Origin of the sequence: Sphingorhabdus lacus (genome assembly GCF_009768975.1) — a bacterium.
Lineage (GTDB): Bacteria > Pseudomonadota > Alphaproteobacteria > Sphingomonadales > Sphingomonadaceae > Sphingorhabdus_B > Sphingorhabdus_B lacus.
In genome coordinates this window covers 2,966,851-3,077,329 of the sequence record NZ_CP035733.1, presented here as the reverse complement: position 1 = coordinate 3,077,329, position 110,479 = coordinate 2,966,851, and the positions used below count along the sequence as shown (strand labels likewise).

128 protein-coding genes, 2 tRNA genes and 1 pseudogene (2 of these 131 running past the window's edge) are annotated in these 110,479 nt (G+C 57.7%); 66 read left to right on the top strand and 65 right to left on the bottom strand.

Annotated elements, in window-relative coordinates; all coding sequences use genetic code 11:
* Positions 1–360: the 3' portion of a hypothetical protein gene (locus EUU25_RS14640; RefSeq protein ID WP_158902211.1), read on the top strand. The gene continues 222 nt to the left of window position 1, outside the view; 360 of the gene's 582 nt are visible here — the last part of the coding sequence; the start codon falls outside the window, past its left edge; it ends in the stop codon at positions 358–360.
* A 558-nt stretch (positions 361–918) separates the two neighbouring features.
* Here the strand turns inward: EUU25_RS14640 and rplQ are convergent.
* From rplQ to EUU25_RS14455, 37 genes are all read right to left on the bottom strand, one after another.
* Positions 919–1,335: a 50S ribosomal protein L17 gene (gene rplQ, locus EUU25_RS14635; RefSeq protein WP_158902209.1), complete on the bottom strand. Its 417-nt coding sequence runs from the start codon at positions 1,333–1,335 to the stop codon at positions 919–921.
* A 111-nt stretch (positions 1,336–1,446) separates the two neighbouring features.
* Positions 1,447–2,508, bottom strand: a complete 1,062-nt coding sequence (locus EUU25_RS14630; RefSeq protein WP_158902207.1) for a DNA-directed RNA polymerase subunit alpha — start codon at positions 2,506–2,508, stop codon at positions 1,447–1,449.
* Between the two features lie 153 nt (positions 2,509–2,661).
* Positions 2,662–3,051 (bottom strand): 30S ribosomal protein S11, encoded by a 390-nt coding sequence (gene rpsK / locus EUU25_RS14625; RefSeq protein WP_125229604.1) that lies wholly within the window; start codon positions 3,049–3,051, stop codon positions 2,662–2,664.
* Positions 3,052–3,107: 56 nt separating this feature from the next.
* The gene (rpsM, locus tag EUU25_RS14620) at positions 3,108–3,476 is read right to left on the bottom strand and encodes a 30S ribosomal protein S13 (RefSeq protein ID WP_158902205.1); all 369 of its coding nucleotides are present in this window, start codon (positions 3,474–3,476) and stop codon (positions 3,108–3,110) included.
* Positions 3,477–3,651: 175 nt separating this feature from the next.
* Complete coding sequence (rimK, locus tag EUU25_RS14615; RefSeq protein WP_158902203.1) at positions 3,652–4,557, bottom strand: 30S ribosomal protein S6--L-glutamate ligase; 906 nt, start codon at positions 4,555–4,557, stop codon at positions 3,652–3,654.
* 13 nt (positions 4,558–4,570) lie between these two features.
* The gene (locus EUU25_RS14610) at positions 4,571–5,026 is read right to left on the bottom strand and encodes an ATP-dependent zinc protease family protein (protein WP_158902201.1); all 456 of its coding nucleotides are present in this window, start codon (positions 5,024–5,026) and stop codon (positions 4,571–4,573) included.
* Positions 5,027–5,032: 6 nt separating this feature from the next.
* Positions 5,033–5,728: a hypothetical protein gene (locus EUU25_RS14605; protein WP_158902199.1), complete on the bottom strand. Its 696-nt coding sequence runs from the start codon at positions 5,726–5,728 to the stop codon at positions 5,033–5,035.
* A gap of 44 nt (positions 5,729–5,772) precedes the next feature.
* Entirely contained in the window at positions 5,773–6,423 is a 651-nt protein-coding gene (locus EUU25_RS14600; RefSeq protein WP_158902197.1) for an adenylate kinase, read from the bottom strand.
* A 36-nt stretch (positions 6,424–6,459) separates the two neighbouring features.
* Entirely contained in the window at positions 6,460–7,836 is a 1,377-nt protein-coding gene (gene secY, locus EUU25_RS14595) for a preprotein translocase subunit SecY (protein ID WP_158902195.1), read from the bottom strand.
* 172 nt (positions 7,837–8,008) lie between these two features.
* Positions 8,009–8,545 (bottom strand): 50S ribosomal protein L15, encoded by a 537-nt coding sequence (gene rplO, locus EUU25_RS14590; protein WP_158902193.1) that lies wholly within the window; start codon positions 8,543–8,545, stop codon positions 8,009–8,011.
* A gap of 118 nt (positions 8,546–8,663) precedes the next feature.
* Positions 8,664–8,840: a 50S ribosomal protein L30 gene (gene rpmD / locus EUU25_RS14585; protein WP_158902191.1), complete on the bottom strand. Its 177-nt coding sequence runs from the start codon at positions 8,838–8,840 to the stop codon at positions 8,664–8,666.
* Between the two features lie 5 nt (positions 8,841–8,845).
* Complete coding sequence (gene rpsE, locus EUU25_RS14580; protein WP_158903451.1) at positions 8,846–9,544, bottom strand: 30S ribosomal protein S5; 699 nt, start codon at positions 9,542–9,544, stop codon at positions 8,846–8,848.
* Positions 9,545–9,546: 2 nt separating this feature from the next.
* Entirely contained in the window at positions 9,547–9,900 is a 354-nt protein-coding gene (rplR, locus tag EUU25_RS14575; protein WP_158902189.1) for a 50S ribosomal protein L18, read from the bottom strand.
* A gap of 3 nt (positions 9,901–9,903) precedes the next feature.
* A complete protein-coding gene (rplF, locus tag EUU25_RS14570) occupies positions 9,904–10,437 on the bottom strand; it encodes a 50S ribosomal protein L6 (protein ID WP_158902187.1) in 534 nt (177 codons plus the stop codon).
* Positions 10,437–10,832 (bottom strand): 30S ribosomal protein S8, encoded by a 396-nt coding sequence (rpsH, locus tag EUU25_RS14565; protein WP_158902185.1) that lies wholly within the window; start codon positions 10,830–10,832, stop codon positions 10,437–10,439. The genes rplF and rpsH overlap by 1 nt, the downstream gene beginning before the upstream one ends.
* 12 nt (positions 10,833–10,844) lie before the next feature.
* Entirely contained in the window at positions 10,845–11,150 is a 306-nt protein-coding gene (gene rpsN, locus EUU25_RS14560; RefSeq protein WP_143776720.1) for a 30S ribosomal protein S14, read from the bottom strand.
* The gene (gene rplE / locus EUU25_RS14555) at positions 11,150–11,734 is read right to left on the bottom strand and encodes a 50S ribosomal protein L5 (protein WP_158902183.1); all 585 of its coding nucleotides are present in this window, start codon (positions 11,732–11,734) and stop codon (positions 11,150–11,152) included. The genes rpsN and rplE overlap by 1 nt, the downstream gene beginning before the upstream one ends.
* The gene (gene rplX, locus EUU25_RS14550; RefSeq protein WP_158902181.1) at positions 11,727–12,047 is read right to left on the bottom strand and encodes a 50S ribosomal protein L24; all 321 of its coding nucleotides are present in this window, start codon (positions 12,045–12,047) and stop codon (positions 11,727–11,729) included. The genes rplE and rplX overlap by 8 nt, the downstream gene beginning before the upstream one ends.
* A 2-nt stretch (positions 12,048–12,049) precedes the next feature.
* Positions 12,050–12,418, bottom strand: coding sequence for a 50S ribosomal protein L14 (gene rplN, locus EUU25_RS14545; RefSeq protein WP_125229589.1), 369 nt, complete (start codon positions 12,416–12,418; stop codon positions 12,050–12,052).
* A 4-nt stretch (positions 12,419–12,422) separates the two neighbouring features.
* The gene (gene rpsQ / locus EUU25_RS14540; protein ID WP_143776724.1) at positions 12,423–12,692 is read right to left on the bottom strand and encodes a 30S ribosomal protein S17; all 270 of its coding nucleotides are present in this window, start codon (positions 12,690–12,692) and stop codon (positions 12,423–12,425) included.
* Positions 12,693–12,702: 10 nt separating this feature from the next.
* Entirely contained in the window at positions 12,703–12,912 is a 210-nt protein-coding gene (gene rpmC / locus EUU25_RS14535; protein WP_158902179.1) for a 50S ribosomal protein L29, read from the bottom strand.
* 1 nt (position 12,913) lies between these two features.
* A complete protein-coding gene (gene rplP, locus EUU25_RS14530; RefSeq protein WP_158902175.1) occupies positions 12,914–13,348 on the bottom strand; it encodes a 50S ribosomal protein L16 in 435 nt (144 codons plus the stop codon).
* Between the two features lie 15 nt (positions 13,349–13,363).
* Positions 13,364–14,068: a 30S ribosomal protein S3 gene (gene rpsC / locus EUU25_RS14525; protein WP_143776727.1), complete on the bottom strand. Its 705-nt coding sequence runs from the start codon at positions 14,066–14,068 to the stop codon at positions 13,364–13,366.
* 3 nt (positions 14,069–14,071) lie between these two features.
* Entirely contained in the window at positions 14,072–14,452 is a 381-nt protein-coding gene (gene rplV, locus EUU25_RS14520) for a 50S ribosomal protein L22 (protein WP_158902173.1), read from the bottom strand.
* A complete protein-coding gene (rpsS, locus tag EUU25_RS14515; RefSeq protein ID WP_158902171.1) occupies positions 14,452–14,727 on the bottom strand; it encodes a 30S ribosomal protein S19 in 276 nt (91 codons plus the stop codon). Before rpsS ends, rplV begins: the two co-directional genes overlap by 1 nt.
* A 3-nt stretch (positions 14,728–14,730) precedes the next feature.
* Positions 14,731–15,567 carry a 50S ribosomal protein L2 gene (rplB, locus tag EUU25_RS14510; protein ID WP_143776730.1) on the bottom strand — a complete coding sequence of 279 codons (837 nt, stop codon included), beginning with the start codon at positions 15,565–15,567 and terminating at the stop codon, positions 14,731–14,733.
* A 10-nt stretch (positions 15,568–15,577) separates the two neighbouring features.
* Positions 15,578–15,889: a 50S ribosomal protein L23 gene (locus tag EUU25_RS14505; RefSeq protein ID WP_143776731.1), complete on the bottom strand. Its 312-nt coding sequence runs from the start codon at positions 15,887–15,889 to the stop codon at positions 15,578–15,580.
* Positions 15,882–16,508 carry a 50S ribosomal protein L4 gene (rplD, locus tag EUU25_RS14500; RefSeq protein WP_158902169.1) on the bottom strand — a complete coding sequence of 209 codons (627 nt, stop codon included), beginning with the start codon at positions 16,506–16,508 and terminating at the stop codon, positions 15,882–15,884. Before rplD ends, EUU25_RS14505 begins: the two co-directional genes overlap by 8 nt.
* A gap of 3 nt (positions 16,509–16,511) precedes the next feature.
* Positions 16,512–17,360 carry a 50S ribosomal protein L3 gene (rplC, locus tag EUU25_RS14495; protein ID WP_158902167.1) on the bottom strand — a complete coding sequence of 283 codons (849 nt, stop codon included), beginning with the start codon at positions 17,358–17,360 and terminating at the stop codon, positions 16,512–16,514.
* A gap of 226 nt (positions 17,361–17,586) precedes the next feature.
* Positions 17,587–17,898: a 30S ribosomal protein S10 gene (gene rpsJ / locus EUU25_RS14490; RefSeq protein WP_022672862.1), complete on the bottom strand. Its 312-nt coding sequence runs from the start codon at positions 17,896–17,898 to the stop codon at positions 17,587–17,589.
* Between the two features lie 147 nt (positions 17,899–18,045).
* Positions 18,046–19,236 (bottom strand): elongation factor Tu, encoded by a 1,191-nt coding sequence (gene tuf / locus EUU25_RS14485; protein ID WP_158902165.1) that lies wholly within the window; start codon positions 19,234–19,236, stop codon positions 18,046–18,048.
* Positions 19,237–19,326: 90 nt separating this feature from the next.
* A complete protein-coding gene (fusA, locus tag EUU25_RS14480; RefSeq protein WP_158902163.1) occupies positions 19,327–21,399 on the bottom strand; it encodes an elongation factor G in 2,073 nt (690 codons plus the stop codon).
* 72 nt (positions 21,400–21,471) lie between these two features.
* Entirely contained in the window at positions 21,472–21,942 is a 471-nt protein-coding gene (gene rpsG, locus EUU25_RS14475; protein ID WP_143776736.1) for a 30S ribosomal protein S7, read from the bottom strand.
* 81 nt (positions 21,943–22,023) lie between these two features.
* Positions 22,024–22,395 carry a 30S ribosomal protein S12 gene (gene rpsL, locus EUU25_RS14470; RefSeq protein WP_143776737.1) on the bottom strand — a complete coding sequence of 124 codons (372 nt, stop codon included), beginning with the start codon at positions 22,393–22,395 and terminating at the stop codon, positions 22,024–22,026.
* Between the two features lie 225 nt (positions 22,396–22,620).
* Positions 22,621–23,145 carry an isoprenylcysteine carboxyl methyltransferase family protein gene (locus EUU25_RS14465; protein WP_158902161.1) on the bottom strand — a complete coding sequence of 175 codons (525 nt, stop codon included), beginning with the start codon at positions 23,143–23,145 and terminating at the stop codon, positions 22,621–22,623.
* The gene (locus tag EUU25_RS14460; protein WP_158902159.1) at positions 23,142–24,173 is read right to left on the bottom strand and encodes a type III polyketide synthase; all 1,032 of its coding nucleotides are present in this window, start codon (positions 24,171–24,173) and stop codon (positions 23,142–23,144) included. The genes EUU25_RS14465 and EUU25_RS14460 overlap by 4 nt, the downstream gene beginning before the upstream one ends.
* A gap of 137 nt (positions 24,174–24,310) precedes the next feature.
* Positions 24,311–25,684 (bottom strand): alkaline phosphatase PhoX, encoded by a 1,374-nt coding sequence (locus EUU25_RS14455; protein WP_158902156.1) that lies wholly within the window; start codon positions 25,682–25,684, stop codon positions 24,311–24,313.
* A 109-nt stretch (positions 25,685–25,793) separates the two neighbouring features.
* Between EUU25_RS14455 and gltX the strand changes: the two genes are divergently transcribed.
* The 4 genes from gltX to galK are packed head-to-tail and all read left to right on the top strand — an operon-like array spanning position 25,794 to position 30,169.
* Positions 25,794–27,287 (top strand): glutamate--tRNA ligase, encoded by a 1,494-nt coding sequence (gene gltX, locus EUU25_RS14450; protein ID WP_158902154.1) that lies wholly within the window; start codon positions 25,794–25,796, stop codon positions 27,285–27,287.
* 20 nt (positions 27,288–27,307) lie between these two features.
* Complete coding sequence (gene ung / locus EUU25_RS14445; RefSeq protein ID WP_158902152.1) at positions 27,308–27,994, top strand: uracil-DNA glycosylase; 687 nt, start codon at positions 27,308–27,310, stop codon at positions 27,992–27,994.
* Positions 27,984–29,015 carry a UDP-glucose--hexose-1-phosphate uridylyltransferase gene (locus EUU25_RS14440; protein WP_158902150.1) on the top strand — a complete coding sequence of 344 codons (1,032 nt, stop codon included), beginning with the start codon at positions 27,984–27,986 and terminating at the stop codon, positions 29,013–29,015. Before ung ends, EUU25_RS14440 begins: the two co-directional genes overlap by 11 nt.
* A complete protein-coding gene (gene galK, locus EUU25_RS14435; RefSeq protein WP_222848799.1) occupies positions 29,012–30,169 on the top strand; it encodes a galactokinase in 1,158 nt (385 codons plus the stop codon). Before EUU25_RS14440 ends, galK begins: the two co-directional genes overlap by 4 nt.
* A gap of 6 nt (positions 30,170–30,175) precedes the next feature.
* Here galK and EUU25_RS14430 read toward each other — a convergent pair.
* Together EUU25_RS14430 and EUU25_RS14425 are read right to left on the bottom strand one after the other, a co-directional pair.
* A tRNA-Thr gene (locus EUU25_RS14430) sits at positions 30,176–30,251 on the bottom strand.
* A gap of 132 nt (positions 30,252–30,383) precedes the next feature.
* Positions 30,384–31,196 (bottom strand): flagellin N-terminal helical domain-containing protein, encoded by an 813-nt coding sequence (locus EUU25_RS14425; RefSeq protein WP_158902148.1) that lies wholly within the window; start codon positions 31,194–31,196, stop codon positions 30,384–30,386.
* 224 nt (positions 31,197–31,420) lie between these two features.
* Between EUU25_RS14425 and fliE the strand changes: the two genes are divergently transcribed.
* The 17 genes from fliE to EUU25_RS14340 are packed head-to-tail and all read left to right on the top strand — an operon-like array spanning position 31,421 to position 44,868.
* Entirely contained in the window at positions 31,421–31,756 is a 336-nt protein-coding gene (gene fliE / locus EUU25_RS14420; RefSeq protein WP_158902146.1) for a flagellar hook-basal body complex protein FliE, read from the top strand.
* 3 nt (positions 31,757–31,759) lie between these two features.
* The gene (gene fliF / locus EUU25_RS14415) at positions 31,760–33,409 is read left to right on the top strand and encodes a flagellar basal-body MS-ring/collar protein FliF (RefSeq protein WP_158902144.1); all 1,650 of its coding nucleotides are present in this window, start codon (positions 31,760–31,762) and stop codon (positions 33,407–33,409) included.
* The gene (locus EUU25_RS14410) at positions 33,402–34,445 is read left to right on the top strand and encodes a flagellar motor switch protein FliG (RefSeq protein WP_158902142.1); all 1,044 of its coding nucleotides are present in this window, start codon (positions 33,402–33,404) and stop codon (positions 34,443–34,445) included. The genes fliF and EUU25_RS14410 overlap by 8 nt, the downstream gene beginning before the upstream one ends.
* Positions 34,438–34,998, top strand: coding sequence for a FliH/SctL family protein (locus EUU25_RS14405; RefSeq protein ID WP_158902140.1), 561 nt, complete (start codon positions 34,438–34,440; stop codon positions 34,996–34,998). Before EUU25_RS14410 ends, EUU25_RS14405 begins: the two co-directional genes overlap by 8 nt.
* Positions 34,995–36,326, top strand: a complete 1,332-nt coding sequence (locus EUU25_RS14400; RefSeq protein ID WP_158902138.1) for a FliI/YscN family ATPase — start codon at positions 34,995–34,997, stop codon at positions 36,324–36,326. Before EUU25_RS14405 ends, EUU25_RS14400 begins: the two co-directional genes overlap by 4 nt.
* Positions 36,323–36,751, top strand: coding sequence for a hypothetical protein (locus EUU25_RS14395; RefSeq protein WP_158902136.1), 429 nt, complete (start codon positions 36,323–36,325; stop codon positions 36,749–36,751). The genes EUU25_RS14400 and EUU25_RS14395 overlap by 4 nt, the downstream gene beginning before the upstream one ends.
* A complete protein-coding gene (locus tag EUU25_RS14390; RefSeq protein WP_158902134.1) occupies positions 36,748–38,037 on the top strand; it encodes a flagellar hook-length control protein FliK in 1,290 nt (429 codons plus the stop codon). Before EUU25_RS14395 ends, EUU25_RS14390 begins: the two co-directional genes overlap by 4 nt.
* A 15-nt stretch (positions 38,038–38,052) precedes the next feature.
* Positions 38,053–38,658 carry a flagellar basal body-associated FliL family protein gene (locus EUU25_RS14385; protein WP_158902132.1) on the top strand — a complete coding sequence of 202 codons (606 nt, stop codon included), beginning with the start codon at positions 38,053–38,055 and terminating at the stop codon, positions 38,656–38,658.
* Positions 38,655–39,533, top strand: coding sequence for a FliM/FliN family flagellar motor switch protein (locus EUU25_RS14380; protein ID WP_158902130.1), 879 nt, complete (start codon positions 38,655–38,657; stop codon positions 39,531–39,533). The genes EUU25_RS14385 and EUU25_RS14380 overlap by 4 nt, the downstream gene beginning before the upstream one ends.
* Positions 39,530–39,856 (top strand): flagellar motor switch protein FliN, encoded by a 327-nt coding sequence (gene fliN / locus EUU25_RS14375; RefSeq protein WP_158902128.1) that lies wholly within the window; start codon positions 39,530–39,532, stop codon positions 39,854–39,856. The genes EUU25_RS14380 and fliN overlap by 4 nt, the downstream gene beginning before the upstream one ends.
* On the top strand, positions 39,853–40,116 hold the full coding sequence (locus EUU25_RS14370) for a FliO/MopB family protein (protein ID WP_158902126.1): 264 nt from the start codon (positions 39,853–39,855) through the stop codon (positions 40,114–40,116). The genes fliN and EUU25_RS14370 overlap by 4 nt, the downstream gene beginning before the upstream one ends.
* A 1-nt stretch (position 40,117) precedes the next feature.
* Positions 40,118–40,870: a flagellar type III secretion system pore protein FliP gene (gene fliP / locus EUU25_RS14365; protein WP_158902124.1), complete on the top strand. Its 753-nt coding sequence runs from the start codon at positions 40,118–40,120 to the stop codon at positions 40,868–40,870.
* A 4-nt stretch (positions 40,871–40,874) separates the two neighbouring features.
* Entirely contained in the window at positions 40,875–41,144 is a 270-nt protein-coding gene (gene fliQ, locus EUU25_RS14360) for a flagellar biosynthesis protein FliQ (protein WP_158902122.1), read from the top strand.
* Positions 41,141–41,926 carry a flagellar biosynthetic protein FliR gene (gene fliR / locus EUU25_RS14355; RefSeq protein ID WP_158902120.1) on the top strand — a complete coding sequence of 262 codons (786 nt, stop codon included), beginning with the start codon at positions 41,141–41,143 and terminating at the stop codon, positions 41,924–41,926. The genes fliQ and fliR overlap by 4 nt, the downstream gene beginning before the upstream one ends.
* Entirely contained in the window at positions 41,919–43,058 is a 1,140-nt protein-coding gene (locus EUU25_RS14350) for an EscU/YscU/HrcU family type III secretion system export apparatus switch protein (RefSeq protein WP_158902118.1), read from the top strand. The genes fliR and EUU25_RS14350 overlap by 8 nt, the downstream gene beginning before the upstream one ends.
* Before the next feature lie 44 nt (positions 43,059–43,102).
* Positions 43,103–44,467, top strand: coding sequence for a flagellar filament capping protein FliD (gene fliD / locus EUU25_RS14345; protein ID WP_158902116.1), 1,365 nt, complete (start codon positions 43,103–43,105; stop codon positions 44,465–44,467).
* A 50-nt stretch (positions 44,468–44,517) separates the two neighbouring features.
* Positions 44,518–44,868: a flagellar export chaperone FliS gene (locus EUU25_RS14340; protein ID WP_158902106.1), complete on the top strand. Its 351-nt coding sequence runs from the start codon at positions 44,518–44,520 to the stop codon at positions 44,866–44,868.
* On the opposite strand, the gene EUU25_RS14335 is transcribed toward EUU25_RS14340, so the two are convergent.
* On the bottom strand, positions 44,865–45,701 hold the full coding sequence (locus EUU25_RS14335) for an MJ0042-type zinc finger domain-containing protein (protein WP_158902104.1): 837 nt from the start codon (positions 45,699–45,701) through the stop codon (positions 44,865–44,867). The genes EUU25_RS14340 and EUU25_RS14335 overlap by 4 nt on opposite strands.
* 320 nt (positions 45,702–46,021) lie before the next feature.
* On the opposite strand from EUU25_RS14335, the gene ftsE reads away from it, so the two are divergent.
* From ftsE to EUU25_RS14315, 4 genes are read left to right on the top strand one after another with little or no spacing between them, the layout of a single operon-like run.
* Entirely contained in the window at positions 46,022–46,735 is a 714-nt protein-coding gene (gene ftsE / locus EUU25_RS14330; protein ID WP_158902102.1) for a cell division ATP-binding protein FtsE, read from the top strand.
* An 8-nt stretch (positions 46,736–46,743) separates the two neighbouring features.
* The gene (locus EUU25_RS14325; protein WP_158902100.1) at positions 46,744–47,640 is read left to right on the top strand and encodes a cell division protein FtsX; all 897 of its coding nucleotides are present in this window, start codon (positions 46,744–46,746) and stop codon (positions 47,638–47,640) included.
* Positions 47,637–48,167: a YdcF family protein gene (locus EUU25_RS14320; protein ID WP_158902098.1), complete on the top strand. Its 531-nt coding sequence runs from the start codon at positions 47,637–47,639 to the stop codon at positions 48,165–48,167. Before EUU25_RS14325 ends, EUU25_RS14320 begins: the two co-directional genes overlap by 4 nt.
* A gap of 1 nt (position 48,168) precedes the next feature.
* Positions 48,169–48,858: a lysophospholipid acyltransferase family protein gene (locus tag EUU25_RS14315; protein ID WP_158902096.1), complete on the top strand. Its 690-nt coding sequence runs from the start codon at positions 48,169–48,171 to the stop codon at positions 48,856–48,858.
* 23 nt (positions 48,859–48,881) lie between these two features.
* On the opposite strand, the gene EUU25_RS14310 is transcribed toward EUU25_RS14315, so the two are convergent.
* The gene (locus EUU25_RS14310) at positions 48,882–49,787 is read right to left on the bottom strand and encodes a prephenate/arogenate dehydrogenase family protein (RefSeq protein WP_158902094.1); all 906 of its coding nucleotides are present in this window, start codon (positions 49,785–49,787) and stop codon (positions 48,882–48,884) included.
* Positions 49,787–50,884, bottom strand: a complete 1,098-nt coding sequence (hisC, locus tag EUU25_RS14305; RefSeq protein ID WP_187351279.1) for a histidinol-phosphate transaminase — start codon at positions 50,882–50,884, stop codon at positions 49,787–49,789. The genes EUU25_RS14310 and hisC overlap by 1 nt, the downstream gene beginning before the upstream one ends.
* Positions 50,885–51,034: 150 nt before the next feature.
* Between hisC and metX the strand changes: the two genes are divergently transcribed.
* From metX to EUU25_RS14225, 16 genes and pseudogenes are all read left to right on the top strand, one after another.
* Positions 51,035–52,171: a homoserine O-acetyltransferase MetX gene (gene metX, locus EUU25_RS14300; RefSeq protein ID WP_158902092.1), complete on the top strand. Its 1,137-nt coding sequence runs from the start codon at positions 51,035–51,037 to the stop codon at positions 52,169–52,171.
* 2 nt (positions 52,172–52,173) lie between these two features.
* Entirely contained in the window at positions 52,174–52,761 is a 588-nt protein-coding gene (gene metW / locus EUU25_RS14295) for a methionine biosynthesis protein MetW (RefSeq protein ID WP_158903445.1), read from the top strand.
* Positions 52,762–52,952: 191 nt separating this feature from the next.
* A complete protein-coding gene (locus tag EUU25_RS14290; RefSeq protein WP_158902090.1) occupies positions 52,953–53,294 on the top strand; it encodes a flagellar basal body rod protein FlgB in 342 nt (113 codons plus the stop codon).
* A gap of 2 nt (positions 53,295–53,296) precedes the next feature.
* Positions 53,297–53,701 (top strand): flagellar basal body rod protein FlgC, encoded by a 405-nt coding sequence (gene flgC / locus EUU25_RS14285; protein WP_158902088.1) that lies wholly within the window; start codon positions 53,297–53,299, stop codon positions 53,699–53,701.
* Positions 53,702–53,757: 56 nt separating this feature from the next.
* Positions 53,758–54,018: a flagellar hook assembly protein FlgD gene (locus tag EUU25_RS14280; RefSeq protein ID WP_246162754.1), complete on the top strand. Its 261-nt coding sequence runs from the start codon at positions 53,758–53,760 to the stop codon at positions 54,016–54,018.
* Positions 54,019–54,021: 3 nt separating this feature from the next.
* Positions 54,022–54,849: a flagellar hook-basal body complex protein gene (locus EUU25_RS14275; protein WP_158902084.1), complete on the top strand. Its 828-nt coding sequence runs from the start codon at positions 54,022–54,024 to the stop codon at positions 54,847–54,849.
* Positions 54,850–54,920: 71 nt separating this feature from the next.
* Positions 54,921–55,664 carry a flagellar basal body rod protein FlgF gene (locus EUU25_RS14270; RefSeq protein ID WP_158902082.1) on the top strand — a complete coding sequence of 248 codons (744 nt, stop codon included), beginning with the start codon at positions 54,921–54,923 and terminating at the stop codon, positions 55,662–55,664.
* A gap of 12 nt (positions 55,665–55,676) precedes the next feature.
* Complete coding sequence (gene flgG / locus EUU25_RS14265) at positions 55,677–56,465, top strand: flagellar basal-body rod protein FlgG (protein ID WP_158902080.1); 789 nt, start codon at positions 55,677–55,679, stop codon at positions 56,463–56,465.
* A 1-nt stretch (position 56,466) separates the two neighbouring features.
* Entirely contained in the window at positions 56,467–57,123 is a 657-nt protein-coding gene (locus EUU25_RS14260) for a flagellar basal body L-ring protein FlgH (RefSeq protein WP_158902078.1), read from the top strand.
* Positions 57,123–58,211, top strand: coding sequence for a flagellar basal body P-ring protein FlgI (locus tag EUU25_RS14255; RefSeq protein ID WP_158902076.1), 1,089 nt, complete (start codon positions 57,123–57,125; stop codon positions 58,209–58,211). Before EUU25_RS14260 ends, EUU25_RS14255 begins: the two co-directional genes overlap by 1 nt.
* Entirely contained in the window at positions 58,208–58,573 is a 366-nt protein-coding gene (locus EUU25_RS14250; RefSeq protein ID WP_158902074.1) for a rod-binding protein, read from the top strand. The genes EUU25_RS14255 and EUU25_RS14250 overlap by 4 nt, the downstream gene beginning before the upstream one ends.
* Entirely contained in the window at positions 58,570–59,901 is a 1,332-nt protein-coding gene (gene flgK / locus EUU25_RS14245) for a flagellar hook-associated protein FlgK (protein WP_158902072.1), read from the top strand. Before EUU25_RS14250 ends, flgK begins: the two co-directional genes overlap by 4 nt.
* Before the next feature lie 12 nt (positions 59,902–59,913).
* Positions 59,914–60,744 carry a flagellin N-terminal helical domain-containing protein gene (locus EUU25_RS14240; protein ID WP_158902070.1) on the top strand — a complete coding sequence of 277 codons (831 nt, stop codon included), beginning with the start codon at positions 59,914–59,916 and terminating at the stop codon, positions 60,742–60,744.
* Between the two features lie 138 nt (positions 60,745–60,882).
* The gene (motA, locus tag EUU25_RS14235) at positions 60,883–61,746 is read left to right on the top strand and encodes a flagellar motor stator protein MotA (RefSeq protein WP_158902068.1); all 864 of its coding nucleotides are present in this window, start codon (positions 60,883–60,885) and stop codon (positions 61,744–61,746) included.
* Positions 61,746–62,582: pseudogene (locus tag EUU25_RS14230) on the top strand (flagellar motor protein MotB); the annotation flags it as partial. The gene motA and the pseudogene EUU25_RS14230, both read left to right, overlap by 1 nt.
* A gap of 186 nt (positions 62,583–62,768) precedes the next feature.
* Positions 62,769–63,800, top strand: a complete 1,032-nt coding sequence (locus EUU25_RS14225) for a sigma-54 interaction domain-containing protein (protein ID WP_158902064.1) — start codon at positions 62,769–62,771, stop codon at positions 63,798–63,800.
* Here the strand turns inward: EUU25_RS14225 and EUU25_RS14220 are convergent.
* Positions 63,797–64,066 (bottom strand): hypothetical protein, encoded by a 270-nt coding sequence (locus tag EUU25_RS14220; protein WP_158902062.1) that lies wholly within the window; start codon positions 64,064–64,066, stop codon positions 63,797–63,799. The genes EUU25_RS14225 and EUU25_RS14220 overlap by 4 nt on opposite strands.
* A gap of 143 nt (positions 64,067–64,209) precedes the next feature.
* Between EUU25_RS14220 and EUU25_RS14215 the strand changes: the two genes are divergently transcribed.
* Positions 64,210–64,296, top strand: a tRNA-Leu gene (locus EUU25_RS14215).
* Between the two features lie 5 nt (positions 64,297–64,301).
* On the opposite strand, the gene EUU25_RS14210 is transcribed toward EUU25_RS14215, so the two are convergent.
* The 3 genes from EUU25_RS14210 to EUU25_RS14200 are packed head-to-tail and all read right to left on the bottom strand — an operon-like array spanning position 64,302 to position 65,294.
* On the bottom strand, positions 64,302–64,727 hold the full coding sequence (locus EUU25_RS14210) for an ion channel (protein WP_158902060.1): 426 nt from the start codon (positions 64,725–64,727) through the stop codon (positions 64,302–64,304).
* Positions 64,728–64,731: 4 nt separating this feature from the next.
* Positions 64,732–65,046 carry a TraR/DksA family transcriptional regulator gene (locus tag EUU25_RS14205; RefSeq protein ID WP_158902058.1) on the bottom strand — a complete coding sequence of 105 codons (315 nt, stop codon included), beginning with the start codon at positions 65,044–65,046 and terminating at the stop codon, positions 64,732–64,734.
* Positions 65,043–65,294 (bottom strand): HP1242/YdcH family protein, encoded by a 252-nt coding sequence (locus EUU25_RS14200; RefSeq protein WP_158902056.1) that lies wholly within the window; start codon positions 65,292–65,294, stop codon positions 65,043–65,045. Before EUU25_RS14200 ends, EUU25_RS14205 begins: the two co-directional genes overlap by 4 nt.
* A 230-nt stretch (positions 65,295–65,524) precedes the next feature.
* Between EUU25_RS14200 and gntA the strand changes: the two genes are divergently transcribed.
* The 3 genes from gntA to EUU25_RS16650 all read left to right on the top strand — a co-directional run bounded on the left by gntA (position 65,525) and on the right by EUU25_RS16650 (position 67,038).
* Entirely contained in the window at positions 65,525–66,214 is a 690-nt protein-coding gene (gene gntA / locus EUU25_RS14195; protein WP_222848798.1) for a guanitoxin biosynthesis heme-dependent pre-guanitoxin N-hydroxylase GntA, read from the top strand.
* Complete coding sequence (locus EUU25_RS14190; protein WP_158902054.1) at positions 66,211–66,834, top strand: DUF1989 domain-containing protein; 624 nt, start codon at positions 66,211–66,213, stop codon at positions 66,832–66,834. Before gntA ends, EUU25_RS14190 begins: the two co-directional genes overlap by 4 nt.
* 72 nt (positions 66,835–66,906) lie before the next feature.
* Positions 66,907–67,038: a hypothetical protein gene (locus EUU25_RS16650; RefSeq protein ID WP_281346994.1), complete on the top strand. Its 132-nt coding sequence runs from the start codon at positions 66,907–66,909 to the stop codon at positions 67,036–67,038.
* A gap of 87 nt (positions 67,039–67,125) precedes the next feature.
* Here the strand turns inward: EUU25_RS16650 and EUU25_RS14185 are convergent, their stop codons facing one another.
* On the bottom strand, positions 67,126–67,584 hold the full coding sequence (locus tag EUU25_RS14185; protein WP_158902052.1) for a hypothetical protein: 459 nt from the start codon (positions 67,582–67,584) through the stop codon (positions 67,126–67,128).
* 189 nt (positions 67,585–67,773) lie between these two features.
* On the opposite strand from EUU25_RS14185, the gene EUU25_RS14180 reads away from it, so the two are divergent.
* Together EUU25_RS14180 and EUU25_RS14175 are read left to right on the top strand one after the other, a co-directional pair.
* Positions 67,774–68,043, top strand: coding sequence for a GlsB/YeaQ/YmgE family stress response membrane protein (locus tag EUU25_RS14180; RefSeq protein WP_158902050.1), 270 nt, complete (start codon positions 67,774–67,776; stop codon positions 68,041–68,043).
* Positions 68,044–68,068: 25 nt separating this feature from the next.
* Positions 68,069–68,374, top strand: a complete 306-nt coding sequence (locus tag EUU25_RS14175) for a hypothetical protein (protein WP_158902048.1) — start codon at positions 68,069–68,071, stop codon at positions 68,372–68,374.
* 56 nt (positions 68,375–68,430) lie between these two features.
* Here EUU25_RS14175 and EUU25_RS14170 read toward each other — a convergent pair whose 3' ends face one another.
* Genes EUU25_RS14170 through EUU25_RS14155 form a run of 4 tightly spaced genes read right to left on the bottom strand, consistent with a single transcriptional unit; the run spans position 68,431 to position 71,669 of the window.
* Positions 68,431–69,171: a Crp/Fnr family transcriptional regulator gene (locus EUU25_RS14170; protein ID WP_158902046.1), complete on the bottom strand. Its 741-nt coding sequence runs from the start codon at positions 69,169–69,171 to the stop codon at positions 68,431–68,433.
* 45 nt (positions 69,172–69,216) lie between these two features.
* Entirely contained in the window at positions 69,217–70,887 is a 1,671-nt protein-coding gene (locus EUU25_RS14165; protein WP_222848797.1) for a sensor histidine kinase, read from the bottom strand.
* A gap of 36 nt (positions 70,888–70,923) precedes the next feature.
* The gene (locus EUU25_RS14160) at positions 70,924–71,511 is read right to left on the bottom strand and encodes a sigma-70 family RNA polymerase sigma factor (RefSeq protein WP_158902042.1); all 588 of its coding nucleotides are present in this window, start codon (positions 71,509–71,511) and stop codon (positions 70,924–70,926) included.
* Positions 71,508–71,669 (bottom strand): NepR family anti-sigma factor, encoded by a 162-nt coding sequence (locus EUU25_RS14155; RefSeq protein WP_222848796.1) that lies wholly within the window; start codon positions 71,667–71,669, stop codon positions 71,508–71,510. The genes EUU25_RS14160 and EUU25_RS14155 overlap by 4 nt, the downstream gene beginning before the upstream one ends.
* Positions 71,670–71,897: 228 nt before the next feature.
* Between EUU25_RS14155 and EUU25_RS14150 the strand changes: the two genes are divergently transcribed.
* Entirely contained in the window at positions 71,898–72,704 is an 807-nt protein-coding gene (locus tag EUU25_RS14150) for a response regulator (protein ID WP_158902038.1), read from the top strand.
* 213 nt (positions 72,705–72,917) lie between these two features.
* Here the strand turns inward: EUU25_RS14150 and EUU25_RS14145 are convergent, their stop codons facing one another.
* Positions 72,918–73,373 (bottom strand): PA2169 family four-helix-bundle protein, encoded by a 456-nt coding sequence (locus EUU25_RS14145; protein WP_158902036.1) that lies wholly within the window; start codon positions 73,371–73,373, stop codon positions 72,918–72,920.
* 311 nt (positions 73,374–73,684) lie between these two features.
* Between EUU25_RS14145 and EUU25_RS14140 the strand changes: the two genes are divergently transcribed.
* Entirely contained in the window at positions 73,685–75,136 is a 1,452-nt protein-coding gene (locus EUU25_RS14140) for a sensor histidine kinase (RefSeq protein ID WP_158902027.1), read from the top strand.
* 2 nt (positions 75,137–75,138) lie between these two features.
* Here the strand turns inward: EUU25_RS14140 and EUU25_RS14135 are convergent, their stop codons facing one another.
* Both EUU25_RS14135 and EUU25_RS14130 read right to left on the bottom strand, forming a co-directional pair.
* Positions 75,139–75,573 (bottom strand): response regulator, encoded by a 435-nt coding sequence (locus EUU25_RS14135; protein ID WP_158902025.1) that lies wholly within the window; start codon positions 75,571–75,573, stop codon positions 75,139–75,141.
* A gap of 94 nt (positions 75,574–75,667) precedes the next feature.
* Positions 75,668–77,668, bottom strand: coding sequence for a 3-hydroxyacyl-CoA dehydrogenase NAD-binding domain-containing protein (locus tag EUU25_RS14130; RefSeq protein ID WP_158902023.1), 2,001 nt, complete (start codon positions 77,666–77,668; stop codon positions 75,668–75,670).
* A gap of 162 nt (positions 77,669–77,830) precedes the next feature.
* Between EUU25_RS14130 and EUU25_RS14125 the strand changes: the two genes are divergently transcribed.
* Together EUU25_RS14125 and EUU25_RS14120 are read left to right on the top strand one after the other, a co-directional pair.
* The gene (locus EUU25_RS14125) at positions 77,831–78,475 is read left to right on the top strand and encodes a PilZ domain-containing protein (RefSeq protein ID WP_222848795.1); all 645 of its coding nucleotides are present in this window, start codon (positions 77,831–77,833) and stop codon (positions 78,473–78,475) included.
* Between the two features lie 209 nt (positions 78,476–78,684).
* Entirely contained in the window at positions 78,685–79,335 is a 651-nt protein-coding gene (locus EUU25_RS14120) for a LuxR C-terminal-related transcriptional regulator (protein WP_158902018.1), read from the top strand.
* A 164-nt stretch (positions 79,336–79,499) separates the two neighbouring features.
* Here the strand turns inward: EUU25_RS14120 and EUU25_RS14115 are convergent, their stop codons facing one another.
* Complete coding sequence (locus tag EUU25_RS14115) at positions 79,500–82,013, bottom strand: TonB-dependent receptor (RefSeq protein WP_158902016.1); 2,514 nt, start codon at positions 82,011–82,013, stop codon at positions 79,500–79,502.
* 88 nt (positions 82,014–82,101) lie between these two features.
* On the opposite strand from EUU25_RS14115, the gene EUU25_RS14110 reads away from it, so the two are divergent.
* Genes EUU25_RS14110 through EUU25_RS14085 form a run of 6 tightly spaced genes read left to right on the top strand, consistent with a single transcriptional unit; the run spans position 82,102 to position 89,503 of the window.
* Positions 82,102–82,776, top strand: coding sequence for a GntR family transcriptional regulator (locus tag EUU25_RS14110; RefSeq protein ID WP_158902014.1), 675 nt, complete (start codon positions 82,102–82,104; stop codon positions 82,774–82,776).
* Positions 82,777–82,819: 43 nt separating this feature from the next.
* Positions 82,820–83,731: a hydroxymethylglutaryl-CoA lyase gene (locus EUU25_RS14105; protein ID WP_158902012.1), complete on the top strand. Its 912-nt coding sequence runs from the start codon at positions 82,820–82,822 to the stop codon at positions 83,729–83,731.
* 11 nt (positions 83,732–83,742) lie between these two features.
* Positions 83,743–85,791, top strand: a complete 2,049-nt coding sequence (locus tag EUU25_RS14100) for a hydantoinase/oxoprolinase family protein (protein WP_158902010.1) — start codon at positions 83,743–83,745, stop codon at positions 85,789–85,791.
* A 13-nt stretch (positions 85,792–85,804) separates the two neighbouring features.
* Entirely contained in the window at positions 85,805–87,679 is a 1,875-nt protein-coding gene (locus tag EUU25_RS14095; RefSeq protein WP_158902008.1) for a hydantoinase B/oxoprolinase family protein, read from the top strand.
* Position 87,680: 1 nt separating this feature from the next.
* Positions 87,681–88,871, top strand: a complete 1,191-nt coding sequence (locus EUU25_RS14090) for a CaiB/BaiF CoA transferase family protein (protein WP_246162752.1) — start codon at positions 87,681–87,683, stop codon at positions 88,869–88,871.
* Positions 88,871–89,503, top strand: a complete 633-nt coding sequence (locus EUU25_RS14085; protein ID WP_158902004.1) for an isochorismatase family protein — start codon at positions 88,871–88,873, stop codon at positions 89,501–89,503. Before EUU25_RS14090 ends, EUU25_RS14085 begins: the two co-directional genes overlap by 1 nt.
* A gap of 355 nt (positions 89,504–89,858) precedes the next feature.
* On the opposite strand, the gene EUU25_RS14080 is transcribed toward EUU25_RS14085, so the two are convergent.
* A complete protein-coding gene (locus EUU25_RS14080; RefSeq protein WP_158902002.1) occupies positions 89,859–90,635 on the bottom strand; it encodes an EAL domain-containing protein in 777 nt (258 codons plus the stop codon).
* 663 nt (positions 90,636–91,298) lie between these two features.
* Here EUU25_RS14080 and EUU25_RS14075 point away from each other — a divergent pair.
* From EUU25_RS14075 to EUU25_RS14040, 8 genes are all read left to right on the top strand, one after another.
* Positions 91,299–92,243, top strand: coding sequence for a complex I NDUFA9 subunit family protein (locus tag EUU25_RS14075; protein WP_158902000.1), 945 nt, complete (start codon positions 91,299–91,301; stop codon positions 92,241–92,243).
* Positions 92,240–93,040, top strand: a complete 801-nt coding sequence (locus EUU25_RS14070; RefSeq protein ID WP_158901998.1) for an undecaprenyl-diphosphate phosphatase — start codon at positions 92,240–92,242, stop codon at positions 93,038–93,040. Before EUU25_RS14075 ends, EUU25_RS14070 begins: the two co-directional genes overlap by 4 nt.
* Before the next feature lie 160 nt (positions 93,041–93,200).
* Entirely contained in the window at positions 93,201–94,643 is a 1,443-nt protein-coding gene (locus EUU25_RS14065; protein WP_158901996.1) for an NAD(P)-dependent oxidoreductase, read from the top strand.
* A 17-nt stretch (positions 94,644–94,660) separates the two neighbouring features.
* The gene (locus EUU25_RS14060; RefSeq protein WP_158901994.1) at positions 94,661–95,653 is read left to right on the top strand and encodes a DUF2059 domain-containing protein; all 993 of its coding nucleotides are present in this window, start codon (positions 94,661–94,663) and stop codon (positions 95,651–95,653) included.
* Positions 95,654–95,665: 12 nt separating this feature from the next.
* Positions 95,666–100,192, top strand: a complete 4,527-nt coding sequence (gene gltB / locus EUU25_RS14055; protein ID WP_158901992.1) for a glutamate synthase large subunit — start codon at positions 95,666–95,668, stop codon at positions 100,190–100,192.
* A gap of 145 nt (positions 100,193–100,337) precedes the next feature.
* Positions 100,338–100,835 carry a hypothetical protein gene (locus tag EUU25_RS14050; protein ID WP_158901990.1) on the top strand — a complete coding sequence of 166 codons (498 nt, stop codon included), beginning with the start codon at positions 100,338–100,340 and terminating at the stop codon, positions 100,833–100,835.
* Between the two features lie 225 nt (positions 100,836–101,060).
* The gene (locus tag EUU25_RS14045) at positions 101,061–102,062 is read left to right on the top strand and encodes an aspartyl/asparaginyl beta-hydroxylase domain-containing protein (RefSeq protein ID WP_158901988.1); all 1,002 of its coding nucleotides are present in this window, start codon (positions 101,061–101,063) and stop codon (positions 102,060–102,062) included.
* A 27-nt stretch (positions 102,063–102,089) separates the two neighbouring features.
* Positions 102,090–103,841 carry a DUF885 domain-containing protein gene (locus EUU25_RS14040; RefSeq protein WP_158903441.1) on the top strand — a complete coding sequence of 584 codons (1,752 nt, stop codon included), beginning with the start codon at positions 102,090–102,092 and terminating at the stop codon, positions 103,839–103,841.
* Between the two features lie 6 nt (positions 103,842–103,847).
* On the opposite strand, the gene EUU25_RS14035 is transcribed toward EUU25_RS14040, so the two are convergent.
* The 9 genes from EUU25_RS14035 to EUU25_RS13995 form a co-directional block, all read right to left on the bottom strand.
* Positions 103,848–104,441, bottom strand: a complete 594-nt coding sequence (locus EUU25_RS14035; protein ID WP_158901986.1) for a hypothetical protein — start codon at positions 104,439–104,441, stop codon at positions 103,848–103,850.
* A gap of 62 nt (positions 104,442–104,503) precedes the next feature.
* A complete protein-coding gene (locus EUU25_RS14030; protein ID WP_158901984.1) occupies positions 104,504–105,052 on the bottom strand; it encodes a demethoxyubiquinone hydroxylase family protein in 549 nt (182 codons plus the stop codon).
* Positions 105,031–105,510 (bottom strand): disulfide bond formation protein B, encoded by a 480-nt coding sequence (locus EUU25_RS14025; protein ID WP_158901982.1) that lies wholly within the window; start codon positions 105,508–105,510, stop codon positions 105,031–105,033. The genes EUU25_RS14030 and EUU25_RS14025 overlap by 22 nt, the downstream gene beginning before the upstream one ends.
* Before the next feature lie 3 nt (positions 105,511–105,513).
* Positions 105,514–106,890, bottom strand: a complete 1,377-nt coding sequence (locus EUU25_RS14020; protein WP_158901980.1) for a S41 family peptidase — start codon at positions 106,888–106,890, stop codon at positions 105,514–105,516.
* 114 nt (positions 106,891–107,004) lie between these two features.
* Positions 107,005–108,171: a murein hydrolase activator EnvC family protein gene (locus tag EUU25_RS14015; RefSeq protein ID WP_158901978.1), complete on the bottom strand. Its 1,167-nt coding sequence runs from the start codon at positions 108,169–108,171 to the stop codon at positions 107,005–107,007.
* Positions 108,172–108,175: 4 nt separating this feature from the next.
* A complete protein-coding gene (locus tag EUU25_RS14010) occupies positions 108,176–108,598 on the bottom strand; it encodes a 23S rRNA (pseudouridine(1915)-N(3))-methyltransferase RlmH (RefSeq protein ID WP_158901976.1) in 423 nt (140 codons plus the stop codon).
* A gap of 24 nt (positions 108,599–108,622) precedes the next feature.
* Entirely contained in the window at positions 108,623–109,015 is a 393-nt protein-coding gene (gene rsfS / locus EUU25_RS14005; RefSeq protein WP_187351324.1) for a ribosome silencing factor, read from the bottom strand.
* 12 nt (positions 109,016–109,027) lie between these two features.
* A complete protein-coding gene (locus EUU25_RS14000) occupies positions 109,028–109,690 on the bottom strand; it encodes a nicotinate-nucleotide adenylyltransferase (protein WP_187351278.1) in 663 nt (220 codons plus the stop codon).
* On the bottom strand, positions 109,654–110,479 hold the 3' portion of the coding sequence (locus EUU25_RS13995; RefSeq protein WP_158901970.1) for a glutamate-5-semialdehyde dehydrogenase. Its footprint extends 440 nt past the window's final position; only the last 826 of its 1,266 coding nucleotides appear in the window; the start codon falls outside the window, past its right edge; its stop codon occupies positions 109,654–109,656. The genes EUU25_RS14000 and EUU25_RS13995 overlap by 37 nt, the downstream gene beginning before the upstream one ends.

Below are 110,479 nucleotides of genomic sequence, written 5' to 3'. Positions count from 1 at the left end.
AATTCGTTTTTTTATGACAATCAATTAAATACATTTTTTATTATAGAGCGAATATTTTTAATAATTTTATTATCGTTGAATTTATGTTTTTGTATAAAAATTTTTAAAACAAATGATTTTGAATTTATTTCACCGATAAGTTTAATATTATTCTTAGCAGCATTTTCCCATCAATCTTTTGATATTGCACGATTAGGTTTTAATGATTATTTTGTAATACTTTTTGAAATGTTGAAGCAAGGTTATATTTATCCCCACGCTTCAATTGCTTTTGGTTTATGGAACTTATTCATATACCTTTTTATACGCGGTAGTCGAAAGCGAACTACGGTACCAACTGACCGGCCTGACACGCTCTAATGACACTTGTCGTCCGCAAGGTTGTCGTGTCCGGACAGTCCGCTTTCGATTTGGATATCCGAATTGCAGACATACCCCCCTCTCCCCTTTAGGGGAGAGGTACGTAGTCTTACGGCTTTAGCCATTAGACGGAGTGGAGAGGGGGCGGTCGCGCATTGCCCTCACCGTCGGCGCCCCTCACCAACTGCGCCTAGGCCTGTCGGCCAAGGCTTCGTATCCTCTCCCCTAAAGGGGAGAGGGGATCATGGTCATTGCGACCCTCTCCGCGTTCTCCGCGAACTCTGCGTGAACCTTGTACGCATCCCTTCTTCGTTCACGCAGAGAGCGCAAAGTTCGCTGAGACTGGAAATGCCTGACTCCATCCAGATGGTATATTCGGGCCATATGTATGCACCCGTCACCCTGGAACCGAAGGCGTGCAGAGCACAACTTGTTTCACCTTCGCGCCTTCGCGTCTTCGCGTCTTCGTGCGAACCAAAAACCCCTCCGACCGGCACAACAAAAAAGGGCGGCACCCTCACCGGATGCCGCCCTTAAATTCTGTCGTTGAGGCCGGGTTTATTCGGCGTCGTCGTCCATCATTTCGACGGGGCCGCTGTCCTGGCCCTTGGCGTCGACATTGCGGTCGACCAGTTCGATGACGCCCATCGGGGCGGCGTCGGAGCCGCGGAAGCCGGCTTTGATTACGCGGCTGTAGCCACCGTTACGGTCGGCATAGCGCGGGGCCAGTTCGTCGAAGAGTTTCTTGAGCTGCGTGTCGTCCATCAGACGGCTCATCGCCAGACGACGGTTGGACAGGCCACCCTTTTTCGCCAGCGTGATCAGCTTTTCAACATAAGGACGCAGTTCCTTTGCCTTGGGCAAGGTGGTCTTGATCTGCTCATGCTTGATCAGCGACGCCGCCATGTTGCGGAGCATCGCGGTACGGTGCGAGGTGGTGCGTTGCAGCTTACGGTGGCCAACTTTATGGCGCATAAATACTTCCTTCGTTTGTAGGGGGGCCGTGTCAGGTACCCCGATCCAGGCCCGCTTGAGGGGGAGCCCATTGCCCTGTTCCCTCTCCCACACAGGGAGAGGGGAATTGGTTTAGCCCAGCAGTTCCTGCTCAAGCTTCTTGGCCATTTCCTCGATATTCTCGGGCGGCCAGCCGGGGATGTCCATGCCGAGGCGCAGACCCATGGACGACAGCACTTCCTTGATTTCGTTCAGCGACTTGCGGCCGAAATTGGGAGTGCGCAGCATTTCGGCTTCGCTCTTTTGAACGAGGTCGCCGATGTAGATGATGTTGTCGTTCTTGAGGCAGTTTGCGCTGCGGACCGACAGTTCCAGTTCGTCCACCTTCTTGAGAAGGTAGCGGTTGAGCTGGTTCGCGTCCGATTCTTCCGACGATGCCGATGGTGCGGCCATGCCGATCATCGGCGAGCTTGCGGCCATCGAATCTTCGAAGTGGACGAACACCTGCAACTGGTCCTGAAGGATGCGCGCGGCATAGGCCACGGCGTCTTCGGGGGTCACGGTGCCGTCGGTTTCGATCGTCAGGTTCAGCTTGTCATAGTCAAGTTCCTGACCAATACGCGCATTGTCGACCTTGTAGGCGACCTGACGGACGGGCGAATAGAGGCTGTCGACGGGGATCAGACCGATCGGCGCGTCGGCCGGACGGTTGGCGACCGCAGGGACATAGCCCTTGCCGGTGTCGGCCGTGATTTCCATGTTCAGCGTCGCGCCGTCGTCGAGATGGCAGATAACCAGATCCGGGTTCATCACCTGGATATCGCCGGAAACAGCGATATCGCCTGCGGTGACCGCGCCGGGGCCAGTGGCCGAAAGCTGAAGCCGCTTGGGGCCTTCGCCTTCCATCTTCAGGGCGACCTGCTTGATGTTGAGAACGATGTCGGTGACATCTTCACGCACGCCGGCAAGCGACGAGAATTCGTGCAATACGTTCTCGATCTTGATCGACGTGATCGCTGCACCTTGCAGCGACGAGAGCAATACGCGACGCAGCGCGTTGCCCAGTGTCAGGCCAAAGCCACGTTCCAGAGGTTCGGCGACGAAGGTAGCTTTACGCTTCGCATCGCTGCCGGACTTCAGTTCGAGGGCGTTGGGCTTTTTCAGTTCCTGCCAGTTCTTGATATTGACGGACATGGATTTCCCCTAGCTAGGTTGGGACTGAACCGGTTCTTGGTGCACCGTCCGGTCAGGCCGATTGAAACTTGTTTAGGGACTGCCCCCTTGTCGAGGACCTTCCCTGTGGAGTTTGGGGCCGAACTGCGCGAGCAGCTCTTCCCCAAGCTGAATTCAGACGCGACGGCGTTTCGAAGGACGAACGCCGTTGTGCGGGATCGAGGTGACATCACGGATCGAGGTGATCGTGAAGCCAACCGCCTGCAGCGCGCGCAGAGCCGATTCACGACCCGAACCCGGGCCCTTGACTTCGACTTCGAGCGTGCGGACGCCATGTTCGGCGGCCTTCTTGCCGGCGTCTTCTGCAGCAACCTGTGCGGCATAAGGGGTCGACTTGCGGCTGCCCTTGAAGCCCATGGTGCCGGCGGACGACCAGCTGATCGCGTTGCCCTGGGCATCGGTGATCGTGATCATCGTGTTGTTGAAGCTGGCGTTGACATGGGCAACACCGGCCGAAATATTTTTGCGTTCCCGCTTCTTAATGCGCTGTGGTTCGCGTGCCATAAAATGTGTATCCTATTCGAAATATGCGTGAAAAAGTGGACGGGCGGAACCCGTGCTTACTTCTTCTTGCCAGCAATTGCCTTGGCCTTGCCCTTGCGGGTGCGCGCATTGGTGTGCGTGCGCTGGCCACGGACCGGAAGACCCTTACGGTGGCGCAGGCCACGGTAGCAGGCGAGGTCCATAAGACGCTTGATGTTCATCGATGTGGTGCGGCGAAGGTCGCCCTCTACGGTGTAGCCCGCATCGATGGTTTCGCGGATTTGCAGAACTTCGGCGTCCGAAAGATCCTGCACACGGCGGCTGTGATCAATTCCCAGTTTGTCCGCGATCTCGAGCGCTTTTGTGCGACCGATACCGTGAATATAGGTAAGCGCAATGATCACGCGCTTATTTGTTGGAATGTTAACCCCGGCAATACGAGCCAATTTACTTACTCCTGCTCCACAGGTGCCCCGAAAGACGAACCCTATCTCTACGCTGATGATATTCCTAAACTAAAAAATCCAGCGGGCGCAATAAAGCGCTGCTGGCTCTACCAGATGTTTGGAATGTCATCGCCACTAACGCGAGTCTCTTAAACTGTCAAGCCGACGATGCGGCCTATCCATTACCTTTTGTCTTGGTTTTGCCGCTGACCGCATTTTCCTCGATAAACTGGATGATCTTGGTCGCAATATCCTTGCCGCAAGCCTTTTCGATGCCCTCTATTCCGGGACTGCTGTTGACTTCCATGATCACGGGCCCGTGATTGGAGCGCAGCATATCCACGCCGGCTACATTCAGGCCCATTGCCCGGGCAGCGCGGACAGCGGTCGACCGTTCTTCGGGTGTAATCTTGATGGCTTCGGCCGATCCACCGCGATGCAGGTTAGACCGGAAGTCCCCTTCAGCACCCTTTCGTTGCATGGCGGCGACAACTTTATTGCCGATGACGAAGCAGCGTATGTCGGTGGCATTCGCCTCCTTGATGAACTCCTGAACCAATATGTTCACATTGGCGCTGCGAAAGGCTTCGACCACCGAGCGCGCTGATTTCTCGGTCTCGCCCAGAACCACACCGATTCCCTGAGTGCCTTCGAGCAGCTTGATGACCACCGGGGCGCCGCCGACCATCTTGATCACTTCGTCAGTCTGCTTGGGATCATGCGCGAAGGCGGTGACGGGCAAGCCCAGACCTTTCTTCGCCAGAATCTGCAAGGACCGCAATTTGTCGCGCGACCGTCCAATGGCGACGCTTTCGTTCAATGACCAGACGTTCATCATCTCAAATTGCCGCAAGACGGCAAGACCGTAGAATGTGATCGAGGCACCGATCCGCGGGATGACGGCATCATATTTGCCGAGTTTTTCGCCCTGATAATAGGCTTCAGGCCGGTGTGATGTAATGTTCATGGTCACGCGAAGGGTGTTGAGGACATCGATCTGATGCCCGCGTGCCACTGCTGCTTCCACCAACCTTTGGTGGGAGTATAGGTCGGCGTTTCGCGCCAACATTGCGATTTTCATGTAAGGTTATTCCTTATTGCGCTGGCTTGCCTAGCATCCAGCGCCGTTCACTATTTACCAAAAAGCCGCGCCTTAACGCCCGACGCCCAATAAGCAAGGGAAACGCCATTGAACGTCGATTTGCCAAGGTGAGCTGGCCATTCCAGCATAATGTACCGAAACAAAATGTCGCCGATATTACATATCGCTCCTCATTGGCCCCGTTCGAGCTTCGCACATATCGCTTGTCGATCATCGGCGCTTCGTAGCGTTTGGGCTTCTCCCCGGCGTTCAAGCGGAACCAGAATTCGACCCAGCGCTCCCCATCGCGGACCATTGGCTTTACGCGGGTGGCATGGATGGACGATGTCGCCGCACCCGTATCCATTTTCGCATGCACGTTCCGAAGGCCTAGGCTCGGTATATCGACCATTTCGCACCAGCCAATTTCGACCTTCGCATTTTTTCGAAGTTGGCGCCCCTTGGTCATACTTCTTTAGTTTGGCGTGGCCGCTTGCTCATCACCGGCATCACTTTCGCTTTTGACATCCGGCGCTTTCTCATCCCCTTCAGACGGCTTTGCGTCTTCCAGATTTTCGACATCGAGCGAGAATCCATCGGCGCTAGGTGCTTCTTCCGTTGCAGGGGTGAAGGGTTTCAGCAAGCGGCGGAACTGGTCACCCAATACGGTGTCCACCGCGGGCGCAATTTCATTGACCTTGTAGCGCATGTAGCCGCCCACAACATATGAGAAGCTGATCTTGGTCGCCTGCCCGTCTTTTGAAGGTTCCATAGCCACGGTCAAAGTGCCTGTCACCGCTTCGGATTGCAGGGGCCCCAATCCGCCCTGCATCCGCAGCACTTTCCCGGGTTGGGCAAAGATGACGCGCATATGCTCGACGCTGCCCACGGTCTTTACCTTGCCATCCGCGCCCTTTTCCTGAAACAGTTCGCAAAAGCAGCCATTGGCCTGCGCATCGATGTAGAAGCCGTCGGTCGACCCCGACCAGCTATGCGACTTGTTCCACCAATCCTTTGGCGCAATCAATCGCTTCCAGATATCGTCTGGGGAGGCTTGGACCGATGCGATGTGCACCACATTAAAGCCAGTGTCGGAGCTCGCTTTGACTTCTGCAAAGGCTGGCGAAGCGAAGGCCAGATAGCCTGCAGCACATATGATGGCAGTTCTCATAGTGCAACTTTGCCGCGCCTCGTTACGCACGGCAATGCCAAAAATTACTTTTGGTCGATGATCGCTTCTATTTCTTTTGTCACGTCATCAATGGATCCCATGCCATCGATGCGCCGCACAAGGCCACGCGCGTCGTAAATCGGCAGGATCGGCGCTGTTTTTGCGCGATATTCGGCCATGCGCGTGCGCACCGTTTCTTCATTGTCATCGGGACGCCGCTTGAACTCGGTCGAACCGCAATTGTCGCAGACGCCGTCCGCCTTGGGCAATTTGTAGCGGTCGTGATATCCTTCACCGCACGAGGCGCAGGTGAAACGGCCGGTGATACGATCCACCAGCGCATCTTCATCAACGTTCAGTTCGATTACAAAATCGAGGGTGCGGCCGCGATCAGCCAAAATCTTGTCGAGCGAATGGGCCTGTGCGGCGGTGCGGGGATAGCCGTCAAAAATAGCACCCTGATCGTGCGGCATCGAGTCCAGCTTGTCACAAATCAGATCGTCTACAATGTCGTCGGAGACGAGCGCGCCAGAATCCATGACAGCAGCAACGCGGTCACCCAAAGGGGTTCCAGCTTTGCGCGCGGCGCGCAGCATGTCACCCGTCGAAAGCTGGGCCATGCCGAAATCATCAACCAGGTGACTTGCTTGCGTACCTTTTCCCGCACCTGGCGGTCCCAACAGGATGATATTCATGAAACGCCTAACCCCCAATCGTTCCGATGGCCCCTTTTAACGGGCGCGACCACCTTTAAGTTTCGCCTTTTTGAGCAAGTCGCCATATTGATGGGCGAGCAAATGGCTCTGGATTTGTGAAATCGTATCGATCGTCACATTGACCAGAATGAGCAGGCTGGTCCCGCCGATGGCGAAGAACTGCTGCTGCCCCGTTTGCGCCATCACATAATCAGGCAACAGACATACGAGCGTCAGATAGGCCGCACCAAGCACGGTGATACGTGTCAGGACATAGTCCAGGTACGACTCGGTGTTCTTGCCGGGACGGATGCCGGGAATGAAGCCACCCGCCTTTTTCAAATTTTCCGACGTTTCTTCCGGGTTGAACACAACGGCCGTGTAGAAGAAGCAGAAGAAGATGATGCCGAGGCCATAGAGCAACAAATAGATCGGCTGACCATGTGCGAGATATTGGTTCAGGGTGATCACAAAATCGCCCATTGCGCTTTCACCGGCGACCTTGTTGCCGCCCAGCTGCGTGATCGTGATCGGCAACAGCAGCAGCGACGATGCAAAGATTGGCGGGATAACGCCAGCGGTATTGATCTTCAGCGGCAGATGGCTGCGGTCAGCCTGCATCATGCCGCGCTGGGTCGCACGCTTCGGATATTGGATCAGAACGCGGCGCTGGCCCCGTTCCATGAAGCAGATCAACAGGGTCAATCCGACAAACATCGCGATGAAGCCGACGATAACAAAGCCACTGATCGAACCCGTGCGGCCACCTTCGAGCAGATTGGCGACAAGCCGCGGAAGCTGCGCAACAATGCCCGCCATGATAATCAGCGAAATACCGTTACCGATGCCGCGCGAGGTGATTTGCTCACCCAGCCACATCAGGAACATGGTGCCGCCAATCAAGCTGATGGTTGCGACCACGCGGAACATCAATCCTGGTTCGACAACGGCACTAATGCCATTTGCCGCGGCCAGGCTTTCGAGGCCAGCAGCAAGGAAATAACCCTGCAACGCCGTCAGGAATACCGTCCCGTACCGCGTATATTGGTTCAGCTTTTTGCGACCGCTTTCGCCTTCTTTCTTGATAGCGGCGAGCGTCGGCGACAGTGAAGCCGCGAGCTGCACAACAATCGAAGCGGTAATATAGGGCATCACGCCGAGCGCGATGAGGCTCATACGCTCAAGGCTTCCGCCCGAAAAAGTGTTGAAAATATCAAGAACGCCGCCGGCTGCATTATTTGCATAAAGAGCGGCTTGGGCAACGGGGTCTACGCCAGGCAGGGGAACGAAGCTCAGCAACCGGAAGATAATCAGCGCACCGATGGTAAACCAGATGCGGTTCTTCAATTCTGTAGCTTGCCCGAACTTCGAAAGATTGAGGTTCGAAGCCATTTGATCGGCCCGAGATGCCATGTGTTACTTTCCTTATTCCCGGATCAGGCGTGCCGCACCATCACAGTTCAGCGTCACCAGATCCCAAATTTTGCCTGACACTCATCGGCTATCCCCCGAAAATGTCAAACCCCGCCAGCCCATATCGGGAAGCGGGGCTGGCATGACAAGAGCGAAGTCTTCGCCGCCCGTCTTATTTCTTTGCTTCGGCGCTCTTTGCGGCGTTTTTAACCGACGACTTTTTTGCAGCCGCCTTTTCCGATGCCGAAACGGTCACCAGAATGTCGACTTTACCGCCAGCCTTTTCAACGGCTTCAACAGCAGCCTTCGAAGCACCGGCAACCGAGAAGTTCACTTTAGAAGTGAGCTCGCCCTTGGCCAACAAACGGACGCCATCCTTACCACCGCGTGCCAGGCCAGCGGCCTTGAGCGCAGCATGGTCGACAACAGCCTTGATGTCGATTTTCTTGGCGTCGATGAACTTCTGGATCATGCCCAGATTTACTTCAGCATGGTCTTTGGCAAAGATATTGTTGAAACCACGCTTCGGGATACGCATGTGGAGGGGCATCTGGCCGCCTTCAAATCCGTTGATCGAAACACCGGAGCGGCTGGTCTGGCCCTTTTGGCCGCGACCCGAGGTCTTGCCCTTGCCCGAACCGATACCACGGCCCACGCGCATACGACGATGGCGGGCGCCTTCATTATCTTTAATGTCATTCAGTTTCATGTGTTGCACTCGCTTTCGCTTTAATTCGCGCTTGTCCCTGCCTGGGCAGGAACCGCGTGCCTTGTGGCACTATTTTCGATTAATCAAGCCCCCCGGCAAAGCGGAGGGCTGTGATATTTCAATTCTGTACTTCGACCATATGCCGAACTGTACGGATCATCCCGCGAATTTCGGGGGTGTCTTCCAGTTCAACAACGCGGTTCATCTTGTCGAGGCCAAGGCCCTTCAACGTCGCACGCTGCGAGGCGGGACGGCGGATGGGTGAACCGATCTGCTTCAGTTTGATCTTCGCCATATCAATTACTCCGCAATAGCTTCAGCGTCGGCTTCGGCAGACTTGCTGCCACCGCGACCCAAAAGATCCGCGATTTTCTTGCCACGACGTTGCGCAACCGACTTGGGGCTTGTCTGGTCGGACAAGGCCGCGAAGGTTGCGCGGATCATGTTGTAAGGGTTCGACGTGCCAACCGACTTGGTCACAACGTCAGCAACGCCGAGCGATTCAAACACAGCGCGCATCGGACCACCGGCGATGATACCCGTTCCGGCAGGTGCCGAACGAACGGTTACGTTGCCAGCACCGAAATGGCCGCGGCCATCATGATGCAAGGTGCGTCCGTCCTTCAGGGGAACGCGGATCATCGACTTTTTCGCAGCCGCTGTTGCCTTGTTGATGGCTTCCGGCACTTCGCGCGCCTTGCCATGTCCAAAACCTACGCGGCCTTGCCCGTCACCAACGACGACCAGTGCAGCAAATCCGAAACGCTTACCGCCTTTAACGGTCTTCGAAACGCGGTTGATGTGAACGAGCTTTTCGATCGTGCCATCATCTTCTTCCTGTGCAGGACGACGCTCGTCGCGACGACCACCACGGCCACGGCCTTCGCCGCCACCGCCGCCACGTCCGCCACGTCCGCGGCGCTGGCCTTCACCGGCTGCGTCTACGGGTGCGCCGCCGTCAACGACTGGCGCATCTGTCTGGGTATTTTCGTCAGCCATCATCAGAACTCCAATCCGCCTTCGCGCGCCGCATCGGCAAGCGCCTTGACGCGACCGTGGAAAAGGAAACCACCACGATCAAAAACTACGCTGGAAACGCCAGCCTTCTGGGCAGCAGCCGCAACGCGCTTGCCAACATCGGCAGCGGCTTCAGCGGTCGAGCCGTTCTTCGCCTTGACATCCTTGTCCAGGGTCGATGCGGAAGCAACGGTCACACCCTTGCTGTCATCAATGATCTGGGCATAGATGTGACGACCGGTGCGGTGCACCGAAAGACGCGGACGGCCAGCAACCTGGGCCCGCAATTTCGAACGAACGCGCAGGCGCCGCTTTGCAAAAAGAGATAGTTTCGCCATGGCTTACTTCTTCTTTCCTTCTTTGCGGAAGATATACTCGCCGCGGTATTTGATACCCTTGCCCTTATAAGGCTCAGGCTTTCTCCAGCGACGAATTTCGGCAGCAACCTGACCGACCTTCTGCTTGTCCATGCCCGAAATTTCCACCGTGGTGTTGTCGGGCGTCTTGATTTCAATGCCTTCAGGGATCGCGAAATCAACATCATGGCTGTAGCCAAGCTGCAGTTTCAACATCTTGCCCTGTGCGTTTGCACGATAGCCAACGCCGGTGATTTCCAGCACCTTGGTAAAGCCTTCGGTCACACCGGTGACCAAATTCTGAACCAGCGTACGCTGCATACCCCAAAATGCACGAGCTGCCTTGCTGCCATCGGCAGGCATGACCGAAAGACCTTCGTCCTTCATCTCATAGGAAATGAGATTGCTCATCGGCATTTTCAGTTCGCCCTTGGGGCCCTTCACTGACAATGTACCGGCATCCATGCTGGCGGTAACGCCGGCTGGAATGGGAACAGGTTTCTTACCAATGCGGCTCATTAGAATACCTCCGCCAGGATTTCGCCGCCAACGTTCTGGGCGCGCGCTTCGGCGTCGGACAGAACGCCCTTTGGCGTCGAAACGATGGTGATGCCCAAACCGTTACGGATAACGGGGAGCTCTTGGCTTCCCGAATATACGCGACGACCTGGCTTCGAAACGCGGGCAACATGCTGGATCGCAGGTGCGCCTTCGAAATATTTCAGTTCGATACGCAGGCCCAGATGCTGGCCAATGTTTTCTTCGCTGTATCCGCGAATATAACCTTCGCGTTGCAGAACATCGAGAACATGGGCACGCAATTTGGATGCGGGAGAAACGACAGAGTCTTTCTTCGCCCGCTGGCCGTTGCGGATACGGGTGAGCATATCACCCAAAGGATCGGTCAATGACATCTTCTTCTATCCTTACCAGCTCGACTTTGTGACGCCTGGGATCAGGCCCTTATTGGCCAAATCACGCAGTTGGATACGGCACAGCCGGAATTTACGGTAATAAGCACGTGGGCGACCTGTGGTTTCACACCGGTTGCGAACGCGATGCGGGTTTCCGTTACGTGGAATTTCCGCCATCTTCAGACGCGCAATCAGGCGTTCGCTTTCGTCGAGCGAAGTGTCCTTCGCCATCGCCTTCAGCTTCGCATAACGACCGGCATATTTCTTAGCCAGCTTCTTACGACGCTCATTCTTGTTTATGGAGCTCAGTTTAGCCATTATGCAGCCGCCTTTTCTTCAGCTTCTTCTACAGGGAAGGGGAAGCCGAACAGCTTGAGCAGTTCGCGCGCTTCGTCGTCCGTGTTTGCCGAAGTCGTTACGATAACATCCATGCCGCGCACCGTGTCGATGGCGTCATAGCTGATTTCAGGGAAGATGATCTGTTCTTTCAGGCCCATGGCAAAGTTGCCACGTCCGTCGAAGCTCTTCGGGTTCAGGCCACGGAAGTCGCGAATACGCGGCATCGCGATGGTGACCAGACGGTCGAGGAATTCGTACATCTGGGCGCCGCGCAGCGTGACTTTCACGCCGATTGGCATGCCTTCACGGAGCTTGAAGCCAGCGATCGACTTCTTCGCCTTGGTGATTACCGGCTTTTGACCAGCAATCAGTTCCATCTCGGCAAGAGCGGTCGTGACCTTCTTCTTGTCCTGCGAACCTTCGCCCACACCCATGTTGAGTGTGATCTTTTCGATTTTCGGCACAGCGAAGCGGTTGGTATAACCAAACTTCTCGGTCAGCGCTTTGACGATCGTGTCGTCATAACGCTGCTTCATGCGCGGAGTGTATTTCTTATCAGCCATTGATCGTCTCCCCGGACTTCACGGCCACACGGACCTTTTTGCCGTCCTTGGTTTCAACGCGAACGCGCGTCGCCTTGCCCGTCTTGGGGTCGGCCAATGCAACATTCGAGATGTGCAGCGGAGCTTCAAAGCGGTCGAGACCACCCTGAGGGTTTGCTTGGCTAGCTTTGCGGTGACGCACGGCAACATTGACGCCGGATACGACGACCTTGCTGTCCTTTGGCATCACGGCGGTTACTTCGCCCGACTTGCCCTTGTCCTTACCGGCGAGCACGACAACCGTGTCACCCTTTTTGATTTTTGCGAGAGCCATTGTTATAGCACCTCCGGTGCCAAGCTGATGATTTTCATGTGGTTCTTGGCGCGAAGTTCGCGAACAACCGGTCCGAAAATACGGGTGCCAATCGGCTCCTTGTTGTTGCCGATCAAGACAGCAGCGTTGGAGTCGAAACGAATGACCGAGCCATCGGCGCGGCGGATGTCTTTGCGGGTGCGAACGATGACGGCCTTGTGCACGTCGCCCTTCTTCACCTTGCCACGCGGTGCGGCTTCCTTGATCGACACCACGATGATGTCGCCAACGCCGGCAACGCGACGCTTGGAACCGCCCAGCACCTTGATGCACTGAACGCGCTTTGCACCGCTATTGTCTGCGACATCGAGATTGGATTGCATCTGAATCATGGGATCAATCCTCCGTCGTTGCAGCAGCGACCGGAGCCGCGGCAGCGTCAGCTACCAAGCGCCAGGTCTTGTTCTTGGAAATCGGCGCGCACTCTTCGATGCGGACGACTTGGCCTTCCTTGACGACGTTGTTTTCGTCATGGGCATGATATTTCTTCGTGCGACGGATGATCTTGCCGTAAAGCGGGTGCTTCACTTTGCGCTCGACGAGAACGACAATGGTCTTGTCATTCTTGTCGGAGACCACGGTCCCGGTGAGAATACGTTTTGGCATGGGTGGCTCCTTATGCCGTCTTTGCAGCGGCGCGTTGGCGCTCGCCCTGCAGGGTTTTGATGCGGGCGATGTCACGACGCACTTCACGGACGCGGGCCGGCTTTTCCATCTGGCCGGTGGCCGATTGGAAACGCAGGTTGAACGCTTCGCGCTTCAGTTCACCGAGTTGAACGGCGAGCTGGTCGTCTGATTTGACGCGCAGATCTTCAGTCTTGCTCATCTTATGATGCTCCCAGATGCGAGGTGTCGCCGAGACGCGCCACGACCTTGGTCTTGATTGGCAGTTTCATCGCAGCGCGCTGGAAAGCGACAGCCGCGATCGGGCCAGGAACGCCGTCCAGTTCAAACATGATACGGCCGGGCTTGACCTTGGCGGCCCAATATTCGACCGAACCCTTGCCCTTACCCTGACGGACTTCGGCGGGCTTCTTCGTGACCGGAACGTCCGGGAAGATGCGGATCCACAAACGTCCCTGACGCTTGATGTGACGCGTAATCGCACGGCGAGCCGCTTCGATCTGGCGTGCGGTAATCCGCTCGGGTTCCAGTGCCTTCAGGCCGTAGGAGCCGAAGTTCAGGTCCGAACCGCCCTTGGCTTCGCCCTTGATGCGGCCCTTGAACTGTTTGCGGAACTTTGTTTTCTTTGGTTGCAGCATGTCTAGTTCCTAAACTCAGCGGCGATCGGACTGCGGACGGACGCCGGAAGTCTGCGCTTCCATCATCAGCCGGTCGGTTGCCATCGGGTCATGACCCAGGATTTCGCCTTTGAAGATCCAGCACTTGATGCCGATGATGCCATAAGCGGTCAAAGCTTCGGCTTCGGCATAGTCTACGTTCGCACGCAGTGTGTGCAGCGGAACGCGGCCTTCACGATACCATTCGACGCGGGCAATTTCTGCCCCGCCCAAACGGCCACCGCAGGTGATCTTGATACCTTCCGCACCCAGACGCAGAGCCGACTGAACGGCACGCTTCATGGCACGACGGAATGCGATACGACGGATCAACTGGTCGGCAACGCCCTGTGCAACAAGCTTGGCATCGACTTCCGGCTTGCGGATTTCGACGATGTTCAGCGAAACGTCAGCGCTGGTGAACTGGTTGATCTGCTTTTTCAGCTTCTCAATGTCCGCACCCTTCTTGCCGATGATAACACCGGGACGGGCAGCATAGATCGATACGCGGCAATTCTTTGCCGGACGCTCGATCACAACCTTCGAAATCGCAGCCTGGGGCAGGGTTTCGAAGATGAACTTGCGGATCTTGATATCTTCCAGAAGCATGCGGCCATAGTCCGCACCTTCGGCGTACCAGCGGCTATCCCATGTCCGGTTGATTTGCAGGCGAAGCCCGATAGGATTTGATTTTTGACCCATGACTTATGCCTCTTCTTGGCGCTCGCGCACCACGATGCGCAGGCGGCTGAACGGTTTGATAATCCGGCTCGATTTGCCACGGCCACGGGCCATGAAACGCTTCATGGTCAACGCCTTGCCCACGCTTGCTTCGGCAACGAACAGGCTGTCGACGTCGAGATTGTGGTTGTTTTCAGCGTTGGCGATGGCGGATGCCAGAACCTTGCGAACGTCGCCGGCCATTCCCTTGGTAGAGAAGGTCAGGATGTTGAGCGCGTCTTCAGCCTTTTTGCCACGGATCAGCGCAGCAACCAGGTTCAGCTTTTGTGCCGAACCACGGATGGTGGTGCCAACAGCCAAAGCTTCATTGTCAGCGACGCGACGGGGTGCGGATGCCTTGCCCATTAGCGTTTGCCCTTCTTGTCTGCGCCGTGGCCGTGATAGGTACGCGTAGGAGCGAACTCACCCAGCTTGTGGCCAACCATGTCTTCATTCACCGAAACGGGAATGAACTTGTGGCCGTTATAGACGCTGAACGTCAGGCCAACGAATTGCGGCAGGATTGTCGAGCGGCGCGACCAGGTCTTGATCGGCGCAGCCTTCGCGGCATCCTGAGCGGTTTCTGCTTTTTTCAGCAGATAGAGGTCAACAAACGGACCTTTCCAGACGGAACGAGACATGAGTTACCTCTTCTTCTTAGCATGCCGCGAACGGATGATCATCCGGTCGGTCGACTTGTTGCTGCGGGTACGCGCACCCTTGGTTGGCTTGCCCCAAGGCGTAACCGGATGACGACCACCCGAGGTACGGCCTTCACCACCACCATGGGGGTGATCGACAGGGTTCTTTGCAACACCGCGGGTCAGCGGGCGAATGCCGCGCCAGCGGTTGCGGCCAGCCTTGGCGAGCGTGGTGTTCGAATTGTCCGGGTTCGAAACGGCGCCCACGGTGCCCATGCAGGTCCCGAGGATGTAACGCTGTTCACCCGAATTCAAACGCACGATAACGCGTCCGCCATCACGACCGACGAGCTGCACATAGGTGCCTGCCGAACGGGCGATCTGACCGCCCTTGCCGGGCTTCATTTCGATGTTGTGGCAGATGGTGCCAACCGGCATCTGGCTCAGCAACATGGCGTTGCCTGGCTTTACGTCGGTCTTTTCACCGGCAACAACGCTGTCGCCAACGGCGAGGCGCTGCGGCGCGAGGATGTAGGCGAGTTCACCGTCTTCATATTTCACAAGCGCGATGAAAGCCGAACGGTTGGGGTCATATTCCAGACGCTCGACGGTTGCAGGCATATCCCATTTGCGACGCTTGAAGTCGATCAGACGATATTTCTGCTTGTGTCCGCCACCGATGCCGCGCGAGGTGACATGGCCTTTATTGTTACGGCCGCCGGTCTTTTTCTTGCCTTCGGTCAGCGCCTTGATCGGGCCGCCCTTGTAAAGGCTGGAACGATCAACGAGCACAAGGCCGCGACGGGCGGGGCTAGTTGGTTTGTAGCTTTTGAGTGCCATTATCCTGCCCTTAAATTCCGGTGGTCACGTCGATGCTCTGGCCTTCAGCCAAAGTAACGATCGCTTTTTTGACGTCCGAACGCGTGTAGGGCTTGCCCTTCCAGCGCTTGGTCTTGCCTTTTTGCACCAGCGTGTTGACGTTCAGAACCTTGACGTCGAACAAGGCTTCAACAGCTGCCTTGATCTGCGGCTTGGTCGAGTTGCCGTTCACCTTGAAAACAACGGCGTTGTTTTCGGAGAGCAGCGTCGCCTTTTCGGTGATGTGCGGGGCAACGATCACGTCGTAATGACGTACGTCGATTGCTTCTTTTGACTTAGCCATTGAACCGTGCCTCCAGCTTTTCAACCGCAGCGCGGGTCAGAACCAGCGTTTCATGCTTCAGAATGTCATACACATTCGCGCCAACCGCAGGCATCACATTGATGCCGACCAGATTGGCAGAAGCCATGCGGAAATTGTCATTGACGGTATCACCGTCGATTACCAGCGTGGTCTTGCCGAAGCCGAGCTTGCCAACCTGACCCTTGAGAGCAGCTGTCTTGGCTGCCTTCAGGTCGAGATCTTCCAGAACGATCAATGTGCCGGCCTTGGCTTTGCTCGAAAGCGCCATTTTGAGGCCGAGGCTACGGATCTTCTTGTTCAGCGACGGGTTGAAGTCACGCAAACGGGCACCATGGGCCTTACCACCACCGATGAAGATCGGAGCAGCGCGGTCACCGTGACGGGCAGTACCGCCACCCTTTTGGTTGCCGAATTTCTTGCCGGTGCGGGCAACGTCCGAACGCTCACGCGTTGGGCGGGCCGTTCCGCGGGCCTTCTCACGCTGCCAGGTGACAACGCGATGCAGAATGTCTGCGCGCGGCTCAATGCCGAACACATCATCATTCAGATCGATGTCGCCCTTAGCTTTGGCGTCGAGGGTTTGAACCTTGAGCTTCATGGCTTAGCCCTCCTTCTTTTCTTCGCCGGCATCGGCAGCAGGTGCTTCGTCAGCAGCAGCTTCGACGGCGGGAGCAGCTTCAGCGGCAGGCGCTTCAGCTTCTACAGCGGGAGTGTCGGCAACGACTTCTTCGGTGGCGACGACGATTTCTTCTTCCACGACGGGAGCTTCATTGTCGTTCTTCAGGGCACCAGGGAATGGAGCCGCTTCCGGGGTCGGAACCTTGACAGCATCACGAACAAGCAACCAGCCGTTCTTCGCACCGGGCACAGAACCCTTAACGAAGATCAGGCCGCGCGCTACGTCAGTGCGGACAACTTCCAGATTTTGCTGGGTGCGTTGACGGTCGCCCATGTGGCCGGCCATCTTCTTGTTCTTGAAAACCTTACCCGGATCCTGACGGTTACCCGTCGAACCGTGGGCACGGTGGGTGATCGACACACCGTGCGATGCACGCATACCACCGAAACCCCAACGCTTCATGGCACCGGCGAAGCCTTTACCCTGCGTGTGGCCGGTGATGTCGACCAGCTGACCATCAACAAAATGGTTGGCAGAAAGTGATGCGCCAACAGGCAGAAGGCCGTCAGCATTTTCAACGCGGAATTCGGCAACGCGAGCCTTGGGCTCGACCTGTGCCTTGGCGAATTCGCCACGTTGCGGTTTGTTTACATTTTTCGCTTTACGGGCGCCGGCACCAAGGCGAACAGCAAAATAGCCGTCCTTCTCTTCGTTGCGGGCTCCAACCACTTGGCAGCCTTCCAGCGCCAAAACGGTCACAGGTACGTGACGGCCGTCTTCATTGAAGAGGCGCATCATACCCATCTTTTTCGCGATCACGCCAGTGCGCATGATCCATACTCCAACTTATGTCAGAGGCCCGGCTGGCAGGATTGCCAGGAGGGCGTGACGCCTAAATCCAGCCCTGAATTTTGAAGCATGCCCCGTCCGGGCTAGGCACCGATGGCTCAATTTGAGAACCATTCGGTAAGACGGGGAACGCGGCCCGGGCAAATCCTTGGAGGATTCTCCGGCGGTATTCCTAATGTCTCACTCCGCAAAATGCGGAGATATCGGCTTACGCCAATTTGATTTCGACATTCACACCGGCAGCAAGGTCGAGCTTCATCAAAGCATCAACGGTCTGCGGCGTGGGTTGCACAATGTCGAGCAACCGCTTGTAGGTACGAACTTCGAACTGCTCGCGCGACTTTTTGTCAACGTGAGGTCCACGGTTCACCGTGAACTTTTCGATACGGGTAGGAAGTGGAATAGGTCCACGGATGAGCGCGCCGGTGCGGCGTGCGGTGTCTGCGATATCGCCTGTGGCCTGATCGAGGACGCGATGGTCAAATGCTTTCAGACGGATGCGAATATTCTGCGTTTCCATGGGTTCACCAAATTCCAAATTCTATCAATATCAAAGAGCCGAAAAACAGCATGTCCGACTTGCCTTTTGGAAGCCGGAGCAGCTGTTTTGAATTTCTAAAAACCGGCCCGCCCGAATCAAAGACTCGGGCGGGATGCGCGGCCTATATTACTTAGAGATTGCGCTGACAACCCCTGAACCGACAGTACGGCCACCTTCGCGAATTGCGAAGCGGAGACCTGGGTCCATAGCGATTGGTGCAATCAGCTTAACCGAGATGGTTACGTTGTCGCCTGGCATAACCATTTCCGTGCCTTCAGGAAGGATCACTTCGCCGGTTACGTCGGTGGTGCGGAAGTAGAATTGCGGACGGTAGTTCGCAAAGAACGGCGTGTGACGGCCGCCTTCATCCTTCGAAAGCACGTAGATTTCTGCCGAGAACTCGGTGTGCGGCGTAACCGAACCGGGCTTGCAGAGAACCTGACCACGCTCAACTTCTTCACGGCCTACGCCACGAACCAGTGCACCGATGTTGTCGCCAGCTTCACCCTGATCGAGCAGCTTGCGGAACATTTCAACGCCGGTAACGGTGGTCTTCTTGGTGTCCTTGATGCCGACGATTTCGACTTCTTCACCAACCTTGACGATTCCGGTTTCAACGCGGCCGGTCACAACAGTACCACGACCCGAGATCGAGAACACGTCTTCAACTGGCATCAGGAAGGGCTTGTCGACAGGACGCTCAGGCTGCGGGATGTAGCTGTCAACGGCAGCCATCAGAGCAAGGATCGATTCCTTACCGATGTTGTCGTCACGGCCTTCGAGAGCGGCCAGAGCCGAACCCTTAACGATTGGAATATCGTCGCCTGGGAAATCATAGCTCGAGAGAAGCTCGCGAACTTCCATTTCAACCAGTTCGAGAATTTCTTCGTCGTCAACCTGGTCAACCTTGTTCATGTAAACAACAAGCGAAGGCACGCCAACCTGGCGGGCAAGCAGGATGTGCTCGCGGGTCTGCGGCATGGGGCCGTCAGCAGCGTTCACAACGAGGATCGCGCCGTCCATCTGGGCAGCACCGGTGATCATGTTCTTAACATAGTCAGCGTGGCCTGGGCAGTCGACGTGCGCATAGTGACGGTTGGTGGTTTCATATTCGACGTGTGCGGTCGAAATCGTGATACCACGCTCGCGCTCTTCAGGAGCCTTGTCGATGTTGGCGAAGTCAACAGCGGTACCGCCGGTGGTTTCTGCCAATACCTTGGTGATCGCTGCGGTCAGCGTGGTCTTGCCATGGTCAACGTGACCGATGGTGCCGATGTTGCAATGCGGTTTCGTCCGCTCAAATTTAGCCTTTGCCATTTTTTCAAACCTTCTTTCGAATAGGGTATAATGTGACCAGTTGGGACGCGCCTGCTGAATCAGGCGCCGCCCTTAATCTTGTTTTGCCTATCAGGCAAGCTTCTCCTTGATTTCCGCTGCAACGTTCGACGGAACTTCATCATAATGATTGAAGAACATCGAATAGTTGGCACGTCCTTGTGTGAACGAGCGGAGCTGGTTCACATAACCGAACATGTTGGCCAGCGGCACCATGGCCTCGACTACCTGTGCGTTGCCGCGGCTGTCGGTGCCCTGAATTTGGCCACGACGTGAATTCATGTCGCCGATAACATCGCCCAGATATTCTTCCGGAGAAACAACTTCAACCTTCATGATCGGCTCGAGCAGCTTGATGCCTGCCTTCTGTGCCGCTTCACGCATGCCGGCACGACCGGCAATTTCGAATGCCAGCGCCGACGAGTCGACGTCATGGTAGGCACCGTCATAAAGGGTGATTTCGAAGTCGATGATCGGGAAGCCGATGAGCGAACCGGATTCTGCCGTTTCGCGCATGCCCTTTTCGACCGAGGGGATATATTCCTTGGGAATGTTACCGCCCTTGACTTCGTCCTTGAAGGTGATGCCCGTGCCACGCTCACCGGGCTTAACGGTGAACTTGATGCGGCCGAACTGACCCGAACCACCCGACTGCTTTTTGTGCGTGTAGTCGATATCGACTTCGCGCGCCAAATATTCGCGGTAGGCCACCTGAGGTGCGCCGACATTGGCTTCCACCTTGAATTCGCGACGCATACGGTCAACGATGATGTCGAGGTGAAGTTCGCCCATGCCCTTGATGATCGTCTGACCCGATTCATGGTCGGTCGATACGCGGAACGAGGGATCTTCAGCCGACAGACGGTTGAGCGCGATGCCCATCTTTTCCTGGTCAGCCTTGGTCTTGGGTTCCACCGACAGTTCGATAACCGGCTCAGGGAATTCCATACGTTCCAGAACGATCGGGAAGCGTTCGGCGCACAGCGTGTCACCGGTGGTCGTTTCCTTCATACCGGCAAGCGCGATGATGTCGCCTGCAAATGCCTCGTCAATGTCCTTACGTTCATTGGCGTGCATTTCGAGCATGCGGCCGACTTTTTCCTTCTTGTCCTTCACCGAGTTCAAATAGGTGCCCTTGGTCAGGGTGCCCGAATAGATACGGATGAAGGTCAGCGAACCGACGAACGGGTCGTTCATGACCTTGAAAGCGAGTGCCGAGAAAGGCGCTTCGTCCGTAGGCGGACGGCTGTCCTTCTCGTCGCTGTCCATCTTCACGCCCTGAACATCAGGAATGTCGAGCGGCGAAGGCAGATAGTCGACAACAGCGTCGAGCAAAGGCTGAACGCCCTTGTTCTTGAACGCCGAACCGCAGCAAACGGGCACGAACGACTGGTTCAGCGTCCCCTTGCGGATCAGCTTCTTCATGGTCGCAACGTCAGGCTCATTGCCATCGAGATAGGCTTCCATGGCGTCGTCGTCTTGCTCGACGATCAGTTCGATCAGTTCGTTGCGATATTTCGCAGCTTCGTCGGCGAGGTCGGCGGGGATATCTTCGTAGAAGAATTCTGCGCCCAGGCTTTCATCCTTCCAGATGATCGCACGGTTTTCAACGAGGTCGACAAGACCCTTCAGATCCGACTCAAGGCCGATCGGAATGTAGAGAACCGCAGGCTTCGCACCCAGACGATCGATGATCGACTGCACGCAATATTTGAAGTTCGCGCCGGTCCGGTCGAGCTTGTTGATGAAGCACATGCGCGGAACGCCATATTTGTCAGCCTGACGCCATACGGTTTCCGATTGCGGCTCCACACCGGCAACGCCGTCGAAGCAAGCAACCGCACCGTCGAGCACGCGCAGCGAACGTTCGACTTCAATGGTGAAGTCAACGTGGCCGGGGGTGTCGATGATGTTGATGCGGTGATCGTTCCAGAAGCAGGTCGTCGCAGCAGAGGTGATGGTGATACCACGCTCCTGTTCCTGCTCCATCCAGTCCATGGTGGCCGCACCATCGTGCACTTCACCGATCTTGTACGACTTGCCGGTGTAGTAAAGGATACGCTCGGTGGTCGTGGTCTTACCGGCGTCGATATGCGCCATAATACCGATATTGCGATACATATTGAGTGGATGGCTGCGTGCCATGGTCTTTACTCCGAAGTGTGGGCCGCCAATACGGTCCTGTTTAGTTTCCCAGCGTTGCGAACCCGCTGATTATTACCAGCGGTAGTGCGCGAATGCACGGTTGGCTTCGGCCATACGGTGCGTATCTTCCCGTTTTTTGACAGCATTGCCGCGGTTCGACGCAGCATCCATCAATTCGCCGGAAAGACGAGCAGCCATGGTGGTTTCGCTGCGGTTACGCGCAGCGCCGATCAACCAGCGGATAGCCAAAGCCTGCGCACGCTCGGGACGAACTTCGCAAGGCACCTGATAGGTGGCACCACCAACGCGGCGGCTACGGACTTCGATACCGGGCTTTACGTTGTCCAGTGCTTCATGGAAGGTCTGCAGCGGATCTTTCTTCGCGCGTGCTTCAACGGTTTCCAGGGCACCATAAACGATACGCTCTGCTGCGGACTTCTTACCGTCCAGCATCAGGTTGTTCATGAATTTCGAAAGCACGATATCACCGAATTTGGGATCGGGAAGAATGATGCGCTTTTCGGGACGACGACGACGTGACATATTAAATTTCCTTTGTCTCTTTGGACCGCCTGGCTGCGCAGTTGCGCGCCACACCGATCCGCCAATGGGAAGCGGTTCGAATTACTTCGGACGCTTTGCACCATATTTGGAACGCGATTGCTTGCGGTCCTTGACACCCTGCGTATCGAGTACGCCGCGAAGAACGTGGTAACGCACACCGGGAAGGTCGCGTACGCGGCCGCCGCGGATCAGCACAACGCTATGCTCTTGCAGGTTGTGGCCTTCGCCAGGGATGTAGGAAATAACCTCGCGCTGGTTGGTCAGACGAATCTTCGCAACTTTACGCAAAGCCGAGTTCGGCTTTTTCGGGGTCGTCGTGTACACGCGGGTGCAAACGCCGCGCTTCTGTGGATTTTGGTCCATCGCAGGGACCTTGGACTTGGTCTTCTGCGGTGTCCGGCCCTTGCGGACCAGCTGGTTAATCGTTGGCATATCTTCACCTTAAAATAAGCGGTTACTTTATGCAGCAAGGCGTTGTTGCGGTGGAGGCGCAGCCTTTTACCCACCCGACCTGTCACATAATGTGCTAGCTAAATTGAGTTTTCACGACCCATGCGAGAATCACACTCATAGTATCGCGAAGGCGCGCCATTAGCGCCGGACTGGCTGTGGGTCAAGGTTCAAGAAAATAATTGCAATTGAAACCTTCGGACCGCGTCATCCCCCATCCGATTGCCGTTCCGACAACACCGCTTCCTCGATCCGGATCCGCCACCACAATAGCGCGGCGTTCAGGACCGAAAAGGTGACCGCCATCGCCGGCGCGCCGAGCAACAGCGGGACTAGCGCGATTTCAACGACGACCAGCGCGTAATTGGGGTGCTTGATAAAGCGGTAGGGTCCTTTTTTGACCCTTGGAAAATGCGGCGCGCTGATGATGCGGGTGGTCCACCAGCGGCCAATGCTCGCCAAGGTCCAGAAGCGGAAGGTCTGGCTGGCGATGAAGGCGTTCAAAAGAAGAAGGTCAGGCTGCGCCGACGGCACGGCAAACAGCGCAATCGAAATCAGCCATCCGCTGTGGAGCACGATGAACAGTGGATAATGGTCCCGCCCATGTTCGCGGCCGCCCTCGCTCAGCAAACGGCGGGTATTGGCGTTGGCATAGGCAAGCTCGGCCAGCCGCTGCACGATGACATAGGCCAGAACGATCTGCGCCCAGAATGGCCAGTCGAGCGGCGTCATGGCCTCAACACGCCCATTGCGCCGACGAAACCCGGGCCAAGCGCGGTCATCAGCATGGGTTTGGAAATCGGCCCCTTGGCCAGCACCTGCTCCAGCACGAACAGCACCGTGGGCGAGCTCATATTGCCATTGTTGCGCAGAACCGCGCGGGTCTCTGCCAGATCATCTTCCAGATATTCCGCCAAGGCATCGACGACGCGGCCGCCACCGGGGTGGCAGGCAGATTCGCCGAGATCGGCCTTCGCCAGAGACTGTTTTTCCAGAAAGGCGTCACAGACCGGTGCGAAATCGCTGTTCACAAAGGACGGGATATTGCGGGCGAGCACCAGATCGAAGCCCGTCTCGCCAATTTCCCAGCCCATCATGTCCAGCGTTTCGGGCCAGATATGGCTGGCAAAGGCCGACAGCTCCGGTCCCTCGCCCGACCCCACAACCGCCGCCGCGCAGCCGTCGGCGAACAGGGCCAGCGCGACCATGTCTTTCTTGTCCATGCGGCTATGGTCATAGGCAATGCTGCACAGTTCCAGGCTGACCAGAAGGACGGGCTTTTCGGGCGACGCACGGAACAGGTCGGCGGCCACGCCAAGGCCAATGGCCCCGCCTGCACAGCCATAACCGAACAGCGGGACGCAGCGTGTATCAGGCGCAAAGCCCATGGCCGCGATCATCCGGCTCGGCAGGCTGGGCGTCATTGTGCCGGTGGTCGACACAAACACAATTTGCCCGATATCCGCAGGGGAAAGTCCCGCGCGGTCAAGCGCAATCTTCGCCGCATCCTGAAACATCCGAGCAGCAGCGTCTTCATAGACCTGCGCCCGTCCCGACCAGGACCGTTCGCTAAAATAATATTCCGGCGGCATGGCGATGTGGCGCCGTTCGATCCCGGTATTACCAAGGATATCCGCCAGGCGGGCCGGCAATGCCTTGCCTTTGTCCTTTGCCAATATTTCAAGAACCTGTTGCTGGGTGAGCAGATGATCAGGCAGCGCCGTGCCAATGGCGCGAAGACGGGGGGAGAGGTGCGACATATTGTTCAACCGATACACAGGGCCAATGGAAAGAGCCAATCATTATATAGCAAAGATCGGAATAAACATAGTGCTGCGATGTTTGGGTAGAAAACAAGGTTTGGGGACTGTCCATCTAGGGACCGTCCCTAACACCCCTACCCCCGCACTTTGTGCCAAGGCCCCCGGATCGCCAGCGTCATCGTCGGCGCGTAGAAGTTCACAAACATTGTCGATCCGTCGGGCGAAAAACAGGCGCCGGCGAATTCGGTCTGCACGCGGCTGCGGGCGAAGACATAGGCTTTGCCATCGGGCGTAATGCCGCGCAGGTGGTTGTCGGCAATGTCGGTATACTGGTCTTCGCAGACCATCAGATGCCCGTTCGGCATGACGCACAGATTGTCGCCATAATTATAGGCTGCGGCGTCCTGCGATTCATAAAAAAGCTCGATCCGCCCAGGCGCATCGGATTCGCCGGGAAAGCCTTCATTGACCGCAGGCACATAACGGAAAATCTGGCCCAGCTTCTTCGCGCCGCCGTCGGTGCAGGCAAAGTAGAGCTCGCCCTTGCCCCACCAGATGCCTTCACCACGCGCAAACAAGGTCGCCCCCAGCGCATGGCCGCGCAGCCGCAAATCATCATCCGGACTTTCCGGATTGTCGAGCGCGACCCAGTTGGCGCGCAGAGGCTTGCCACGTTGCACGGCGGCCTCTGTCCAGTTCCGGCTATCCTTGATCCCGGTTTCGGCCAAGGCCAGCGCCTCCAACCGGCCACCCTTGGCAAGTTCCCCGCAGACATTGGGGATGAAGCGGTAGAGCAGGCTGTCGTCCCGATCCTCGGTCAGATAAACAATGCCGGTGCGCGGGTCGACGCAGGCGGCTTCATGGTTGAAACGCCCCATCTCCTTCAATGGCACGGGATCGACCAGGCCCTTATGGGTCGACGGCACTTCAAAGACATAGCCATGGTCCTTGCCCACGCCCTGTCCTGCGCGCGTGACATTTTCCTCGCAAGTCAACCAGCTTCCCCATGGCGTAATACCCCCGGCACAGTTGCGGATCGTCCCCGACAGGCTGAGCCATTCGGCTTCTTTCCGTCCGGACTTGAGGTCATATATCAGCGTCGTCGTCCCGCCGGGAAGCGGCATGCCGCCTGCGTCCGCCATCCGGTCATAGGTCAAAAAGTCACTGCCGACTTTACCCGGAATCGGACCAAAGCGCAGATCGCGCGGGCTGAGTTCATGGTTGCGGACGAGCGCCACCTTGTTCTTGCCCGCGGCAAAGGCGCCCATTCCGTCCCCGGCATTGGGAACGACAAATCCGTCGTCCATCAAATTGCCGAAACGTGAAATCACCTGATAGGAAAAGCCTTTGGGCAGATCGATCAGATTGTCGGGGTCGGGCAATAAGGCGCCATAGCCTAACACTTCGCTGCGTGCCGTAGGCGGCATCTGGGCAAGCGAACGTTGCGCAAGACCCGCAAAAGCGAGACTGCCCAGACCGAAATTGAAACTGCGACGGCTAAATTGCATGACATAACCTCTTGGTTGAGCTTTGCTCCATGCTATTCGTTGCGAAAGATGACAAGCGTGTTGCACCTTGTTAGAGCGCGGCACAATTTAGATTGAAAGCACATTTTCCATGACCGTTCGTACGCGCGTTGCGCCCTCCCCCACCGGTGATCCCCATGTCGGCACAGCCTATATTGCGCTGATAAATTATTGCTTTGCCAAAAAGCATGGCGGCGAATTTCTGCTGCGCATCGAGGATACCGATCAGGCACGCTCTACGCTGCAATCGGAAAAGATGATCCTGGATTCGCTGCGCTGGCTGGGTCTGAGCTGGGATGAAGGTCCTGACGTCGGCGGTCCGCACGGACCCTATCGCCAATCGGAACGCAGCGCGATCTACACCGAACATTGCGACCGGCTGCTGGCCGACGGCCATGCGTTCAAATGCTATTGCACATCGGAAAAGCTGACCGCGATGCGGCGGCACCAGATCGCCGCCAAGCAGCCGCCGAAATATGACGGCACCTGCCTGTCGCTCACCGATGCCGACCGCGCCAAGCTGGATGCCGAAGGCGTCAGCCATGTCGTCCGCATGAAAATCCCGACCGAAGGGAAATGCGTCGTGCAAGATACGCTGCGCGGCGAAATCGAATTTGAATATGCTGTCGTCGATATGCAGGTCCTGATGAAGTCGGACGGCTTGCCGACCTACCATCTGGCCAATGTCGTCGATGACCATCTGATGGGCATCACCCATGTGATGCGCGGCGAAGAATGGATATCGTCGGCGCCCAAGCATCTGCTGCTTTATCAATATTTCGGTTGGGAACCGCCGGTGCTGACGCACCTTCCCCTGTTGCGCAATGCCGACAAGTCGAAATTGTCGAAACGCAAGAACCCGACTTCGATCCTGTTTTACCAGCGCGCCGGTTATTTGCCGCAGGCGATGCAGAATTTCCTTGGCCTGTTCATCAAGAGCGCGAGCGAAGAGGATGAGAAAACCAGCCTGCAGGAACTGATCGACGGTTTTGACGTCCACAATATCTCGCTTGGCGGACCGGTGTTCGACACGTCCAAGCTGGACTGGCTCAATGGCCGCTATCTGCGCGAAGAACTGGATGTTGGACAGTTTCTCGACGCGGTAAAGGCGTGGGCACTGAACGACGCCTATCTGACGCCAATTGCCGAAATGGCGCAGGCGCGGATCACCAAATTATCGGATCTGGGAAGCCTGACGGGCATGTTCTTCATGAACCGCATCGACGGCCTGACCGCCGACGCCTTGCGCGATGGTGTGAAGATTGACCAGGACCAGCAGCGCGCGGCCTATACGCTGGCGCTGCAGCAATTTGACGGCCTGATCGAATGGAACAAGGAAGGTGTCGAAACCACCTTGCGCCGCACCGCCGAAGTGCTGGAAACCAAGCTGAAGGATGTGATCCGGCCGATGTATATCGCCATCACCGGCCAACCGCAGGGCGTGCCGCTGTTCGATGCCATCGTCCATCTGGGCCGCGACATCATCCGCGAACGCCTGCGCCACGCGATGGAGCTTTTGGGTCCGGCGAGCAAAAAAGAGGTCGAAGCTTGGGCGGGGTTGTTGACGGCAGAAAAGACAGATTGAGATTGGGGTCAGGACAACACATGCCTGACATCCAACTGCATGAAAGCTGGAAAGCGCCGCTTTTGCCCGAATTTTCTTCGGACTATATGGCGGCGCTCCGGCAGTTTCTCGTTGCCGAAAAGGCAGCCGGCAAGACCATCTACCCCAAGGGCAGCGAATGGTTTCGCGCGCTGGACCTCACGCCGCTCGACAAGGTGCGGGTGGTCATCCTTGGGCAGGATCCCTATCATGGTCCGGATCAGGCGCATGGCCTGTGCTTCAGTGTGAAGCCTGGTGTCCGCCCGCCGCCCAGCCTGTTGAACATCTATAAGGAACTGGAAAGCGATCTGGGCCTGACCCGGCCAAAGCACGGCTTTCTGGAACATTGGGCGCGGCAGGGTGTGTTGCTGCTGAACAGTGTCCTGACCGTCGAAATGGCAAAAGCTGCATCGCACAGCCAAAAGGGGTGGGAGCGTTTTACCGACGCGGTCATCCGGCTGGTCAATGCCAAACCCGATCCGGTCGTGTTCCTCCTGTGGGGCAGCTATGCGCAGAAGAAAGCGGCCTTTGTCGACAGTTCGCGGCACCTTGTTTTGAAGGCTGCGCATCCTTCGCCCTTGTCGGCCTATAACGGCTTTCTGGGGTGCCGCCATTTTTCGCAAACCAATGCCTTTCTGGAAAAGCACGGACAACCCCCCATAGACTGGAGCCTGCCTGATGTCGTTTGATGACCAGCCGCACCGGCGGTTCAATCCGCTCAAAGGGCAATGGGTGCTCGTCTCCCCGCACCGCGCCAAGCGGCCCTGGCAAGGGCAGCAGGACGAGCCGGACAATAGCGTGCGCCCCGCCTATGACGCCGGATGCTATCTGTGCCCCGGCAATGAACGCGTCGGCGGGGTGGCCAATCCGGACTATGCCGATGTGTTTGTGTTCGACAATGACTTCGCGGCGCTGATGCCGGGTGAGGATGCTGCGCAAACGGCAAGCAATCCTCTGTTTCAGGCCGCGCCCGCAAACGGGACTTGCCGCGTGATCTGTTTCTCGCCCGACCATGGCAAAAGCCTGCCCGAACTGCCTGTGACCGCGATCCGCCGCGTCGTGGACGTCTGGGCCGCGCAGGAGGAGGAACTGGCGAAAACCCACGCCTATGTGCAGATATTCGAGAATAAGGGTGCGATGATGGGCTGCTCAAGCCCGCATCCCCATGGTCAGGTCTGGGCGACAAGCTACGTCCCCGCCGAACCTGTGCAGGAAGATAATACGCAAAAGCAATGGTTTAGAGATAGTGGGACATCGATGCTACTGGCCTATGCCGAGGCTGAACGCGCCGACGGCAGCCGCACCGTCGCCGCCAACGCCCATTGGCTGGCGGTCGTCCCCTATTGGGCAAGCTGGCCCTATGAGGTCCTCCTCCTCCCCCTCTTTGCCGCCCCCGGCTTCGGACGGGTCAACAACGAACAGCGGGACGCCCTTGCCGATATCCTGAAAGCCATCACCACGGCCTATGACAATCTGTTCCAGACCAGTTTCCCCTATTCCATGGGCTGGCACGGTGCCCCGTCGGCGGAACGGGACGCAGCCCATTGGCAAATGCACGCCCATTTCTACCCGCCGCTTCTCCGCTCGGCCAGTGTCCGCAAATTCATGGTCGGCTATGAAATGCTCGCCGAGGCGCAACGCGATCTGACCCCCGAAACGGCAGCAGCGCATCTGCGCGCCCAAAGCCCCGTCCATTACCGGAGCGCATGATGACACAAGTCGACAAGGATCTGCACCATCGGGTTACGGCAGCTTTCGAACAGCATTTTGGGCAGCAGCCCGCACATGTCATCCGCGCGCCGGGGCGGGTCAATCTGATCGGGGAGCATACCGACTATAATGACGGCTTCGTCTTGCCCTGCGCCATCGGCCCGTCAACTATGGTGGCGATTAGCGGCCGCAACGATGGACAGGTCCACGTCCTCGCCACCGACTTCGACGACGCGACCGACCTGTTTGACCTCAAGGATATCCGCTCCTCGGCGCATGGCTGGGCCAATTATGTGCGCGGCATGGTTGATGCCGTTCAAAAGGCGGAGTTTGAGCTTCAGGGTGCGAACCTCGCCATTGCGGGTAATATCCCCAAAGGCGCGGGCCTGTCGTCCTCTGCATCGCTAGAAGTTGCCGTCGGACAGGCCATGCTCGCGCTCAGCGGAACGGACATCGACCGCACCAAGCTCGCGCAAATTGCGCAAGCCGCAGAGTGCGATTTTGTCGGCACCAAATGCGGCATCATGGACCAGCTTATTTCGGCACAAGGCAAGGCGGGCCATGCGCTGTTAATTGATTGCCGCAGCCTCAGCCTGACCGATGCGCCCGTCCCTGCCGAACTCGCCATCATGATTGTGCACTCCGGCGTCAGCCGGGGTCTGGTCGAAGGACATTATAACGAACGCCGCCGCCAGTGCGAAGCCGCCGCAAAGGCCATGGGCGTGGCCGCCCTGCGCGATGCCGACATGGCGATGCTGGCGGCAGCAAAACTTGACCCCGTCACGCACAGCCGCGCACGCCATGTGATCAGCGAAAACCAGCGCACGGTCGAGGCGGCGTCCGCCTTGGAAAAGGGCGATCTGCAAAGGCTCGGGACCCTAATGGCCGAAAGCCATCAATCGATGCGCGACGATTTCGAAATTACAGTGCCGGCGATAGACCGCTTGGTCGATGTCCTGCAAAAGGCGATAGGGAATGAAGGCGGCGCCCGCATGACCGGCGGCGGATTTGGCGGCGCGTGCGTTGCTGTGATGCCCGCATCGCGAATCCCGGACGTAAGGGCTGCCGTCGAACGCGGCTACCAGACGCCCGAGGGCGCCAAGCCAATGATCATGGTGGAAACCGCCGGACCCGGCGTGCGCGTGATGGACTGAAAGCTATGGTGCCGCCTATAGGATTCGAACCTACGACCCCCGCATTACGAATGCGATGCTCTACCAACTGAGCTAAGGCGGCGATGGCTGTGTGGCCAAGGCGGCCCGCATAGACATGTGTTCGGGTGAATTCAAGCCTCCATTGTGCACAAGAAAAACCCCGGTGGCACGCCACCGGGGTAGTTTGTTTTGCTAGTTACGTCCCGAGGGCTTATTAACGCAGCAGGTTCAATACGCCCTGCTGGCTCTGGTTGGCCTGTGCCAACATCGCGGTCGATGCCTGGCTCAGGATCTGTGCAGATGCGAGCTTGGTCGATTCTGCCGAGAAGTCAGCGTCCTGGATACGCGATTTCGATTCCGTCAAATTGGTGGCGGTCGATGTCAAATTGTTGACAGTCGCGTCGAGACGGTTCTGAACGGCACCGATTTCAGCACGCTGCGTAGCAACAGTGTCAATCGCGGTGTCGAGCAGGTTCAGCGCGGTACCGGCACCAGCAGCGGTCGACAGGTCGACAGCACCGATACCCAAACCAGCAGCCGTCATGGCGACCAGGTCGATATCAACGGTTTCACCGCTTTCAACACCGGTCTGGATGCTGATGGTTTTCGCGGCGTCGATCAGGACAGTGCCGTTGAAGTCGGTACGCGAGGTGATGTCACCGATCTGGGCAACCAGTGCGTCAGCTTCAGCGTCGATGGCGGTACGGTCAGATGCAGCGGCCGTGCCGTTGGCAGACTGAACGGCCAGTTCACGCATACGCAGCAGGATGTTCGAGATTTCGCCCATCGCGCCTTCAGCGGTCTGTGCGAGCGAAATACCGTCATTTGCGTTACGAACGGCCTGGTTCAGGCCGCGTACCTTGGCTTCCATACGGGTCGAAATGGCAAGGCCAGCTGCGTCGTCTTTAGCAGCGTTAATGCGCTTGCCGCTCGACAGACGCTCCATTGCCTGGCCCAGGTCACGGTTGGCCATACGCGAAGCATTCTGAGCGCGAAGTGCGCTAACATTTGTGTTGATTACGGTCATGATAATTCCTTTTGCTGTCTCTCAAATGGGGCAGCCCGATTGGATGAGCAGCCACGCAAAGCAGTAACGGCTTAACCTCCCGCACCTTTAACCTTAACTTGTCGGAATATTGGCGGATGGTTGACCCAAGCCGCTCAAAACCGCGCAATCCCTAGCTTTTCCCAAATTGGCACGAGCATTGCTTATATACCCGCAAAGGCAATTCCGCCTTCGGACCAAAGCATATGTCGACCATTGACCAGAGCCGGTTGCTGCAAATGCGCTCCACCATATTGAGCCAAAACGGCGCGCTTCAACGTGCCGCTGGACGGGGTGTGGATACGGGAGAAACCGTCGCCAACGCCCCTTTCGCCAAAACCATGACCGATGCGCTGCAGATGGTGAATGCGCAGCAGGCCAAGGCGAGCGACCTGTCCGCCGCCTATGAGCGGGGCGATACCCACGACATCGTTTCCGTGATGGTGGAACGGCAAAAGGCCTCCATCGGCTTCGAAGCGACCATGCAAGTCCGCAACAAATTGCTGTCCGCCTACCGCGACATCATGAACATGCCGGTATAATCCATGGCCGAGAACCAGATACTTTCTGCAGATGCCGTACCCGCGGGTGGACAGATGACCCGCTTTGCAACCCCCGCTTCGACGGGCGGCTTTGGCGCATTGCGCGACATCGCCAGCCAGCCCGCCGTACGCAAGGCGCTGCCCGCGCTCGCCCTGACCGGCGCGATTGGCATTGCCGCCATTTCCTATTTTGCCCTGAGCACCCCTGCACAGGCACCGCTTTTCCAGGGTCTGGCGGAAGGTGACAAGGCTGCTGTCGCCGATGCGCTTCAAGCATCGGGCATCGACTATACCCTCGACGCGGGGACCGGCGCGCTATCTGTTGATGCCGGGAAAGTGCACGAGGCACGGATGCTGCTGGCGGGCCAAGGTCTGCCCAAAGCGATGCCCTCAGGCGACGCCGTTATCGCGTCCTTGCCCATGGGCTCAAGCCGCGCGGTCGAAGGTGAAACCCTGCGCGGGGCGCGCGAAGCCGATTTGGCGCGTACGATCGAGGCTATTGATGCTGTAAAGACCGCGCGGGTCCATCTGGCGATGCCCGAACCCAGCGTCTTCGTCCGCGAAGCGCGCGAGCCTGCAGCTTCGGTGATGCTGACCCTGCAACAGGGCCGCAGCCTTTCCGAAGCACAGGTCCGCGCAATCCGCCATCTGGTCGCGTCGTCGGTTCCAGGCCTCGCCGCCGATTCCGTATCCGTCATTGACCAGAGCGGCGCGCTGATTTCATCGCCTACGGGCAATGCCGATCAGGAAATGTTCCAGCTGCAGATGCAGATGGAAGAGCGTTACCGGCAGGCCGTCATCACGCTTTTGACCCCCATTGTGGGCGCCGGGAATTTCTCGGTTGAGGTAAGCGCCGACGTCGATCCCAGCGAAACGCAGTCGACCCGCGAGACCTATCCAAAGGACGACCGGGCGCTGCGTAGCGAAGAGGGCAACAAGAGCACGCAAAATGCAACCACGCAGGGCGCCGCAGGTATTCCCGGTGCTTTGTCGAACCAACCACCACCTGCAAGCCAGCTCGCCAACACGCCTCCGGGACAAACCACGCCGCCCGCCAATGGGGAAACGCAAAGCGAAGAGACCTATACCCGCAACTTCGATGTGGGCCGGGAAATCGCCGTGACGCATCAACCCCAGGGCAATCTGCGCCGTCTTTCGGTCGCCGTGGCGCTGCGCGATGTCAAAGGACAGAAAAAGCCCGCCGCTGCGGATGTCGCCGCATTGGAAGCATTGGTGAAGGGTGCTGTCGGTTTCAGCGCCCAGCGCGGCGACGTTGTGGCCATTTCGTCGCGTCCATTCGCCGAAAACCCCGAAGCCGTCGTCAATTTCTGGGATGAGCCATGGTTCTTCCCCTTGGTGCAGCAGGTCGGCGCCGTGCTCGCCGCGCTGCTCGCCTTCCTCTTTATCGGCCGTCCCATGATCAAGGCCGTGAAGGCCAGAGCCGCCGATGCCAAGGAACAGGCTGAAGTCGAACAGAAGCTGCTCGCCGCCACCGGTCAGTCACGCGGCCCTGCCCCGGTCACCATTGAAATGATCGAAGCCGCGCCAAGCTATGAAGCGCGCGCAAATCTCGTTCGTTCATTCATCCGCCAAGATCCCGAGCGCGCCGCCCTGGTCGTGCGCCAGATGATCCAGGAGCGGGCGAATGGATGAAGATCTGGACATCGCTGAATCGCCCTTGGGTGCGCCAGCTGTTCCATCGATCAGCGGCGAGCTTTCGGCAGCCATCTTGATGATGCTGCTGGAAGACGACGACGCAACCGCCATCTTGCAACATCTTGCCCCCGACGAAGTCAAAGCACTTGGCAAGGGCATGTTCGAAGCATCGAGCGCCAACGAAAATGATGTCGAGCGCGCGCTGGAAACTTTTGTCTCCAGCAATCGCGACCTTTCGGCACTGGCCGTCGGCGCCCCTGTCCGTATCCGTGAAATGATGCACAAGGCCTTGGGCAATGTGCGCGCCGGCAACATCCTGTCCGAAATCGAACCCCAGTCCAGCGCCCCATCGCTCGACATTTTGCGCTGGATGGATGTCGCGTCCATCTCGGAACTGGTTTCCTCGGAACATCCCCAGGTCGCCGCCGTCATCCTGTCGGTGCTGACACCTGAAGTGTCCGCCCAGGCAATTGCCGCGCTGGACGAACCGACACAGACCGATCTTTTGTTCCGCTCCGCCAATCTCTCCTCCATCTCTGCGGATGCGATTGAAGATCTCGAAGCGATCCTGATCAACTATACCAGCCGGAAGGCACATGCCCCCGATGTCGCGCTGGGCGGACGCAATGAAGTCGCGCGTATCGTCAAGAATCTCCCGCGCCCGACCGCCGAAAAATTGCTTCGCGCATTGCGCAAGAAAGATCGCCTGCTCGCAGATGCCATCGAAGAAGAAATGTTTGTCTTCGACGATCTGGCCGCTCTGGATGCCAAGACGCTGGGCACGATCCTGCGCAATGTCGACTCCGAACAGATCGGACTTGCGGTCAAGGGTGCCAGCGAACTGCTGGGCGAGAAGATGCTCAGCACGCTTTCGGCCCGTGCCGCCCAGACCATCCGCGACGATATTGCGGACATGGGTCAGGTCAAGCGCACCGATGTGGAAGCGGCGCAAAAGGCTGTTATCGCGGTTGCGCGCCAGATGGCCGCATCGGGCGAAATCCAGATGGGCGGAAAGGGCGACGATTATGTCTGATAGCCCAAAACGCGTATCGCTGCTGGCGGCCACCGCACGGGGTACAGGTTTTCGAACCAGCGCCATCCGCACCACAACGCCGCAAGCCGAAAAACGGCCGGATGAATATGCCCGGGGTCTTGCCGATGGGCAGCAAATGGCAGAAGCCGCGTTCGACGCAGAACGCACGGCTTTTCAAAAGCTGCTCGCCAACGCCCAGGCATTCCAAAGCGAGGCTGGTCCCGAACTCTCGCTGCTTTTACGCGAAACCGTTGTCCGTCTTGTCGGCCAGATCACCGATGGCGTGACCATCGACGAAGACCTGTTGAACAAACAGATTGCGCGTGCGGTCGATATCATCACCGAAGCCGATGAAGCGCGGCATATTCTTCTGCACCCCGACGACGCCGCATTGGTCGGAAAAACCGTTGGAAAACTTGCCGTGCGCAGCGATCCGAGCTTGAGCCGCGCCACGATCCGCATCGAATGTTCGCAAGGCTGGATCGAACATGGCGTCGCACTCGGCATCGAACGGCTGCGCGAAGCGCTGCATTGCGAAGGGATGGCCGCATGACCGCCCGCCTTGCCGAAGCCGCCCGCGCCATATTCCAATCGCTCAACCTTGAAGCGGCCACGCCCCGGCGTGTCGGCTCCTTGACCGCATGCAAAGGCCAGTTTCTCGAAGCCGCCGCCTTCCCCTATCCCGTCGGCACCGCCGTCCGGATTTCGCAGACCGATGGTGGATTTGTGACCGGTGAGGTCGTTGGCTTTCGGGGCAACAAAAGCATCATCCAGCCATTCTCCCAGCGTCTTTCGGTTGCGACGGGCGCAAGGGTCGTTCCGTGCGGTCGTCACGACCACATCGCCTGCGGTGACGGATTGCTTGGTCGCATCATCGATGCGCAAGGCGTACCGCTGGATGGCCGCCCCCTGACCGGATGCCATGAAAGCTGGCCGATCTCCGGTGTCGCCTCCAGCCCGCTGGTGCGCGGACGTATTACCCGTCCTATTGATTGTGGTGTCCGCGCCATCAACGGCCTTTTGACCATTGGCGAAGGCCAGCGCGTCGCCGTTATCGCCGGTTCGGGCGTCGGCAAGTCCGTCCTGATGGGCCAGATCCTCGAAGGCATTGATGCCGATGTGATTGTAACCGGCCTGATCGGCGAACGCGCACGCGAAGTGAGCGATTTCATTGAAACCAAACTGACCCCGCGCATTGCCGCCAAATCCGTTGTCGTCGCTGTTGCTGCAGATCATTCACCCCTGTTGCGCTTGCGTGCCGCCATGCGGGCAACGGCCATTGCCGAATATTTCCGGTCGCAGGGCAAGAAAGTGCTGTTGTTGATCGACAGCCTGACCCGCGTTGCGCATGCGCAGCGTGAAATCGGTCTGGCTTTGGGTGAACCGCCCACGATGAAGGGCTATACGCCTTCCTCGCTCGCGCTCATTCCGCAATTGGTCGAACGCGCCGGTATCGACAGCCGCACAGGTGGCTCCATTACCGCAATCTATACTGTTCTTGCCGATGGTGGTGATCTGGAAGATCCCATCGTCGATGCCGCACGCGCCATTGTCGACGGCCATATCATCCTGTCGCGGACCCTCGCCGAAAACGGCCTGTTCCCCGCAATTGATGTCGCCCGTTCGCTGTCCCGCATCATGCCCGACATCGTCGATGCCGAGCATATGGCGGCTGCCGCCCACTTCCGCCAATTATGGTCAACGCATGAGCAAAACCGCGACCTACTTCTGATGGGTGCCTACACGGCCGGAAATGACGCAGTTCTGGATGATGCCATCGCCATGCACGGCGACATGCTGAATTATGTCGGACAGCCCATGCGCAGCTCCATTGGATTTGACGCATCGCGCGCCGCCCTTCTGGAAGGGTTCGGCATATGACCCAGAATGTTGACCGCCGCGCCCGTATCGTCCGCGTTCGCACAGCCGAAAGCCGGATTGCGCAGATGGAACTTGCGAAAGCCAAGGGCAGCGCGAACCAGATCCGGTCGATCGTTGATCGCATCGTTGCGCTCAACAATGAAAATGTGGCGACCTCTGGTACGACCGACGGGATGGCCCTTGCGGCGATCGCCGAAACACGTGTCCGCCTCGACACCGCACTGCGTGCCACGTCCGTGCCGCTGGAACAGGCAATGCAGCGCGTTCAGCGCCAGCAGAAAAACAGCATCCACACCGAACTACGCGAACAGGGCGCCCGACGTCTGCTTGAAAAGGCCGAGGTGGAGCGCGCCAAACATAATGAACGGAAGGCCGCACATGCACGCTGCCATCCTGGCACCGGTACCAAAGGGGAAGACATATGAATCTCGCGTCCGTCCTGAACATCAGCGCGCCAGCTGGTGCCACAATCCAGAACGCCAATGCTGTCGAAGGCGGCCTTGGTTTCGATGCGCTGATGGAAACGGCATCAACGCCGGTCGCCACAGCGCCAATGCCAGCGCAAGCGCCGAAAGCAGACGTGTCACCGCACTTGAAGGGCTCGGTTGACGCCCCCATCAAAACACCCGACACCAGTGCGGTCGTGGCGTTGAAGCCGCCCGTCATGGCGGTGATCGCTGCGCCCAAGACCGTTGCCGTTCCCGGTTTGGAACCAGAGCCCGCTCAGCCTGTCGCACCGCCTCAACCGACAATAGACGCGCCGCCCGCCGTTCGGGATCTTGCCTTGCGTGCTGCTCCCAACGTCCCGGAAGATGGCCCGGCGGATGTTGAAAGGCCTCGCACTGCCGAGCCCGGGAAAGGCAAGGCTCCCGTCATGCGGGATATTCAGCAGCTCAAAAAGCTTGTCGCCGTGCCCGTATCGAAAGAGCTCACCACGAAGATCGAGGCTGGTGAAGAGGAACAGGGCGAGCTCGAAAATGCGGCACTGCCTGCTGATGCAACAGCCGAAATGGGTCCCAAAATCCAGTTCGCTCAGACTCCGCAGGTCACGGCACCCGTCGCCCAGCCCGTCGACGCTTTCTTTAAGCGCGACACAGCCGCCGACCGCAACCGGCTTGAAATCGGGACCGAGGCCCAAAATGCGTCCGACGCTTCAGCCAAATCGACAACGCTCCTCAAAACGGTGCCCGTCGAAACATCTGTCCAGGCATTTACATTGCCAACGCCAACGGTGGTTTCGGCCACGTCGATGACGGCGCCCATATTCGGTGGTCCCGAAAACTTCACCACCCACCAACTGGATATGGCCCGCGACGGCCAATGGATTGACCAGCTCGCCCGCGACATTGTCGCCGTTGCCGGACAAGACGGGAAATTGCGCTTCGGTCTTTCGCCAAGCAACCTTGGCCAGTTGGAAGTTTCGGTCGAAACGCAGCAGGATGGTGTAAACATCCACATGCAGGCCAGCACCGAAGCCGCCGCACGCATCTTTGCGGCAGAGCAGCCCAAATTGGTCGAAGAATTACGCCAGTCCGGTGTCCGGGTAACGAACAGCGACCTGCTCGGCGGACAGCAGATGCAGGGTCAACGCGATCAGTCACGTCCCCAAAATTCGGCAGGCCACACTTCGACCGACCTGACATCCAACCTCGTTTCCCAACGCACCTCCCCAGATAACCAGAATACGTCGCCCAATGGGCGTTTTGCATAAGAAGGACCCGAAGAGATGAGCAAGACCAAAGAAAAAGCAGAAGGTAAGGGCGGCAAAAGCAAAAAAATGCTGCTGATCGGCGTCGGCGCTACGTTGCTGACGGCTGGCGGCGCTGCTGGCGGCATGTACCTGTCTGGCGGTGTAACCGGTAAGGAAGCCGAAGAGGACCCACACCGGCCAAAACTGGTCGAACGCAGTGAAGAGCCGGCCGAAGCCCCCGCCGAAGGCGAAGAGGGTAAGGTCGTGCTGAAAGAAGGCACTGTTTCGGTAAAGAACGATAAGCAGAAGGTGGATCCGAAAAAGTTCGAGGTAACCTATATCGCGCTCGAGCAAAGCTTCACCGCCAACCTCGCCGACGGCGCCGGGTTCGTTCAACTCGGGATCAGCCTTGCCACCTATTATGACGGCAAGGTCGTGCAAAATGTCGAGCGGCAGGCGGTTCCCATTCGCTCGGCCGTACTCATGGTCTTGTCGCAACAGGATGCCGCCGTATTGTCTACCCCCCAGGGCAAGCAAATGCTTCAACGCGATCTGACCCACGCCATTAATGATGTGCTTCGTCAGAAAGAAGGCTTTGGCGGTATCGACAATGTCTACTTCACCAACCTGGTGATCCAGTGACGGCAGCAACTCCCCAGACAGCGCATCTCATGCGCAGTGCCAATGAATCGGCCGAGCTGACACAGCTTGAGCCCATGGCGCAGCGCATTGCACAGGTCATGCAGCAGTTGCTGGCCAGCTTTACAAAGGGCGCATTCTCTATTTCGGCGGGTACGGCAAATGCCGCGCGCTATCCGGAATGGCGGATTGCGCAAAATCCTTTCGGCGCCGTATTGCGCTATCGCCTTCCGAAGCGCGGCGATGAAATGCTTGTTCATCTGCCTGGGTTCCTCGTCTGTCAGATCGTTGATGTCTATTATGGTGGCAGCGGAAATGTGCAGGCTCGCGGTGAATTTTCTGCAGCAGAGATGCGCTTCATCGATGGCTTTGGATCGCAATTGGCACCGCTGCTAAAGGCGGAAATAGACCCGGATCAGGGATCGGTTGTCGAATATAGCGGGGCTGAAATCGATCTTCTGCAGTTGAACTGGCCCAGATCGCGTGATGCCATTGTCGTGCAATCCTTCTTCGCCGAGAGCGAAAAGGTCAAGCCAGCTCCAGTAGGGCTGATCCTGACAACCGATACTGTGCGTCTTCTGGAAAACCGTCGCAGCGCCGACGAAAATCCGGAAGGCCCGACCGATGCAGCGTGGAGCGAGCGTGTCCGCTCGGCCGCCATGCGCGTCAAATTTCCGGCACGTACCGTGCTGACCCATTGCAATGTGCCGTTCAGCAAGATGCTGACGCTCGCGCCCGGCGACATTTTACCGCTGTTGCTGCCGGCACAGGTTCCGCTGATCGTTGCCGGCCGTGTTTTTGCGCGTGGCACATTGGGCGAATCCAATGGCCGTGCCGCTTTAATGATTGAGAATATAGAAAAGGAAATGGACCAATGAGTGATATGACCGAAGCCCCAAGCATGAGCGCCGTTGCCGGAGCAATGAGCATGGGCGATAATATGGATTTGCTTGCCGGCATATCGTTACGGATTTCCGTCGAGGTCGGGTCTGCATCGATGACCCTGTCCGAACTTCTGCGCCTGGGTGAAGGCAGCGTGGTTGAGCTCGACCGTCAAGCAAATGATTTTCTTGATATATTTGCCAATGGCACGCTCATCGCGCGCGGTGAAATTGTCGATGTCGACGGCCGCTATGGTATCCGCGTCGTCGACGTAGTCGCCGCCGACCGCCGTCTCGCAGGATTGGAGCGCCGGTCATGATCTTTGAATATCTTCTCCGCCTCTTTCTCGTCGTCCCGCTGATCGGGGGTCTGGCCTGGGGCTCGCTGTGGCTTTGGAAGCGGCTTCAACTCGGCTTACCCGTAAAGCCCGACACCAACCGTCCGGTGCGGGTTGTCGATGCCGTGACATTAGGAACGAACGGCAAGTTGCTGGTCGTGGAATTTAACGGTGATACGCTTCTTTTAGGGGTATCACGCAACGGCATAAGCAGATTGGCATCGAATTTGCATAGCGAGTAGCATGCGTAAACTCATACTAATCTTCATTGTCGGCTTCGCGCTTTTTTCAAGCGATGCGGCCTTTGCTACATCCACGGGCGCAGGGCTAGAAAAAGCCCTGCAAACCGTCTCTGGCGATGGCCGTCCGCTGTCCCTGTCGCTGCAAATATTGCTGCTGATGGGCCTGCTGACGGTTTTGCCGTCTCTTATCCTCATGATGACGAGTTTCACACGCATCATCATTGTGCTGTCAATTTTACGACAGGCTTTGGGATTGCAGCAAACGCCGCCCAACCAGGTTCTGGTGGGGCTGGCCCTGTTCCTCAGCATTTTCGTGATGCAGCCCGTTTTCACCACGATCAATACGCAGGCGTTGGAACCCTATGGACGGGACGAGGTGACCTTTGAACAGGCGCTGTCCACGTCTGCCGGCGCGATGCATGGCTTTATGATCAAGCAGACACGCAAGTCCGACCTCGCCTTATTCAGCGGCATCGCGAAGGCGGGGAAATTTGCAAAGCCGTCGGACGTCCCCTTTTCCATTCTCTTGCCGGCCTTTGTGACCAGCGAACTGAAAACCGCGTTCCAGATCGGCTTCATGATATTCTTGCCCTTCCTGATAATCGACCTGATCGTCGCCTCGGCGCTGATGTCCCTGGGTATGGTGATGCTGTCCCCGACGATCATTTCCATGCCGTTCAAGCTACTCCTGTTCGTCCTCGTAGACGGCTGGGCGCTGACCATGGGATCACTCGCAAGTTCGTTTGTAAGTTAACACCATGGACCAAGACTACTTCATAGGTATAGCGCAACAAGCGCTGTGGATATTAGCCTTGGGCTCGGCGCCCATACTGATCCCTGCGCTTATCGCCGGCGTGGTGCTGGGCATGGTACAGGCCGCGACGTCCATCAACGAACAGACGCTCAGTTTCGTGCCGAAGTTGATCGTTGTCTCCATTGCCTTGGCGATTTTTGGATCAAGCATCATGATCCTGTTGGCCGATTTTACTAAAGATATTTTTGCGCAAATCCCACTGCTCGTCCGATGATCCCGCCCGGTCTCGAAAATGTGGAACAGCAGCTTCTGATCTGGATGCTTGCGATGATACGCCCTGGCGCAGCATTCATTGCAGCGCCCATGTTCGGGGCGAATGCTGTACCCATTCAGTTGCGGCTTGTACTTGCACTTGCGGTGGGGATACCCTCGGCGGCTGCGGTCAATATGGCGCTCCCGGCCGCGGGAATAGTCTCCATACCCGGCTTCCTCATGATCCTTTCTGAAGTCATCACCGGACTCGCACTCGGCTTCGTAATTCAAATCGGTTTCGCCGCCGCACTGGTTGCGGGCGAAGCAATCAGCAACGCTATGGGCTTGGGCTTTGCGTCCATGGCTGACCCTGCCAGTGGACAAGCAAGCCCCGCCGTTGGCCAGTTTCTGTCCATGCTGGCCATGTTCCTTTTCCTCGCTGCCGACGGCCATCTCGCACTGGTGTCGATTATCGCCGAGAGCTATCAAGCGCTTCCCCCGGGGCAGTCCTGGATTTCATATTCAGCCATTGGCGGCATTACCAAATTTGGCGGCCTCGCTTTTTCCGCTGGCCTCAGCATTGCTCTGCCGGTCGGCTTTGCACTCGTACTGGTGCAGATCATCATGGCCATGATTGCACGGTCTGCACCTACTTTGAACCTGTTTGCTGTGGGTATGCCTGCCGCATTGCTCGCCGGCGTCGTTTTGTTGGGCATGGCCACGCCGGTCATGGCTGACACGATCAGCCACACCATTCGCATGGCGCTGGAACAGGCGCAATTGTTGGGAGGTGGCGGTGGCTGAGGCACCCGATAAGGACCAACAAACTGAAGCCCCTACCCAAAAACGCAAGGCGGATGCGTTAAAGGATGGCGACGTCCTCGCGTCCAAAGAGCTGGCAACGGCCGTTATGATGGCTGCGGGGGCTGCTTGGATGGTAGGGTTAGGCGGATGGTTTTTTTCCGCCAGCAAAGACCTTTTGAAAAGCGGGTTATCGCTCGATCTAACCGACCCAGACCGATTTGAGCCGCTCGACGCATTGGCAGGCCCGCTCACCAGTATCGCCATCCCGTTTCTCGGGCTGCTGGCGCTCAGCATCGTTGCAGCCTTAGCCGCGCCAGCGATGCTCGGTTCTCTTGGAATGCGCAGCAAGGCCATGGCCTTCAAGGGGAGCCGAATCAATCCGCTGGCCGGTCTAAAACGCATTTTCGGGATGCAGGGCGTGATCGAACTGTTCAAGGCGACGGCCAAAGTCGTAGCTCTGGGCTATGCAGGCTATTGGGTCATGGCGAGCGATATCGCCTCTATGCCCGGCCTTGCCGCCACCCACCCAGCCGCTGCCGTCGAGATGTTGGGCGACAAGCTGGTATTGACCATAATCGTCCTCACCGTCGGACTGGTGTTGATCGCCGGCATTGACGTTCCTGTGCAGTGGTTGCGCCGTAACCAGCGCCTGCGCATGTCGAAGCAGCAGCTCAAAGAAGAAATGCGGCAAAGCGATGGCGCTCCAGAACTCAAACAAGCGCAGCGCGCGCGTCAGCAGGAAATGGCGATGTCCTCTGCACGCAAGGGTATGACCGAAGCCAACGTTGTGTTGACCAACCCGACCCACTTTGCCGTCGCCTTGCGTTATCGCCCCGGCCTCGACATCGCGCCGATTGTCGTCGCAAAGGGTCGCGGCGAAGTGGCGCAAGCGATCAAGGCGATGGCGAAAGAGAACCACGTTCCTACCCTGGAATATCCGCAACTCACCCGCGCCATTTACTTCACCACCCGCACGGGGCGTGTCGTGTCCGAAGATTTGTTCGTCGCGGTTGCTGCAATTCTCGCCTTTGTCTTCCGGCTTGAAAGCGCACTTGCAAATGATCTCGTTAAACCGGTTGTCGAGGTACCACCTTCGAAACGATTTGACGCAGACGGGCGACCTTCGGCCTAAATTCTAACGGCTGGCAGCCGTATTGAACTGCGAAGGATAAGGAAATGATCTCGAATATTGCAAACAGCCTTGGCTTTGGTTCGGGCATCGACACATCGGCATTGGTCAGAGATCTGGCTGCTGCTTCGCGTACGCCAAAGGTCCAACGCTTTGATGCGCTTTCGCGGGCCAATCAGGCAAAGGTCAGCGCGTTAGCGCAAGCTCGTAGCGATCTGGATAGCTTTGCAGATTCCCTCGCCGACCTGTCTGCGGGTGGCACATTGCGTAGCAAACCTGTCACGTCGGACGATACCGCAATAGCTGTGACTGCCAACCCCGGCACCTTGCTTGGCAATTATGCCGGCGAGATTGTTGTCAGCACGTTGGCTCGCGCCCAGACGAATTATTCAGGCTATGTGGCATCGACGACCGATCCCATCGGTCAGGGCGGTATGATATTAACCGTCGGGACGACAACATTCGCCGTAACAGTCGACGCGACCAATGACAGCCTGACGGGCTTGGCCAACGCCATCAACGCAACCGGCAGCGGTGTGCGGGCAAGTGTCATCAATGATGCCGGAAATTTCCGCTTAGTCCTGAAAGGCGAAAGCGGGGCTGCAAAAGCATTTACTCTTACGGCCGATGCGGGTGCTGCCCCTGGTTTATCGCAGTTCGCCACCTCAACGATGACGTCCGGGCAAACGGCGAGTGACGCAAGCTTCACCGTGGACGGCGTGGCTTACACGCGGGCGACGAACAATTTCAGCGATGTGGTTCCGGGCCTCACGATAACGCTGAAAAAGGCGGATCCACTAGCGCCTATAACAATCGGCGCGACCCGGCCGATTGACACGTTGAAGCAGACTTTGAACGATTTCGTCGCTGTTTTTAATACTTTGAAAAAAGACACAGAAGCTGCACGACAAGCAAACACAGGAAACCCCGCCTTGCGCGGCTTTGAACGGCAGTTGGGTGCCTTTATTGCACAACCCCTAACAACCGATCCGAACATCCAGTCGCTTTCGGATGTTGGAATTTCGACGAACCGGGACGGCACAATTTCGATCAACAGCGCCAAGATGGAGGCTGCATTACGCGATTTCCCCGATGCCGTTGAAGCAATTTTCAATCCGCCCCGAGACGGAGTCCGGAACGAAACAACCGACCCCGGCATAACTTTTGCCCTGGATGCACTCCGCGATGCTGCCGTCGCGACAAGTGGTCCGCTGGAGCAGGTGCGCGCGTCGCTACAACGCGAAGCCGATGCAATTGCCAAAAACCGTGACCGTATGGAGGTTCGCGAAGAAGCATATTTGACGAAACTTGAAAAGCAATATGCGGGCATGGACGCGCGGATTGCCGCGTTGAAGGCAACGCAGAGCTACCTCGAACAACAGATCAAACTCTGGTCCAGCAGCGATAACTGATAGCTATGCAACCTCGAACTCATCCCGCGATAGCGAGCCAGCATTACCGAATGCTAGAGCTTAAAAGCCGTGTGGAAAGCGCAAGCCCGCATGGTTTGGTTGGACTTCTGTATGAAGAGCTGATCCGCTCCCTCGATCTGGTGCTCCATTCGGTGAAAAAGGGTCACAATCTTTCTGGGAACAGCCATATGGCCAAAGCTGTGTCGATCATTGTCGCGCTTGAAGGCAGTATTGACTTTGACGCCGGTGGGGACCTCGCACCCACATTGGCGCGGGTTTACGCCGCTTGTCGAAAAGGCTTGAACGAGGCGGCCAAAAGCAATGATGAAAAGAAACTGACCGAAGTTCGCGATGCGATTAGCGATATCTATTATGCGTGGCAGGCGCTGCAGCCGGGTTAAATGACCCAGCCGACGCTGATCTGCGATGCAGCCTGTGGCACATCAAGTCGCGCCTCGCTGAAATCTACTTTCGCACCGGGCGCCAATGTTCGTACTTTGGCTTTCATTTTCCAGCTATAAACCGGTCGTCCACCAGCATCTTTCAGAGTCACCAGCATTTCCGGAACCGTTTGGGCGGTACTCGTCGGATTTACAATGCTACCACTCGCAATAAAAAAGGGCGTTCCATCTTCGCGCTCATTCAACTCCAGATTTTCGTTCAGCACGATTTTTAGATCGGGTTCGGAGCGTACAATGCTCAGATTTGCGCCAAGATCCGGAAGGCCGAAATACCAGGTTGCCCCGCCAGCTGCGGCAACCACCACAGCAAATGCGACCGCAGCCATGGTCCAAAGCTTCGCTGGATTTCGGCGTGGCCGGAACGGTGGTTCATGCGCAAAATGGCTTTGCTGGGACGTATCTTCGAAATAGGAACTCGTCGCCCCGTAGGATTCAGCACCTTCACGCTTGGTTTCGGTTTCCTCGGAAGTTGCCTCTTCAAAGCGCGTAAAGCTCGGCGGAACCGGCTGGTCCGGTAACTTTGTGGCCGGTGCAAAATCTTCCACCGTTTCCTGAGGCATAGCACTCGAAAAGGCTTCGGCAACCGGCGTGGAATTCATCGGTGCAAATATCGGCGGTGCAACGACGGGAGGCGCTGGTGGTGTCGGCGGAAGGATACCATCTTGATACCAGCTATGCTTGCAATTGGCACAGCGGACCTGACGACCGTCCACGCCAATAGCAGAATCCGGAACGACATAGCGGGTGCGGCACGAAGGGCAAACAAGCAGCATTAACCACCATAAACATGAGCCGCCCGCGACTTGCAACCCTGCTGTCATAAAATGCTGTGGACGGTGGGAAAGAATTGTCGAATTTTGTTCCGGTTTAGTGCACCGGGCAACCGCAAAAAATCTATCAACTGTGTTCCTGCCGGATGAGGTAGAAAACGAAGCAATGGACAAAATCGATCAAATCCTTAGGACGCGTATATGGTCTTAAACCGGACGAAACTTACTCCGAGACAGGATGCCCCCGCCATTGGCGGCGAGTGTCGTTTTTACAGTCCAGATATGTGGCTTGACCGCCTGGCATTTGGAGAGTGTTCGAACTGATGCAGAGCGTTGTCGAATTCGATAATGTGGGACTGCGCTATGGAACCGGGGCGGAGACGCTGACGGATCTCAGTTTTACGCTTTATCCCGGCAGTTTTTACTTTTTGACCGGCGCGTCGGGGGCCGGAAAGACATCGCTCTTGAAGCTTCTCTACCTCGCGCACCGCCCGAGCCGGGGCGCGATCCGCATGTTTGGCCACGACGCGATTACTTTGCCGCGCGACCGGCTACCCGGTTTTCGGCGGCGGATCGGCGTCGTATTTCAGGACTTTCGTCTGGTTCCACACCTGTCGACCTTTGACAACATCGCACTCCCGCTGCGGATCGCCGGCATCCAGGAAAAGGATTTGAAGAGTCCGGTAACCGAGATGCTCGACTGGATTGGCCTTACAGAACGCGCCGATGCCCGCCCTGCAACGCTCTCAGGTGGTGAGCAACAGCGGGTTGCCATCGCACGTGCCGTTATCGGTCGGCCAGAAATGCTTGTCGCCGATGAACCGACGGGCAACGTCGACCCCGAAATGGCGCGTCGTCTTTTGCAGTTGTTCGCAGCGCTCAACAAGCTGGGGACAACCGTGGTCGTTGCCACACACGATATTCATTTGCTTCAGGAGATTGATGGCGCCCAAATGATGCGCCTCGACAAGGGGCGTCTTTCAGATCCCACCGGTTCGCTTCGCCATCCTCCGCGCCCGTTGGTGTTGAAAAATTAGGCCGGGTGATGTTGCTTGATTTCGCCCTTCCCGCGCATGATCGCAAGTTGATACCCGAAGGCCGCCTATCCGGGCCGATGCCATGGGTGATTGCAATCATGCTGTTTTTGACATTGCTGATTGCGGCCATGGGATTGAGCCTTGCCTATGCCATCCGCAACGGAGGCGACGACCTTGCGCTGCAGGCCACGGTCCAGATTATCGAGCCCGATCCTATCGAACGGGCCACCCAAAAGGTCGCGGTGAGCAGAATACTGCGCGAACTTCCCGAAATTGCTGCGGCGAATTCGGTCCCGGATGTTGAAGTTCGCAACCTCCTGAAACCTTGGCTTGGGAACGATGTCATCGACGCCGACATTCCGGTTCCTGCCCTGATCGACATTCGTTTCAAAAGTGTCCCTGACGGAGCGGCAGTTCGGGCGCTAAAGCGTCGATTGGAAACTATCGCGCCCAAAATTCGCATTGATTCCCATAGCAGTTGGATGGCGCCCTTTTTTGACCTGATGTCCTCTCTGATCCTGCTTACGCTGGCGATTTTCCTCCTCCTCCTGATCGCCACATCGGCTGTGGTCATTCTTGCGGTGCGCAGTACGTTGAACACCCACCGCGGCACGATTGAAATCATGCACATGATGGGCGGGACAGATTTGCAGGCCGCGCGCCTGTTTCAACGCCGCGTTGCGCTTGACGCTCTTTTGGGTGGCGTTGTTGGCTTCGGAGCTGCTGCTACGGTTATCCTGACATTGGGGGGACGCATCGCTGCGGTCGAGCCAGCTTTGCTGGCCGAGGCCTCCTTGCCGTGGTATGGGTGGCTCATATTGGCGATTATTCCACTTGCTGTCATGGGCCTCGCCATGCTTATGGCCCGGTGGACAGTGGTATCCGCACTCAAGAAGATGTTATGATCAGACGGATTTTTTCCTTTATTATCCTAGCTTGGATGCTGGGCTTTGTGTGGTTTGCACTTCTGCTGCCGCAGCCTGCGGCTATTGCACAAACCGACGCCGTCGTCGTGCTCACCGGCGGACCAAACCGGATCGACCGCGGCCTTGATATTTTGAAAGCGGGCAAATCACGCAAGATGCTGATTTCCGGTGTCGACCGCGATGTAAAGCCCGCAGAACTCGCTGCACAATATCCCGGTTCAGCGCGCTATTTCACCTGCTGCATTGATTTGGGATTCCAGTCCGTCGACACGCGCTCCAATGCCTTGGAGACAGCGCGTTGGGCGACGCGCAACAAAGTAAAAACTCTGCGACTTGTTACGCACGACTGGCATATGCGTCGCGCCCGCTTTGAACTCGACCGCTCGTTGCCAAGTGACATCATCGTAACCAACGATGCGGTTGCGACCCAGCCGTCGTTAAATGCCTTATTCAAGGAATATAACAAATACTGGCTTCGCGCGGTTGCATCGCTTGCGGGAATTTAATGTGATCGCAGCCGTCCGTACGATATTCTTCACGATCATATTTTTTGGTGGGTCCAGCTTTTTTGCGATCACCGCATTTTTTGGCAGCCTCTTGCATCAGGGATTGATGCGTTGGGCTGTCCGCGGATGGGCTCGCTATCAGCATTTTTGTGCAAAATGGATATTGGGCATCGATGTCCGCATTGAAGGTTCTCTACGGGACCGACCCGTACTGTACGCCATAAAGCATGAAAGCATGTACGAGACCATCGACATGCCCAGAGTCTTTGCGCGGCCCTCGGTCGTTGCGAAGCGGCAATTGTTCGACATCCCTTTTTGGGGGAAAGCGGCGCTTGCCTACGGCATGATCCCCGTGGACCGGGAAGGCGGTGCCTCCGCACTTCGGGATATGCTCGCCCGTTCAAAGGCATTGTTGGCGGATGGACGACCCGTTGTAATTTTTCCGGAGGGCACCCGCGTGCGCCACGGTGAAAGCCCTCCGCTACAGTCCGGTTTTGCCGGTCTCTATAAAATGCTCAACGTGCCGGTTGTACCCGTGGCGGTAAACAGCGGCCGCTTAATGCCCCGCAACCATTGGCTTCGCCGATCGGGGACGATTACCTACAAAGTTGGCGAAGAAATACCGGCCGGTTTACCCCGTGCCGAAGTTGAAGCGCGGGTCCATGCCGCGATGAATGCGCTTAATAACTGAAGTCTCGCATCGCGCGACGACTATTAATGCTTGCGTCCAAAATCGGGCGCATCATCATCCTGACCCTGCTCAACAATGGACCGGCGAATATCGCGCGTGCGTGTAAACAGAGCCTCCAATTCATCGCCCTTGTCATAACGGATCGCCCGCTGCAGCGCCGAAAGGTCCTCGGAAAACCGCTGGAGCATTTCAAGCACGGCATCCTTGTTCGACAGGAACACATCGCGCCACATCACAGGATCGCTCGCGGCGATGCGGGTAAAATCCCGGAAACCACCTGCGGAATATTTGATGACTTCGCTTTGTGTCACCCCCTGCAAATCATCCGCCGTGCCGACGATCGTGTAGGCGATCAAGTGCGGCAGATGGCTCGTGACGGCAAGGACCATGTCATGATGCCGGGCATCCATGATCTCGACCTCAGCCCCAAGCCGCTGCCAGAATGTCCTCAATGCCTCCACAGCCGCCTCCGGCGCGTCCTCTGCGGGGGTGAGGATGCACCAACGGCCTTTGAACAACGTAGCGAAACCTGCATCAGGCCCGCTTTTTTCCGTACCCGCCACAGGATGTGCTGGAATGATGGTGGCGTTGGGCAGCACAGCGGCAAGCGCCTCGACCACACTTTGCTTGCACGACCCTACGTCGCTCACGACCGCGCCGGCTGGCAGGTCTGCAACAAACTCTTCGGCTACAGCGCCCATGGCGCCCACCGGCACGCACAATATGACGAGATCAGCGTCGATGACTGCCGCCCCGACGGTATCGGTAATATCATCGCAAATCGCTAACGCGTCGGCGCGTGCACGCACCTCGGGATCGGCGTCAAATCCCGTAATACGTACAGCTGGCATATTCGCCCGCACAGCGCGCGCGACCGACGATCCGATAAGGCCAAGGCCAACAACAGTCAGACGCGCAAAGGGCAGCATCAGCCATTCGTCTCCAAAATGGCGCGTAGCGCTTGCACCAGCCCACGGTTTTCCTCTTCGGTGCCGATGGTTATACGAAGTCCGTTACCCAATCCCTGTCCGGGCAGCCAACGCACAATATATCCCGCATCCATCAGTGCCAAGTAAACCGTTTCCGCGCTGACCTTGCCTTCAAACATTATCATCAGGAAATTCGCCCAGGACGGAACCGCTTTCAATCCGTGGTTTGACAGGGACGCAATTTCATTTGCCATCCAATCACGCCATTCACGGTTATGCGCGCGGCTGTGGTCAACAAAGGCCGTATCGGACAAGGCCGCAATGGCAGCCGCTTGTCCAGCCGCCGTCACGTTGAACGGCGCACGGATCCGGTTCATCGTCTCGATCAAATGCGGCTGGCCATAAGCCCAACCGATCCGTTCGGCGGCCAAACCATATATCTTGGAAAATGTCCGGGTGATAAGGACATTGCCATGCTGGCGGGCCAGATTGAACGCGGCTGGACCATCATCTTCGAGATATTCGCCATAGGCTTGGTCCAACACCAGAACGCAGTCCGAAGGAAGGCCGGCATGCAAACGCGCCATGTCTTCGTCGGTGCAATAGGTGCCCGTCGGATTGTTCGGGTTGGCGACAAATACGACGCGCGTCCGCTCGTTCACCAGCGCCAGAAGCGCGTCGACATCCGTGCCATAATCGCGGTCAGGTGCGACGACCACTGTGGCTGCGCACTTCCGGGCAGCTATATCGTAAACGGAAAAACCATAGCGGACGTAAATGATTTCATCCCCCGCCCCAGCATATCCCATGGCAGCCAGATTCAGAAGTTCATCGGAACCGGTGCCACAGACAATGCGGTCGCTCTCAAGATGATAATGCGCACCTAGCGCTTCGCGCAAAGCATTGCTCGCAGGATCGGGATAGCGTGCCAGTGACGATTTGGCGTCAACAAGCGCCGCCGTAGCATCTTCGCTGCAGCCCAACGGATTCTCGTTGGCGGAAAGCTTGATTAGGACGCGTCCATCGTCTGACTTCGCTTTACCGGGTGTATAGGCGTGGATGGCATTGATCCACGGTTTGGCTTCTGGGTTGCTCATGCGCGCCGCCATAGACGTGGCAACGCGGGAGCGCAACGCCCAGCCAGCCGGATCGCTATTTGGCAGCCATCGCGCTGCAAATGGAATTTGTCCCGTGGAAAAGTGCAGATATATTGTTGTCACCGGTGTTTACGCTGATATGGCAACGCCATGCATGGGGATGAGCGTTTCGGACTCGATAGGAAGATTCGCCTACTGGGGCCAGTCAAGCTGGACAGTGGCGCCGAGTTTGCGCCGGTTGACTTTGCCTATGAAACCTACGGCACGCTGAACGCCGACAAATCCAACGCTATTCTGATCTGCCATGCCCTCACGGGAGATCAATATGTTGCCTCGAAACATCCGATAACCGGCAAAGATGGCTGGTGGACGCGCATGGTGGGAGCCGGAAAGCCCATTGATCCCGCGCGGCATTGCATCATCAGCATCAACGTCATGGGCAGCTGCATGGGTTCATCCGGTCCGGCCAGTGCCGATCCGTCGACTGGCGGTCCTTATGGAATGGCGTTCCCGGTTATCACCATTGGAGACATGGTGCGCGCGCAAGCCATATTGCTCGATCATCTTGGTATTGGAACATTGTCGGCTGTTGTTGGCGGATCGATGGGGGGCATGCAGGCACTCAGTTGGGCCGCTCTCTATCCTGAGCGCGTTCGTTCTGCCGTTATCATTGCATCGACAGCCCGCCATTCCGCGCAGAACATTGCTTTCCACGAAGTAGGGCGTCAGGCCATCATGGCTGATCCGCGCTGGAACAATGGCGCTTATTACGGACGTGAGGCACCAGCTTCGGGCCTCGCCGTCGCGCGCATGGCCGCACATATCACCTATCTATCCGAAGCCGGATTGACGGAGAAATTCGGGCGCCGCCTTCAAAATCGGCCAGACGGAACGATGGGTTCGAAAAGCTTCGGTTTTGACGCCGATTTCCAGGTGGAAAGCTATCTGCGCTATCAAGGACTCAGCTTTGTCGACCGCTTCGACGCCAATTCCTACCTTTATATCACCCGCGCTATGGATTATTTCGATCTGGCCGAACCGCATGACGGTGTTCTGGCCAAGGCCTTTGCCGCCACCAAGGCCCGTTTCTGCCTGATCAGTTTTGACAGCGACTGGCTTTATCCTACATCGGAATCGCGGCGCATTGTCCATGCCCTGAATGCCGCCGGTGCAGCAGCAAGTTTTGTCGAACTCTCCAGTCCTTTCGGGCATGACAGCTTCCTGCTCGACGCGCCTGAAATGAACCGGATTGTCGACGGATTTTTGCGCGCAGGGGAAAATCTGTGACGATGCTGCGGTCCGATCTAGCGATTATCGCCCGCAATGTGCGCAGCGGTTCTCGTATCCTTGATGTCGGCTGCGGCGACGGGCAGTTGATGGCGGCATTGCGCGATCATAAGCAGGTGGACGCCCGCGGACTGGAGATTGATCCTGTCAATGTCGCGACCGCTGTCTCGCGGGGCCTATCGGTCGTGCAAGGGGACGCAGACAGCGATTTGGTGGATTATCCCGATGGCTGCTTCGACTATGTCATTCTCAGCCAAACGCTGCAAACGACGCGTCGCCCGGATTTTGTGCTCGATCATATGTTGCGGATCGGAAAGCAGGCCTTTGTGTCCTTTCCCAATTTCGCCCAATGGCGGATACGGATGGCGCATATGTTTGGCGGCCAGATGCCGGTGACCGAGCAACTCCCACACCGTTGGTATGACACGCCGAATATCCACCATGTGACCATCGATGACTTCCGCGATTTCCTGAAAGACCGCGGTGTGGTGATCGAAGGGCAATGGTTCCTGTCCGGAAACAAGCCACGCAAACAGGCGCTGGCCAATTTGATGGCGGAACATGCAGTTTTCCTGCTTCGCCGGGGCTAGCTGAGCGGTACGCAAAGTCACGCACTGTTGCTCTTGAATGGGGGGTGTCGGCAATTTGACAGTCGGACTTTTGACATCAGGCCCCTGCAACCTAAATATCTAAATTACTTGCATAATCTCCAAATTGGCACGGCAATTGCTCTACTTCCATCGTGCGCACCTGAATGGTGCACCGACGAAAGGAAACGGTCATGCCGTCATTGGACAATATGTTTGGCATCCATGCCACCGCCCTGAAGTTGCGCGAACAGCGTATGACGATGCTCGCCTCGAACATCGCGAACGCCGCTACGCCCGGCTATAAGGCCCGCGACATTGAGTTTTCGTCCGCTCTGAAACTGGCGGAACAGGGACAGTCCCCTGAAACCGCTATCCAGTATCGTATTCCCGTCCAGCCTTCTCTCGATGGAAACACTGTCGAACTGGCCACCGAACAAACCGCTTTTGCAGAAAATGCGCTCGCCTACCGGTCGAGCCTTTCCTTTTTGCAGGGCCGCATCGGCACGCTGACCCGCGCGCTAAAGGGAGAATAGGAATGGCCGAAAATCTATCCATCTTCGATATCAGCGGACGCGCAATGTCCGCGCAGCTTGTTCGCCTGAACACCACCGCGTCCAATCTTGCCAATGCGGGAACGGTATCGGGCAGCGAAGGCACCGCCTTTCGTTCGATGAAGCCGGTGTTTCGCACGGTCATGGGTGAAGCCGGTAAGGCCACAGTGCAGGTCGATCGCATCGACAGCAGCAAAAGTACGCCGGTCAAACGCTATGAACCCGACCATCCGCTGGCCGATAAGGACGGCAATGTCTGGGAAGCAGCCGTCGATAGTGCGGCTGAAATGGTCGAGATGCTCGAAACATCACGCCAATATCAAAACAACGTGCAGGTCCTTGCAACCGCCAAGGGTCTGATCAGCGAAACCTTGCGGTTGGGACAATAATCATGACGAGCTTATCTGCTGTAAATTCCCGGAACCTGCCGGTCCTGTCCAAGGACATGGCAGAAAAGAAACTAGGTCAAAATGATTTCCTGCGCCTGATGACGACGCAGTTGAAGGAACAAGACCCGTTTAACCCGGTCGATAACCAGGCAATGGTTGCGCAAATGGCGCAATTTTCAAGCGTCGCCGGGATTTCCGAAATGAACACATCGCTGAAATCCATTGCTGAGCAAATTTCGGCGCAAACGGCACTTCTAACCAACCTCTCTTCCTCCGCTACCCCTGCAGCAACCGCTGCAACGAACCCGGGAGTTTAAACCATGTCCTTCTATACCTCCTTATCAGGCCTCAAAGGCGCGCAGACCGACCTTTCGGTAATCTCGAACAACCTTGCCAACGTCGGGTCAACCGGCTTCAAAAAAAGCCGCGCGCAATTTGGCGACCTGTTCGCCAGCGCGCCTACGCAGACAACCAAGATGATCGCAGGACAAGGAACGCGCTTGAATGCCGTCGTCCAGCAGTTCACTCAAGGCACGTTGGAGGCCTCGGACAAAACCCTCGATCTGGCTATTGCCGGCGAAGGCTTTTTCGTTTCGCGCGGTGACCCGCCCCGGGCAGCCGTAACCTATACCCGAAACGGTGCGTTTCAGGTGAATGCGAACCGGCAGGTCGTGGATACCATCGGTTCCACCTTGCAACTGCTGCCTGTCGACGCAGCCGGAAATGTCACGTCTGCTACTTTGGGAAGCGCATTCGATTTTGTTTTGCCGGCCAACGCCCCGGGTAACCCGACGGTTGCATTGGTAAACGTATCGGTTGGGATAGACGGTTTGGTGACGGCCACCTATGCCGATGGTTCCGATGAAGTTCTGGGTAAGGTCGCAATGGCGAGCTTTACCGCGCAGGAAGGCTTGCGTCCCGTCGGCGACAGTCATTGGCAATCCACCGGTGACAGCGGCGCTCCTGCCATTGATGCGGCGACGAACGGCCCGCTCGGCACGATACGCTCAGGTGCCCTGGAACGCGCCAACGTTGATGTGACCGAAGAGTTGGTTGCGCTGATTTCAGCGCAGCGTAACTTCCAGGCGAACGCCAAGGCGATCGAAACTGCGTCCAACATGACGCAGGCAATCGTGAGCATCCGTTGATTTCTTGTCTCCCCGAAATCGTCATCCTGAACCTGTTTCAGGATGACGAACCCGGAGCGAAAGGCTGAACCATGGACCGTTTGATCTACACAAGTCTGACAGCAATGCGTGGGTCTATGGCCCGCCAAACAGCAATCGCCAACAATTTGGCCAACGCAAACACGCCGGGGTTCAAATCCGATCTGGCCGAGGCCCAATCGCTTTGGCTCGATGGACAAAGGCTCGACACCCGCGCCTTTGCTTCGGAAGAAGTGCTCGCTGCGGATATGCACGCAGGCACAGTGGTTTCAACCGGTCGCGATCTCGACATTGCAATGTCGGGCGACTCCATGCTGGCCGTTCAGGCGGAAAATGGAGAGATCGGCTATACCAAACGCGGGGACCTTTTGCTTTCTGCCAGTGGACTTCTAACCACAGGTGACGGTCGGCCGGTACAAGGTACACAAGGCCCTGTCACTCTACCCCCAGCCGACAGCATCAACATTGATGAGCAAGGCAATGTCTGGATCGTCCCACAAGGCGGCGACGCCAGCCAGCCGCAGCAAGTCGACAAATTGCAGATCGTCAGCCCGGCAGGTTCGGATATCGTCAAAGGCCTTGATGGCCTGTTTCGCGTCAAGGGCGGCGGCGTTCTACCCGATGATCCCGATGCCCGTCTTACCACGCGCAGTCTGGAAAGCTCTAATGTGAGCGCCACCGAAGCATTGGTCAAAATGATCGAAGCCAGCCGGTCGTGGGACACACAACTCAAATTACTCGGCGACGCGCGCGATATGGACGCTGCGACCGCCGACCTCATGTCATTGCCGCAATAAGGAATAACGACCATGTCAAACGGAGCCCTACACGTCGCCCGCACCGGTCTGGATGCGCAGAATATGCGCATGCAGGTTATCGCCAACAATCTGGCCAACGTTAATACCGTCGGATTCAAAAGAGACCGCGCCAGTTTCGAAACTCTGGCTTATCAAGCCATGACCGTTGCAGGGGCCGCCTCGTCCGCCGAAAACAAATATGCGATCGGTCTCAATCTGGGCACCGGTGTCCAGGTGAACGGCACCGCGCGGATCGATACGCAGGGCACGCTGACCACGACCGGCAATGGCCTCGATGTCGCTATAGAAGGCGCTGGCTATTTCCAAGTGCAGATGCCCGATGGCCGTATTGGCTATACCCGTGCCGGCGATTTCAGCATGTCCGCTGAAGGTACGCTCGTCACGCCTGACGGCATGCCGGTGCAACCACAGATACAGATCCCTGAAGGATCGACAGCAGTTTCCATTGGCGCTGATGGCACCGTGTCGGCACAAGTCGCAGGGCAGGCTGACCTTACCGAAGTGGGCCGCATCGAAATTGCCCGCTTTGCCAACTCGGCCGGCTTGCAGAATATCGGCAATAACCTGCTGGTGGAAACACCTGCATCAGGAGCACCCCAGGTGGGCGGTGCTGGTGAGGAAGGGCGCGGTTCGCTGCGTTCGGGCGCTCTGGAAGCCAGCAACGTCAATGTCGTCGAAGAACTGGTCGACATGATCGAAACGCAACGCGCCTATGAGGTCAACAGCAAGATGATCCAGGCCACAGACGAAATGATGCGCAATGCAACACAGAGCCTCTAATATGCGCTGGCAGTTTGCCTCGGTGCTGACGTTCCTTGTCGCAGCACTGCCTGCGACGGCAAAGGAACGCAAAGTGGAGGAAAGCTTCACACCAACCGCACCCGCCGCTCCAGCCAGCGTGCCGACAAACGGCGCGATCTTTCTTTCGGAAAATTACAGCCCCCTGACATCTGGCGCGCGCGCCAGCCGTATCGGGGATTTGTTGACCATCGTTCTCGTCGAAAGAATGAGCGCCACAAAAAGCAACAGCGCGACGACCGGCCGTACCGGAAGCGTCGGCCTGACGCCCCCCACAACGGGTCCACTCGGTCTATTTAATCCAAGCGATATAAACATGAGCGGCGATCAGTCGTTTAAGGGCAAAGGTGAAGCCTCGCAATCCAATGCCCTGTCCGGAGAAGTAAGTGTGACCGTTGCCGCGATTTACCCCAATGGCACGATGCTGGTACGAGGCGAGAAGTTCGTCACGCTCAACCGTGGCGATGAAAAAGTTCAATTTTCCGGGATTGTCCGCCTAGCCGATATCGGCGTGGACAATAGGATTCCCTCCACCCGCGTAGCCGATGCGCGTATCCGCTATACCGGCAAGGGCGAAATCGCCCGGGGCAGCCAGCAAGGCTGGTTGCAACGCTTCTTCTCCAGAATAAGTCCGTTCTGATGCGCGCGCTGCTCATCGTCATCGCCCTGTTCTTTTCCACCTCGGCCCAGGCTGAGCGGATCAAGGATATGGGCCAGTTCGAAGGCCTCCGTGCCAACCAGCTCACCGGCTATGGTGTGGTCGTTGGCCTCGCCGGAACCGGAGACGACAGCCTCGACTATGCGACGCAAGGGGTCAAAGGTGCCATCTCACGCTTTGGCGTGAACCTGCCTGCAGGTATTAACCCCGCCCTGAAAAACGCCGCGGCGGTCATGATTACGGCCGAATTGCCACCTTTCGCGAAGCCGGGGCAACGTCTTGACGTCACCGTATCCGCGCTGGGTAAGGCCAAGTCGCTTCGCGGCGGTACGCTGGTTATGGCTCCACTTTATGGTGCGGATGGGCAAATTTACGCCATGGCGCAAGGCAACCTCGTTGTCGGCGGCCTTGGCGTCGATGCGGCTGACGGGTCGAAGCTGTCCGTCAACATTCCTTCCGCAGGCCGAATTGGCAGCGGGGCGACCGTTGAGCGCAGTGTCGACACAGGCTTCGCGCAAAGCCCACACCTGACATTCAACCTCGCGCAACAGGATATCAGCAATGCCGGCCTTGTGGCCGATGCCATCAACCGGCAATTGGGCGGCAATGTCGCCCAGGCTGTTGATGGTGCTTCGATCCGTATCAACGCCCCCACCGGGGGTGAAACGCGTATCCGGATGATGGGCATTATCGAGAATATCGAAATCAAAAAGGCACAACCGCCGGCACGCGTGATTGTTAACGCCCGCACAGGCACGGTTGTAATAAACGGCGCCGTTCGTGTCGGCCCCGCTGCGGTCAGCCATGGCAAGTTGACGGTAAAGGTCGATGAAAACCCCACCGTTGTACAGCCGGCGCCATTCAGCCGCGGCCAGACCGCACTGGAGCCATCAAGCGACATTGCTATCCAGGAAAATACAAACCCTGCCTATTTGTGGGACAAGGGTGCATCCCTGTCGGACATCGTGAAAGCGATTAACAAGCTCAACGTCTCACCGGGTGATCTGGTGGCGATATTGGAAGCCTTGTCACAAGCCGGCGCCTTAAGTGCAGAATTGGTTGTCATATGAAAATTGCGCTCAATCCCGCCAAACCTGTTGCCCCTGCCGCAAAGCCGGATCCGGCTTTGCGTAAGGCTGCTGAGGCTTTCGAAGCTGTTATGCTTCGCCAGATGATGGCGAGTATGCGGCAGGCAAAGCTGGGCAACGACGTCTTCGGATCGAGCGCCACAGACAATTTCCGCGAAATGTCGGACGCCAAACTGGCCGACAATATGGCCGGCCTTCGCCAGTTCGGTATTGCCGACATGGTCGAACGCCAGTTGACCAAATCCGCGCCAGCAGTACCCACTGCACCCGTTCCGGCGGCCGTGGGGACCAAAGGCGGCGCGCTTGCTGCGGCATCTGCAGAGAATAAAGGAGCGATCAGATGAGCGACCTTCTCGCAATCGGGGCATCGGGCATTAAGGCCTATGGGCAAGCTTTGTCTGTCGTGGGCGACAATATCGCCAACGCGCAGACCGAAGGTTATGTCCGCCGCAACGTCCGGCTGGCCGAAGCTCCCTCGGGTGGTGATATCGTTCTTTCGCGCAACAGCATTCGCCCGGGCGGCGTGTTGGCTGCAGGTGTTACCCGCGCAACCGACCAATGGCTGATCGACGACGCACGTATTGCCGGTGGCGAAGCCTCCCGCCAAAGCGCGAGGCTCGACTGGGTCACGGCCACCGAAAGCGTGCTCGCCGATGGCGGAGCCGGTATCGGAAACTCGGTCACATCCGTTTTTACGGCCGCAGAGCAATTGAGCGGCAATCCCGGCAGCGACACATTGCGCCGTCAGTTTCTGACGTCGGTAGATGAAAGCGCTGCCAATTTCCGCCGCACCGCCAGTGCCTTGGGTTCCGCCGCCGCCGGCGTTGCAACCGAAGCGCAAGGCGCCGTAACGCAGCTAAACACCGATCTTTCGGCACTATCGCGGATAAATGACGGCTTGCGCCGCGCACGGCCCGGTTCCAGCAACGAAGCAACCTTGCTCGACGAACGCGACCGCTTGGTCGGCACCATTTCGAATGCGACCGATGTCGCCATATCCTATGACTCGCGCGGTGCCGCTATCGTCAAAACAGCGTCGGGTGACACGCTTGTCGATGGAACAACGACCGCTACCGTTTCGGTCAATGTCGCAGCGAACGGGACACTGAGTTACGGCATCAACCCCGGCGCAACAACTCTTACTCCCGGATCGGGCGCGCTCGCCGGGTTGAGCGATGCCGCCGCCCATATTGCCGACCAACGCACCGCGCTTGATACTCTTGCGACCCAGTTTTCGACCGAATTGAACGCCGCGCATCAGGCGGGTCTGGATGCCAACGGAAATCCGGGCGCTGCGCTGTTGAACCTGAACGGTGGAGCGGCCGCCATGGTCGCTGTAGCGCTCGCCCCCGATGACGTAGCCGCTGCCAATGGCGCGAGCATGAACGGCAATATCCTGGCGTTCAATAATTTGCGCGGTCCGGGGGGCGTTGAACAAAATATCTCCGCCATGATAGCCGCACAGGCACAGACCACAGCATCAGCCCGTGCACAGGAAGCCGCCGCAAGCAGCCGCCGGGACGGGTCCTTCGCTGCGCGCGATGCCATTGGTGCCGTCGATCTCGATCGCGAGGCTGCCGAGTTGTTGCGCTTCCAGCAGGCCTATGAGGCCGCTGCACGCACCATCCAGGTCGCCCGCGAAACCATGCAATCCCTTTTGAGCATCTTTTAAGGTGAGGCCATCATGATCAACGCAACTGGCAACCGAATGACGCAAGAGATCCAGCGGCAATCCCGCATGGCGCAGCGCATTGCGGACAAGCAAGTCCAGATTTCGACGGGCAAACGCCTTCAGCGTGCATCCGACAACCCGGTGGCCACGACCCGTATATCCGATCTTGCGCGGTCGCAGGCGAACGACACGGCGCGTGCATCGAATATCAATTTGGGCATATCATTGACTTCCCAGGCCGACGGCAGCTTGCGTCAGATGTCAGCTTTGCTCGCACGCGCCAAGGAACTGACCCTTGCCGGCGCCAATGCGGCGACCTCAGCAACGGACCGTGGAACTATCGCGGTCGAGCTGGCCTCCCTGGCAGATGAAATTGACTCGATGGCGCTCGTAAAAGCGGCCAACGACCAGCCTTTATTTGCAAGCGGATCGAATATGGCGATCCGTTTTGACGACAACAGCATATTTGCGCCCGTGCCGACCCGTGCCGAAGTGTTTGAAGTCGGCGGCGTTTCCATTAGCCAGACTATCCGCGATACCGCGACCGCTATCGCTGCGGGCAATATGGCGCAGGTAGCCGCAGGAAACACGGCCGTCGATGGCGCTATAAACCATGCTTCCGATATGATCGCCGTCGTCGGTTTGAACGCTGCGCGTCTCGACCGCCTGAATGAGAACAGCGCATTGCGCGCGATCAGCACCGCTGAAGAGCGCTCGGCACTCGAAGATACGGACCTGAGCGCGGCGATTGCCGAACTCAACGGTATGACGTTGACGCTCGAAGCCGCGCAGGCGGCCTTTGCCCGTATCAACCGGCGCACACTGATGGACTTTCTGAGCTAAGCCCAGAACAGTCCGGCGAACTAAGTTCGCCATCCATTTTTTCGCGAAATTCGCGTTCTGCTTAAAAAAACTACTTAATATCCGACACCTTCAGCCGTTTACCATGATTGATAAACGCGCACAGGGGCCAGCCATTTCATGTTTGCAATAATCGGTATCATTGTCCTTTTGGTCATGGTGTTTGGCGGTTTCGCCCTCACCGGAGGCAATCTCGGACCCGTGATGCATGCGTTACCGCATGAAATGCTGATTATTGGCGGCGCCTGTATGGGCGCGCTCATCATCGGCAACTCGGGCAAGGAGCTCAAAGGTTTAGCCGGTGGTCTCGCCAAGGTCTTCAAGGGACCGCAATATAAGAAGCAGGATTATCTGGACTGCATCTTTCTAGTGTCCAAGCTGATGAAAATGCTCAAGACCGAAGGCCCGGTCGCCGTCGAACCTCATATCGAAGATCCCGCAAACTCGACGCTCTTTTCCGAATATCCAAGGCTGTTGAAGGACCAGGTACTGGTCCATCTGATCTGCGATACGCTGCGTCTGGTCGTGGTTTCCTCAGGGACGCTCGACCCGCATGCGGTCGAAGAGGTCATGGATAACAGCATCAAGAACCACCATCACCATGTCGTTAAGCCGGCAGAGGGACTCCAGGGCCTTGCCGACGCCCTGCCTGCCCTTGGGATTGTGGCAGCCGTTCTCGGCGTTGTGAAGACCATGGGATCGATCGACAAGCCGCCTGCAATTCTGGGGGGCATGATCGGGTCGGCGTTGGTCGGAACCTTTTTGGGCGTTTTGCTCGCTTATGGTCTGGTCGGACCATTTGCGAACCGTGCAATGCAGGTCATCGAAGCCGATGCGGCTATCTATCATGTCGTCAAGCAAATGATCATCGCATCGCTGCACGGCCATCCGCAGCCGCTTGTGATCGAAGCAGCACGTTCGGGCATCGAACATAGCAACCAGCCAAGCTTCGCCGAAGTGTTTGACGGTATGCGGGGTCGGTAATGGCGAAGTCGAACGAGCCCATTCGCCCGGTCATCGTCAAGAAAGTCTATGAGGCGCCCCATGGCGGCCACCACGGCGGCGCATGGAAGGTGGCTTATGCCGACTTCGTGACCGCTATGATGGCGTTCTTCCTGCTCATGTGGTTGCTGGGTGCGACCACCGAAAAGCAGCGCAAGGCTTTAGCGGATTATTTTTCACCGACCTTGGTTTCCAGCAAACAGGATAGCGCCGGATCGACAAGCTTCTTCGGGGGCGATTCTATTACGTCGGTCGATAAATATCCTCATCGCGCGGGGCAGACCGGTACGCGTAGCATGACGATCCCCCGTGATGCCACAGGCGGGCCGAAGGAAGCCTCCGGAATTGGCCAGGATCGCGCGAAGTTCCAGGAAGCGCGCAAATCGATTCTCAACAAGTTGCAGGAGCGGAAGGAAATACGGCGCGTAGCAAAGAGTTTGCGCTTTACCGAAACGCGCGACGGCTTGCGGATCGACATGGTCGATGAAGCGAATTTTTCGATGTTCATTTCCGGTACGGATATTCTGACCCCGGATGCCATTCGGCTTTTGAATGACGTTGGTGGAACTTTGGCCGAGCTGCCTAACGGACTGATTGTGCGCGGACATACCGACGCGCAGCCGACCTCAAGTCGGCTGGGCGTTAACAATTGGCAGTTGTCGTCGGCACGGGCGGAAGCAACCCGGGCAGCGCTGGCCCGCGCCGGCATTACGCCAAACCGGTTTGTGCGCATCGAAGGGGTCGCAGACCGCGAACCTTATGTCCGCGAGAACCCCTATGACCCCCGGAATCGGCGCATGTCGATCACACTTGGATGGCGTACCATCGCCGAGTAGGGCCGAAAAGATATCCGAAATGGATATATCAGTTTACAAAATTTGACACTTTGCAGTGCTTTTAGTCCGTTTCGGATTCGTTAACGCTTGGCACCGGTTTTGTTAGGATTTCGTTTACCATGATTGACAAGAAACGGGGCCAAGGCAGTCATCCGACAGGAAAAAAGCATGGTAACGTCAACAGCACAAGCACCGGCAAAATTTGAAAAGCCCCTCTCTATAGAGGATATGCTGATCGGCAAAAGTCCTATCATGGGCACCTTGCGCGACATGGTACGCAGGGTCGCCAATTCTTCCGCTTCGGTCATGATTTGCGGCCCATCGGGCTCCGGTAAAGAAGTGGTTGCCCGTGCAATACATAATGCCAGCCCACGCGCCTCCAAACCCTATGTCGCACTCAATTGCGGTGCCATTCCGGCTGAACTGATTGAATCGGAATTGTTCGGCCATGAACGTGGTGCCTTTACCGGTGCACAGACACGCCGGACCGGCCATTTCGAAAATGCCGACAAGGGTACGCTCTTCCTCGACGAAATTGGTGACATGCGTTTCGATATGCAGGTCAAGCTACTCCGCGTTCTGGAGGATGGCCTTATCTCCCGCATTGGCGGCAACAGCAACATTCCGGTCGATGTCCGCATCATTTCGGCGACCCACCAGAAGATCGACAAAGCGATCCTCGACGGCCGTTTTCGCGAAGACCTGTTTTTCCGCCTGGGCGTTGTCGTCCTGCAAGTTCCGGACCTCGCCCAGCGGGTTGAAGACATTCCCCAGCTGATCGCGCATTTCCAAAAGGGCCGCACCGGACAAATCTGCCACTTTGATACAGACGCCCTGCAACGCTTGTCCATGCATGACTGGCCAGGCAATGTCCGCGAATTGCGCAATGTGATTGAACGCGCCAATATCCTGTTTGGCGGCGAAACGATCGACGCATTTGGTGTCGACCAGTTGCTTGGCAAGACGATGCCCAAGCTGGCACCTCTTCCCGTTTTGTCGGTGGTGGAAAGCGCACCTGTCTCGTTCAATGCGCCGATTGACCTCAAGGCACAGGTCGAGCGCATGGAGTTGGAACGTATCCAGATGGCACTGCACCATGCCGAAGGCGTCATTTCGGAAGCAGCTCGTTTGCTTACCCTGAAGCGCACAACCCTGATCGAGAAGATGCGCAAATACCGCCTCGAGAAAATAGCCGCCTAGAAAAACTCGACCAGCGGCACCTGATCACGGCGTCGATACTGCCGGTCTGGCTGTTTAACGTCGGAGGCACGGGGTTCGGCGGAGACCGGCTCTGCACGAATGATTTGAACCGTTGCCGTGCCAACCCGACTCACACGCGCAGGCGGCGTCGGCGCCGTAGCGGGGGTCGCGGCCAATAGCAGAGGCAAAAGGGCAAACACCATCAAAGGTAAACGCTGCTTTAACCATGTGGCGCAAGTGGAATAGAGGGTGAAAGCCCTTGTCATACCCCCAAACAAACGACTGACACGCCGGATTCTTTAAACTGTGCCGTTCTGCGACAGACTTTCCATCGCATGGCGTTGAACAAAGGCTGTTGCGTGTGCGGGACCGCTTTGCTAGGGGCGCTCTCCTACCTGTCGAGGCGCGTGCGGCCATGGCGGAATTGGTAGACGCGCAACGTTGAGGTCGTTGTGGGCGAAAGCCCGTGGAAGTTCGAGTCTTCTTGGCCGCACCAGACAGTCATGTTCGCCCCAGCCGCGCGACGATCGTTACGAAAAACGCGGTCGACCAACCCAGCAGCAACAGGCCGTTGATGCCCTCGATTGCAGCGACCAGACGCCAGTCGGGATTGATATAGCGATCATCAAAGCCGATGCCGGCATAGCTGATGGTGGAAAAATAGACGGCTGTCTCAATATCTGTAACGGCACCAATCGCTTCAAAAAGAAAAGCATAGAGCCATATTTCGATACCATGGAGCGTGAACAGCCCGACAACCAGGGCAAGCGTAAAAAGCATGGTGCGTGTTGACATGGCGGCCAGGTGATGCGCGCGTTCCACTTGAATTTCGTTACGCAAACTTCGTCCCAACAATGCCAGCCCTGCCCCGTGTATGACCACGGTCAGTAGGACGCTCAGCGTCGAGACAAAAAGTTGAACGAACATTTGCCTACATACAGTCAGCGCACAATGTCGCAGTTGGCATCAGCACCAGCCGCGCGGCCGAAATCGGTTCGCCGCAGGAAAGGCATTTGCCATATTGCCCCTGATCCAATCGGCCGAGTGCGGCCCGGACCGACGCCATTTCCTTAAGGACCAAGGCATCTTCGGCAGCGAGCGTGTCTTCACCCTCTATCTCGATGGCCTGCTCTTCTGAATCCGCGCTCATCGGTTTTGTTAGCTGGGCTTCAATACGCCCGGCACGCGATTCCAATTCGCCCAGACGGGCAGTCAGCTTCGCGCGGACATCGGCCTCCCCGGTCATGGCGACACCTCGCTGGCCTTGAGCGCCAGTTGAATCGTATCCAGCAACGACAAGCGCTCTTTCTTCAACTCTTCGGTCCTGTCTTCGGAGGCAGGCTCGATACCGCTGTCGATCCGGTGGATTTCACGGTTGAGCACATGATAGCGTTCGGCCAACGCGGCAAATCGCTTATCCTGTGTCTTTAACGCATGAATTTGTGCAGCGGCGTCCGGGAATTCGTCGTGAAGCTCATGTGGCGTGTGGGACATGTTATTTTCCTTCGTTAATGCACCTATGATGTTAATGGTTGAACGCCCTTTAAGTTGCATTGCGCTAGATCAAGAACCGACGGCGCGCAGAGGTCTTTCGCGATTTCGCGACGGATGGAGGCACTGAGCCAAGGAACAATCGGCACATTCCCGGCTTTAGAAATCTCGAATTGCGCAAACAGCCATCCCGAAATCCATTCGGGTCGCAATGAGCCGAACGGAGAAACACGGTGCCCCTTGCTGAAATTGAAAAACCCGCGACCGAAATTACCGACCTGTTCGAGGATTTTGTCCGCGATGCCGCCTTCCCGTGCGTCGGCGCAAAATCTGCTTTGAATAAGGGGCAGATGCATTTTGTGGTCGCGGACGACATTCGCTCTGCGTGGGACGATTTACGGATCTGGCCGAAAATCGCTTCGCTAGCCAATTCCTACCGCAATGACCCAGTGCTGTTCCAAACGCTCGTCGTTATTTTCCGCAATAATGGACCCTTGAGCGAGCGGCGGTTCGAACGTGCGGTTTGGGACCGTTTACAATCATTGAGCGACAAGGATGACTGGCTCGGCCAGACGGTCGACCCGCGTATCAGCAGCGATCCGGATGACCCCCATTTCGCGGTCAGCTTTGGTGGCGAGGCCTTTTTTGTGGTTGGTCTCCACCCCAATGCCAGCCGCCCCGCCCGGCGCTTCAGCTATCCGGTGATGGTATTCAATCTGCATGACCAGTTCGAACAGTTGCGCAGTGAAGGACGCTACGACCCGTTACGCGATACCATCTTGAAACGGGACGAGGCTTTGGCCGGTACGATCAACCCCATGCTGGCACAGCATGGTGACGCATCGGCGGCACGCCAATATAGCGGGCGCCGCGTAGAAGATGGTTGGGTGTGCCCGTTTAGCCGGAAAGGCGCAGCATCATGAGCAATCTCGAAATCCGGCCCCGCTCCGGCGTCGCCTTTACGATGAACAAGGGCGACTTGCTGACTGTGATCGATCCGCAGGGCGAACAGGTTGCCGATCTGGTCGCCTATGCGCAAACCGATATTCGTGAAGTGATTTCGTCGGGACGCACCCTGGATTACGCATCGCGCCTGTTTCTGACGACCGGCGACCCGCTATATTCCAACCGCAGCAAAGTGATGCTGACGATCGTGCATGACGATGTGGGCCGGCATGACTTTCTGTTGACGCCCTGTTCGGAAGATACATTCCGGATCATCTATGGCGATACGCATCCGCATCAAGGTTGCTTCGGAAATCTCGCGGAGGCCCTGCGTCCTTTCGGCATTGAGCCAGACAACATTCCCGTCGCCTTCAACTGTTTCATGCATGTCGCGATCGACGGAAAAACGGGCGAGATTTCGGTGCAACCTCCGCTCAGCCGCGCTGGTGAGGAAATCCGGTTCCGGGCTGAAATGGATTTGATCATCGGTTTGACGGCCTGTTCCGCGCTGCAGTCGAACAATGGATCGTTCAAGCCCATCGCCTATTCGGTGACACCTGCCGAAGAGGTTATGGTGGCCGAACACGCACAAGCATAGCGGGTTCGGCCCATGAAACTTTTTCCGCTGCGTGATGTTTCCAAAGAACAAAGCAGCCAGAGGAGATGCGAAATGATCGATGACCCCAAAACGCCGGAGCGTCCGGTCGAAGAACCAAATGATTGGCCGGACGAAGTTCCACCCGACAAGGGCGACGTGGATTTCCCCGGCGGCGCGCCTCAGGAACAGCCGGACGAGATCTGAACGGGTCCCTGGATTGCACATTGAGCACGAAAAACCCCCGATGGCGGAATGCCTTCGGGGGTTTTTCTGTTGGTCGGCTAATTTATGTTATGCCCGGCCAGGTGTGAACGACGGTGGATCGCTCGCCGGAAATGACGCATCCGACATATCGTCTACATCTTCCCATTCTTCGCCTGGATGATCCCGCATGGAATCGGCGCCAGCATTGCGGGTCTGGTCGAAATTCTCGACGTCGGTTTCATCGTCGGCAAATGCCGCAGAAAAATCGTCTTTCCAGTCATTGGCTTTCGACAACCATTGATGGCGTGTCGCGTAAAGTCCGGCACCTACAGCAACGCCAATACCGACTGCCGAGACGACCGCTGTCAACCATGTCGGCACTTCCGCTGAACGGGTTTTGCGAAACTTTCCATCGCCTTTGCGCTTCGGGGTGACGCGATGCGATTTCGCGCCTGCGTTCCGCGCCGCATGGGCGCTGCCGTTGGTGCCTTTGGTGCCTGTCTTGGCATTGTCGGACTCTGATTTTGTTCGGGTCGCGGTTACCATTTTTGCTCTCCTACTTGTGATGGGGGTGGAAAGAGGAAAGCGATGCGCAGGCACTTAAGTTCCGGCGTCCAACAACAATATTGCACGGTCGGTCGCCAAACAATCAATTCAATAATTCTCGACTTTCTTCCTTAACGGGAACCTATCGCTTCATTGCTGGTTCCCCCAACACCCAAAGGGAGAATTCAAATGAACATCATTATATTATTGGTAGTTGGCGGAGTCATTGGATGGCTGGCCAGTATTGTTATGCGTACAGATGGACAGCAGGGTATTTTTCTAAATATTGTTGTCGGTATTGTAGGCGCAATACTTGCAGGTTTCATCATTACCCCACTTATTGGCGGTGCCCCCATCACGAACGGCGCGTTCGACATCATGTCGCTGATCTCGTCTTTCCTTGGTGCCGTGGTTCTGCTCGCGATTGTTAATCTCTTCCGTCGCGGTCGGGTACGCTGAACATTTTTAAAGGAGTGAAGTGACTATGAAAAAGAATATTTTGATCTTGTGCGGAGCCGTTTCCATGCTGGCGCTTGCGGGTTGCGATACCCCAGCCGAAAATGCCAACGAAGCTGCCGCCGAAAATATGGACGCGCAAGCGGATGCCACACGTGAGCAAGCCGATGCGACCGCCGATGCCATGGAAGACAAGGCTGACACCTTGGATACCAAGACCGACGGTGTAGATTCTGCCGCTGAACAGAAAATGGAAAATGATGCCCAGGCTGTTCGCGACCAAGCAGAAGTCAAGGCTGATGCCTTGGAAAACAAGGCAGACGCGAAAGACTAATTATCCGGTCTTTCCCCGACTTCAAAACCCGCTGGCATTGTCAGCGGGTTTTTTTGTCAGTCGTCCGAGAGATGGTGGAGATAATTGGGGTTGAAAGCTGCCAGTTTTTTCAATTGCCTTAGGTCCTTCACTTCCAATTCGCCGCGTCGCAAGGTGACAAAACCCGTCCTGTTCAGTTCGGCGACGGTACGGCTGACATGGGGCTGGGTCATGCCCAATGCATCCGCAATGTCGAGCTGCGTTAAGGGGAAATCGCATCGCTGTCCCTGCACCAGCCCCACGGTTTTGAGCCGAAGATAAAGTTCGCACGCCAGATGGGCGACGCTTTCCAATGCATCCCGCTGTCCGACGCTAACCAGCCATTCGCGCTGGATGGAATCGGTCACCAGTGATTCCCACCACAGCGCACGCAACAGCTTCGGGTGCGCATCGCTTATCTCTTCAAACTCTTTCGGCGCCAACCGCGCATAGCGGACAGGTGTGATGGCAGAAATGGAATGATCCATCGCGTTCAGGATGTAGACGTGCAGATCGGCCAAGTCGCCCGGCAGGAAGAAGGCCAGTATCTGACGCCGGCCGTCTTCCATCATCTTGTAACGACACGCCCAGCCGTCGATCAGCAGATTGACCGTGCGTGGCTCATCACCTTCGGAAATGATATCTTGCCCGCGATCGGCAGATGCCACCCGCCGCGATGCCATGTCGTTGATGGCATCCTCGCTGCCGCTGCTTGTACGCATGAACGCGTTTAATTTCGCGATCAGATATTGCCCGGGGTTTTCCAAATGATCGCTCATGTCGCCCGAAATGATCCTATTGCAAGACCAGGTCTAGTGATTGGCTCATTGCGCTGCGGTCACAGGGAAGTGCAACGTCGTGGAACTTCCCATGTTGCGGTCACTGATGAAGGTGACATTGCCGTTCAACTGGCTCGCAAAGCCTTGCATCAACTGGGTTCCCATATCGCGGCCAAGACTTTGGGTGACATCGTAGCCTTCTCCATTGTCCTCGATCGACAGAATCGCCTTTTCTCCGACCAGGGCGAACGTCATTTCGATTTTACCTGGCGCATTCGCCTGAAACGCGTGGCGGAAGCAATTGGTCACTGCTTCCACGATAAAGAGAGCAAGTGGAACAGCCGAGTCAACGGGCAGCGAATAATCATCAGCGCGGAACGACAGGTCCACACTCTGATTTTCCCGGTGCGCATAGCGTAACTGTTTGCACAATTCCCCCATAAGCACCTCAACAGTAACCGAAGGCTCCGCGCTGTCATTTTCCTGCTCGTAGGAAAGCCGGTGGATCAAAGCCAAGGCAACGATGCGGGCGCGCGATTGCTTCAACGCCGTTTGCGCCGCATCATCCGTCATGCGGGAGGCTTGCATGGTGAGCAAACTGGTCACAATCTGGAGATTGTTCTTCACACGGTGGTGGACTTCGCGGGTCAATTTCGTCTTTGTATCAAGCGCCGCCGTCAGTTCCGCGGTCCGGCTGTCGATGACCTCGGCCATCGCATGGAGATCATCGCTCAAGCGGCGTAGTTCGCGCGGTGCCGACGCAAATGCCGCACGATTTCCGCTAAAATCACCCTGCGTGAATTCTTCGCTCAGTTGACGCAATTTCGTCAGCCACCGGATTACAAGCCTGTTCGTCCCGAACCAGATGGCGCACAGCGTTAGCAATATCGTCACAAGCGGCATGATGATGCTCGCGCGAAATTGTGTGAGTGCTGCCGACATGATGCGTGCGCGTGGCTCTGCATAGAGGACATATAATTCTTTGCCGCTTAGCGCGACCGTTTGGTAAACCCATTTTTCGCCCTTTGCGGTGCGGATCACACCGGAACGGCCCGCAGACAGGCCGGGCGGTACGGCGAAGGGTAAGCTGTCGGTATCGCTGGCAACCAGGTCACCGCTGCGCGACAGGATTGCGACCACACCGGTTCGCGCTTCGGGTGCGTCCGAAATGGAGCGGGCGAGCTTTGAAATGTCGAGCCCTGCGCTGAAGGTGCCGTCAAATTCGCCCTTGTCATCCAGCACGGCAACCGCGCTGATGATGATGGGCTTACGCGATACAGTCCCGAATGTAGGCTGGCTCACGGTTACGACTCGCGTCGTTTTCGTATCCTCCCACCAAGGCTCGCCGACGAAGGAAAGACCGTCACGAAAGGGCAGGATTGAACAGCGGGCGCGGCCGGAGGAGTCGGTGCGGACGAAATTTATCACCGGATCATGACCTCGAAATCCGGTTTTCAACACGACATCGCATCGGTCGGTCATATTCCTGATGTCCGGATTTGCCGAGCCCACCATCAAGAGGCGGTTCGAAACCAGAAATGCATCCCGTTCCCGCTCGGCAACCGCTTTGGCATTTGCACCCAATGTCGCCATTGCCGCATCCTGCATCGACCTCCAGTTAGAAATACTCTGTAGGACACTGGTCACGGTAATAGGCAGCAGGGCCGCAAGCACGACCATCAACAGACCCTGTTTCAGGCTGACTGAACGCCCCAAAAACAAAAAAATCCCCCTCCACCGTAAGGCTGCCATCTAGGCGGCCGAAGACATGGCACCCCTGCCCGTCGCGTTTTGCCTGTTTTCGCCAAATTCGCCTTCATCTGGTCCGTTGATAATCGCTGCGAGCGCCGTGCGTCCCCGCGCAAGGCGGCTTTTCACCGTCCCCAAGGCACAACCTGCTATCTCGGCGGCTTCTTCATAGCTGGCACCGCCGGCACCAACCAGGAGCAACATTTCACGCTGTTCGACAGGAAGCTGTTGAAGGGCTTTTTCGACATCCGACATATGAATAGCATGCTGCTGCGCAGGTTCCTGAATCAAGATCCGTTCGGCAGCCTCCGGGTCCCAGCTTGTCATGCGCGCGTTCTTGCGGATCGTTGTATAGAAATGGTTGCGCAGGATCATGTAGATCCATGCGCGAAAATTGGTGCCGGGCTCGAAACTGTCGCGTGCGGCCCAGGCCCGCATCATAGCCTCTTGCGCCAGATCATCCGCTAATTCCCGGTTGCCGCACAAACCGCGTGCAAAAGCACGCAGCGACGGGATGATATCCTGCAACTGCCTTCGGAATTCAGCCGTAGGGGGCTTGCGCCCGCCGTCCTGTTCGACCGCATCACTCATGAGGGCTTTTTGGCTTTCTCGGCCATACGCTCTTCCAACTGGTCTAAAAGTGAGAGGAAGTCGTCAGGTACGGGCTCGCTGGCGATGCCATCGTGCATCTGCCGCAGCGCAGCAGCAATAGGATCGAAATCCGGTTCGACGGCATTATCTAAGCGCATGGGCTTTTTTTCTCTTTTATCAGAATCGGACAATGCACACTCCACCACCAGAAAAACGGATGGAGTTAGCTGCCATATTCAGGCTTAAAGTTATATACCTGTTCGTCATTCCAGCCCCGTAATTGCGCAGTCACCTGGACGTGATAAACCGCGAAATAAAAAAAAGTTCCCGCGGACGGAACAAATTGCGGTGAAATGTGTATTCTCGTTAATAACCGAGGAGGAATCATGTCATTACGTGAGGCGTTAGTAGCCGAATTGCCCTTTTTGCGACGCTATGCACGCGCACTTACCGGATCGCAGTCACTAGGTGATGCGGCAGTTCGGGAAGTTCTCGAAGCTTTGCTCGAGGCACCCGAGGAACTCCAGTCTGATAAGCCTGTCCGCATCGAATTGTTCCGGATTTTCCATCGGCTCTGGCAACCCGCAATGGTCGAACCGCTCGCATCGAAAGGTCGCAGCGGTGTGATCGCGCAGTTTCCTGTCGTTATGCGCCAGAGCTTGCTGCTGACAGCCGTCGAAGGATTTAGCGAGGAAGAAACCGCGACGATCCTGAACCTTGCCTCCGGCGAGATCGGATCCTATGTTCGCGATGCGCGCACAGCCATCACCGATGCCCTTTCGGCCGACGTCCTGATTATCGAAGATGAATCGATTATCGCGCTTCACATCAAGCAAATCGTCGAGTCCCTTGGCCACAATGTTGTCGGCATTGTCCGGACCCATAGCGAAGCAGTCGCCGCAGCGCGTGAAAAGCGTCCCGAGCTCGTGCTTGCAGATATCAGTCTGGCAGACGGTTCAAGCGGCATTGATGCCGTGAAGGAAATTCTAACGGAACAGGATGTCCCCGTCATCTTCATCACCGCATTTCCAGAGCGGCTGTTGACCGGTGCCCGTCCGGAGCCGACCTATCTGATTACCAAGCCTTTCGAACCCGAAACCGTTGTCGCAACGATCGGCCAGGCCCTGCTTTTACACCGCCAACAGGGCGATGAAAAAATTTCGGATAGCGCAGGAACATTCTCTGCAGCCTGACGTTCTACGAATACATCAACAATCCCCCGCTGGCTTCCCACCCCCCCCTCGAAGTTGCCAGCAAATCCCACACCCCGGCCTTCATGGCCGGGGTGTCTTTTTGTGGCCCACGCATTTTCCTGTTAGCACTTATGAAACGGCCCTCCCTACCATGGTGGCGGGGAGGGCCGGCTTATTGAAGGGAATCCAAAAAGGCTCAAGCCTCCATCTATATTAGAGCGCCTGGCTTGCGTGCTTCAGGTTGCTCATCTGGTCATGACCCTGCTTCACCGACTGGTAACAGCGATCGATGACAGCGCGGGTTTCAGGACTGATATCCTGATCGACCATGGCTTCTTCAAACTTGTGCTTGATGTGATCTTCGCCGCGCTCGACTTCCGCGATGATGGCGTCATCATCATTTCCAGTAATCGCGCTTTTCAAGTCCATGAAAACACGATGTGCACCGGCAAGAACCGAACCATCGGTCGTAGGCTCGCCGCCCAGGGTGCGGACGTGCGACTGGAGCTGCTCGGCAACGGTCGAACGCTCATTGGCGCGGTCGAAAAAGATGGATCGATATTGGCTGTGCTCCGCATCTTCGGCAGCCGACCGATATCCGTCGACGCTGTCGATGGTCGTTTTGATAAGGTCGTTGAGTGTGTCAACTTCGCGTTCATTGGGGGTCATGATGACTTCTCCAAAAGAGTGGGGCTGAGCAGAACAAGCAATCAGGGAACTTGTTTCGTTCGAACGCATTTATTCTGTCGTGATCGCAACACATGCTGGCGTTGCACCCACCCCTAACGCCCCCCGCGCATCAGAAAGCTGCGCCCCAGATCCCGTAGGTTATGTTATGATTCAGTTCCCTTATGCGCGGTGACAGCCCAGCCTTCGCCCTCGAATATGCCTCAGTTATAAGCAGGGCAGCTTTTGTGGTCTATGAGCGCCCCTCCGTAGCTTTGGCAGATCATTTGCCGACGGATAAAGGATAGCATCGGATGCTGCATAAAAGACCCTCGCAAAATGGAACAGCGCCGCACAGCTATTGGCTGGAACCTGTTGCCAGCGCCACCGTCAACGCGACAGATGCGCCGGAAGTGCCCGGCAGCGATGATTTCCGTCTGATTGCCGATAATATGCCGGCCTTGTGCTGGATGGCTCGCAGCGACGGCTATATATTCTGGTATAACCGCCGCTGGCACGACTATTGCGGCACGACTCCACAGGCCATGGAAGGATGGGGCTGGCAAAGCGTCCACGACCCCGCCGAATTGCCTGGTGTGATGGAGAGATGGCAGCAATCTATTGCAAGCGGACAGCCGTTCGAAATGCTGTTTCCCATTCGGGGATCCGACGCTGTGTTCCGGCGTTTTCTTACCCGCATCGTGCCTGTGACAAATGAAGCGGGCGAAGTCGTCCGCTGGCTGGGCACAAATGTCGAAGTCGAAAGCCAGCTCAACGCGGAGGCTGCCCTGGAGGTGAGCGAAGCCAAATTGCAGGTGTTGACCGATGCCATGCCGCAAATGGTGTGGTCTACCTTGCCCGACGGCTATCATGATTATTTCAACGCACGCTGGTATGAATTCACCGGCGTTCCCTATGGCTCCACCGATGGAGAGGGTTGGAACGGCGTGTTCCATGCCGAGGACCAGGAGCGGGCCTGGGGTCTGTGGCAGCATAGCCTGAAAACGGGTGAGCCCTATGAGATTGAATATCGCCTGCGACACCATAGCGGTGTTTACCGCTGGATATTGGGCCGCGCGCTTCCCGTCCGCAATGTTCACGGGTCGATCACCCGCTGGATCGGCACGTGCACCGATATTGACGAAGCCAAGCGCAATGCAGCGCTGGGCGAACTTGTCAGCCGCGAGCTAAGCCACCGTATCAAAAATATCTTTGCCGTCATCGCGGGTCTGATTGGCATTTCGTCACCGAAAAGTGCGGATGCCGCCGCTTATGCGAAAGAAGTGTCGGGGCGGATTGCGGCGCTCGGCCGTGCGCATAATTTCGCCCGGCCGCACGGACCCGAATCGGCCATCTTGCAGAATTTTGGCGGACTACATGGACTGCTGGCAGAATTGATGAGTCCCTATGATCATGCCGAAGGTCGTCGCTATGCCATTTCCGGGCAAGATGTTGCGGTCGGCGACCGGAGTGCGACCCCATTGGCATTGCTGATCCACGAACTGGCGACCAACGCCGTCAAATATGGTGCGCTGTCAGAAGGCAAAGGACGCGTTGCCATCACCACAGATGTGCGGGACGACCAAGTTGTAATAATCTGGGCCGAAACCGATGGCCCGCCGGTCAGCAACCCTCCTGCTCAAACCGGGTTTGGCACGCAATTGTCGGACATCAGCATAGTGAGCCAATTGGGCGGTGCAATTGATCGTGCATGGGACCCCGAAGGGTTGAAGGTTACGATTTCGATACCGAAAGCGCATCTGTAAAGTCAAAAATTGGCGCCTTCTTGGTTAAGCGCGCTGGGGAACAGGCGCAACGAGGGCGGAGGGCTCGCTGGTTCACCAACCCGATGTTTGACCAGAAAATCGAGAACGGTGCCGATGGCTTGCTCGTCTACGGGTTTTGAAAGCACACCGATGGTACCTTTGATGCCATCGCGCAATTGGGATGCATTGGCCGTCAGGAACAAGACGGTCGTTCCATATTCCTGGCTCAGCTTGGCGCCGATTTCGGGTCCCGTTGGTCCATCACGCAGGTTCAGATCCACTAGCGCGATATCCGGTTTGCGTTGCGCCAATTGTTCAGCGGTCGCGGCATCGGGGGCGATGCCAATGACGTCGAAACCCATGTTCGACATGATCTGCCGTAGGTTCAAAGCGACGATAAATTCGTCTTCTACAATAAGGATGCGATTGTCTGTCATATTAGTTCTCACGCCATTAACGGCGCAAAAACGGGTTGGTTCCGCTACTTGGCCCATTTTCCGGAGAGAAAATGGGCCATATGTCGCTTTCCGGTCAGGCTTTCGCTTTCAGACTATCCGCAACCGCAACGCCATGGCGTTCGAGCGCCTCGACGATCTTACCCGCACCTTCAAGGTCGCCCCAGAACATCGGTCCACCGCGGTAAATCGGCCAGCCATATCCATAAATCCACACGACATCGATATCCGATGCCCGTTGGGCCTTACCTTCTTCGAGGATTTTATACCCCTCGTTGACCATCGGATAGAGCGTCCGTTCAATGATCTCCTGCTCGCTGATTTCACGCTTCGGCAGATTGGATGTCGCGCGAAACTCTTCGATAATAGCCAGCGCCTCCGCACTCGGCGTGCCGACGCGTTTTGCATCATAGTCGTAGAAACCCTTGCCGTTTTTCTGGCCGAAGCGTCCGGCCGCGCATAGGGCATCGCGGATGGTTTCGACCCGCGCAGGATCGCGGTGCCAGCCGATATCCAGCCCGGCCAAGTCGCTCATCTGGAATGGCCCCATCGGCATGCCGAAATCGGTATGCACCTTGTCGATTTGCGCCGGTGTCGCACCTTCGAGCAGCAATTGCATCGCGGGCTGCTGGCGCGTCGACAGCATCCGGTTACCGATAAAACCGTGGCATACGCCCGCAACAACCGCCACTTTGCCGATCCTCTTGCCGAGGGCCATCGCCGTTGCCAGCACATCGGGTGCCGTCTTTTCACCGCGCACAACCTCAAGAAGCTTCATGACATTGGCGGGCGAAAAGAAATGCATGCCAAGCACATCCTGCGGACGCGAGGTCGATGCGGCGATCTCGTCGACATTCAGGTAGGATGTGTTGGACGCCAATATTGCCCCCTGCTTGCAGATTGTGTCGAGCTTGCCGAACACCTCTTTCTTCACATCCATATTTTCATACACAGCCTCGATCACAAGATCGCAATCGGCGAGCGATTCAAGGGTCAGCGAAGGCGTCAGCAACGCCATCATGCCTTCAACCTGGTCGGTGGTAAAACGCCCCTTTGCCGCGCTGGCTTCGTAATTTTTCCGGATAACCCCGACGCCGCGGTCCAGATTTTCCTGCACCATCTCCACGATGGTGACAGGAATGCCCTTGGCGAGGAAGTTCATCGAAATGCCACCGCCCATGGTTCCGGCACCGATGACGCCGACTTTCTTAACTTCACGCAGCGGAAGGTCTTTCGGCAGGCCATCGATCTTGGCGGCTTGCCGTTCGGCAAAGAACATGTGCCGCTGCGCCGCCGATTGGGAACCACCCATCAATTTCATGAATTCGGTGCGTTCAAAGGTCATGCCTTCATCAAAAGGCAGTTTCGTCGCGGCCTCGACACAGGCGAGGTTGGCATAAGGGGCTTCGAACCCTTTCCACTTGCGTGCATTGGCTGTCTTGAGTTGCTCGATAATGGCGACGTCGCCCTTCACCGGCAAATCGCGGGTAGCCCGCGGGCCGACGGCGATAAGCTCTTGCGCATAGGCAATGGCATCGTCGGCAAGACTGTCTTCACCCGCGATGCGGTCGACAAGGCCCATCGACAAGGCCTTGGACGCGCTCACCGGTTCGCCAAGCGAGCACATGGTAGCAGCTGCCTCAACGCCCACCACGCGCGGCAAACGCTGCGTTCCACCGGCACCCGGCAGCAGGCCAAGCTTGACCTCCGGCACGCCCAGCTTCGCAGACGGCACGGCAATGCGGTAGTGGCAGACCAGCGCTGTTTCCAGGCCGCCGCCAAGAGCTGTCCCATGGATCGCGCCGACGATCGGCTTGATTGCGGATTCGATTGTCCGGAGAACTTGATTGAAATCGGGACCTTGGGGTGGCTTGCCAAATTCGGTGATATCCGCACCCGCGATAAAGGTGCTACCGTCGCAGCGCAAAACCATCGCTTCGATCTCGGAATCGTTCAGGCCCTGATCCACCCCGTCCGAAAGCCCTTGGCGAACATGCCAGGACAGTGCGTTTACGGGAGGATTGTTGACGACAATCACGAGGATATTGCCGATTTTCTGGGTCGTCACGGATTGCATTCTGAACTCCTAAATAGTGGCTTTTGATTTTTTCCGACGTTGGTTGATTTGAACGCGCTTGGCAAGGCCATGCCGCGCTAGGAACGCTGCAATGAAATCACCATCAGGCCATTAACCTTATTCATCATGCACAAAGTTAGATTTTGCGCGCAAATGGGGGGGATGATGGACCAAATCTCAACCCTATTTTCCGATAGGCAGCCCCTATCGGATTCCTTGCCCGATGCCGCAAATGACGGTGACCGGCGGCAGCATAGCCGTAATGTAAAGGTTATGCGCGTCGCCCGGCTGAAGGACGTTAATTTGCACGCGGAGTGCCTTGGCCTAGTGCGGGATGTGTCGCCGGGCGGCATGATGATTGACGCCGACTTCCCGCTGGAAATCGGGCAGACGGTGGCCATCGCCCTGCTCGACGATCAGGAATTGAAGGGTGATGTCATCTGGCTGGATGGCAAAACTGTCGGTGTGGAATTCGCGCAGCCCATTGAAGTCGAAAAGATTTTGGCAAAGCCGTCGATCAAACCCGATGGCCGCCGTGCGCGCTTGCCCCGTTTCAAGCTGGACAAGATAGTCACGATCCGCGCCGACGAAAAGGCGGCCGATGCCCAGTTGCTGGATCTTTCCCAACGCGGGGCCAAGTTCAGTTGCGATCTGAAAATGAAACTGCACGCCAACATTCTGGTGCGGCTGAACCGTGAGAATGCGGTCCGTGCGACGGTCAAATGGCGGGCGGGTAACATGATTGGAGTCGAGTTCCATCGGTTGCTATCCGTCGATGAACTGGGCGTCTGGTTGAAAGATTCCTGACCGGCATCACCAAAATTACCCACGGATTGACATCGGTGGACATATTTTAGTTCAACTTGGATGTATTTTTACATCAGGTGCCGAGAAACGTTGCGCAGGAAGTGCATCGCAAACTTGACAGTATGCCACCCGCTAAAGCAAGAAGTAGCAAGTGGGGATGGATTGCCGAGTAGCATTACTGGTTGGCGGTCTGGTTTTAAGGGTGGACGATGCATAATATTTTACTGATCGTCGACCATAGTTTTTTCTTACATGGGTTCTGCCAGTATCTGGGTGATGCCGGCCATTTCGAAGTTGCAACCGCCATCAGCGCCGATGAAGCGACCGCAAAAATAGAAGAGACACCTCCCGATATCGTCGTTCTCGACCCCCGTATGGGCGAAGGCGCCGGCGTGCAGGTGTCGCAATATTTGCGGCTGCACTATCCCAATATTCCGATGGTCCTGCTGGTCACGCAAATCGATCCTGAACAATCAATCGAAGCCATGCGTATGGGCGTCAAGGGCATTGCCCTGAAAGACAGCGATCCTGATCTGATGGTTCAAGGGATCCGGACCATTTTGGCCGGCGGTTACTGGTTCGAGACGAACATCACGCAACCGGCGCTGCAATATTCGCTGGACCGGCCCAATCGTATCAACCGGAGCGATGATCTCCTGACCAAGCGAGAGCATCAAATCGTCGACCTTGTGTGCATGGGCTTGCGCAACCGGCAGATCGCTGACCAGTGCAGCCTGACCGAAGGGACGGTCAAGATTCACCTCAACAGCATTTTCCGGAAATTGAGTGTGACATCGCGCGCGGAACTGATCGTCAATCGCGAAGGCATGCGGTCGAAGAAATCCTCGTCCGCCAATTAAGGCGGAGCCCCCTCCAGATTACCTAATAGATGCGCGCAGCAGTCGGCCCGTCCTGAAAGGACTGCCCGACACGGTCACTCTACCCCTTGCTAGCCTCAGAAGCACCATTGGCTAGCAACGCGGGAATGGGTGTCGGGCATCCTTGCCCCCCTTGGGTTCAGGATTTAGAATTTATACCCGACCTCAACCCCGATCAGGCGACGCGCACCGGGCGAGATGAACGATCCGCCAAACTCGATCGCCGGGATGGCTTCGTTGATATATTTGCGATCCAGCATATTGTCGGCAAAGGCGGTCAGGTTCCAGTTCTCACCCTCCAGACCGAACCGCAGGTTCAGCACGCCAAAGGCATCACGCTTTGCAACGCTGTAATTCGCATTCCCGACAAAGCCGGGCAAGGCCAAGGCGGAGATCGGCAGCAACTGACTGAAGATCGTCGCGCGGGTCTGGTCCTGCACGGTGTGGAACCATGTCGGTCCGGTAATGCGGTAATCGGCCCGCATCACGAGATCGAGGCTGTCGTTCAGCGGCGTATCGATCTGGCTGCCGAGGTTGATGGTATAGTCCGCGGTATAAGGCGATTTGTTCCCGACCGTGTAGGGCCGTGACGCATTCGCCTTGATCTCGCTGTCAGTCAGGTTGACCGACCCGAACAATTTCCAGCCGTCGACGATTTTGACCGTGCTGTTCAGTTCAACACCCTTCACGTCGACCTTGTCGATATTCGACACCACGCGCAGCAGACCGAAAGATCCGACGAAGAACTCGAAAAACTGCATGTCGGTGATGCGAGTATAATAGGCCGCAAGATCGAAGGTAACGCGGTTATCGAACAGCGATCCCTTGATGCCCGCTTCGAAGGCGCTCGAGCGTTCCTTGCGGAACTGGTCGTTGATCGTCACGCCGGCGCCAATGGCAGGCACGTTGAAATTGGCGTTCACAAGAGCGGACGAACCGGTGTTATTGAAACCGCCCGATTTGAAACCGATACCCCAGTTGGCATAGATGTTGGTCGAGCTGTTCGGCGTGAAGCTCAAGGTTACCTTGGGCTGGATCTGCTTGAAGCTCGCGGATTTGTCGGCGATGCTGCCGGTGGCAGGAAGGCCGGGATTGATCTTCGCGCCCGTGATGGGGTCAAACACATTGGGTACGAGGTTCGACGTGCTGCGATCCTCAACGTCATAGCGCAGCGCGACGCCTGCCTTGAACTTGTCCGATGCAGCATAGTCCACCGAGCCGAAGGCGGCATAAACGTCGGTCTTGAACTTGTCGTAGAAGAGCTGCGATGTCGGGTTGCTGCTGCCCGGTGCGTTGTACAGCGTGGTGCTGACGCCTTGGCCAAGATCGGCACCGAGGCTGACGCCCACTTCACGATCGATGTGCAATCCGTACACACCCAATTGCCAGTTCAGCGGGCCGTCATTGTTGGACGCCAGACGGATTTCGCCGCTGATGTCCTTCTGGTTGCGGATTTGCAGCTGTGTGCCGTCACAGGTTGTCGGGCTGTAGGCGCCGAAGGTCGAACCTGTTGCAGGCGCAAAGATGAAGGGCACGGGAATCTGGCCGATGAAACCCGGGGCGTTGACCGGGAAGCCAGTCAGCGCAGCGGTGCTCGCAAAGCACTGGTTCTGCACAGCCAGATTGGTGGCATTTGCAGGTGCGCCCAGCGCGGGCGAGATATAGCGGGCAAAGTCAGCCGACGTACCATCCGCCGTCAGGCTCTGGTCAACATCGGAATAGAGCGCCCAGGCCGTCAGCTTGGTCGATCCGAAATCATGTTCCAGCTTGGCCGAAAAATCGATCGTCCGCTGATCGTTGGTTGGGCGGATGTTGCTGTAATAGCCCAGCTCATGGTCGTCGACATCTTCAAAGAAGGCGCCGCCAAAGGCTTCGATATGGAATACCGAGTTGAAGTTGATCGATGCACCCGACAATTTGGAATAGCGGGCCTTCAGATCGATATTGGTCGCCTCGCCCAGATCGGCCATGAAACGGCCATCGATGGAATAGACTTCCTGATCATCCACAACCTTGCGGTCGAGGAAGGTGTTCCGGTAAAAACCGTCCGTCGTGCGGTAGTTGCCGGACAATACAAAGCCCGCATTATCGCCCAGAGGCGCAGAGATATAGGCCGTGCCTTCAATCGTCTTTTCATTGGCGTAGCTGAACTTCACCGCACCTTCGAGCGTATCGCCCGGTTTGACCGTCGAGATCACAATGGCACCGGCAGCGGCATTGCGTCCGTAAATAGCGCCTTGTGGACCTTTCAGAATTTCAATCTGGCGCAGCGTTCCCTGCGTCTGGTTCAATTGCGCGGTGTTGGTTTTTAAAATGCCGTCGACGACGAGTGCGACAGAGCTTTCAGCGTCGCGCGCGCCGTTGATACCGCGAATGTTGATCTGCGTATCACCGGCCTCTGCCGTGCCGGTAACGATGGTGACACCGGGCGTCAGTTGCGCAAAACCCTGTGCGTTATCTGCACCTGTCTTGGCGAGTGAATCTGCGTCGATAACCGATACAGAGGCCGGGACATCAACGAGCCGTTCATTCTGCCGGCGGGCGGTGACGATGATTTCTTCTCCCTCGGCACCGTCTTCAGCATCTTGCGCGAACGCCATGCTGGGCAACATTGCGGCGGCCGCAATGGACGTGAGGAGTGCACTTTTGGTGATACGCATGTAACAAAACTCCCTAGTTTTCGCTTTTATTGCTTTAGCGGCAGCTTATTGTATACAAATACCATTCGTCAAGAGGAGCATTACACCTATGTCCCGGGCCTCGGATCGCGCCTATAATCACATCCGCAACATGATCCTGTCGGGAGAATTGTCGCCGGGCGAGCAGATCCGTGAGGAGGCTTTGGCCGAGCTTTGCGGCGTTTCGCGCACCCCGGTGCGCGACGCCTTGCGGCGGTTGGAGGCCGAGCTTTTCATTCGCCGGAACGAATCGCAGCGCAGCTTTGTCGCTGACTGGTCGCTGGATGACCTCGAAGAAGCATTCCAGTTGCGCGCGATGCTGGAGGCTTATGCCGCACGCCGCGCAGCAAAGCGAATTTCCTGGGATCAACTTGCCCGCCTGCGATCCCACAATGATGCGATTCGCCAAGCAATCACGGCGTCCACGCCCGACATCCCCAAATTCCTGGACCATAACCGGCAATTCCACGCCATCGTCCTGGAGGCGGCGGGGTCCGAGCGCTTGGTAGGGATGCTGGCGCAAGTGATTGAGCAACCGGTCGTTCTGCGCACGGCGCGGCAATATGACATGGAAAATCTGAAGCGGTCGCATCATGAACATGACGAACTGCTGATCGCCTTTGACAATCGCGACGGAGAATGGGCGGCCGCCGTCATGACAGGCCATATCCGCCGCGCCTTCCATGCCTATGCTGCCGCGCATTCGGGCGACACCGAAATCCGCCGGACAGATGAAGCCGCATAATCCTGTTTGATTTTGTATACAATTATGGCATCATTTAATTGTGATGAGCATTCCCGGTCGCATAGAATTTGTCGAAGTCGGGCCACGTGATGGCCTGCAGAATGAAAAGCTGCTTGTGTCCACACAGGACAAGCTGGCGCTGATCAGCCGTGCGCTAGACGCCGGTGCGCGGCGGATCGAAGTGACGAGTTTCGTTAACCCGACCCGCGTCCCGCAAATGGCCGACGCCGAGGCGGTATGCGCGGGATTGCCCGTGCGGGACGACGTGACCTTTATCGGCCTAGTCATGAATATGCGCGGCGCCGAACGTGCGCTGGCCACAGGCCGTATCGACCAGCTTGGGGCCGTGGCCGTGGCAACGGATCGTTTCGCGATGGCCAACCAAGGCCAGACCAGCGACGAATCGGTTCAGGCGGCCAAAAGCATTATCGCCCTTGCAAATGCCGAAGGCCGCACCGCCCAATGCACGATCGCAGCTTCGTTCGGCTGCCCTTTTGAAGGTGAAGTCGCGCAGGACCGTGTTGTTGAAATGGCGGCTGCGCTTGCCGAAGCAGGGCCAGTCGAGATTGCCCTTGCCGATACGATCGGCGTCGGCAACCCCGCCCATGTGGCTGAGCTGATCGCGCGCGTGCGGGACGCCATCGCGCCTCTGCCCGTCCGCGTCCATTTCCACAACACCCGCAACACCGGTCTTGCCAATGTCTGGGCCGCGGTAATTGCAGGCGCGAGCATCATCGACGCTTCGGTCGGGGGGTTGGGCGGATGCCCCTTCGCCCCGGGTGCGGCCGGAAATGTTCCGAGCGAAGACGTCGTCTACATGCTGGAACGTGCGGGCATTGATACCGGCATGGATCTGGATCGGTTGATCGAAACCAGTCGCTGGCTTTCGGAAATAATGGGAAGAAAACTGCCCGGAATGGTGGCGCAATCGCCTGCCTTTCCTGTGGCAGCTTAAGGGAGAAGAATATGGGTTATCGTTTGGGAGTTGACGTAGGCGGGACATTTACGGACCTGTTGCTGTTCAATTCCGACACCGGAGCCTTTTGGCGCCACAAGACCCCTTCGACGCCGCACGACAGCAGCGAAGGCATTTTGAATGGCGTTACCGCAATCTGTGGACAGGCCGGGGTAGCGACCGCAGAGATCGACTATTTCCTTCACGGAACAACCGTCGCCACCAATGCGGTGCTGGAAGGCAAAGGCGCACGCGTCGGCCTGATCGTGACCGAAGGCTACCGGGATATCATGCAAATCGCCCGATCCTATGTCCCCGGCGGCCTCGCCGCGTGGATCATCTGGCCCAAGCCCACACCGCTTGCCGCGCTGGAAGATACGGTGACCGTGGGTGGACGCATGAATGCGCAAGGCGAAGAAGTGCGGCCATTGGACGAGGCAGGTGCCCGCGCTGCGCTGACCCAGTTGAAAGACAAGGGCGTCGAAGCCATCACGGTCAGCTTCATGAATGCCTACACCAATGGTGCGCACGAGGCGCGCGTAGGTGAATTGGCGCGCGAGATTTTTCCCGACGCACCCATATCCTTGAGCCACGAAGTGCTACCCGAAATGCAGGAATATGAGCGGACATTGACCACGGTCGCCAATGCTGCCGTCCGGCCGGTGGTCAGCAAATATGTATCGAACCTGCGCGACAAGCTTGCGGTGTCGGGCTTTTCCGGAAAGCTGTCCTTGCTGCGGTCCGATGGCGGCCTGATGTCTGCGCAAAAGGCGCAGGAGCATCCGGTCAACATATTGATGTCCGGTCCAGCAGGCGGCGTGACCGGCGCGCTTTGGGTCGGCAAAAATGCCGGCATCAAGAATATCCTGACACTCGACGTCGGCGGCACCTCCACCGATGTGGCGCTGATCGAAAATCTGGAACCGCGCCGCGTGCGCACCACCGAAGTCGGCCATCTTGCGGTTCGCGCGTCCTCGCTGGATGTGAAGACCGTAGGTGCCGGCGGCGGGTCGATTGCCTATGTCCCCGAACTGACCGGTGCCCTGCGCGTCGGCCCGCAATCCGCTGGAGCGGTCCCGGGACCTGTCGCCTATGGCAAGGGCGGCGAAGCGCCAACCGTGACAGACGCCAATGTTGTGCTGGGCTATCTTCCGGAAAATCTGTTGGGTGGCAGTTTCAAGCTTGATCGTGAAGGCGCGAAAAAGGCGGTGCAGACCATCGCCGATGCATTGGGCATTGACCTGATGGCGGCGGCGCGCGGCATCATCGATATCGTGAACGAAAATATGTTCGGCGCGCTGCGGATGATTTCGGTGCAGCAGGGCTATGACCCACGCCATTTTGCGCTGATGGGCTTTGGCGGCGCAGGCCCCCTGCACGTCAACGCCGTGGCCCGCTTGATGGGAAGCTGGCCCGCCATTTCGCCGGTCTCGCCCGGTGTGCTCTGCGCCTTGGGCGATGCCACGACGCGGATGCGGACCGAGACCGCACGCTCTTTCTCCCGCCTTGCAACGACGACCGATGCGGCGGAGCTGATCGCCATTTTGAAGGAAATGTCCGACCAGACACGCGCCGAGTTGCGTTCCGATGGCATATCCGAGGCGGATATCACCAGCGAGTTTGAAATCGACGTGCGCTATTCTGGGCAAGCCTTTGAAGTGCCCCTGACGATCACGCCCGAAATATTGGAACGGGACGGCATCGACGGCATCCTGCGCCGCTTCGACGAGGAGCATCTGCGGCTGTTCACGTTCAACATGGACACCCCGCACGAGATCGTGAACCTGCGGGCGGTTGCCCTTGGTCAGGCGCTCGACCTGCCTGCGGCCGAATTGCCGAAAGGCGATGGCAATCCGGCCGCCGCCAAGATGCGCGACCATGTCCTGTGGATGGACGGCAAGGAACAGGCGGCCATCATCTACGACCGGGCGAAGCTGAAACAGGGGGATGTCATCCCGGGACCAGCCATCGTTATCGAGATGGACTCGACCACACTCATCGAAACCGGCTGCGTCGCGACTGTCGACAAGGTTGGCAACATCCTGATCAATCTGGCTTGAGGAGAAACAGCCCATGCCCGCCACCATCGTTCAAACCAACCACACCCCCTTCGAAAAGAAGGCCATTGATCCGGTCACTCTCGACATCATTGAAAACGCGCTGCGCAACGCCCGCATCGAAATGGATGCCACGCTTGTCCGCACCGCCATGTCGCCCGGCATTCGCGAACAGGGCGATGCCTTCCCCCTGATTGCCGATCACACGGGCAAGATGATCGTCGGCCAGTTCGGCAGCTTCATCGGCGGCTTCCTCGATAATTGGGAGGGCACGCTGGAGGATGGGGACATGATCTTCCTGTCCGACCCCTATTCCTGCGCCGGTGCCGTCAGCCATAGCAATGACTGGCTTGTCCTGTTGCCGGTGTTCAAGGACGGACGGCTGATCGCCTATACCTCCATGTTCGGGCACCAGTCGGATATTGGCGGCAAGGTCGTCGGCTCAATGCCGATCAATGCGCGCTCCATTTTCGAAGAAGGCGTCCGTATTCCGCCGGTGAAAATCTGGAAGAAGGGCGAGTATAATGAAGACCTGATGAAACTGGTCATGCACCAGACGCGCAAGCCCGATTGGTGTCAGGCTGACCTCAACGCCCTGATCGCCTCCTGCCGCGTGGCCGCACGCCGCGTGATCGAGATGGCGGCCCGCTTTGGTGACGATGTCTATATTTCGGCCACGCAGGAACTGCTGGCCCGCAACCACCGCGCGATGAAATCCCTGATCGCGATGGCGATCGGCGAGGAGCCGGTGAGCTTTGAAGACTATATTTGCGACGATGGCATGGGGTCGGGCCCGTATAAGATCAAATGCACCATGTGGCGCGAGGGTGAAAAGGTCGTTCTCGATTTTGCAGGAACCGACCCGCAAAGCCAGGCGTCGATCAACTTCTATCTGAACGAGAATATGTTCAAGATGTTCTTCGGCATCTACATGATCATGGTCTTCGACCCGCAGATATTGTTCAACGACGGCTTCTATGATCTGATTGATGTTCGCATTCCCGACGGCTCCCTGCTCAAGCCGAAATTCCCGGCGGCGCTGTCGGGGCGCACCCATGCGCTGGGCCGTATCTTCGACATATTGGGCGGTCTGTTGGGGCAGAAGACGCCCGAATTTCTCAACGCCGCGGGCTTTTCCTCGTCGCCGCATCTTTTCTATTCGGGCAATGACAAAAAAGGTGACTGGTTCCAGCTGTTCCAGATCGGCTTTGGCGGCATTCCCGGCCGGCCAATGGGCGATGGACCGGATGGCCATTCGCTGTGGCCCGGCTTTACCAATGTGCCGAACGAGTTTCTTGAGCGTTATTTCCCGCTGCTCATCGAACGCTACGAAACCGAACCCGATAGCGGCGGGGCGGGGCTTCACCGGGGTGGCAACGGCATCCACATGACCTATCGCTTCCTCGCGAGCGGCACCATCTCGATCCATGATGACCGCTGGTTCGTTCCCCCATGGGGCGTGAATGGCGGCGAGCCCGGCAAACGCGCGCGCAAGGTCCTGGAAAAGGCCGACGGCACGGCCCAGATCATCGGCAACAAGGTCGAGGATGTCCATGTCGAGGAAGGCGACCAACTGCACTTCATCACCTGGGGTGGTGGTGGCTGGGGCGATCCGCTGGATCGCGACCCGGCTCTGGTCGGCAAGGAGATCACGCAAGGACTGGTCACCGTCGAAGGTGCCAAGGCCTATGGTGTGGTCGCCGGAGCGGACGGCGCGGTTGACCAGACAGCAACCGAAGCGCTGCGCACAAAATTGCGTGCGGAACGGCCTGCCCTCGAGCTGTTCAACTATGGCCCGGCGGTGGAACAATTGCGCGCCGATTGCGTCTCCGAAACCGGATTGCCTGCCCCCATTCAACCGAAATGGGCAGTTTTGGAGGCAGCGGAGTAACGTGGAAAACACCGGCGCACTCAAGGATATCCGCGTTATCGAATTGGGCCAGCTGATCGCCGGACCCTTTTGCGGACAATTGCTCGGCGACATGGGGGCCGAGGTCATCAAGGTCGAGCCGCCTGGTCAGGGCGACCCGATGCGCAATTGGGGACGCGGCGACGACAAGCTGTGGTGGGAAGTGGTTGCCCGCAACAAAAAGGCCGTGTCCGCAAATTTGCGTATCGCGCAAGGTCAGGAACTGGTTCGCAAACTGGTCGCGACCGCCGATATCCTGATCGAGAATTTCAAACCAGGCACCATCGAAAAATGGGGCTTGGGCCCCGATGTCCTGCAGGCGATCAACCCGCGGCTGATCATCGTGCGCGTGTCCGGCTATGGCCAGACAGGCCCCTATTCGGCGCGTGCCGGATTTGGCGGAATTGGCGAAGCGATGGGCGGATGGCGCTATATTGTGGGTGATCCCGACCGTGCCCCCAGCCGCATGGGCATTTCGATCGGCGACACGCTGGCCGCGACCTATGGCTGCATGGGCGCGCTTGCCGCGCTGCATGCCCGGGAGACTACCGGCAAAGGGCAGATTGTCGATAGCTCGCTTTATGAATCCGTGCTGCAGGTCATGGAAAGCGTTGTGCCGGAATATCATTGGTCGGGCTATATCCGCGAACGGTCCGGATCGTTCCTGCCCGGCATCGCACCGTCCAATGTGTATCAATGCACCGATGGCGAATATCTTATCGGGGCCAATCAGGACGCAGTGTGGGCGCGGCTCGCCGCGGCCATGGGGCAACCCGAACTTGCCAAAGACCCGCGCTATGTCGACCATGTGTCGCGCGGGAAGAACCAGATTGAACTTGACCACCGGATCAACGAATGGACCAAGACATTGACGGTGGAGGAACTGGAAGCATTGATGATCGAATATTCGATCCCGGCGGGTAAAATGTATCGCGCGCCCGAAATGCTCGCCGACCCCCATTTTGCCGCGCGCAATTCGATCATCGATGTGGAAACCGAACGGTGGGGCACGCTGAAGATGCAGAACGCCTTCCCCAAATTATCGGATACACCCAGCCGCGTTCGCTCGCCCGCGCCGTCGGAAGTCGGACAACATAATGCCGAGATATATGGCGGTCTGTTGGCATTGGACGAAGGCGAGATTGCCGCGTTGAAGGCTGCGGACGCTATTTGATGGATGACATCAAGGCCAATTACGCCGGGGCATTTGACGGGCATCTGGCTTTTGGCAAGCGGCCTGCCCTGCTGATCGTTGACCTTGTGATGGCCTATCTCGACCCATCCTCGCCGCTCTATGCCGGTGTCGAAAGTGCGTTGGCGAGCAACGAGCGTCTGGTCGCAATGGCCCACGAACTCGAGATCCCCGTGATCTTCACAAATGTGGTCTACGAACCGGGCGGCGCAAATGGCGGGTTGTTTTACAAGAAGATTCCGGCGTTGCGGGCGTTTGATGCGGGTTCGCCGCTAGGGGCATTTCCGCCGTCCCTGCAACCGGCGGAGCAGGATCTCGTCATCAGCAAACAATATGCCTCCGCCTTTTTTGGCACCGGGCTCGCCGCGACATTGCAGGATATGGCGATCGACACGCTTGTCATAACCGGATTATCGACCTCGGGCTGCGTTCGGGCGACCGCGCTGGATGCGTTGCAAAATGGCTTTGCGCCCTTTGTTGTGCGCGAGGCGTGCGGCGACCGGCATCCGGCCCCGCATGAGGCGAGCCTGTTTGATCTGCAGGCCAAATATGCCGAGGTGGTGGGTGAGGCGGTTGCCGTTGCGCTGATGAAGGGCGAGGTTCGCCCCGCTTAACTGTGCGGATGCCTTTTGAACGATACGTATCGTCCCCAAAAAAGGGAGGAATGACCGCCCTGTTATGCCGTCATTCCTCCGTAAAAGGCGATACCATTGTGCGGGAAGGATGCGTACCACCCGACAAAATCCTGCCGCCCGAAAATCGGAAAAGGCAGGGTTTCCGACGCCGATTTGCGAAAGAGGGAGGCCCTTTCACCAAACCGACGTCAGAACTCAATAATTTGCATTCGATCCCGTTCATTGTTTTGGTGCGAGGGTTCGAAACCGACATGCAAATAAACTTTAGTCTCCCGCCACCGCCTTGATCAGATCACCACAGAACATGAGGCGCGCCCGAAATTGGCTGCTCCACTTATGCGTTGCTGACCAGCCGAAGCGCCGGGCGTGATTTTCGAAGCCGCCACTGCTTCAGCTCCGCAGGTCTTCCGACATGATAGTCCTGGTAGAAATCGACTAGGGTTTTGGGGAAGCGGAGAATATCTTCCTGGCTTTCCAATCCCTCCACCACCAGCGCCGCGCCGTAGGTGCGCGCCAATGCGGCCTTTTCGAGAAGCTCCGGCGTAACCGCCTGCCCGCTTTTCATGCGCAGCTTTACCAGCGCAGGATAGAGCACGGAGAGATAAAGACCGGTGGAGTTACCCTCGCCGAAGTCATCGACCACCATCTGCATCCCCAATCCGTCGAGGGCGCTGGCAAATTCGGCCGCATACAGCATATTGGATATGGCGTGTGTTTCGGTCACTTCGACATAGAGGCGCGGGCATATCGCGGCCGCATCCTTCAGGCGCGCGATGATTTCGGCACAGGCTTCCTTCTTGCTCAATGTCGCGCCCGAGATATTTACGCCGATATTGATATCGTCATTTTCCAACAGCGCGACAATCGCAACATCGAAGCTATGGATATCGAGCCCTATGATATCGCCGGTTACCTCAAGCCATTCGATGATCGTCTGCGTCCGCCGGTCATCGTCACGGGCACCTTCAAAACGGGCCAGCTGCTCGAAATAGAGAGTTTCTTTGGTCGATGCGCAGATCACCGGCTGGTAGACATAGCTGACCGCGTCGATGCTTTCGGCGCACATGATAGGGAAATGTTTCTCGCCATTTGTTTTGGTATGATATGCCATCTTGGCCAATTCCTTTACCGGTCCAACACAACGAAAATTCGTTTACCTAACTTCCCTGCCTTTGCCCTCGGGCGATATGTGAGGGGGAAGACTAACAAGCTAAAGCCTTCCCCCTCGTGGGGTGACGATGGATTAATGGCGCTCACTCAGTTGCGACCCGAGCTTGAGCTTGCGCCCCATCGTCGATGCCGACAGCTGGAGACCCGATGAGGGACCTGCCGACATATCCGGTTGAACATCTGTCAAAGCCAAATTGAATGACCGTGGCAGAGCCCATATTCAAAATAGCTAACCATCTGTATTTAAGCCGCTAAATGGGCCCAGATTGATCGCTTCATATGTTACCGCCAGATCTTTGCACGCGTTCCGGCAGCGTCTGGATTGCTTATAGATAGCACTACTATGTATGTCAATATCAATTTCCGGCTGCATTCGGGGCGTGATATGTTGTTGAAACTAGGCATTTTAGCGCAGCCCGTTGGGGAGCCCGTTGACGCACAGGCTTGGCAGACTGCTCCAAAACGGATGCTGCGCACTTCCGACGACCTGATTCGAGAGACCGCACATCGGTTCAACCGGCGCCGAGGCGTTTATCGGCCTTGAAAGCCGTTCAGGGGTCGTGCAAAGCGCAGGCAACATATCGCGATGCGTGACGGAGTATTTATGCAGGGCAAATTAGTTACCATTTTCGGAGGCAGCGGCTTTTTGGGCCGCTATGTCGCGCAAGAGTTGCTGGCCATGGGCGTGCGCATCCGCGTCGCTTGCCGCAACCCGTCCAACGCCATCTATATCAAACCGCTGGGCAATCTGGGTCAGGTCCAACTGGTCGCCGCCGATGTCCGCAAACCCGGCAGCGTCAAACGCGCTGTCGCCGATGCGGACGCCGTGGTCAATCTGGTCGGCAGTTTCGCCGATATGGATGCAATTCAAAATATCGGCGCGCGCAACATCGCCAAGGCTGCCGCCGAACAGGGTGCTGCTGCGCTTGTCCATATTTCGGCCATTGGCGCCGATCCCGAAAGCATTGCGGAATATGGAAAGAGCAAGGCGGCCGGTGAAGCCGCAGTGCGTGAGCATTTCCCGACCGCCACCATTTTGCGCCCCTCGATTGTCTTTGGTCGTGAGGATCAGTTCCTGAACCGTTTCGCAGGCCTGATCCGCATGCTCCCCGTTGTTCCCGTCATTGGTGGCGCCACACGGTTCCAGCCTGTGTTCGTAGGCGATGTTGCAAAAGCCGTTGCCGCCGCGTTGACGGGCACCAAGGGTCAAACCTTGGAGCTGGGTGGGCCCGAGATCCTGTCCATGTTGGACCTGAACCGCTGGATTGCCAAAGCAATTGGCCGCGATCCGCTTTTCATCGAAGTCCCCGACATGGCCGCGGAGCTGCTTGCCAAAACAACCGGATGGTTGCCCGGCGCGCCCATCACGATGGACCAGTTCCGTATGCTCGGAAACGATAATGTCGTCACCGGCACGGACGGGCTTGCCGCTTATGGCATTGTCCCCACACCCATGGATGTGGTCGCACACGACTGGCTCACCCTCTATCGCAAGCATGGCCGTTTCGGTACAACGTCCACAGAAGCCGCAGCGGATGTGCAGGCATGACGGATTGGCTGGTTGCAATCATCCTGGGCATTGTCGAGGGTCTGACCGAATTTCTCCCAGTATCCTCCACCGGTCACCTCATCCTCGCGACCGAGCTGCTGGGATATGACGCGGGCCGCTGGGCAATCTTCAATATCGCAATCCAGCCGGGGGCAATTCTCGCCGTGGTTGTTCTCTATTGGCGGACCTTCATGGATGTCCTCAAAGGGCTGTTCACGCTGGAGTCCGGAGCGATTGCGTTTGTCCGCAATCTGCTCCTTGCCTTCTTTCCGGCCGTCATTCTGGGCCTTGCCTTTGGCGACATCATTGAGGTGATGCTGGAAAATGCCGTCATCGTGGCGTGGGCGTTGATCATCGGCGGCTTTGCCATATTGGTCGTCGAAAAATACGCCAAGCCCGAAGAAAGCGGCGGCGTTGCCGCGCTGTCGGTGAAACAGTCGGCGATGATCGGGTTGGTACAATGCCTTGCCATGATCCCCGGGGTCAGCCGTTCCGGCGCCACCATATTGGGCGCAATGTCGCTGGGCATTGACCGCAAGACCGCTGCCGAATTCAGCTTTTTCCTAGCCATGCCGACGCTGACCGGGGCGACGATACTACAGCTGTTCAAGCATCGGGATCAGGTGAGCATGGACGATATGGGCCTGATCGGTATCGGTTTCTTCGTATCGTTCGTGGTTGCCTGGATTGTCATCAAGGCATTTCTGGCGGTCGTCACGCGCTACGGATTTGGTCCCTTTGCCTGGTACCGAATCATCGCAGGAACCGCCGCGCTTATCTGGTTGGCGCAGAGATAGGGCCGAAACGGAATTAATTTATTGTAATAAAATTTCGCTGGCGTGAAACTAGCAAAAAGAAATGCCAATTTAAGTCAGTATAACTGACCTATTTAGACGCTTTACACGTGACAGCATGGGTAGAGCGGTCTATGCGCGACGCGATGTAAAGGAGTGCGTCGTGGCCAAAGACCCCATGCTGAAATTCATATCCAAGGCGCAGGCCTATCCGGAAAAGCGCGCGCCCGAGTTGCGTGCCGAGGATTTTGACGAAATCGCCAACCGCTACGCCCCCGAAGCCGCCGCTGACCAGGCCTCGCGCTGCTCGCAATGCGGGGTGCCTTATTGCTCGGTCCATTGCCCGTTGCACAACCACATCCCCGACTGGCTCCGCCTGACCGCCGAAGGCCGTTTGCGCGAGGCTTATGAACTGTCCAACCTGACCAGCACGATGCCGGAAATCTGCGGCCGCATCTGTCCGCAGGACCGGCTGTGCGAAGGCAATTGCGTCATCGAGTTTTCCGGACACGATGCCGTGACCATCGGCTCGGTCGAAAAATATATCACCGATACCGCATGGGAACAGGGTTGGGTCGAGCCCATCGAAGTTGGTGCCGCGCGCGGACAGTCCGTCGGCATCATCGGCGGAGGACCTGGCGGACTGACGACGGCGGAATATCTGCGCGTCGCGGGCTATGATGTTCATGTCTACGACCGCTATGACCGCATGGGTGGATTACTGACCTATGGTATCCCCGGCTTCAAGCTGGAAAAGGATGTCGTGATGCGCCGCATCAAGCGGCTGGAAGACAGCGGCATCATCTTCCACGCCAATTTCGAAGTGGGGCGTGACGCATCGCTGGATGATCTGCGTGCAAAGCATGACGCCGTGCTTATCGCGACGGGCGTCTATAAAGCACGCGATATCAAGACGCCGGGCATTGGCCTTGATGGCATTGTGCCCGCCCTCGACTATCTGACCGCCTCGAACCGCAAGGGCTTTGGCGACACCGTCGAAGCGTTCGAGAGCGGCGCGTTGAATGCCGAAGGCAAGGATGTTGTCGTCATCGGCGGCGGCGATACCGCGATGGATTGCGTGCGCACCGCCATCCGGCAGGGCGCAAAGTCGGTCAAATGCCTCTACCGCCGGGACCGCGAAAATATGCCGGGGTCGCAGCGCGAAGTCGCGAACGCCGAAGAGGAGGGCGTCGAATTTGTCTGGCTGTCGGGTCCCAAGGGCTTTGACGGCACCGACAAGGTCGAGCGGGTCCATGTCTCCAAGATGCGGCTGGGCGCACCTGACGCATCGGGCCGCCGCGCGCCGGAAAATGATCCGGCCGGCGACTTCACGGTGAATGCCGATCTGGTCATCACCGCCCTCGGTTTTGAAGCCGAAGACCTGCCCGTCCTGTTCGGCGCGCAGGATCTGAACGTCACCCGCTGGGGCACCATCCGTGTCGATCACACAACGCAGATGACCAATCTGGACGGCGTCTTCGCCATTGGCGATATCGTCCGCGGCGCGAGCCTCGTCGTATGGGCTATCCGCGACGGACGCGACGTTACGCAGCATATCCACAACTGGTTGCAGGCCAAGGCAAAAGCGGCAAAAGTCGCGGCCTGACCTTTGGGAGAATAACCATGCTGAAATCCACATTACTGGGCCTTTCGCTAACCGTATCCTCTTTTGCGCTGACTGTTTCCGCCTCTGCCGAAACGCCTGCCGCAACGACCGCGCCTGCACCGGTTGATCCGGTGCGCCTGAAACTGGCCGAGCAGACGGTAGCCAAGCTGATCCCGCCCGGCACCTATCAGAAGATCATGAAGGACATGATGGACACAATGGCGGGCGGCATCGTCGACCAGATGATGGGGATGGACGCAGCCACCATGGCGGGGATGGCTGGCGAAGAGGTCGGCAGCGAAGCGGCGGCCGCGGTCAAGGGCAAGACAATGGCCGAAATCCTCGCCGAGGCAGATCCGAATTTCAAGGAGCGCATGGACATCACGATGAAGGTGATGTTCACCGAGATGGGCGACCTGATGAGCGCCATTGAACCAACCGTCCGCGAGGCCTTGGCCAAAATCTACGCGCGCAAATATAGCGCCAGGGAATTGGCCGACATGAACAGCTTTTTCGCAACGCCCAGCGGCGCAGCCTTTGCGGGTAATTTCATGGCGACCTTTACCGACAAGGAAATGATGGATGCCTCGTTCGGCATGATGCCGAAGATCATGGAAGCCATGCCCGCGATCATGAAAAAGGTGCAAGCCGCAACCGCGCATCTTCCACCGCCGCCCAAGCCGGGAGGTGAATCCGCAATGGAGGCAGCGGCAGCCGCAACCGCTGATGTAGCGGGCTCTGATGAAACTGGCGAAGAACCCTGGTATGCCGAAGAGAACTGGCAACCCGCCGCACGCAGCAAGGCAACGAAACTGTCCGACGCTTATGCAAAGGCAAATGCCAAATCCGACGCCGCATACACCGCCTATGAGGATGCGCAGGTTTCCGCCATTGACGAAGCACGCCAGCGCTTCCTCGCGCAAGGATGGAAGCCTGAACCGGCACCCGAGCCCATGGCCGCCGAAGACATTCCCGACAACGCCGTCCCGCCACCCGCAGCGCCCAAATAACGGACCCCACGCATGACACACCATTTCCCCACCCCCGAACATGAGCGCCTCGCACGCGAGGGCATGTATCATCCCGAATCCGAAGGCGATGCCTGCGGCGTCGGCTTGGTCGCGGCGACGGATGGCAAGCCGTCGCGGCGCGTCGTTGCGGCGGGGATCGAGGCGTTGAAAGCGGTGTGGCATCGCGGTGCGGTTGATGCCGATGGCAAGACGGGCGATGGCGCAGGTCTGCATATCGACCTGCCCGTGCGCTTTTTCGACGATGCGATTTCGGACAGCGGCCACCGGCCGATGCCCAACCGCTTGGCCGTGGGCATGGTCTTCCTGCCGCGCACCGATCTGGGGGCGCAGGAAAATTGCCGAACCATTGTCGAGGCCGAGATTATCGATGCCGGTTACACCATCTATGGCTGGCGGCAGGTGCCGGTCGATGTGTCGGTCATCGGCACCAAGGCACAAGCCACACGTCCGGAAATCGAGCAGATCATGATTGCCGGGCCCATGCCCGACGACGTGGACGCGACCGAGTTCGAGAAAAATCTCTACCTCATCCGCCGCCGGATCGAGAAGAAGATCATCGCCGCGCAGATCCGCGATTTCTACATCTGCTCGCTATCGTGCCGGTCGATTGTCTACAAGGGCCTGTTCCTTGCCGAAAGCCTGTCGGTCTTTTACCCCGACCTTCAGGACGACCGCTTTGAAAGCCGGGTCGCGATTTTCCACCAGCGTTATTCGACCAACACCTTCCCCCAATGGTGGCTGGCACAGCCGTTCCGCGGCCTTGCGCATAATGGCGAAATCAACACCATTCGCGGCAACCAGAACTGGATGAAGAGCCACGAGATCAAGATGGCCTCCATCGCTTTTGGCGCGCAGTCCGACGATATCAAGCCGGTGATCCCTGCAGGCTCATCGGACACCGCTGCGCTGGATGCCGTATTCGAAACGCTCGTCCGCTCGGGCAAGGAAGCGCCGACCGCCAAGTTGATGCTGATCCCCGAAGCATGGCAGTCCAACCCCAATATCCCCGCCACCCACCGCGCGATGTATGAATATATGGCCTCGGTGATGGAGCCATGGGATGGCCCTGCTGCCCTCGCCATGACTGACGGGCATTGGGCCGTCGCCGGCGTCGACCGCAATGCCTTGCGTCCGCTGCGCTATAGCCGGACGTCGGACAATCTGCTGGTCATCGGTTCGGAAACCGGGATGGTTGTGCTGCCGGAATCGACGATCCTGGAAAAGGGCCGCTTGGGCCCCGGACAGATGATTGCCGTCAATCTGGACGAAGGCAAACTCTACCGCGACGAAGAGCTCAAGGACCGGATCTCTGCCGAGCAGGATTATGGCGCGCTCGTCAAAGGGTTCCGCCGGATCGCCGATTTGCCCGAAGCGTCGGGCGACGCGTTGCCCATATGGAGCCGCGCCGAATTGACCAAGCGCCAGATTGCCGCAGGCATGACCCTTGAGGATGTGGAAATGATCCTCGCGCCGATGATCGAGGATGGCAAGGAAGCCATCGGGTCCATGGGCGACGACACCCCGCTCGCCGTGATCAGCGACAAGCCGCGCCTGATCAGCCAGTTCTTCCGCCAGAATTTCAGCCAGGTCACCAACCCGCCGATCGACTCCTTGCGCGAACGGCATGTGATGAGCCTGAAGACACGCTTTTCAAACCTTGCCAATATTTTGGACGAAAAGAGCCAGAATGCCGACGTTCTGGTGCTGGAAAGCCCCGTGCTGACCGCGGCCGAATGGCACCGGTTGAAGGCCGCCTTTGGCCCCGTCGCCGCCGAGATTGACTGCACCTATGATATCGCCGCCGGGCAGGAAGGTTTGCGCGCGGCCATTTCCCGCATTCGCGAAGAAGCGGTCGAAGCCGTCCGCATGGGCAAGTCGGAGCTGTTCCTGACCGACGAGAATATCGGACCCGACCGCGTCGCCATCGCCATGATCCTGGCGGCGGCTGCCGTTCACACGCATCTCGTCCGCAATGGCCTGCGCAGCTATTCGTCGATCAATGTCCGTTCCGCCGAATGTCTGGACACACATTATTTCGCCGTGCTCGTTGGCGTCGGCGCCACCACGGTCAACGCCTATCTGTCCGAAGCCGCCATTGCGGACCGCCATGCCCGCGGGCTTCTGGGCGATATCAGCTTGGAAACGGCGGTGGGTAACTACCGCACGGCGGTCAATGAAGGCCTGCTCAAGATCATGTCCAAAATGGGCATCGCGGTGATCTCCAGCTATCGTGGCGGCTATAACTTCGAAGCGGTTGGTCTCAGCCGCGCACTCGTCAACGACTTCTTCCCCGGCATGCCGAACAAGATTTCGGGCGAAGGCTACCACTCGCTCTACGTCAACGCACGCGACCGTCATGCCGATGCCTTCGACAGCGCGGTTGCGCGGCTTCCGGTCGGTGGCTTCTACAAGCAACGCAATGGTGGCGAAGAACATGCCTATTCGGCGGGCCTGATGCATTTGTTGCAAAGCGCCGTCGCCAACGACAGCTATTCGACCTACACCCAATTTGCGCAGGGTGTGAAGGAATTGCCGCCCATCTACTTGCGTGACTTGCTCGAATTCAACTTCGCCAAAGAGCCTGTAGCGATTGACGAGGTCGAGGCAATCACCGAAATCCGCAAGCGTTTTGTAACGCCCGGCATGTCCTTGGGCGCCCTGTCGCCCGAGGCGCATGAGACGCTGGCCATTGCCATGAACCGGATCGGGGCGAAGGCCGTGTCCGGTGAGGGCGGCGAAGACAGCAAGCGGTTCAAGCCCTATGAAAATGGCGACAATGCCAATAGCGTGATCAAACAGATTGCCTCGGGCCGCTTTGGCGTAACCGCCGAATATCTCGGCGCGTGCGAGGAAATCGAGATCAAGGTCGCCCAGGGTGCAAAGCCCGGCGAAGGCGGGCAGTTGCCCGGCTTCAAGGTGACCGAGATGATCGCACGGCTGCGGCACTCGACCCCCGGCGTGATGCTGATCTCGCCGCCGCCGCATCATGACATCTACTCGATCGAAGATCTGGCCCAGCTGATCTACGACCTGAAGCAGATCAATCCGCGTGCACGCGTCTGCGTCAAGCTGGTGAGCGCCGCCGGTATCGGCACGATTGCGGCGGGCGTCGCCAAGGCACATGCCGATGTCATTCTGGTTTCCGGCAATGTCGGCGGCACAGGTGCATCGCCACAGACCAGCATCAAATATGCCGGCACGCCATGGGAAATGGGCCTGTCCGAAGCCAATCAGGTGCTGACCCTCAACGGTCTGCGCCACCGCATCAAGTTGCGTACGGACGGCGGCCTTAAGACCGGCCGCGACATTGTGATCGCCGCCATATTAGGCGCCGAAGAATTTGGCATCGGAACGCTCAGTCTCGTTGCCATGGGCTGCATCATGGTGCGGCAATGCCATTCGAACACTTGCCCGGTCGGTGTCTGCGTGCAGGATGAAGAGCTACGCAAGAAATTCACCGGTACACCGGAAAAGGTCATCAACCTGATGACCTTCATTGCCGAGGAAGTGCGCGAAATCCTCGCCAAGCTCGGCTTCCGCAGCCTTGACGAAGTGATCGGCCGCACCGAATTGCTGCGGCAGGTAAGCCGGGGTGCAGAGCATCTCGACGATCTCGACCTCAACCCGATCCTGGCGAAGGTCGACGCGCCTGACAGTGCACGCCGCTTCTCCATTCCGACCTTCCGCAATGAAGTGCCGGACAGCCTCGATGCCCAGATGATCCGGGATGCAAAACCCGTATTTGAACGGCGGGAAAAGATGCAGCTGACCTACAATGTCCGCAACACACATCGCGCCGTTGGCACCCGTTTCTCGTCCGAGATTACGCGCCTCTATGGCATGAAGGATCTGGCCGAAGACCATGTCCATGTCCGCCTTCGTGGGTCTGCGGGCCAGTCGCTCGGCGCGTTTCTGTGTCAGGGCATTACGCTTGAAGTTTTTGGCGATGCCAATGACTATGTCGGCAAGGGCCTTTCCGGCGGGACGATCATCGTGCGTCCGACGGTCAGCAGCCCGCTGGACAGCCAGCATAACAGCATCATCGGCAACACCGTTCTCTACGGCGCGACCTCGGGCAAATTATTTGCGGCAGGACAGGCGGGCGAACGTTTCGCCGTCCGCAATTCCGGCGCGCATGTCGTGGTGGAAGGCTGCGGCTCCAATGGTCTCGAATATATGACCGGGGGTATCGCCGTTATATTGGGCAAGGTCGGCAGCAATTTCGGGGCCGGGATGACCGGCGGCATGGCTTTTGTTCTGGACCCGGACGACAGCTTTGCATCCAACGCGAATCCCGAGAGCATTGTGTGGCAGCGTCTGGAAAGCGCGCATTGGGAAGAACAGCTGAAATCGCTGATCATGGCCCATGCCCACGCCACCGACAGCGCATGGTCGCGTTCGATCATCGACGATTGGGACCGTCGCCGCGGGGAATTCTGGCAGATCTGCCCGAAGGAAATGCTCAGCCGTCTCGCCTATCCGCTTTCGGACAAGGCGACATTGGAAGCGGCGGAGTAGCGCGCGACAGAATTTACAATCCTTTACCAAAGTTGCTGTCGGATGAGCGGCTTGTTCAGCCTATAATCAGACACGACCGGGTAAACGGCCGCCAACGGCAGCTTCGCCGCCACGCCCCTTGCGGCGGTGAGTGAGGATGATGGTTATGCGTTCCAAAGTGATTGTGATCGGGCTTTCGTTGTTGGGTGCTTCCGCACCGGCAATGGCGCAGGACATTGAATTCCGCCCGGGCACCGGCGTCAGTGCGCAGGAAATTTCCCCGGCCGACGACGGCGCTGTGAATGAAATTGCAGCCAAAATGGCGGATCCGCAAATGCAGGACAGGATCGCAACGGCTGTCGAAACCATGACCCGAACGGTCATGGACATGCCGGTGGGGCCGCTGGTCGACTCCATCGAGAAGGCGCGTCCAGGTACGGTGAAGCGGAACATCCCCCGGGACGCCACGCTCGCCGACATTGCGGACCGCGATGCCGATGCGCTGCCCGAAAAGCTGGGAGAGGGCAGCCGTCAAATGCTGTCCATGGCGGGCAGTCTGGCGCAGGTGATGGCTGCGATGATGCCGGAATTTGAACGAATGGGCCGCGCGATGGAAGAAAGTTTCAAGGCCGCCAAGACACAAGCGCGGAACGCGCGGAACTGAGTGCGAAAAAAGACGAAACCGGTTGGGGGCATTTGACCGGTATAACCCTGCCAAGGGGTTCGTCACGTCTCTACGGGTCGCTCATCTTCGGATGGTGATAGGGACGTGGGCCGGTGCAGGGCCATCTTCTCAAGTGGCTCTGCACCATCCCGTTGCCAAAAGGTCGCCCGGCGGCTTATGGTCAGCGCAATGGCCGTTTCCGAACCTGTAACTCCAAAAGATCTTATGTCCGAAAGCCAAGCGGAAGCGCGGCTGACGCAAGACCGGTTCGACATTTCCGCACTGGTGGCCAAGGCCGACCACCGACGCGAGGCGGGCGACCGGCGGGCGGCCAATGCCTATTATGCGGCGGCACTGCGCATCGCGGCAGCGCGTCCGTCAACCGACAGCGGAGTCTTGCGCGACGTAGCGCGGGCGGAAACCGGCACGCGGTGGTTGGGGGAAATGTTTCAACAGGCGCTTGTTGATGCGCTTGAGGCGGGCGGATACCCGCGCGACAAGCAACATCCCCGTTTTCGCGCCTCGCTGGACATGATGCTCGGCATCACGCAACGCCTACCCGAATACCGCCCCTATCCGCAAAAGCCGATGGCACATTATTATCCGGATGTGGAATATCTGCAGTTTGCCGATACCAGCCACTATGATTGGGTGCCGAAAATAGAGGCCGGGTTCGATGCGATGAAGGCCGAGGCGCTGGCATTGCTGGCCGATCATCAGGGCTTTGAACCTTATATGAAAGCAACCGGAGAGCGGCCCCAGACGGATCATCATGGCCTGCTCGAAAATCCGGACTGGAGCACGCTCTATCTGTGGCAGAATGGCGCGCCGGTGGAGGAACATATAAGCCGCTGTCCCATCCTGTATCAGGCGATAATCGACCACGCGCCGCTCTGCCATATCGGCCCGCGTGCGCCATCCATCATGCTGTCGCTGCTCCGCCCGGGGGCGAAGATTCCGCCGCATACGGGCATGCTGAACAGCCGCCTGATCTGCCACCTGCCCCTGATCGTTCCGCCCGATTGCGGCTTTCGCGTGGGTAGCGAGACGATTGCGTGGCAAGAGGGCAAGATCATCGCGTTCGACGACAGCGTCGAGCATGAGGCGTGGAACAACAGTGCCTTTGACCGGCTCGTCCTGATTTTCGATATCTGGCGGCCCGAAATTACCGCCGAAGAACGCGCGCAAATTACGGCGATGTTCGCCGCGGTCGACAATTACCGATAACGCAAAAAGGAGAGGTCCATGCCGAAAATGTTGAAGGCTTTCACGCTCATTGCCCTGCTATCCTCGGCGGCTCCCGTCTATGCCGATGCCAATGCCGATCTGAAGACGCTGGTCGACGCCTATTGGGCCGATACGCTGAAGGAATCGCCCATCTTTGCAAGCTCCTTGGGGGTCGACACCTATGCCCGTGAGGTCGGCGACTTCAGCCTTGCGGCATCAGACCGTAGAGCCGCGACTGCGGCGGCCTTTCTTGCAAAGCTGAACGCCATTCCCCAGGACCAGCTGGACGCCGCCAGCAAGGTCGAGGCAGGCATTTTGGCACGCAGCCTGAACAGCACGATCGAAGGTAATCGCTTCGGCCAGCGCGCCATCAACTTCACCACCTATTCCAGCTGGCACCAGAGCTTTGCCGGCATGGCGAACAACCTGCCCTTCCGCACCAAGGCCGACTATGAAAGCTACAATGCGCGGCTGGCGCAATATGCGGCGGTGAACGACCAGAATATTGACGTCGCCAATGTCGCCATTCGCGGAAAATACACCCAGCCCTGCGAAACGCTGGAGGGTTTTGAGGCGACGGTGACCGGCCTGATCGTAGCCGACCCCAAAAAGGCACGCCACTTTGGCCCCTATACCCGCGCCAAGCCCGAAAGCCTGACGACCGCCGAGTTCGATGCGTTGGCCGACGAGGCGGCGAAAACAATCGAGACTGTCGTCTATCCCGCCTTGCGCAAGCAGCTCGACTGGTATGTGAAGAGCTACAAACCGGCCTGCGCCAAAGCCCCCGGCGTGTCGGCCCAGCCGGGCGGTGCGGCCTATTATAATTTCCGGATCCGCGAGGAAACGACCACCAATCTGACCGCCGACCAGATCCACAATATCGGCCTTTCGGAGGTCGCCCGCATTCGGAACGAAATGGTCGAGGTCGCGAAAAAGGCGGGCTATGAAAGCCGCGAGGCCTTTATCGAGCATCTACGCACAGATCCGCAATATTATGCCAAGACACCTGAAGAGTTGATGGAAAAAACGGCGCGGGTCGCCAAGTTGATCGACGGCAAAATGCCGACCCTTTTCGGCAAGCTCCCACGCCTGCCCTATGGCCTGCGCGAAATTCCGAAGGAGACGGCAGAGGGGACAACGACCGCTTATTATAATCCGGGATCGCCCGAAGTCGGCATTTCGGGCACCTATTATGTCAACACGTCCAAGCTGAACCAGCGGCCCTTCTGGGAAATACCGGCACTCAGCATGCATGAAGCGGTTCCCGGCCACCATCACCAGATCGCGCTGCAACAGGAACTTCCGCTGTCGGACTTCCGCAAAAATGGTGCCTTCTTCACCGCCTTTGTCGAAGGCTGGGGGCTTTATTCGGAGCGTCTTGGACTTGAGATCGGGCTCTATGACACGCCTGCCAAGGATATGGGCCGCCTGTCCTACGAAATGTGGCGCGCCTGCCGGCTTGTCGTCGACACCGGCATTCATGCCAAGGGGTGGACGAAGCAGCAGGCGATTGATTTCATGACCGAGAATAGTGCGCTTTCGGCGGCCAATATCGAGGCGGAGGTCAACCGCTACATCAGCTGGCCGGGTCAGGCGCTGGCGTACAAGCTGGGCGAGCTGAAGATCCGCGAGTTACGGGCGATGGCGACCAAGGAGCTGGGGCCCAAATTTGACCTGTCGGCCTTCCACGATGCCGTGCTGCGCCAGGGGGCGGTGCCGCTCGACGTGCTTGAAAGCCAGATCAGGGACTGGGTCGCCAGCGAAAAGGCGAAGGGCTAGGCGCTCTTATTTGGGCTCAGGCAGTGGCTCTGCGTCTGCTGCCTGACGCTCGGCGGCTTCCTTTGCGTCAAGCTCCGCCTGCAGGCGTGCCTCGCGTTCGGCGCGGCCCTTTTCAAATTCCTTCACCCGCTCTTCAACCGCGGCGGCTTCCGCGTCGATGCCCGCCATGCGCTTGGCGCGTTCGGCGGCGATCAGGCGGCCGAAGGTGATGCCGGGATCCTGCGCCTTTTCGGCATAAGCGCGGTCGATTTCCTTGAGGCCACATCCGGTAAACCCGCCCGCGCCGGAGGGCGAGCAGCTCATCGTGCCGCTGGCACCGACATATTCATAGGCCTTGATGCGTTCCGACATCGCCTGGTTGCGGGGATCATTGGGGTCACCGCGCAAGTTGGAGGGGATGCGATAGCGATCCGCCTCATCCATGCGCGCGCAGACCACGATTTCATCGCCGGTACTTTCCGGGCATTTGTCATTGCCATAGACGATCAGCTGGTTGATCTTTTCGTCGCCCGGCTGGCTGGCGCCGCTGTGCTGCGCATAGGATGCGGACGCGGTCAGCACCGCCGTTGTCGTCAAGACCAGTGTGGCAAATCGTTTCACGATGCATTCTCCGTTTAATCTTGTTTGGCCTTGGGACTTCAACACTGAACGGGCGATGAAGTTCATATCCGTTTGGAAACGGCAATCGCGGTCCGGCAGCCAAGGCGAATGACTGCGCTCATCAGCGGATAGGCAGGGGCGCGCTCTGCACCTTCGGCAAGCGCGGTGGCTTTATGCTCCAGCTCGTCGGCCTGGAAATCGGCAACCATTGCGGACAGTTCGGGATCGCTATCGCCCAATTCTTCCAACTGCTCAGCATAGTGCCGGTCAATTTCGGTTTCGACCGCAACCGTACAGGCCATGGCTGCCTCGGGACCGATCGCGGCGGTCACCGCGCCAAGGGCAAAACCCGCCACATCCCAGATAGGATGCAATAGGGTCGGACGCACACCGCGTTCCGCCATCATCTTGTCAAAGGCCGAAAGGTGCCGCTCTTCCTGCTCCGCCATATGCGCGATGCTGCGTGCGGCGGGGGTACGGTCGCCCATAACGGCGAGCTGCCCTGCGTAGATGCGCTTGGCACCATATTCCCCGGCCTGGTTGACGCGAATCATGCTTTTGATCGCGTCGGAACGCTGGGCTGCGGTTTTCAGGATATTTTGCTGCGCCATATTGTCCACAAGATGGCGATTGCGCCGCCTGTCGACAAGAGGAAATTATACCCGGCCAGCGAAATGCCGAATAAAGTCCACGGCGCGGTATCGCAGCGGACGAGCGGCGCATTCATGATCGACTTGAGCAGTTCGTCGCCGGACCCCGAAATCGTCGCGGTGCAGGACGTCAGACCTTCCCACCATCCATATTCGACGCCAGCATGAAAGCCGCCGATCAGGCCGCTGGTCAAGATGCCCAGCGCCGCCAGCGCGACCAGTGCCTTGCGGTAACCGGGATTACCCACGAAAAAGGCGATAGCCGCAAGCGCGACCGCCTCGAAATGGGGATAGCGTTGCCACCAGCACATTTCACAGGGCGGCAAACCGCCAATATATTGCGAGCCATAGGCCCCCGCCAGCAACCAGGCGGGGAGCAGAAACGCCAGCCTATGCGCAAAACCGATTTTTTGGTTCATCGGTTAATTCTGCGCCTTACCCTTTACCGGCTTTTCGGCCAGCTTCATGGTCTTGGTGCCCAAGCGGTTGAGCGTTTCCATCGCATAATGCAGTTGGAAATCGGTAATCCCCTTGGCCTTCAACTGCTCGGCCGTCAGGGCGAAGCGGGGATCGTCGGCGATATCTTCTTCCAGCTCTTTCGCATTATCCTGCATCTCGTTGATCAGGTGACGACGAAGATCGGATTCGCGAATGGCAACGCGCTTCTTGTAATCAGGGTCGGAAAGCTGCGGGACCTGGATGTCGGGCTTGATGCCGCCTTCCTGAACCGAGCGGCCCGAAGGCAAATGGTAACGGGCAACCGTCAGGCGAAGGCCCGTATCGCGCGTCAGGGGCAGTACATTCTGCACCGAGCCCTTGCCGAAGCTGCGTTCACCCATGACGAGACCGCGGTGATGGTCCTGCAGCGCGCCGGCAACGATTTCCGATGCCGAAGCAGAGCCTGCGTCCACTAATACGATGATCGGTGCGCCGCCGGTCACATCGCCGGGAACAGCGCGTTCGGCCCACCAGCGTTCAATGTCACGCTTGTCGCGTCCACGCTCCGATACGATTTCCCCGCTGGCGAGGAAGGCGTCGGAGACTGCGACCGCTTCGTCCAAAATGCCGCCCGGGTTGGACCGCAGGTCGACAATATAGCCCAAGGGCTTCCCGCCCAATGACTTCTTGATGCTCGATACGGCGGCGACAACATCCGCGCCGGTCTCTTCGGAAAAGCCGGTGATGGTGATCAAACCAATGCGGTCCTTCACTTCCCAGCGGACGGGCTTGAGGTCGATGATGGCGCGGGTGATGGTGACATCAAAGGGCGCGTCGCGACCGGGCCGGACGATGGTCAGCTTGATCGATGTACCCGGTTCGCCGCGCATGGCTTCGACCGCTTCATCAAGCGTACCGCCGAAAATCAGCTTGCCGTCGAGATGCGTGATATAGTCGCCGGACTTGATGCCTGCCTTGTCGGCGGGGGTATCCTTGGTCGGGGCGATAACCTTAACCGCTTCGTCTTCCAGCGTTACGGACAGGCCAAGGCCGCCATATTCGCCGTCAATCTGGGTTTGCAGGCTGCTGAAATCGGATTTGTTCAAAAAGCCGCTGTGCGGATCGAGGCTGGCCAACATGCCCTGAATGGCGCCTTCCATAAGCTGCTTGTCATCGACCTTGTCGACGTAGCTGGATTTCACCTTTTTATACACCGCAAGGAACTGTTCCAGTTCGCGAATCTGGTCTGCTTGCAATTGCGCGGCAGATTTCGGCGGAGCACTTTGTGCGAGCAAAACCGTCGCAGGAACGGCAAAGGTCAAAGCCAGTGCCAAGGTAGAAGGAAGCAGACGCTTTTTCATAGGATAATCCAGTCCTTAAATCAGGACATCTTCTATAGTGTGCCTGAACCAATGGTGAAAGCGCGTTTACCACGAACGTCAAAACTTAAGCCATGAACGTATTTGGGACGCGCTTCAGCGCAGCAGCGCGGCAATATCCATAACGCGGCCGTTCTTGCGTAGTTCCACGCCAATTTCGCCTGTTTGCCTGTCGGCCAGACCCAGAAGGCTGCCTTGCTTGACCGTTTCGCCCTTGGCCACCTTTATGGTTCCCAAATGGGTGATCAGGCTGTTCCAGCCATTGCCATGTTCCAATATGACAATCTGGCCATAGCTGCGGTAGCGTCCGGCAAAGGAAACCTTACCCGCAGCAGGAGCTACAATCTGCGCCTCGGGTGCAACCGAGAGGCGCATGCCACGCTCGCGATATCCGGTTGTATTGAGTTCATTGAAACCGGAGACCACTTTACCCCGCACAGGCAGAATATAGACACGCGCCCGTGCCTCCACCTGCCGGTCATCGGCGAGACGCAGCGCAGGCCCCGACAAGGCGGCTAGTTCCGCTGCAGTCACGCTCCCGAGCCGTTCAGTATCAATACGCCCGACAATGTCCCGCGCCCGCTCCCCCTGGGCAATCGCCCTTTCAAACTCGATGGCAGCGTTGGCGGCAAAATCATCAGCCTTGCCGCGCGCATTCCCTTCAAGGCGTGCCAAAGCCGTCCTGCGATTCGTCAGGCGGCTGCGCGCGTCGCTCAATGTTTGCAGGGCGAGCAACTCCTGCGAACGCAGTTCGTTCTGGCTTGCGATTTGCTGGCGCAAGGCGTTGGTGCGCTGCACGATCTGGGGCTGCACCGTCGCCATCACGGCACGCACATGGATATAATCTTCGCGATGCCCCGGCTGCGCCATCATCAGTGCCGTCGGGCGTCCGGTCATTTGCTGCAACGCGGCGTTCAGGCGCAATATCGGTTCGCTTTGCTTGCCCAGCAGTTTCTGCTGCGCACGTTGCCGGCGGCTGATGATGGCAACCCGCGCATTTGCTGCTTCGATCTGCGCCTCGGCAGCGGCGATCTCGGCGGACAGCACGGCGCGCTGGGCAACGATCCGGTCGGCGGCGCTGGCGGCATTGCTGGCCTCTTGCCGCAACATCTCGCTGCGGCGCTCCGCCCGCACAGCCTTCAGCTTCGCATCACGCAACGCCTGTTCCTGCGCACCCAGGGTCGGTGCATTCTGCGCCATCAACGTGGCGGCAAATCCAACGGGGGCAAGGGCCAGAAGCGTCAGGGTCAAGGCAAAGCGCATGTGCCTATCCCTCGCGATGATAGGGATGGTTGGCGAGTATGGCGGTTGCCCGGAACAATTGTTCGGCAAGCATCGCCCGTGCCATCAAATGCGGCCAGGTCGCTTTGCCAAAGGCAATCAGCTTATCTGCAGTCTCGCGCTCGGCATCGCTAAATCCGTCGGCTGCGCCAATCAGAAAGCGGGTTTCGCGGACCCCTTCATCCTGCCATTTTCCCAACAGGCGCGCGAATTCCATGGAACCCAGCTGTTCGCCTTTTTCATCGAGAAGGATTGTTTTGGCGGGTGCATCCCCCGCCGGAACTTCACCGCCACGGTCGGGAAGTTCGCTATGTTTCACCGGCCAGCTGATACGCTTGAGATAACGCTCAACAAGCTCTGCTTCCGGCGAACGGCCGATCTTCCCGCGTGCAATGATGTGCAAACGCATGGCCATGATCGGCGGGAATGAAGATCAGGCCGACGCGGTTTCAGGCGCGTCGCCGAAAGCCCACATACGTTCCAGATTGTAGAAGCTGCGCACTTCCGGCCGGAACAGGTGCACAATCACATCTTCGGCATCGATCAGCACCCAGTCGGCAGACGGCAGTCCTTCGATTCGCGCATGGCGACCAGCCTGCTTGATCCGCTCGGCAAGCTTCTGCGCCATGGAGGCCACTTGCCGGGACGAACGACCGGAAGCGACGACCATATGGTCGGCGATGTTGCTTTTTCCTTCGAGGGGAATCGAGACAACGTCCTGCGCCTGATCATCGTCGAGCGACTTTAGGATGAGTTCGTGGAGCTTTTCAGGGCTCAATACGGGTCCCTTGGCCTTGGCGGCGGTGGGGACGGAAGCGGAATCTATCAAGTGTGCTCCTTACAGAACAATTTTATGGGTGACGCCATCACGTGCGCCAGTTCCTGAAAATCGCTGATACCAATGAGGGTCGGCGCGGCGAATTGCGGTTGCCGAACGAGGATCTGGACGAAAGCGCAAAAAGACAAGCGCTGGCGTACTCCATCTTGTCCAGTGATGACGCTGGTCCGGACGCCGGACAAACCGCCTGAACCAGGCCATTGCGGGACCCGCAACAGCCTTTGCATCATAGCCGGGTCTTGCGATAACTGCAATCGGCATCAATCGCGCTATATCTCTCCACTGCCGCCAGTGATGAAATTGCAACAAATTATCCGCGCCCATGATCCAGATGAACCGTATTTTCGGATATTTTGCGACGATCTTACGCAGCGTATCGATGGTATAAACCGTGCCCAATTCACGCTCGATTGCGGTCGCCTTTATCGGACTGCGCCGCGCTTGCACCTGCGCAGACCCCAACCGCGCCACTAGCGGGGCCATCCCTGCTTTCGGCTTTAACGGATTGCCGGGCGAGACCAGCCACCAATATTCGTCGAGGTCCAGCGCATCGATAGCAAACAGGCTGATATCCCGATGCCCGCCATGCGCCGGATTGAACGAACCGCCCATCAGGCCGATGGTTTTCAAGGCCGTGTTTGCCCTTGGCCGTGCACCAGCCATTTATAGGTGGTCAAACCTTCCAGTGCTACGGGACCGCGCGCATGCAGCCGTCCGGTGGCGATGCCTATTTCCGCGCCCAGCCCGAATTCACCGCCATCGGCATATTGGGTCGAGGCATTGTGCATGACGATGGCGCTGTCGACTTCGGCGAGGAACCGTGCAGCAACCGCGTCATCGTTGGTGATGATCGCGTCGGTATGATGTGACCCATGTCGGGCGATATGGTCCATCGCCTCATCAAGGCCGCCCACCAGACAGGCCGATATGACCGAATCGAGATATTCGGTATCCCAATCGGCATCGTCGGCAGACACCGTGCGCGGATCGAGTTCCATCAGCGCTTCGTCGGCCCGGACTTCGCAGCCGGTTTCGAGCAGCGCCGCGATCAGGTCGGCAGGCGCGGGATAATCCTGATCGATCAGCAACGTCTCTGCAGCGCCGCAAATGCCCGTGCGCCGCATCTTTGCGTTGACGATGATGGCGTTAGCCATCGCCGGGTCGGCATCCTTGTGCACATAGATGTGGTTGATACCGTCGAGATGCGCCAGCACGGGAACCCGCGCCTCGTCCTGCACCCGCGCCACGAGCGATTTGCCGCCGCGCGGAATGATCATGTCAATGGCACCCTGCGCGCGCAGCATCGCGCCAACCGCCGCACGATCCTGCGTCGGGACCAGTTGGACGGCATCGGCGGGCAAGCCTGCTTCGACGATGCCGGATACCATCGCCTTGTGGATCGCACGGTTGCTGTGCACCGCCTCGCTTCCACCACGCAGGATGACAGCGTTC

Coding starts and splice junctions, on each gene's coding strand:
- EUU25_RS14385 (WP_158902132.1), top strand. CDS start 38,053: ATGAGCAAGACCAAAGAAAAAGCAGAAGGTAAGGGCGGCAAAAGCAAA.
- fliD (WP_158902116.1), top strand. CDS start 43,103: ATGATCTCGAATATTGCAAACAGCCTTGGCTTTGGTTCGGGCATCGAC.
- fusA (WP_158902163.1), bottom strand. CDS start 21,399: ATGGCACGCAGCCATCCACTCAATATGTATCGCAATATCGGTATTATG.
- tuf (WP_158902165.1), bottom strand. CDS start 19,236: ATGGCAAAGGCTAAATTTGAGCGGACGAAACCGCATTGCAACATCGGC.
- metW (WP_158903445.1), top strand. CDS start 52,174: ATGCTGCGGTCCGATCTAGCGATTATCGCCCGCAATGTGCGCAGCGGT.
- EUU25_RS14325 (WP_158902100.1), top strand. CDS start 46,744: ATGTTGCTTGATTTCGCCCTTCCCGCGCATGATCGCAAGTTGATACCC.
- gltB (WP_158901992.1), top strand. CDS start 95,666: ATGACACACCATTTCCCCACCCCCGAACATGAGCGCCTCGCACGCGAG.
- rpmD (WP_158902191.1), bottom strand. CDS start 8,840: ATGGCGAAGATCAAACTGAAGCAGATCGGTTCACCCATCCGCCGTCCC.
- EUU25_RS14465 (WP_158902161.1), bottom strand. CDS start 23,145: ATGACGCCGCTCGACTGGCCATTCTGGGCGCAGATCGTTCTGGCCTAT.
- rpsG (WP_143776736.1), bottom strand. CDS start 21,942: ATGTCACGTCGTCGTCGTCCCGAAAAGCGCATCATTCTTCCCGATCCC.
- rplX (WP_158902181.1), bottom strand. CDS start 12,047: ATGGCTCTCGCAAAAATCAAAAAGGGTGACACGGTTGTCGTGCTCGCC.
- EUU25_RS14210 (WP_158902060.1), bottom strand. CDS start 64,727: ATGTTCGTTCAACTTTTTGTCTCGACGCTGAGCGTCCTACTGACCGTG.
- EUU25_RS14220 (WP_158902062.1), bottom strand. CDS start 64,066: ATGACAAGGGCTTTCACCCTCTATTCCACTTGCGCCACATGGTTAAAG.
- rplP (WP_158902175.1), bottom strand. CDS start 13,348: ATGCTGCAACCAAAGAAAACAAAGTTCCGCAAACAGTTCAAGGGCCGC.
- EUU25_RS14120 (WP_158902018.1), top strand. CDS start 78,685: ATGCATAATATTTTACTGATCGTCGACCATAGTTTTTTCTTACATGGG.
- EUU25_RS14080 (WP_158902002.1), bottom strand. CDS start 90,635: ATGGCATATCATACCAAAACAAATGGCGAGAAACATTTCCCTATCATG.
- fliQ (WP_158902122.1), top strand. CDS start 40,875: ATGGACCAAGACTACTTCATAGGTATAGCGCAACAAGCGCTGTGGATA.
- rpsC (WP_143776727.1), bottom strand. CDS start 14,068: ATGGGTCAAAAATCAAATCCTATCGGGCTTCGCCTGCAAATCAACCGG.
- EUU25_RS14310 (WP_158902094.1), bottom strand. CDS start 49,787: ATGCTGCCCTTTGCGCGTCTGACTGTTGTTGGCCTTGGCCTTATCGGA.
- rplQ (WP_158902209.1), bottom strand. CDS start 1,335: ATGCGCCATAAAGTTGGCCACCGTAAGCTGCAACGCACCACCTCGCAC.
- rpsJ (WP_022672862.1), bottom strand. CDS start 17,898: ATGGAAACGCAGAATATTCGCATCCGTCTGAAAGCATTTGACCATCGC.
- EUU25_RS14200 (WP_158902056.1), bottom strand. CDS start 65,294: ATGTCCCACACGCCACATGAGCTTCACGACGAATTCCCGGACGCCGCT.
- EUU25_RS14150 (WP_158902038.1), top strand. CDS start 71,898: ATGTCATTACGTGAGGCGTTAGTAGCCGAATTGCCCTTTTTGCGACGC.
- rplN (WP_125229589.1), bottom strand. CDS start 12,418: ATGATTCAGATGCAATCCAATCTCGATGTCGCAGACAATAGCGGTGCA.
- EUU25_RS14250 (WP_158902074.1), top strand. CDS start 58,208: ATGAAAATTGCGCTCAATCCCGCCAAACCTGTTGCCCCTGCCGCAAAG.
- EUU25_RS14145 (WP_158902036.1), bottom strand. CDS start 73,373: ATGACCCCCAATGAACGCGAAGTTGACACACTCAACGACCTTATCAAA.
- motA (WP_158902068.1), top strand. CDS start 60,883: ATGTTTGCAATAATCGGTATCATTGTCCTTTTGGTCATGGTGTTTGGC.
- EUU25_RS14135 (WP_158902025.1), bottom strand. CDS start 75,573: ATGACAGACAATCGCATCCTTATTGTAGAAGACGAATTTATCGTCGCT.
- EUU25_RS14255 (WP_158902076.1), top strand. CDS start 57,123: ATGCGCGCGCTGCTCATCGTCATCGCCCTGTTCTTTTCCACCTCGGCC.
- EUU25_RS14340 (WP_158902106.1), top strand. CDS start 44,518: ATGCTAGAGCTTAAAAGCCGTGTGGAAAGCGCAAGCCCGCATGGTTTG.
- EUU25_RS14205 (WP_158902058.1), bottom strand. CDS start 65,046: ATGACCGGGGAGGCCGATGTCCGCGCGAAGCTGACTGCCCGTCTGGGC.
- rplB (WP_143776730.1), bottom strand. CDS start 15,567: ATGGCACTCAAAAGCTACAAACCAACTAGCCCCGCCCGTCGCGGCCTT.
- fliR (WP_158902120.1), top strand. CDS start 41,141: ATGATCCCGCCCGGTCTCGAAAATGTGGAACAGCAGCTTCTGATCTGG.
- EUU25_RS14410 (WP_158902142.1), top strand. CDS start 33,402: ATGGATGAAGATCTGGACATCGCTGAATCGCCCTTGGGTGCGCCAGCT.
- EUU25_RS14140 (WP_158902027.1), top strand. CDS start 73,685: ATGCTGCATAAAAGACCCTCGCAAAATGGAACAGCGCCGCACAGCTAT.
- galK (WP_222848799.1), top strand. CDS start 29,012: ATGATGACACAAGTCGACAAGGATCTGCACCATCGGGTTACGGCAGCT.
- EUU25_RS14095 (WP_158902008.1), top strand. CDS start 85,805: ATGCCCGCCACCATCGTTCAAACCAACCACACCCCCTTCGAAAAGAAG.
- rpsE (WP_158903451.1), bottom strand. CDS start 9,544: ATGGCTGACGAAAATACCCAGACAGATGCGCCAGTCGTTGACGGCGGC.
- EUU25_RS14280 (WP_246162754.1), top strand. CDS start 53,758: ATGGCAGAAAAGAAACTAGGTCAAAATGATTTCCTGCGCCTGATGACG.
- EUU25_RS14610 (WP_158902201.1), bottom strand. CDS start 5,026: ATGACCAAGGGGCGCCAACTTCGAAAAAATGCGAAGGTCGAAATTGGC.
- EUU25_RS14070 (WP_158901998.1), top strand. CDS start 92,240: ATGACGGATTGGCTGGTTGCAATCATCCTGGGCATTGTCGAGGGTCTG.
- EUU25_RS14275 (WP_158902084.1), top strand. CDS start 54,022: ATGTCCTTCTATACCTCCTTATCAGGCCTCAAAGGCGCGCAGACCGAC.
- rpsN (WP_143776720.1), bottom strand. CDS start 11,150: ATGGCTAAACTGAGCTCCATAAACAAGAATGAGCGTCGTAAGAAGCTG.
- rimK (WP_158902203.1), bottom strand. CDS start 4,557: ATGAAAATCGCAATGTTGGCGCGAAACGCCGACCTATACTCCCACCAA.
- EUU25_RS14320 (WP_158902098.1), top strand. CDS start 47,637: ATGATCAGACGGATTTTTTCCTTTATTATCCTAGCTTGGATGCTGGGC.
- EUU25_RS14060 (WP_158901994.1), top strand. CDS start 94,661: ATGCTGAAATCCACATTACTGGGCCTTTCGCTAACCGTATCCTCTTTT.
- EUU25_RS14105 (WP_158902012.1), top strand. CDS start 82,820: ATGAGCATTCCCGGTCGCATAGAATTTGTCGAAGTCGGGCCACGTGAT.
- EUU25_RS14460 (WP_158902159.1), bottom strand. CDS start 24,173: ATGTCGCACCTCTCCCCCCGTCTTCGCGCCATTGGCACGGCGCTGCCT.
- EUU25_RS14155 (WP_222848796.1), bottom strand. CDS start 71,669: ATGCGCTTAGATAATGCCGTCGAACCGGATTTCGATCCTATTGCTGCT.
- EUU25_RS14400 (WP_158902138.1), top strand. CDS start 34,995: ATGACCGCCCGCCTTGCCGAAGCCGCCCGCGCCATATTCCAATCGCTC.
- EUU25_RS14000 (WP_187351278.1), bottom strand. CDS start 109,690: ATGGCTGGTGCACGGCCAAGGGCAAACACGGCCTTGAAAACCATCGGC.
- secY (WP_158902195.1), bottom strand. CDS start 7,836: ATGGCATCTCGGGCCGATCAAATGGCTTCGAACCTCAATCTTTCGAAG.
- EUU25_RS14010 (WP_158901976.1), bottom strand. CDS start 108,598: ATGCGTTTGCACATCATTGCACGCGGGAAGATCGGCCGTTCGCCGGAA.
- ftsE (WP_158902102.1), top strand. CDS start 46,022: ATGCAGAGCGTTGTCGAATTCGATAATGTGGGACTGCGCTATGGAACC.
- fliN (WP_158902128.1), top strand. CDS start 39,530: ATGAGTGATATGACCGAAGCCCCAAGCATGAGCGCCGTTGCCGGAGCA.
- EUU25_RS14405 (WP_158902140.1), top strand. CDS start 34,438: ATGTCTGATAGCCCAAAACGCGTATCGCTGCTGGCGGCCACCGCACGG.
- rplE (WP_158902183.1), bottom strand. CDS start 11,734: ATGGCTGATAAGAAATACACTCCGCGCATGAAGCAGCGTTATGACGAC.
- fliE (WP_158902146.1), top strand. CDS start 31,421: ATGTCGACCATTGACCAGAGCCGGTTGCTGCAAATGCGCTCCACCATA.
- EUU25_RS14225 (WP_158902064.1), top strand. CDS start 62,769: ATGGTAACGTCAACAGCACAAGCACCGGCAAAATTTGAAAAGCCCCTC.
- EUU25_RS14040 (WP_158903441.1), top strand. CDS start 102,090: ATGTTGAAGGCTTTCACGCTCATTGCCCTGCTATCCTCGGCGGCTCCC.
- EUU25_RS14180 (WP_158902050.1), top strand. CDS start 67,774: ATGAACATCATTATATTATTGGTAGTTGGCGGAGTCATTGGATGGCTG.
- rpsQ (WP_143776724.1), bottom strand. CDS start 12,692: ATGCCAAAACGTATTCTCACCGGGACCGTGGTCTCCGACAAGAATGAC.
- EUU25_RS14115 (WP_158902016.1), bottom strand. CDS start 82,013: ATGCGTATCACCAAAAGTGCACTCCTCACGTCCATTGCGGCCGCCGCA.
- EUU25_RS14160 (WP_158902042.1), bottom strand. CDS start 71,511: ATGAGTGATGCGGTCGAACAGGACGGCGGGCGCAAGCCCCCTACGGCT.
- metX (WP_158902092.1), top strand. CDS start 51,035: ATGCATGGGGATGAGCGTTTCGGACTCGATAGGAAGATTCGCCTACTG.
- rplO (WP_158902193.1), bottom strand. CDS start 8,545: ATGAAACTGAATGACATTAAAGATAATGAAGGCGCCCGCCATCGTCGT.
- EUU25_RS14600 (WP_158902197.1), bottom strand. CDS start 6,423: ATGAATATCATCCTGTTGGGACCGCCAGGTGCGGGAAAAGGTACGCAA.
- rplV (WP_158902173.1), bottom strand. CDS start 14,452: ATGGGCAAGGCATCCGCACCCCGTCGCGTCGCTGACAATGAAGCTTTG.
- EUU25_RS14390 (WP_158902134.1), top strand. CDS start 36,748: ATGAATCTCGCGTCCGTCCTGAACATCAGCGCGCCAGCTGGTGCCACA.
- EUU25_RS14030 (WP_158901984.1), bottom strand. CDS start 105,052: ATGGCGCAGCAAAATATCCTGAAAACCGCAGCCCAGCGTTCCGACGCG.
- rpsL (WP_143776737.1), bottom strand. CDS start 22,395: ATGCCAACGATTAACCAGCTGGTCCGCAAGGGCCGGACACCGCAGAAG.
- EUU25_RS14170 (WP_158902046.1), bottom strand. CDS start 69,171: ATGAGCGATCATTTGGAAAACCCCGGGCAATATCTGATCGCGAAATTA.
- EUU25_RS14175 (WP_158902048.1), top strand. CDS start 68,069: ATGAAAAAGAATATTTTGATCTTGTGCGGAGCCGTTTCCATGCTGGCG.
- flgG (WP_158902080.1), top strand. CDS start 55,677: ATGTCAAACGGAGCCCTACACGTCGCCCGCACCGGTCTGGATGCGCAG.
- EUU25_RS14395 (WP_158902136.1), top strand. CDS start 36,323: ATGACCCAGAATGTTGACCGCCGCGCCCGTATCGTCCGCGTTCGCACA.
- rplF (WP_158902187.1), bottom strand. CDS start 10,437: ATGAGCCGCATTGGTAAGAAACCTGTTCCCATTCCAGCCGGCGTTACC.
- EUU25_RS14075 (WP_158902000.1), top strand. CDS start 91,299: ATGCAGGGCAAATTAGTTACCATTTTCGGAGGCAGCGGCTTTTTGGGC.
- EUU25_RS14085 (WP_158902004.1), top strand. CDS start 88,871: ATGGATGACATCAAGGCCAATTACGCCGGGGCATTTGACGGGCATCTG.
- EUU25_RS14630 (WP_158902207.1), bottom strand. CDS start 2,508: ATGTCCGTCAATATCAAGAACTGGCAGGAACTGAAAAAGCCCAACGCC.
- flgK (WP_158902072.1), top strand. CDS start 58,570: ATGAGCGACCTTCTCGCAATCGGGGCATCGGGCATTAAGGCCTATGGG.
- EUU25_RS14050 (WP_158901990.1), top strand. CDS start 100,338: ATGCGTTCCAAAGTGATTGTGATCGGGCTTTCGTTGTTGGGTGCTTCC.
- EUU25_RS14015 (WP_158901978.1), bottom strand. CDS start 108,171: ATGCGCTTTGCCTTGACCCTGACGCTTCTGGCCCTTGCCCCCGTTGGA.
- rpsH (WP_158902185.1), bottom strand. CDS start 10,832: ATGTCATTGACCGATCCTTTGGGTGATATGCTCACCCGTATCCGCAAC.
- EUU25_RS14370 (WP_158902126.1), top strand. CDS start 39,853: ATGATCTTTGAATATCTTCTCCGCCTCTTTCTCGTCGTCCCGCTGATC.
- hisC (WP_187351279.1), bottom strand. CDS start 50,884: ATGAGCAACCCAGAAGCCAAACCGTGGATCAATGCCATCCACGCCTAT.
- EUU25_RS14100 (WP_158902010.1), top strand. CDS start 83,743: ATGGGTTATCGTTTGGGAGTTGACGTAGGCGGGACATTTACGGACCTG.
- rpmC (WP_158902179.1), bottom strand. CDS start 12,912: ATGAGCAAGACTGAAGATCTGCGCGTCAAATCAGACGACCAGCTCGCC.
- rplC (WP_158902167.1), bottom strand. CDS start 17,360: ATGCGCACTGGCGTGATCGCGAAAAAGATGGGTATGATGCGCCTCTTC.
- EUU25_RS14025 (WP_158901982.1), bottom strand. CDS start 105,510: ATGAACCAAAAAATCGGTTTTGCGCATAGGCTGGCGTTTCTGCTCCCC.
- fliP (WP_158902124.1), top strand. CDS start 40,118: ATGCGTAAACTCATACTAATCTTCATTGTCGGCTTCGCGCTTTTTTCA.
- EUU25_RS14505 (WP_143776731.1), bottom strand. CDS start 15,889: ATGGCTAAGTCAAAAGAAGCAATCGACGTACGTCATTACGACGTGATC.
- EUU25_RS14130 (WP_158902023.1), bottom strand. CDS start 77,668: ATGCAATCCGTGACGACCCAGAAAATCGGCAATATCCTCGTGATTGTC.
- fliF (WP_158902144.1), top strand. CDS start 31,760: ATGGCCGAGAACCAGATACTTTCTGCAGATGCCGTACCCGCGGGTGGA.
- EUU25_RS14605 (WP_158902199.1), bottom strand. CDS start 5,728: ATGAGAACTGCCATCATATGTGCTGCAGGCTATCTGGCCTTCGCTTCG.
- rplD (WP_158902169.1), bottom strand. CDS start 16,508: ATGAAGCTCAAGGTTCAAACCCTCGACGCCAAAGCTAAGGGCGACATC.
- flgC (WP_158902088.1), top strand. CDS start 53,297: ATGGCCGAAAATCTATCCATCTTCGATATCAGCGGACGCGCAATGTCC.
- EUU25_RS14440 (WP_158902150.1), top strand. CDS start 27,984: ATGTCGTTTGATGACCAGCCGCACCGGCGGTTCAATCCGCTCAAAGGG.
- EUU25_RS14260 (WP_158902078.1), top strand. CDS start 56,467: ATGCGCTGGCAGTTTGCCTCGGTGCTGACGTTCCTTGTCGCAGCACTG.
- EUU25_RS14455 (WP_158902156.1), bottom strand. CDS start 25,684: ATGCAATTTAGCCGTCGCAGTTTCAATTTCGGTCTGGGCAGTCTCGCT.
- ung (WP_158902152.1), top strand. CDS start 27,308: ATGCCTGACATCCAACTGCATGAAAGCTGGAAAGCGCCGCTTTTGCCC.
- EUU25_RS14335 (WP_158902104.1), bottom strand. CDS start 45,701: ATGCTGCTTGTTTGCCCTTCGTGCCGCACCCGCTATGTCGTTCCGGAT.
- rpsK (WP_125229604.1), bottom strand. CDS start 3,051: ATGGCACGCGAACCACAGCGCATTAAGAAGCGGGAACGCAAAAATATT.
- EUU25_RS14290 (WP_158902090.1), top strand. CDS start 52,953: ATGCCGTCATTGGACAATATGTTTGGCATCCATGCCACCGCCCTGAAG.
- EUU25_RS14110 (WP_158902014.1), top strand. CDS start 82,102: ATGTCCCGGGCCTCGGATCGCGCCTATAATCACATCCGCAACATGATC.
- EUU25_RS14125 (WP_222848795.1), top strand. CDS start 77,831: ATGATGGACCAAATCTCAACCCTATTTTCCGATAGGCAGCCCCTATCG.
- EUU25_RS14020 (WP_158901980.1), bottom strand. CDS start 106,890: ATGAAAAAGCGTCTGCTTCCTTCTACCTTGGCACTGGCTTTGACCTTT.
- rplR (WP_158902189.1), bottom strand. CDS start 9,900: ATGGCGAAACTATCTCTTTTTGCAAAGCGGCGCCTGCGCGTTCGTTCG.
- EUU25_RS14425 (WP_158902148.1), bottom strand. CDS start 31,196: ATGACCGTAATCAACACAAATGTTAGCGCACTTCGCGCTCAGAATGCT.
- EUU25_RS14240 (WP_158902070.1), top strand. CDS start 59,914: ATGATCAACGCAACTGGCAACCGAATGACGCAAGAGATCCAGCGGCAA.
- EUU25_RS14270 (WP_158902082.1), top strand. CDS start 54,921: ATGGACCGTTTGATCTACACAAGTCTGACAGCAATGCGTGGGTCTATG.
- EUU25_RS14190 (WP_158902054.1), top strand. CDS start 66,211: ATGAGCAATCTCGAAATCCGGCCCCGCTCCGGCGTCGCCTTTACGATG.
- gltX (WP_158902154.1), top strand. CDS start 25,794: ATGACCGTTCGTACGCGCGTTGCGCCCTCCCCCACCGGTGATCCCCAT.
- EUU25_RS16650 (WP_281346994.1), top strand. CDS start 66,907: ATGATCGATGACCCCAAAACGCCGGAGCGTCCGGTCGAAGAACCAAAT.
- EUU25_RS14185 (WP_158902052.1), bottom strand. CDS start 67,584: ATGGTAACCGCGACCCGAACAAAATCAGAGTCCGACAATGCCAAGACA.
- rpsS (WP_158902171.1), bottom strand. CDS start 14,727: ATGTCTCGTTCCGTCTGGAAAGGTCCGTTTGTTGACCTCTATCTGCTG.
- EUU25_RS14045 (WP_158901988.1), top strand. CDS start 101,061: ATGTCCGAAAGCCAAGCGGAAGCGCGGCTGACGCAAGACCGGTTCGAC.